Source organism: Sorangium sp. So ce385, from assembly GCF_051474135.1.
Lineage (GTDB): Bacteria > Myxococcota_A > Polyangia > Polyangiales > Polyangiaceae > Sorangium > Sorangium cellulosum_D.
In genome coordinates, this window is sequence record NZ_CP150337.1 from 10612637 (window position 1) to 10727979 (window position 115343).

Sequence of the window (115343 nt, forward strand, 5' to 3'; positions counted from 1 at the left end):
CACGCCTGCCCGGAGCAGGCGCTCCAGCGCGGCCAGCGCGTCCGCCTCGGTGAGGAGCCCCGCGCCCCCGCGCGAGAGGCGCGCCGCGGCGCCGTGGCGCGCCTCCGCGGCGGTCTCCTCGGCGAAGAGGCCCCAGTCGACGGTCAGCGCGGGCAGCCCCAGGGAGCGCCGGTGGTGCGCGAGCGCGCCGACGAACGCGTCGGCCGCGGCGGCGGCGGCGTCGCCGGGAGCGCCGAGGAGCGGCATCGCCGAGGCGTGCAGGAGGAAGAGATCGAGCGGCCTGCCCGCGGTCGCCTCGTGCAGGGTCCACGCCCCGCGCGCCCGTGAGGCGGCCGCGGCGAGGGAGCCATGCGCGTCGCGCTCCGGCCCGGCGCCGCCCGCGGCCGGCGGCGCGTGGACGACCCCCAGGAGCGCGCCGAACCGCTGCTCGATCGCCGCCACCACCTCGGCCGCGCGCGCCGGGTCGGCCACGTCGACCTCGGCCGCGATCACCTGAGCGCCCGCCGCTTCCATCGCGGCGATCGCGCCCCGCGCCGCCTCCGCGGCGCCGCCCGCGCCGGTGAGCAGGAGGCGGCGGGCGCCCCTGTCCACCATCCACCGCGCGAGCGAGAGGCCGAACCCCTCGAGGCCTCCGGCGACCAGGTAACCGCCGTCGGCGCGGAAGCTCTCGCCCGCGCCGGGGCGGGCCCCGGGGACGCCGCGCGCGAGGCGCGCCACGTACCGCGCCTCGCCGCGGAGCGCGATCCGGTCCTCGCGATCGGCGGCGTCGAGCTCCCGGAGCAGCGCGGCGGCCTCGCCGGCCGCGGGGGTCGGGCTCAGGTCGACGCGCTTGCACCGGAGCGCCGCGTGCTCGGCCGAGAGCACGCCGCCCACGCCCCAGAGCGGCGCCTGCGCCACGGACACCGGCGCCGGCTCGGCCACGGCCTGCGCCCCGCGGGTGACGAGGCAGAGCTGCGGCGCGTCGCGCCACCCCCTGCGCGAGAGCGCCTGCGCCAGGGACAGCGCGCTCAGGCCCGCGAGGCGCAGGTCGCCCTCGATCGTCTCCGGCGTCGTCGCCTCGGCCGCCGCGGCGTCCAGGGCGACGAGGTGCACGACGCCCCGGCACGCCGCGTCGCCCGGGAACGCGTCGTCGAGGAGCGCCGACAGCGCGGCGCCGTCCGAGGGGTCCACCTCGTAGCGCCCGGGGCCTAGCCGCGCGTAGCGCCCGTCCCCGACGCGCGCGACGCGCACGCACGCGTCGCCGCGCTGGTCGAGGAGCGCGGCCAGCGCCTCGCCCGCGCCGGCCCGGTCCAGGAGCAGGAGCCACGCGCCGCGCGGCGGGCGCGAGGCCGCGGGCGAACGCGCGGGCTCGCCGCGGTGCCAGGCGACGGCGTAGAGCAGCTCGTCCGCGACCCCGGGCGCCTCGGCGGCCGACGAGGGCGCGGGCGCGGGCGCGGCGCCCTCGATCCAGTACCGCTCCCGCTGCCAGGGGTACGCCGGCAGCGGGACGCAGCGCCCGCCCGACGGATACTGCAGCCTCCAGCGCACCGGGTAGCCGTGGGCATAGAGGGCCCCGAGCGCCTGCAGCACGCTCCGCCGCTCGCCGTGGTCGCGCCGCAGCGTGGGGAGCGCCTTCCCCCCCGTGCCCCGCTCCGACAGGAGCTGCTGGAGGTTGGCCAGGAGCACCGGGTGGGGGCCGACCTCCAGGAAGATCTCGTGGCCGTCCGCCCACGCCGCGGAGACCGCCCGGGAGAGCTGCACGGGCTCGCGGATGTTCCGCGCCCAGTACCCCGCGTCGAGCGGCTCGCCATCGAGGCGCTCGCCCGTCACGGTGCTGTACATCGCGATCGACGGCCGGCCCGCCGCGACGTCGCCCAGCGCGCCCCGGAAGTCCCGCTGGAGCGGCTCCATCTGCGGGCTGTGGAAGGCGTAGTTGACCCGCAGCATGCGGCAGGGCACCTGCCTCGCGCGCAGGCCCGAGAGGACCTCCTCGAGCGCGGCCGCGTCGCCGGAGAGCACCACGGAGCGCGCGTCGTTGATCGCCGCGATCGAGACGCGGTCCGCGCGCCCCTCCAGCGCGGCCGCCGCCTCGTCCTCGGACAGCGCGACGGAGGCCATCTTCCCGAGGCCCGTGGCGCGTTGCATGATCCGCCCGCGGATCGTCACGAGCCGGATCGCCTCGTCCAGGCCGAGGACGCCGGCGACGTGCGCGGCCGCGACCTCGCCCACGCTGTGGCCGATCACCGCGTCGGGCGCGACGCCGAGCGATCGCCACAGCGCGGCCAGGGCCACCTGCACGGCGAAGATCGCCGGCTGGGCGACCTCGGTCTGGTCCAGCCGCGAGGTCGCCTCGGGGGCGGCGAGCTCGGCGAGCAGCGAGAAGCCCGCGTGCCGCTGCACGAGCGGCTCGCACGCCTCGAGCGCCGCGCGGAAGGCAGGCTCCTCGGCGAGGAGCGCTCGGCCCATCCCCACCCACTGCGAGCCCTGCCCGGAGAACACGAACACCACCTGGGGCTGCCACCCGAGCACCGTCTGCCCGCTCGCCGCGCCGGGGTGCGCTTCGCCCCGCGCGTGCGCGCCGAGCGCCTCGGCGAGCTCCTCCCGGGACCGGCCCACCACCGCGAGCCGGAACTCGTGGTGGCGGCGCCGCACGCTCGCCGTGTACGCGATGTCCGCGAGCCGCGCGTCGGGCGGCGCGCCGCCGAGGAAGCGCTCGTAGGCCTCGGCCAGGGCGGCGAGCGCCCGGGGGGACCTCGCCGACAGCGGCAGCAGCGTGAGCGGGGCGTCCGGGAGCGCGGGCGGCTCGGGGACCTCCGGCGCCTCCTCCAGCACGAGGTGGGCATTGGTCCCGCTCATCCCGAACGAGCTCACGCCCGCGCGGCGGGGCCGCTCCCCGCGGCGCCACGGCTCGGCCGCCGTCGTCACCTCGATCGGGAGCTCGGCCCACGGGATGCGCGGGTTGAGCGCGCGCGCGTGCAGCTGCGCCGGCAGCGCCCCGTGCCCCAGCGACAGCACCACCTTCATCACGCCGGCCACCCCCGCCGCCGACTCCAGGTGGCCGATGTTCGTCTTCACCGACCCGATCTTGAGCGGCCGGCCCCCGGGCCTCCCCTCGCCGTAGACCGCCGCGAGCGCCTCGACCTCGATGGGATCGCCGAGCGCCGTCCCGGTGCCGTGCGCCTCGACGTAATCGATGTCGTCGGGCGAGAGCCCCGCGATCGAGAGCGCCGCGCGCACCACCGCCTCCTGCGCCTTGCCGTTCGGCACGGTGATGCCGGCGCTGCGGCCGTCGCTGTTCACCGCCGAGCCGCGGATCACCGCCAGGATGCGGTCGCCGTCGCGCGCCGCGTCCGAGAGGCGCTTCAGCACGACCATGCCGCAGCCCTCGCCGCGGCCGTACCCGTCCGCGTCCGCCGAGAACGTCTTGCACCGCCCGTCCGGCGCCAGCACGTGGAGGCGCGACAGGTACACGCTGAGGTGCGGGGCCAGCATCAGCTGGACCCCGCCCGCGACCGCCACCCGGCACTCGCCGGCCCACAGGCTCCGGCAGGCGAGGTGGATCGCCGTCAGCGACGACGAGCACGCCGTGTCGACGGCCATGCTCGGCCCCTCGAGCCCGAGCGCGTGCGAGAGCCGGCCCGCGGAGAAGCTCGTGAACGTCCCCGAGAGCGTGTAGGCGTCCAGCGCCTCGAGATCCTCGTGCGCCCGCTGCAGGATGCCGTAGTCGCTCGGCCCGATCCCGACGAAGACGCCCGTCAGCGGCTGCTCGCCGGGCACCACGCCCGCGTCCTCCATGGCCTCCCAGATGACCTCGAGCAGCAGCCGGTGCTGCGGATCGAGGTGGACCGCCTCGCGCGGCGCGATCCCGAAGAAGCGCGCGTCGAACCGATCGGGCGCCGCGGCCAGGAAGCCGCCCTCGCGGACGTACATCTTGCCGGCCGCGTCCGGATCGGGGTCGTAGTACGCCGCGGCGTCCCAGCGGTCCGCCGGGATCGGCGCCACGGCGTCGACCCGCTGCTCGAGCAGCCGCCAGAACTCCTCCGGGGTCTCCACGCCGCCCGGCAAGCGGCACCCCATCCCCACGATCGCGATCGGCTCGTCGCCGATCGCGGCGCGCCCTCCGGCGCCGCTCGACGCCGCGCCGCCCGCGCCGCCCACGCGCTCCTCGGCCTCCGGCGGCGCGCCGTCGCCCGGCAGGCTCGGCGACAGCTCCTCGAGCAGGAAGTCGGTCATCGCGACGACGTTCGGGTGGTTGAACGTCACGCTCGACGACAGCGGCCGGCCGAGCGCGCGGCCCAGGCGCTGGCACAGATCCACGGCCATCAGCGAATCCATCCCGAGCTCGAAGAAGCCCCGGGTCGGGCTCACCTCGTCGGCCTCGGCGAACCCCAGCGTCTCGGCGACCGAGGCCTGGATCCGCCGCTGGAGCATCCGGCGCCGCTCCCGCGGCGGCGCCGCCGCGAGCTCGCCGAGGAGGGCGGGCGCGGCGTCGCCCGGCGCGGGCGCAGGCCCTTCGGCGTCGCCCGGCGCGGGCGCCGTGGCGCGCGGCATCTCGGAGAGCAGCGGGCGGGGGCCGCTGCTCTCGATCACCGCGCAGAACCTCGGCCAGTCGACGTCGGCCACGACCACCTGCGCCGCCCCGGCGGTCATGCAGAAGGACAGGGCCGCCATGGCCTGCTCCGGGCCGAAGGCCCGCACCCCGCGCTCCTCGAGCGACGCGATCGCCGAGGTCGCCATGCCGCCGCCGCGCCACGGCCCGAAGCTCACGGCGACCGCGGGCACCCCGGCGGCGCGGCGCGCGCGGACGAGCGCGTCCTGGAACGCGTTCGCCGCCGCGTAGCCGGCCTGCCGCGCCGAGCCCCACACCGCGGCGATCGACGTGAAGCAGACGAACGCGTCGAGGGGCCGGCCGCGCGTCAGCGCGTCGAGCGCCGCGGTCCCGTGGACCTTCGGCGCGAGCACCCGGCGGAGCCCCGCGCCGTCGAGGGCCGAGAGCGGCGTCTGCTCGGAGACGCCCGCCAGATGAAACACCGCGGAGAGCGGCGGCAGCCGGGCGTCGATGTCCGCGAGCACGGCGGCCATCGCCGCCGCGTCGGCCACGTCGGCCTGCGCGACGGTCACGCGCGCCCCGAGCGCCTCGAGCGACGCGAGGAACGCGCGGTCGTCGGCCGACGCGCCCCTGCGGCTCGTGAGCACGAGGTGCCGCGCGCCCCGCTGCGCCGCCCACCGCGCGACGTGCCTGCCCAGCGCGCCGAGCCCCCCGGTGATGAGCGCCGTGCCCGACGTGGACCAGGCCGGCGCGCCGTCCGGCGCTCCGGCGCAGCGCACGAGCCGCTCCACGTACCGCCCCGACGCCCGGAGCGCGACGTGGTCCTCGCCGTCGGGGCTCAGCACCTGCGAGGCGAGCGCGGCGATGTCGTGCTCCCCGGGGGAAGGCGGCAGGTCGACGAGCCCTCCCCAGACCTCCGGGTGCTCGAGCGAAAGGGTCCGGCCGAGACCCCAGAGCGCCGCCTGCGCGGGCGCCGTGACCGGGTCGCCCGCGCCCACCGACACCGCCCCGCGGGTCACGAACCAGAGCCGCGGCCGCTCGCCCTGCCCCGCCTGCAGGGCGGCGCGCAGCAAGGCCGGCGCGCTCTCGACGCCCCGCGCGAGCGCGGCGTCCAGCGAGCCCTCGCCCTCCGGCGCGCCGCCGAGGCTCCACAGGTGGACCACGCCGCGCACGGGCCCGCGCTCGGCCGCGCGCTCCGCCCACCACGCCGCGAGGCCCTCGGGCGTCGAATCGCCCGTCCACGCCGGCTCCGCCGCGCGCGCCGCGGCGCTCCCCAGGCGGAGCCGGGAGCAGGTCGCGCCCGCGGCCTCGAGCGCGTCGGCCAGCCTGTCGCCGGTGCCGCCCTCGTCGACGAGCGCGACCCAGTGCCCCGGCGCGGCCGGGCGCGGGCGCGGCGCGAGGGGCGCCGGCGTCCACGAGAGCTCGTGGAGCCACGGCTGGATCTCGGCCTCCGCGCGGGCCTGATCCGCCCTCGCCCGCAGCGCGTCGAGCACCCGGCCGACGACGCCGAGCTCCTCGGCCGAGAGCGCCGCCGAGAGCCCGAGCTGCGCCGCGAACGCCGCCGCGTCGGCCGACCGGAGGAGCGACGGGAGCGCCGCCGCGGGCGCGCCCTTCGCCTCGCGCCGCGCGTCCGCGGGCGCCTCCAGCCAGTACCGCCTGCGCTGCCACGGATAGCCCGGCAAGGACACGCAGCGCCCGCCCGCCGGAGCCACCCGGGCCCAGTCGACCCGGCACCCGCGCGTGTGGAGGGCGCCCAGCGACTCGAGCAGGCAGCGCCGCGCGTCGCGGCCCCGGCGCAAGGTCGGGGCGACAAGCCCGTCGACCCCGCGCGCCGCGAGGCACCGCCGCACGTTGGCCGAGAGCACCGGGTGCGGCCCCACCTCCACGAAGATCCGATGCCCGGCGGTCACGGCGCCGTCGATCGCGCGCGCGAGCTGCACCGGCTCCCGGACGTTCCTCGCCCAGTACGACGCGTCGAGCGCCTCGCCGCCGATGTCCTCGCCCGTCACGGTGCTCACCAGCGTCCGGCCCGCGCGGCCCCGCGCGATCTCCCCGAGCGCGCCCGCGAGCTCCTCGCGGAACGGCTCCATCTGCGGGCTGTGGAACGCGTAGTTCACCGGCAGCTCGCGGCACTCGACCCCGGCGCGCCGGAGCTCCGCCACCACCTCGCCGAGCGCCGCCGCTTCGCCGGACAGCACGACCGAGCCGGGGTCGTTGACGGCGGCGATCGAGAGCCGCCCCTCGTAGCCTTCGAGCGCGCGCGCCGCCTGCTCCGGGGACGCCTGGACCGAGGCCATTTTCCCCAGGCCGGTCGCGCGCTGCATGATCCGCCCGCGGTGGTGGACGATGCGCACCGCCTCCTCGAGGGGGATCGCCCCGGCGACGTGCGCCGCCGCGATCTCCCCGACGCTGTGCCCGATCACGGCGTCCGCGGCGATCCCCCACGAGCCGAGGAGCGCCGCGAGCGCGACCTCCACCGCGAACAGCGCGGCCTGGGCGACCTGCGTCTCCTGCAGGCGCGACGAGGCCTCCGGCGCCTCGAGCGCCTCCAGCAGCGACCAGCCGGCGAGCGGCGCGAGCAGCCGGTCGCACGCCTCCAGCGCGTCGCGGAAGACGGGCTCCTGCCGGAGGAGCGCCCGCCCCATGCCCGGCCATTGCGACCCCTGGCCCGAGAACACGAGCACCACCGAGGGGCGCTGCCCCGGCGGCGCCTCGCCCAGCGCGGCGCCGGCGCGCGCGAGGTCGTCGAGGGCGCCGGCCATCTCCTCGTGCGAGCAGCCCACGACCGCCAGCCGGTGCTCGAGGTGGCTGCGCCGGACGCTCGCCGTGTAGCAGACGTCGCGCAGCGAGGCGCTCTCCGGCGAGCGCAGCCGGGACGCCGTCGCGCGCGCCAGGTCGAGGAGCGCGGGCCTGGAGCGCGCCGAGAGCACGAGCAGCTCGGGCGCGGCGGGCTCGCCCGCGTCCGTCGTGACGAGCGGCGCCGGCAGGGCGCCCGCCGTGACGAGCGGCGCCGGCAGGGCGTCCGTCGCGGCGGGCGGAGCCACCCGGCGCCACGCGACGGGCGCGCCGAGCATGTACAGCTCGCCGAGCGAGCCGAGCAGGCACGCCCGGGCCGGCTCGTCCCGCCGCAGCGACGGCAGCGCGACGCCGCTCCGCCCCTTCAGGGCCAGGGTGGACGCGACGGCGTGCGCGAGGACGGGGTGAGGATCGAGCTCGAGGAAGACGCTGAACCCATCGTCGATCAGGCGATCGAGCGCGGCGTCGAGGCGCACCGGCTCCCGCAGGTTGCGCGCCCAGTACGCGGCGCCGTGCGCCGCGCCGTCGAGCCGCGCCCCCGTCACCGTCGAGTAGATCGGCGCCCCGCCGCCGCGCGGCGCGATCCCCTGCAGGGCGCGCGTGAGCTCGGGGCACAGCGCGTCCATGTGCGGGCTGTGCGAGGCGTAATCCATCCGGACCTGCCGGCCCGTCACCCCCCGATCGGCGAGCGCCTGGAGCAGCGCCTCGAGCGCCGCCGGCTCCCCCGAGATCAGCGTGGATCCCGGGCTGTTGCTCCCCGCGAGGAAGAGGCGGCCCTCGTGCCCGGCGAGCGCGCGCGCCGCGTCGTCGGCGGAGAGCTCCACGACGGCCACGGCGCCCGAGCCGCTCTGCTGCCGGACGAGCCTGCCCATCGCGCAGATGACCGCGGCGGCGTCCTCGAGGGTCAGCGCGCCGGCGACGCACGCCGCCGCGACCTCGCCGATGCTCTGCCCCACCACCGCGTCCGGCTCGATACCCCAGGAGCGCCACAGCGCCGCGAGCGCGACCTGGATCGCGAAGATGGCCGGCTGGACGACGTCGGCCTCCTCGAGCAGGCGCCCGTCGCCCGCCGCCAGCGCGGCGAGCAGCGAGGAGCTCGCGTGCGGCCGCATCGCCGCGTCGCACCGCTCGAGGGTCGACCGGAAGACGGGCTCCTCGAGCAGGAGCTCGCGCCCCATGGCGAGCCACTGCGAGCCGTGCCCGCCGAAGACGAAGGCGATTTTCGGCCGCGCGCCGGCCGCCCTGCCGATCGAGCCGCCCGGCTGCGCGCACCCGGCCAGGAGGGCGTCGAGGCGCGCGGCGAGCTCGCCGTGGGAGGAGACGGTGAGCGCGAGCCGGTGCTCCTCGCCGCCGAGCCGCGCCGCGGCCGCGCCGCAGAGCGCCTGCACGGAGGGCCGCTCGCCGCCCTCGCCGCCCTCGGTGACGAGCGCATGGACGCGCCGGCAGAGGGCCGCGAGCTCCTCGCCGCTCGGCGCGGACAGCGGCAGAAGGTGCACCTCGCGGCGCCGGGGCGCCTCGAGCACGACGTGGCAGTTGGTCCCGCCGAAGCCGAAGGAGCTGACGCCGGCCAGCGCCGGCCCGCGCTCCTTCTCGGGCCACGGCTCCGTCGCGCGCTGCACCGAGAGCCGCAGCTCGTCGAACGGGATGTGCGGGTTCGGCTGCTCGAAGTGGAGGCTCGGCTGGAGCGCAAGGCGCCGCATCGAGAGCGCGACGCGGATGAGCCCCGCCACGCCCGCGGCGCCCTCGAGGTGGCCGATGTTCGTCTTGACCGACCCGATCCGGAGCGGCCGCTCCGGCGGGCGATCCGCGCACAGCACGGCGCTGAGCGCCTTCGCCTCGATGGGGTCCCCGAGGATGGTGCCGGTGCCGTGCGCCTCGACGTAATCGACCTCTTCCGGCCGCACCCCCGCGCGCGCGTAGGCCTCGCGGAGGAGGGCCTCCTGCGCCTTCGGGTTCGGCGCGGAGAGCCCGTTGCTGAGCCCGTCGTTGTTGACGGCGCTGCCGCGGATCACGCAGTAGATGGGGTCGCCCGCCGCGATCGCGCGGGAGAGCGGCTTCAGCACCACCACGCCGCCGCCCTCGCCGCGGGCGTACCCGTTCGCGCGCGCGTCGAACGCCTTCGAGCGGCCGTCGGGCGCGAGCGCCCCGAACTTGGAGATGGCGACCATGCTCTCGGGGGCGACGATCAGGTTCACGCCCCCGGCGAGGGCGAGGTCGCACTCGCCGAGCCGCAGGCTCTGGCACGCGAGGTGGACCGCGACGAGCGACGAGGAGCAGGCCGTGTTCACGTGCAGGCTCGGCCCCTCCAGGCCGAGCGCATAGGAGACCCGGGCGGCGAGGATGCTGAGGTCCTGCCCGGCGGCCGTATGCTGGACGATCGCGTCGATGTGGCCGCCGTTCACGCGCGCGTAATCGCCCCACATGGCGCCGAAGAACACGCCGGTCTGGCTGCCCTCGAGCGATCGCGGGGGCACGCCGGCGTCCTCCAGCGACTCCCACGCGAGCTCCAGCATCAGCCGTTGCTGGGGATCCATCTGGACGGCCTCGCGCGGCGAGATGTCGAAGAACTGCGGGTCGAAGAGATCCACCCGGTCGAGGAACCCGCCGCGGCGCGCGCTCATCTTCCCGGGAGCGCCGCGATCGGCGCTGTAGAGCGCGTCGACGTCCCACCGCCCCGGGGGGATGTCGGAGGTCGCGTCCACGCCGCCCCGCAGGAGCCGCCAGAAGGCGTCCGGGTCCGGCGCCTGCGGGAACCGGCAGGCGACGCCGATGACGGCGATGGGCTCGGGGCTCGACGCCGCGAGGGCCCCGTCGCCCGGGCGCGCGCCCCGAGGAGCGGGCGATAGCCCCGGCCCCTCGGCCACGTGACGAGAGAGCCGCTCGATCGTCGGGCACTCCCATATCAGCGTGGGGTGGAGCCGGCGCCCGACGGCCTCCCCCAGCGCGGCGATCAGGCCCATCGCAGCGACGGAGTCGAGCCCACAATCGCTGAACCGCGCGCCGGGCTCGATCGACCCTGGCGACACGCCCGAGCGCTCCGCGATCCTCTCCGTGAGCCATCTCTGGACCTCAGCAACGGTGGAGAGGTGCGTCCGTGATTCGCGCGACATAACCGTCTCCTTCAGGCAGAGCGTAAAAACATCGCCTCTGAGGAAAACCTCGTTGCCGGCCGGATCTCAGGGCTCAGACGACGAATGCACGACGCCTAGCCATAACTAGCGTTACAGGAAATTAGTCGCTTACGCAAGGTTAGTAAAATGTGTTGCCCGGCAGTAATCAAACGAACGTCCGCGAATACACGGGCAGAAATCAGCGACGATCGGTGCAGGTTCGGTGGATCGACTCGAGTCCATCTCTCTGGCTGTCGCTCCGCGTCGCTGACGACGTCGGAGGTGCTCACGGGCTTGCCGGAGAGGGCGCGCCGCGCCGCGCTCCCGGCGGGAGGCGAGGCAGTCGTGCGCTTCGGGGCGCTCCGGGCGCCCTGGCTCTTAGCGCGAATTACCGCCGAACAGTGACGTACAGATTACAAGCTACTGGAGCAGCACAAGCGCGCCATTGTCAATCATCTCCGCACCTTGCAGCGAATGGCGCGCGACTCCGACAAGCGCGGCCGATGTGCGCGCCATCCCCTCACCGAGGCTCGCTGCGCGGGAGCCAGATGCGGAATGGGAGGGTTCGAGTGCGGCCCCTTCGACGCCCGGGCCGCCGGAGCGGCGCCCCCACGGGCGCGCGGCCGCTGTCGCCGGGCTCAGCGGGTCTCCCCGCCGGAGGCCAGGACCCGCGGAGGATCGCCCACCTCGGTAGCCCCAAACCGCCGTCGAATTCTTGCTCCGCACGGCAAATGTCGCGCATCTGCCTCAGCCGCGGGATCGGAGCCGGCCTGGCGTTCCGCCGTTCGCCGCGCGTGACTCTGGCGACTCGGATCCACTACAAGGGGCGCCGGAGGCCAACACCATGTCCATCACGTTCTACTACTCCCCGCAGTCCAGCGCTGGTCGCATCCTCGTATCGCTCGCCGAGCTCGGCGTCCCCTACGAGGGCGTCCGGCTCGACCTGCGCGCCGGCGACCAGAGGAAGCCGGAGTTTCTCGCCATCAACCCGAATGGCAAGGTGCCGACCATCGTCATCGACGGCACCCCGGTGTTCGAGTCGGTGGCGATCCAGATCGCCCTCGGCGAGCGCTACGGCGTGCAGAAGGGCCTGTGGCCGGCGCCCGGCTCGCCCGAGCAGCTCACGGCCCTGAGCTGGCTCGTGTGGGGCCAGGTCAGCCTCACCGGCGCCCTGTTCCGCTACATGGCGAACACGAGCGACTACTTCCCGAAGGAGATGCACCACGAGAAGCAAGCCGAGCACGCCTTGACCGAGCTGCGCGGCCTGCTCCGCATCCTCGACGATCGCCTCGCCGGCCGCCCCTACCTCCTCGGCGAGCGCTGTACCCTGGTGGACATCGACCTCGCGGCCATGCTCGGCTGGGGCCTGATGGCGGCCAAGATCGACTACGCCGAGCAGAAGAACCTGCAGGGCTGGCTCGGCCGCATCATGGAGCGCCCGGCCATCAAGGCGGCGATGGCCCAGACCTGAGCCCGAGGGCGCCTCGCTCGCCGGGCGGGCGAGGCGCCCCCTCCCCGACCGCCTGCGCGGCTTCGAGGCCTGCGCGGCTTCGAGGCCTGCGCGCGGCCGGGGCCGGCGGTCTTCTACGTCGTCCGGCGCGCGGTCGACGCGGCGTCGGGCCAGGCGCCCCGCGCGCCTTGCGCGCGCCCGACGCATGCTAGAACTCGGCCGCAATGACGGTCCTCCAGGTCGCCGACCTCAGCTTCGGTTACGGCGCCGACAAGCTCTTCCAGGGCATCACCTTCTCCCTCGAGCAAGGCCAGCGCGCCGCGCTCGTCGCCCCGAACGGCGCCGGCAAATCGACGCTGCTCCGCCTCGTCGCGCGCGAGCTCACCCCCGACACGGGATCGGTCGTGGTCCGCAAGGGGATCCGGGTCGCTTACTTCCGGCAGTCGCACGAGCTCCACGCCGAGGGCACGGTGCTCGACGCCTTCCTCTCCGGGTTCTCCGAGGTCCTCGAGCTGCGCCACGCCCTCACCGCGGCGCAGCACGCCGCGGCCAGCGGCAGCGAGGCCGACCTCGCCCGGCTCAGCGACCTCACCGACCGCTACCACATCGCCGGCGGCGACGACCTCGAGCGCCGCGTCGAGATCATCGCGGCCCACCTCGGGTTCACGCCGGCCGACATGGATCGCCCCGTCGCGAGCCTGTCCGGCGGCGAGCGCGGGCGCCTGCAGCTCGGCGTCGTGCTCGCCATCGAGCCCGACCTGCTCCTGCTCGACGAGCCCACGAACCACCTCGACATCGAGACCATCACCTGGCTCGAGAAGCACCTCGCGGGCCTCGCCGGCGCGCTGCTCTGCGTCTCGCACGACCGCGCCTTCCTCGACGCCGTCTGCCCGAACACCATGGAGCTCGGCCACCGCAGCTTCCGGGCCTACCCGCTCAAGTACAGCGACTACGCGGTCGCGCGCGAGGAGGACCTCGCCCGGGAGCGCGAGCTCGCCGAGCGGCAGGAGGCGTTCGTCGCCAAGACCGAGGACTTCATCCGGCGCAACATCGCCGGCCAGAAGACGAAGCAGGCGCAGAGCCGGCGCAAGATGCTGGAGAAGCTCGAGACCCTCGATCGGCCGGAGGACGTCTGGGCGGTCGCCGAGAAGGTCCGCTTCCGGTTCGCGCCCGCGCCGCGCAGCGGGGACATCGTGCTCGACGCGCGCGGGCTCGGCGCGAGCCGCGGCGGGCGCACGCTCTTCTCGGGCGTGGACCTCCTCCTCCGGCGCGGCGATCGCGTCGGCGTCGTCGGCCCGAACGGGACCGGCAAGTCGACGCTGCTCAAGCTGCTCGCGGGCGCGGGCGCGCCCGACGACGCGGGCGAGGTGCGGCGCGGGACGAACCTCTGCCAGGGCTACTTCGACCAGCACCTCGGCTCGCTCGACCCGTCGAAGACCGCGGTGGAGGAGATCCGCAGCGTCCGCGCCGACATGAACGTCGACGCGACCCGCCAGTACCTCTCGCGCTTCCGCTTCTACGGCGACGACGCGCTCCGGAAGGTCCAGGGCTTCTCGGGCGGCGAGCGGAGCCGGCTCGCGCTCGCGAAGCTCTTGCTCGAGCCGCGCAACCTGCTCTTCCTCGACGAGCCGACGAACCACCTCGACATCCCCGCCGCCGAGATCCTCGAGGAGGCGCTCACCGGCTTCGAGGGCACGGTGGTGCTCGTCTCGCACGACCGGCGGTTCCTGGAGCAGGTGACGACGCGCATCGTCGCGGTGCGCGAGGGGAGCGTGGACATCTACCCCGGCGGCTTCCGCGACTACCGCGACAACCTCGAGAAGCTCGCGGCCGAGGCGGCGGCGCGCGAAGCGGACGAGCGCGACGCCGGGCGCGGGGCCGCCGGCGGCGGCCGGGGGGCGCAGAAGGCCGCGGGGGCGCCCGCGGCGCAGAAGGCCGCGGCAGCGCCGGCGCCGCGCGACGAGGCGGCGCGGGGCGCCGGGGCCGACAAGGGCGCGAAGCCTGGCCGCGCGGTGCGGCGGAGCGGCGCGACGATGCCGCCTCCGGACGAGGCGGGCGCGGGGGACGCGGCGGCGCGCCGGCGGGCGTTCGAGACCGACAAGGCGGCGGCGCGGGCCACGGAGCGCAAGCGCAAGCGGGTGAAGGAGCTCGAGGCGGAGATCGCGGCGGGCGAGGCGAAGCTCGCCGCGATGCGCGAGGAGCTGAAGAAGGACCCCGGCGGCGACTGGGCGAAGCTGGCCGAGAAGGCGCGCGAGGAGCAGGCGCTCGCGAAGCGCGTCGACGCGGCGATGACGGAGTGGATGGCGCTCAGCGAGGAGCTCGGGGCGTCGGCGACCGCGGGGGGCGGGGCGTGACGGGCGCGGGGCGGGGCGTGACGGGCTGGGGGCGGGGCGTCGGCGGCGCACGGGGCGCGGGCCGCGCGCGCGGTGTGGGCGGCGTCGGCCGCGCGCGCGGCGTCGGCGGAGCGTCGGCGGCGGGCGTCGGGCGCGCAGCGCTCCTGGTCGCGCTCGCCGCGGCGGCGCTGGCGCCGGCGTGCAAGGAGCCGCGCGACGACGGCACCGCCCCGGCGCAGGCCCCCGCCGAGCTGCCGCCGCTCGAGCTGCGCGACGACACGGCGAACCTGATGCTCACGTGGATCGACGAGAAGGGCGACACGCACGTCGAGCTCCGCCCGGCCGACGTGCCGGCCGAGGGCCGCGCGATGGTGCGCGCCATGCTCTCGGATCGGACCGAGGGCACGCGCGACGTGTTCTACGTCGCGGATCTGACGCAGAAGCGCCCGGACGGCACGTACGCGGTCCGGACGATGCCGCGGCGGGAGTGGGAGTCGCTGCTGGAGAAGCGGCGCGCCGAGCACGTCGCGAAGACGGCGCCCCCGCCCGCGGCGGCGCCTGGACCCGGCGGCTCCGCGGGCGCGGGGGCGCCGGCGGCGCCGGGCCAGCTCGCCGGCGTGACGGTGATCATCTACGGGGCCTCGTGGTGCAAGCCGTGCCACCAGGCCGCGGACTACCTGCGCGCGAAGGGCGTCGCTGCCATCGTGAAGGACATCGAGGAAGACCCGGCGGCGGCCGCCGAGATGCAGGACAAGCTCGCGAAGAGCCACCAGCGCGGGGGCAGCATCCCGATCATCGACGTGCGGGGGCAGATCCTCGTGGGGTACAGCCCGCACGCGCTCGACCAGGCGCTCGCGCGGGCGGCGCGCGGGACGACGCTCTGAGGCGGCGGCAGCGAGGCTCTCAGCGCTTCTTCAAAATCGATCGCGAGCTCGTCCGCCCCTGCTCGTTTCCACGACCGCTGGTCGTCGGCAAGCTCGCGATCGGCTCGCGTCGACCAAGCGCCGGCGTATCGTCAGAGCCCTCGCAGCGTGTCTCGAAATTTACCACAGGCACAGCTGACAGAATAGGCAGTATCTCCAACTGCCTTGATCTCGATGAGGCCGGCGCAAGCGTCACACCGGACCGAGCCGACCCGTCCGTCGCGCAAAAACTCTCCGAGGGCCGAATCGAGCAGCCTTGACGCTCGATCACGAACAGAACGTCGATCGGCCTCGTTTGCCATACAAATGGACGATAGGACTGTCGCGCGAGTCCGCCTTGGCGCAGGCTCACTCATGTCAACCTCTGCGCGGCCTCAGCATCGAGAAGGCGGCTTGGCGCAGCCTTTGAGCGCCGCGACCGCTGCGCGCAAACTCATCCAAGGCCCTGCGCGCATCATCATTGGGCAAGACATGCTCGAGCCATGACAACGCACGCTCGGCATACGACGGAGCCCGCTCCTGCAATGCGAGAGCAAGAACCTTCTGCACCAGACCGCTCGCGCTTGCGCGCAGCCCTTCATCATCCTCCGCAGCACGCCTCATCTGCGAATCAAAATCCGCATATTCCATATCGAGGAGAGGCAAAAGAAACAGCATGTTCCCAGAATTCGGAGGGATGAGGCTCCCTGTTTGAGTGACGAACCGCAGCCAGCTGCCCTGATCGTCGACGCCCAACACGAGCGAAGGACTGGCGACGAGCGATCGCCAGCGCCGCACCTCGCTGGTCTCACGCACCGGCGATTCCCGCCAGCTCCCGACCATACTGATTTTCCCATCACCCGCAACATCTATCGAGACGCGCCGCCCGTGCGCGCCCAGCGAAAGTGCTCCGCAATGTGCGCCAGCACCGGACACAGCGACGAGTATACCTTCAATGGAACACGGATCTCAGACACCACACCTTGAGCTTCGATCTGGATGGAAACAGGGGCATTTAGGTCTCGCACGCGGACCAACTCTGTAAGCAGAACAGGAGTAACGGCATCCAACTCCGTGTAGCGGAGCCGGAGGGCACCCGACGCACCTCTGCTTACAACACCTCCTTCGTAGAGCGTGACCGAAACGTCGGCATCATCGTAGTGATAGAGGGCGGCGCCCAAATCAGGGTGGGTTGCGATGAGATCCTTCGGCCAGCATCCGATCCCGAAATCGACGCTAGCCGCGAGCTCTCGCCTGATTTCCTTGCGCACCCATTCCTCATGCGTCATTCGAATCTCCTGAGATCCTCCAGGACGCCCTGGCGGGTCGCCGGTGTACTCACGCAAAATTCGTCGCCGAGCTGTCAGACGTCCAGGGACGACGCTACCAGAGTCAGGACGCCGCGGCGCCACGGATCACGACAGGTCATGGAGCACTGAGTTGCGCCGTAGCGTATACCCCCTCATGGTGCACCACCCACAATCGCCTGTCCACCGGAGCCCCAATGATGACATCGCCGCCGGAAAACACCCGCTCCAAGAATCTGTCGGAGTACCACGCCTGAAACTCTTCGAATCGAGACGCAGACATCGCGAATGCACCACTACCCGCTTTGAATGACGCATCGGTGACCACGACCAGCTCGGTGTCCGGCGGCAGCGAACAGAGCCCGAGCAGCTTCGCCATGGCGTCATCATCTTCGATGCCTGGCGGGACTCTTGCCCACTGAAGAGCGCCGAGCGCAGCATCAATCGCATCTGGAACGATCGATGGAAGCCTCGAGCCGATCAGCGATTCGATCTGTCGCACGGCCACATCTAAATTTACTATGTTCATTGCGTTCTCTTTCACGACGCTCGCTTGCATTCATGACATGGCGCTGCCCCTTCGCGTCGTCGTCGGTGTCGTCCACGAACGTCGTCCACGCCACCGCGCCGCGAACCCGCGCCTCCACCCGTTCCGGCAGCCCCGCCTCGTCGCACGTCGGCTTCACCTCGCTCGCGTCCGGCGCCGTCACGCTCGTCGGCCGGTTCAGCGCGTGGTATGCCGTCTGCGTCCCGAAGCTCTCCGCCTCCCCCAGCGGCTCGGCCGCGGCTGCGATGGCGGACACATCCGTCAGCCCCGCCAGCACCGACCCGTCGGCCTCCGCGTGCACGTCGCTGCGGGCGTTCGCCATCCCCATCTCCGACCTGCTCACCTGACGCATGGACGGCGATCGATGGCGACGCTCAACACCATCTGCCTAGCGAACGCGATACGTTCGTCCATGCCTAGCATGCGGGGCATCGTGTCGAGTATCAGGGATAATCGGGCGCCAGCTCTCCCATGATTCGGAGGCCTGCAATTTCTCCACCAAAGACAGAAATTCTGGATAGCTTGGCCATGCCACCAGATGCTCACGGTGGAGCGTAACGTAATTGTATTTGAACAATGGATCCTCCGGATTATCCGTCAAGTGAGCCGGAGCAAATGCGTCCTCGGCGTTGGAGACGACCTCCCCGCAGAATGCGCAACGTCGTTCGCTCCGAAGGTATGACCGCAAAGAAATCACCCTCGCCTCCACCGTATCGCGGAGCGGGGAGGCCTGAAAACAGGACTCGTGTACCGTCGCGTCGCTAAACGCGAACAACGGACTCTTCCGGTTCATCTCGAATGGTGGAAACGCGACCTTCCGGTCATCGGCGGCGATCGGCCGGTTGCAAGATTGACATGAAATTCCGGGCCTGAATTGAGCCATGATCCACCGTAGTCAGCGTTTCGTCCATTCTGTCGGAGCCGCGTCGTCTCGTGCGACCGCTCCAGCGAGGCGACGGTCGCCTGCGTCTCCTTGACCTGCTGCGCCTTTCTCTCGCCCACCGCCGCGAGCCTCGATCGTCGAGGCCCGCGTGCAGATCGCCGTCTTCATTTGGTCTTCCAATCCCGGTCGTCCCAGAGTGGTCCTGTATCGCGACCGTCCAATATTGCTCGAATCGTACCCTTTTGCTCGAAGCTCAACCTCAATACCTTGAGCACGTAGGGAAGGTCGAGGGGTTGAACCGGCGCCACTCCGGTAGTATGCAGCCTAGCAATCGAACCGATCACGATCAGCATGAGCTGCTTAACGGCCGGGTCCGACTCGTTGTCTATGACCCGCATCCCTTCATCCCAACCTATCACATTTCCGATTTCACTCATTTCGTCATCCTAAGCTTATCGAAGGTCGAAATAACCGTTCCGCCCGGTCCGAGGGCGACACGCTCGCCAAATCGACCCGCTCCAGCAGCCCCGCCTCGTTGTACGTCGGCTTCACCTCGCTCGCGTCCGGCGCCGTCACGCTCGTCGGTCGGTTCAGCGCGTCGTACGCCGTCTGCGTCCCGAAGCTCTCCGTCTCCAGCAGCGGCGCGGCCGCCGTCGCGATGGCGGACACATCCGTCAGCCTCGCCAGCACCGACCAGTCGGCGTCCGCGTGCACGTCGCTCCGCAGCCGCCGCGAGGCCTGCAGCACGTTGCCCTTGAAGTCGTACGCCTGGCTCGTCACCACACCCGCGCCATCATACACCTGGTACGGCCGACCGCGCAGGTTCTGCGACGTCGCCCGCGGATGCGCTTCGCCATAGACGTAACGGCGCGCCACCCGCTCGCTCCCCGAGCCCAGCTGCACGTGCTCGTGCGTCGGCCGGCGCAGGACATCGTACGACGAGCGATAGACGAACCCTCGCCCGTTCCACGCCCGCAGCCGCTGTCCGGTCGCGCCCGCCAGCATCCGCCGCTCGCCGCCGTCGTTGCTGCTCTGATAGAGCAGCTGCCCGCCCAGCCCGAAGAAGTGCTGCATCACCAGGTTGCCGCGCGCGTCGGTGACCGCGAGCGGCTGCCTCTCGATATTCAGCGTGCTGTCCCACGTTGTTGTCAGTGAAAGCGGAGAGCGTGCGACACGCAGCTCGACAAATGCTGTGAGAGATGAGGAATCTATCAGTTCCCCAACCCCATCGGTACCCGCGCCTTCAAGTAGCGCTTGAACATGGGCGAAAATTCTTTACTACGCGAGGACCGCTGGCGCGAACCCCTGTACGGGCTTCCCTATTTTCTGGCAGTGCAAGGGAACGGCAGTGAGCGGGGTTCGATTAGCTTTCTCTCGCCACGTACGCGCGTCCCACAGCCACAAGATCGTGGCTGCAACGAATTCACCCGCTCTTCAGCAGGCGTCGCGCCTCATGGCGGAGCTTCTGCGTCGGACCAGAATCAGCGAGCGCTGCAAGCGCTCGCTCTACCTTCGGCGAACGCCCAATGATTCTAACCCACCCAAGTGCAAGAGCGGCCCAATGCTGGGACTGGCTCGCGAGACCCGTAGCCACCACGTCTTCGAATGGAAAGAGTTCGATAAACTCCTCCGATATCCCTTTCGCTCGCAGCCCCTCCAGGAGACGCTGCCGCGCCTCGACCGGAGTAACCTCCAGAATCGGTAAGAGGTATACGCAGTCCTTCCCCAGCGAAAACTCTCTCGCGGACTCATCTCCTATTCTGACCCACCAGCCATCCGAGGAGACGCCCAAATCCAGTCGTGCGGTCTCGAGCAACGCAACGGGAGTCAACCGGATCACGGATCCATCGGTGGGTCCATGCAGAGTTTTCCAAGGGATCGACGACCCGGCCAGACTTGCTGCGAGCTTGCGGCGCCGTTCCGTATCCATCAATTCTCCCACGGTTTGTGTGTGATTTGGATTCCATGCTTGCTCATGAAGTCGACGAACTGTTGCCTAATCTCGGGGGTCCAATTCACCCCGTAGTGACCGCTCCACTCATCTGTAACCAGTCCTCCAGCCTGCCGCGAGATGCGGCCTCCGACGACGCCTGAGTGCGGCGAAATCCCAGCCGCCTGCAAGATGCTGTCGTGCCCGTGGGGAAGCCTGTCGGTGCTCATGACGAACCTCCCGCTCTTTGTGTCGAAGATGAAGTCCGTGGGTTTAGCCGAACCGAAGTTTTGCACAGCCTTCGATGACCGATACGCATCGCTTACCTCGAAGACGCCCCTCGCTGGGCCACTGCCCCTCGCATGACCTCTTGCGATGTCAGCGGCGGCCTTCTGCTCCGTACGTGCCGCAGCAGACGGTCCTTCGGGCTTAGTACTGGCATCTGGAGCAACCGCTACCTGGCCTGCCTCTTGCTCTTTTGCAGTTTCGGGCGGCGGCGGTACAACAGGCGTCATCCCGGGCGCTGGCGGTGGCTGAGGAGGGCCGGGCGGAGGGGCTGAGACGCCGCCATCCCCCTTGGCCGAGAGCTTCTCGACGAGATAGGCAGCCCCCATAACAACAACAACTACGCCGACGCCGATCGCAACCCCACCGAAGTTCCCGCCGCCAGGCGACGGTCGGGTGGGCGCCGCGCCCCGCGTGACAGGAGCGATCCGAAAAACCCCGGAGGACTCACCTCTAACCGGCACACTAGGCGGCGCCGAAACTGGCTTGGCAGCGGCCGCGCCCAACGCCGCCGGAGTTCCGCCTTCTGAAGGCGCCTCCTCTGAACGCTCTGGAGCTGACCCGCCAGTGCTCTTGCTCACCGCCGCGGCAACGCCTTTTTTCAGCTCGATCGGCTCCCAAGGCCATCGCCATTGAATCGGCTGCTGCTGCGGGACTGCACGCCCATCGGGGTCGAACAACGTCGTGGGATTGTTCCTCGCGTACGCGTACAGGCTCGGCCCGTCCACCATTCCTGCTGGATCAGCACTCGTCCACCGTCCCAGCCACGACGCATAGTACCTTGCCCCGTAGTAGTAGAGCCCCGTCTCCTCGTCCTTCTCCTTTCCCGTATAGCGATACCGCCGCTGGCTCACCTCCGCCGCGCTGCTCGTCGACCAGTACGCCGTCGTCCCGAAGGGGTGATACTCCTCATACCCGATCACCAGCCCCGCACCGTCGACCTCCAGCGACACCGACCCGAGGTGGTTGCCCAGCTGGTAGCGCACCCGCGGCGTCACCGTGAACGACCCCGACGTGTCCACCGTCTTCGTCTCCACCATCGCCACCCGCCGCGCGCCATCCATCACGTGCAGCGTCTGCCGCTCCAGCGAGAGCCCCGAGCTGCTGCGCCTCCGGTACACCTCGTAGCCGCCGAGGTAGATGCGCTCGTCCACGAGCCCGCTGTGCTCCCACACCTTGCGCACCCGCTGCCCCGCAGCATCGTAATCGTAATATACATCGCCGCCGCCGCCGAGATCCGCGCTCCGCACCTGGTCGTTCTCGTCCCAGGTCAGCGCCGTGATGTGCGGCATCGACGTCATGTTCCCGTGCGCGTCATGCGCATAGGTGCTGAACGGCCCGTGCTCCGGGTCCCCGGTCGTGCTCGTCAGCCGGTTGTTCGTCGCCTCGTACGCATACCACCGCGTCCAGCTCCCCGTCCCCGCCTGGTGCACCATCCTCAGCAGGTTGCCCACCGCGTCGTAGACGTACTGCTCCGTATAGTTCCTCAGCGCCTGCGGGTCGTTCGGGTGCGGCAGCGACTGGATCGGAAGATCGTTCTGGTCGCGCGGCGCGTCCGACAGCCCGCCCGCGTGCTCCCGCCCCGTCGCCTCGATCAGCCGGTAGACCGCGTCGTACTCGTACTGCGCGCTCGGCGACACCACGTCGTTGTTGAAGAACACCGTCTGCTGCGCGCTGTCCCCGATCTCCACGATGTTCCCGACCGGGTCGTACACGTACTTCAGGTTCTGCAGCACCGCGTCGTCTGAGCTCCGCGTCGTCTTCAGGCGCGTGAGCCGGTACGTCAGCGGGTCATAGGTATAATCCGTGAAGGTGCCGTTGCCGTACTCGATCCGCTCGCGCTGACCCTTCGCGTCGTAGTCGATGTCGTCCACGAACGTCGTCCACGCCACCGCGCCGCGAATCCGCGCCTCCACACGCTCCAGCAGCCCCGCCTCGTTGTACGTCGGCTTCACCTCGCTCGCGTCCGGCGCCGTCACGCTCGTCGGCCGGTTCAGCGCGTCGTACGCCGTCTGCGTCCCGAAGCTCTCCGTCTCCAGCAGCGGCTCGGCCGCCGTCGCGATGGCGGACACATCCGTCAGCCCCGCCAGCACCGACCAGTCGACCTCCGCGTGCACGTCGCTGCGCAGCCGCCGCGACGCCGCCAGCACGTTGCCCTTGAAGTCGTACGCCTGGCTAGTCACCACACCTGCGCCATCATACACCTGGTACGGCCGACCGCGCAGGTTCTGCGACGTCGCCTGCGGATGCGCTTCGCCATAGACGTACCGGCGCGCCACCCGCTCGCTGCCAGAGCCCAGCTGCACGTGCTCGTGCGTCGGACGGCGCAGGCCATCGTACGACGAGCGGTAGGCGTACCCTCGCCCGTTCCACGCCCGCAGCCGCTGTCCGGTCGCGCCCGCCAGCGTCCGCCGCTCGCCGCCGTCGTTGCTGCTCTGATAGAGCAGCTGCCCACCCAGCCCGAACCGGTGCTGCATCGCCAGATTGCCGCGCGCGTCCGTAATCGCGAGCGGCTGCCCCTCGATGTCCAGCGTGCTCTGCGTGACGTACTGCCCTTCAGCCCCGTTGTCCGCCACCGCGCGGAACACCCGCCCCAGCGCGTCCAGGTGGCTCACCGCCGGCGTGCCCGCGTGCGCTGCGGCCAGGTCCGCCGCACGCCGCTCCGGGTCGCCTGCAGCCAGCGCCTGCCGCGCCGCGTACCACGTGCTCTCCAGCACCGTGTCGTTCGGATCGTGCGACGTCTGCTTCCACGCATCGAACTCCACCCGCGAGAACGTGCCATTGGGCAGGTCGGTCCGGATGAGCCGGCCGAGCGGATCGTACCGCAGGATCGGCGTGACCCCCCACTCCACGAGCTCCGCCTCGTCCTCGTACTCGTGCGTCGCGCTGAAGAACGGCTCGTACTGCTTGACCGGATTGCCCTTGTTGTCCAGCACCGTGCGCCCGGTGCCGACCCAGCGCGACGTCGCGTGCGAGAAGACCAGGTTGCCCTGCACGTCGTGCACCAGCGCGCCGGTCCCGTCGCGCTCGGGCGCCAGCCCCGGCTCGGCATTCACCTTGCGCAGCACCTCGTTGCCCGAGCCGTCGGAGTAGGTGTACGTGTCCAGCCAGCGCGTGTTGCCAGCGCCGTGCTGCTCGCGGGCGCGCGCGTGCACCACGTTCGGCTTGCCGGCGCTCTGGAACCGGTCCAGGTCGTAGGTGAACGTGACCGTCGGGTCCTCGGGCGTGTCGCCCTCGCCGGCCCCCGGCTTGCCCATCACCGCCAAGAGCGTGACCCTGCCCAGCGCGTCGAAGCGCACCTCGCTCACGTTGCCGTTGGCATCGGTGAGCTGCCGTGGGGTGAGGACGCGGTAGTCGGGCACGGCAATCACGGCGTTGCTCAGAGGATCCGTCACCTGGGTCACGAGCAGGCGATACGCGTCATAGACCACCTGCGACGTGTTGCCGAACGGATCGACGAACGCCGTCGGCTGGTAGAAGTGCGCCGCCGAGGGCACCGCCCGCCCCGAGGACACCCAGTAGTCCGGATCGCCCGAGAGCTGCAGATAGCCGCCCTCCGCGAGCACGCCGCTCGTGACGCTGGCTCCGAACACCGATGTGATCAGCGAGGGGGTGAGGATCTTGGCGTAGCTCTCATACGGCAGCGCCCTGCTGCCGACCTCGCCGAACGGCAGCGGCCCCGCGAGATCGTCGCTCCAGTACCTCGTGCGCGTGTGCTGCAGCAGGCGCTTCTCGGACGATCCGCTCGGCGTCCCGTCGTAAGCGAGGTCCGTCGCCTCGTCCGCCGCGTCGAGGACCGCCTGGAACGCCAGCACTCCCTCCTCGCCGAGCGGCAGGCCGTGCAGCTCGTAGGTCCGGCTCCCGGTTGGAACGCCGATCCGGTAAGCACCCTCCTCATCGGGGTCCAGGTGCACCACGTCGTTCTCCATCAGCGTCGCTTTCCCCTCCTCCTGCTCGGGGAACGCCGCCCACGCTGCCCGCCGGCGATACCCGATCTGCGCCGTCCGCTTGACCGCGCCATGGTTGTCGACCTCCAGCGTGAGCGCATGCGTCACACGCGGATCGCTCTCGTTGCGCTCGTAATGGTACTCCAGCGCCTCGCGCGGATGGGCGAAGAACACGGCGTGCGCGTCGCCCACCGCAGGCTGAAGCCGCCGAATTTCGTAGCTGCTCTCCGTCACGACGTATGGCCGCGGCTCCTCCGCCGAGCCGTCGAGCGCATAGACCTCCTGGCGGAGGGGCCGCCCCTTGAGCGCCCGGCACGCCTCGCGCATCTCCACGGCGCTGAGCCCCTCGACAAGCACCGTATCCTCCAGGCGAACCGCCCCCGCGTCGCCGGCGTAATACTCGCGCTCATACTGCGCCGAGATCTTCGCCCCCTCGATCCACGCGCCCGTGTGGAACCATGTCTTCGTCAGCACCGGCGGCAGGTGCAGCTCGGGATCGGCGTTCGCCGCGGGCGGCGCGAAACCCGTCCCGCTGAACGCCGAGAACGACTCGGTGTCCCGCTGCTCGACCATGCCGAAGCCGCGCATCTCCCGCTCTACCCCGTCGTAGTCGCCGTGGTGGTAAGCATACGTCGTCACGAAGCGATGCCGCGAGACCGCGTCGAACAACTCGACGCGCTCGATGACGTGCACCACGAACGGCAGCCGCGTCACCCACGGGCGGCCCGCCGCCCGGTCGGCGAGGTAGAACTTCGTCGACGGGGCATACGTCACCGTCGTCGTCTTGCCGAGGTTGTTGGCGACCGACGTCAACAGATGCGGCTTCTCGCTCCCGAGCAGATCGATGTAGCGCACCGCGGGGCGCGCCCCGGGCAGCGACGAGGCCCACACCAGGCACCCGGTCCCGGAGCCGAGCAGATCGATCACGTCGACCGCCGCGAGCTCGCTCACGTCCGGCAGCCGCGGCAGGATCACCGGCGCGGCCAGCGTGTTGCCGGCGTTGTTCGCATGGAAGCGCACGCCGTCCGGGTGCAGGTAAACGATGTCGGTCGTCCCCGAGCCGTCCACGTCCGCGAGGCGGATGCGCTTCGGGTCGAAGCGGCCCTCGTGGTCGAACCGCATGCTGCCGCCCATCTGCACCTTGGCGCCGAAGCGGCAATGGCCGAGGTTGGGCCAGTAACACACGTTGCCGTTCCGGATGCGCACGAGGTCGACAAGCCCGTCCCCGCTCATGTCGGCCAGGAAGAGGCTCTGCGCCGCGTCGGCGAAGACGAGCGACGGCCCGCGCTCCTCGTCGCTCGGCCGCGCGATGGTGATCGGCCGGTCGAAGCCGCCCTTGGCGAGCGACGGATACCACGTGAACGTGTCAGGTCCCGTGATCAGGATGTCCTCGTGGCCGTCGCCGTTGAGATCGATGAGGCGGACGTTCGGGTCGCTCCAGTCGACGTTCGGCTGCGACGCGAACGGGCGAAACGCCGCCCAGCCCGCGTCGGTGCGGTCGAAGTAGCCCGCCACCGGCCGCTCGAGCACCACCATCTCCTTGCGCCCGTCCCCGTCGACGTCGAGCAGCTGCCCGCCGTTCAGGGCCGCCGGCCGCGACGGCAGCGGCCGCGCCGGGGACAGGAGACCCCCGCCGAGGTTCTGCTTGTAATACAGCGCCTCGCCCGCCTCGATCAGCACGCCGGGCAGCGCCTCTCCATCGAGATCGACCCACCGCCGCCCAGACCCCATCGTGCCGCTGGGCAGGCCGCGCAGACCCTCGGGGTCGAGCGACTTGACCTCGCGGTGGATCACCGGCTCGCTGTATGTCAGCGCGATCGGCGGGAGCGCCTCGCGGCTGTACGCCTGGGTTTGCGCATCGCGCACATAGCCGGCCTGCGTCGCGGTGGCGAGCCGCGTCAGGTGAGCGTTCTCCGCATACGTGAGGTCGAGCGACCGCACGAGGCACGGCGCCTCGCCGAGCTCGGACATCTTGTGAAACATCAGCACGCGACGGCAGAGCCGGTACGTGCGGATCTCGAACCCGGCGCGGTACACCGAGAACGGGTCCTGGCGGACCGGCCACGAGGCGCTCTCCTCGGGCGCGGGCGCCTCGGCGTCGTGCTCGCCATAATCGAAGACGACCTCGAACAGGCTGCTCTCCGCGTCGCCCGGCACGGTGTTCCCGTAGCGGACACGCTTGAGATAGCGGTTGGCGACGGCCGCGCGGCCCGCGTGGCGGTGGCTCTCCGCCGCCTCATCGCGCGCCACGCCGGTCAGGTCCTCCGCCTTGTACGCGTAAGCCACGACATTGCCCTTGTCGTCCCGGGTCTCCTCCAGCAGCCACGAGAAGATCCGCTCCGGCCTGGCGGGGTCGGCGATCCGTGCCTCCGGGCTCCGCCCGTAGACGCTCGTGACGTTGTCCGGCGTCGTCGCCGTCCAGTACACGTTCCCGCTCGCCTTCACCTCGCGGCGCTCGATCCGCGCGAATGCGCCCTCCACACGGGGACGGTAGCGGATCACCTCCTCGCTCTCCGTCTCGTACCGGTCGAGCTCCGCGCCGTCGATCGACCGCGCCGGCACGAGATCCTCCGCGCCGGACAGGACGAACACGTCACTCTCGTGCGCGTCGTCGTAACGCGGAAGGCCCTTGTCGGTCTTCCGCGCGATGCGGGGGATCGACAGCTGCCAGCCGGCGCCGAACGGGCCGTTGCCAGCCCCCGAGTCGTACGTCACCGCCATCGCTGGCCCGAACCCGGCGCGGCCGGGGCTCAGCGGCAGCGGGATCGAGAACGACCCCGTGCCCGTCACCGGGTTCGCGGAGAATTTCTCATCCACCCCGCGGATCGCGCCGCCGCCCTTCGGCAGCGCGGGCGCGGGCAGCTCCGGCGCCTTGGGCGCGCCGGGGAGGCCCTTCGGCGCCTCGGTGTCTTTACCGGACCCCGCCCGGACGGCGGACGCGGGGTCTCGGCTCTTGCCGCGCGCTCCGGCGTCCGGCGCGGCCGGTGATGCTGCCTGCGCAGCGATGGTTTCCTTCTTGGGCTCACGAGCGTTCATCCGTCTCCCTCTTCCCACGGCAAGGGGCGGCCCACGCGCCCGGAGCGCATCGCTCCGGCACCACGGCGTCGGCCGCCGAGTCCGTGAGCGGCGCCGGGTCAGCGCCGCTCACGGACGGTTCGAGCTCTCCACGGCCCTGTCCTCGTCGCCCGGCCCCCCCGGACAAGGGCTCGTCCCCTCGGGCAGCGCTACTTGTAGAACACGTTCACGACCATCGTGTTCAACCCGGGCGCGGAGTTGTTGTTGTCCGCCGAGCCCGCGGTCGCGGCGATGGCGATGCCGTTCGTGAACGCGAGGCCGTTCGTGTGCTCGGCCGAGGTGACCTGCCCGGCGGGGACGCACAGCGTCACGGCAGGGACATCGGAGCTCATGGTCGGGGTCCCCGCCATGTCGTAGAGCTTCACGAACGCAGCGCTCGATCCCGTGTTGGCGAGGTGCCAGCCGAACACCTGTCCGGCGGAGCTCTTCACGTTCTGCCCCGAGTTGCTCAGGCCGATATTGTGATAGATGGAGAGCCCACCTGCGGTGGCCGGCTTTACGTGGACCGCGCCGACCGTGTTGGCGCCGGCCGGGAGCGACCCGACCAGGCCCACCGGCAGCGGATTGTTCTGCGAGACGTCGACGGCGGTGCCGTCCGCGCCCGCCTGCACCTTGGCGCGCAGGACGTGGACGCCGAGGATCTCATCGGTGGCGAGGAGCGTGCCCGCGCCCTGAGGAAGCGTGATGTTGTCCGACATGGTCGTTGACTCCTTGGTGTTCGATCGCGGGTGCGTCCTCTACGGTTGCGACGATTGCGGCAGCTGCTCGGTGCGGTAGTCGCAGAGCAGATAGATATCCTGAAGCGTGTGATTGAGCCGGTTGTCCGTCCTGAGCTTGTCCGCTATCGCGCTGACCTCGCCGCTGGTCACGCTGAGCGTCCAGGTACCGAGATCCCACGACTCGTCGGGCGCGGTCGGGCTCAAGGTGTCGCTCTTGCCCATGTTGCACTGGCCTTCTCCCAGGTAGTTCGGGAGCGAGAGCTCAGCCGCCGCGGCCCCCGGCCGCGTCACGTGGCCGCTGAGCGTGCCTCCACTCGAGTAGAACTTCTCGCCGCTCCACCGCGCATAGAAGGTGACGCTCGTCAGCACGGTCTTCTGTGTCGCCGGCGCATAAGGGAACATCTCCGGCGTGAGCGGGATCGAGAGCTCCTGCGGCGCGCTCGAGCTCGCCGGCGCCATGAACCGGGCCCACTCGGCCGGCAGCTCGGACCGCAGGCTGAAGAGCCGACTGCGCGTCGGCGGGGCGCTTTGATAGTGCGTCCTCGCCGCGTCGGCGAGGGTGCTGCTCGAGCGCGCCGTGTACCGGATGTGAAGGATCACGTCGCTCACCGCCGCGATGTCGAAGCGGTTGTTCGCCGCAGGGAGCTCGATCTTGTAGGTGCCGAGCACGCCCGCGCCCTCGAACGGGAGATACCGCTCGTCGCGCAGGTTCGTCTCGAACAGGCCCGCGTCGTTCACCCCACTGCTGGTCGTGATCACGTCCGTCAGCGGAACGAGATCCGCCCGGAAGTTCGTCCCGCTCGCGTAGGCGTCGTCCACCACCGAGCTCCTCCGCACCTTGGTGCCGCTCAGCGTGAGCGTGCAGTTCACGCCCGCGTACGGGCCGGTCACGGTCGGGATCGTGACCGCGACCGACTTGATGCGCCGGAAGTAGTGCCCCGGATGGTCGAGGTCGAACACCGCCTCTGGCAGCTCGAACTCGCACGTCCCGGTCTCCCGGAGCTGCATGAGCTGCTCGGGCGCGACCTCGGCGAGCGAGACGTGCTTCACGAGCTCCGCCTCGCGCGGCGTCTGCTCCAGGAACGCGACCTCCAAGCGGCGGAGGTCGTGCTGGAGCCGCTCGCCGGCGAGCAGTCCCTGCTTCAGGCTGTCCCAGGCGCCGAAGCGCACCATGGCGGGCGTGCCGTCGGGCGTGCCGAGCTCGAACCGGAGCGCCCGCTCCGCCCGCTTCGCCATGTCATAGGCGAGCGTGTACGTCTGGTAGTGGACGGTCGACAGCTCCGCCACCATCCAGTCGTACAGCTCCTCGGTCGTGCGCTTCCTGTCCTGGAGGAACTCGAGCACCTCGCGCGCCTGCTCGGTCTGCCGATCGTGGTTCTTCAGCTCCACCTCGGCCACCGCGGCGCGGATCTTCGCGGCGACGATCTGCTTCTCGAGCCCCTGCATCTCCTTTGCCGCGAGCCGCTCCTGCAGCGCCCACTCCTCGGCGCGCCGCTCGTACCCAGCCAGCGTGGAGGCGACCGACGCGCCCTCGCGCAGCGCTCCGGCGACCATGGAGAGCGCCTGCGAGGCCGCCTCGATCGGCGCGCCCGACGCGAGCCCGCCGACCGAGGTGATGGCCACCGGGCTCCCGAAGCTGCCCGCGGCGCCGAACGTCGTCGGAGGGACGGCCTCGACGCTGGACGCGACGAGGGCGATCCCCTGCGCCACGAGCCCGAGCTCCATGCCCGCGACGCTCATCGCCAGCGCACCCTGCTCCGCCGCGCTGATCCGCGGCAGGCTCGCGTAGTGGTCGCGGCGGAGCATCGCCGCCTCGTGCGACCGCTCCAGCGAGGCGACGGTCTCCTGGGCCTCCTTGACCTGCTGCGCCTTGATCTCGCGCACCGCCGCGAGCAGCTCGACCTCGTGGCCCGAGCGGAGCCGCGCGATCGCCTCGCCGTCCTTCTTCTCCATCGCGGCGAGCAGCGCGGCGCCGAGCCCCGCCACCGCGCCGCAGAGCTCCATCGCCTTCGCGTGCAGCACCTGGAAGCGGTAGGGGAGCCGCGGGGAGCTCGCCTCGTTGAGCACCGTCGCGAGATCCACGCCGAGCGCCCTCGCCTGCACGAGCAGCATCGGATCGATGGGCGGCTCGAACAGGGGCAGCGTCCGGACCACGCCCTCGATGCTCATCGAGTGTCGGATCTTGAAGAGCCGATCGGCGACCGTATCCCAGAGCCCCGAGAGCGCCTCGTCGCGGGGCACGCAGAAGTAGAGCTCTCCGAGGTCGATCGCCCGCTCGAAGAACGTGCGGCGCAGCAGATCCATCAGCGAGTTGGCCACGAGGCTCTCCGCCTCTACGCGGGACCGCGACGCGATCACCGGGTCGGAGAGGTCGCCGAGCCCGAGCGCCTCGAGCTGCCAGTAGTTCCGCGGCGTCACCGCGTCCTTCCGCTCGATGCGCACCGGGCGTCGGCCGAGGAGGTTGCCGGCGAGGACGTACAGCTGCGTCGCCTCGTTGAGCGACTCGATGGTCTCGCGCCGGAAGAGCTGATCGCCCCAGGCGATGAGGTTCGCGATGTACTTCATCACCACCGCCTTCTGGTAGGCGATCGGCCGCATCCGCGCGACGAGGTGCGGATTGAACGGGTCCTTCCGCCACGCCTCGATCTGCGCGACGAGATCGACCTTCTCCGGCTCGTCGTCCTGGTTCGTCAGGAGCGAGCCCAGCAGCTTGGCCATCGTGCCGTGCTGCGAGGGCGGCAGTTCGCGGAGCTCGTCCTCGATGGAGGCGAGATCCTTGTTCTCGCGGAACGGCCGTACGTTCCAGAAGCGCTCGGGGGACGGGGCCGGATCGCCCGAGGTCGGGTCGAAGATGAAGTGGAACCAGCGCTGCGCCTCGGCGTGCCGGCCGCTCTGCATCAGCCGCAGGGCGATCAGCAGTGGCGCGTGGAAGAACAGCTCCCAGTTGTAGAGCGAATACGCGCCCTGGAACGAGAAGTCGACCTCCTCCTTCGGATACGGCGTGAGCACGTTGGCGGTGTCCGGCTCGTACGTGCTCTCGAAGAACTCGCGGGAGCTGAGCTGGAGCGGCTTGGGCCGGTGGAGCGACCACTTGAGCAGCCCGTCCACGCCGGCGCGCTGCAGCTCCTTGCGGAACAGGCAGGCGTAGGGGTGATAGAAGGACGTGAACCGGTATTGCTTCACGTCTTCGTAGACGTGCGCGACGCGCACCACCTCGGGCGTCCGCCTCGCCCACTCGGCCGCCGATGGCCCCGCGCGCATGGCGAGCACGACGTCGTTCTTGGCGACGTCGCCGTACGCCGTGATCCCGGGCTGGATGCTCACGGTATACCATTTGCTGTGCGCGGTCAGGACGAGCTCGGCCAGGAACGTCGAGCTCGCGTCCTTGTAGAAGAAGAACGGCGCGCCGTCCGCGGCGCTGTCCGACTTCTCGCCGGTGATCTCGTGCGGGATGAACGCCCGGAAGGGGGTGATCTTTCCGAGCAGCGTGATCTTCTGAGAGAGGTTATTGAGGGTGATCGGAACGCTGAGCTGTTTCGTGGAGCTCGGGGACACCGCGAGCTGCCGATCCATGCTGGTGGCGCGCGGCAGCGCCGGCAGGATGCGCGGAACGCGAAACCTGTTGTCATAAGACACGTTGTCATCGGTGCCCTCCAGCACACCGCATCCGTTCCGCGCGAAGTATCCGAGACGATAGGAGTAGCTCTGGTTCCACCTCACCATGACCCGGAGCGGCGCGCTGCCGCTCTGGCGCTCGAGGAACAGCGAGATGTTCGCGCTGCGCAGCTGTCCCGACATCGACACCTCATCGCCGCCGCTCATGCGCCGAGGGCCCCACGCGCCGTTCCTGCGCTCGCTCCACGCGAGGCGGACGTAGCGCCGCGTCGCCGCCTCGTGGCCCGCATCGCGCGTATCAGAAGGCAACGTCTGGTCCGGCTCGGCGCGCTCCTCGATGACCGCCCAGAAGAGGTGCGGGCGACGATCCTCCACGGTGAGCAGCACGTTGTCCGCCTGGATGTCGAGATCGATCGGCTCCCAGGGAGTCCAGGACAGCCCGTCCACCCGCGTGCGGTAGAAGAACTTGTACGGCTCGAGCGCGGTGCGGCCGACGACGTGGAGCACGTCGACGGGCAGGTGCGTCTTGTCGCCATCTTCCTGCTGGTGGAACGCGGCCACGATCTCGAGGTTCGCGACCTCGTCGAGCTTATCGAGGTACCGCTCGAACGCGCGCTCCGCGACGTCGTCGGTGATGTCGTTCTGCCGGAGCTCGTTCTCGAGAGCCTTGAAGAACGGCGACTTGTCGTCGCGCAGCGACGGATCGAGGTACATCTCCGGCTGGAGCAGGACCTTCCGGCTCGCCTCCCAGACGCGGTAGCTCTTGCGCCACGCCCACTCGCGCGCCGCCTCCTCCGGGAGCGCCAGCTCTGCCTCCAGGTTCAAGAACGCGCGCTGCACGAACGTCTGCACCGAGCCGATGGCCTGCTTCAGGCGCGAGGTGATCACCGCGGGGCTCGTCTCGACGTCCACGAGCAGGTTGGCGAACAGGTCGTCGCTGTCCTCGTATCCCCGCTTCGCCACGAGGTACGCCACCAGCGACGACCGGAGCCGCTCGCGCAGGACGTCGCGCAGCGGCGGCGCCACCCTGGCCCAGTCGGCGTCGGAGTACTTCGCCTTCGCGGCCCGGACGATGCTCTCGGCGGGCACGGGGCCGTCCGACAGGATCGCGCTCTCCCACGCGAACGCCTGGGCGGCCGATACGCCGAGCCGCTTCAGCATCACCATCACGCGACGCACGAGCCCGACGGCATAGACCTGCTGCGAGGAGGCCTCCGGGTTGAGCAGGATGCCGCGGACGCTGAGCACCTGCGATACGTCGGCCGCGGGCCAGCCCAGGGCGGCGGCCAGGGCCGCGGGCTGCTCCACGAACAAGCTCGCCAGCGACGGGTTCGGCCCCACGAGCTGAGAGCGGAGCGCGACGAAATCCACGAGCCGCTCCCAGCGCTCGAACCACGTCGAGCCGGTGTCGTTGAGCTCGGCGCGCGGCAGCTGGTCGAGGTCGATCACCGGCCAGTCGTGGGCGAACAGCACATCGATCTCGTCGGCGCTCAGCCCGAGCTGCTGCACGATCGCCGCGGCCCTGGCCAGGTGCCGGTACGCGGCGAGCTGCGCGGCGCGCAGGCCGAGGTCCTCGAGCGACGGCGGCGGCGAGGCGGGCAGCGAGAACGCGCTGCCGAGCGGCGAGCTGCCGTTCTCGTCCGTACGGGTCAGGATGTCCGTGAGCAGCAGGCGCATCGACCGCGCGTCCAGCTTCAGCGCCGCGGCGAGCGTGTCCTCGACGAGGGCCGCCTCGCCCTCGCTGTCCGGGGCGCCGTTCTTGCCGCGCAGCGCCAGCAGCGCGCCGAACATCTGCTCGAGCACGGGGGTCACGGCCTCGTCCGTGACGGCGATCCGCGCGCGCGGGGACGACCGCATCCGGAAGATGACGTCGAGGTCGGCGGGCGACAGCCCCGAGCGCCGGACGCGCTCGACCGTGTCCAGGAAGCGCAGCGTGCGCTCGGGGTTGTCGGCCTCGAACGGCTTGTAGGCGCTCAGGTTGTAGATCACGAGGAAATCGGGCAGCGACAGCCGCGCCGCCCGCGCAAAGGTCACGATGCGGTGGAGCTTCGCGAGCGTCACCGGCGCGAGGTCGGAGGTGTTCGCGGGGACGAGCGGGGGCAGGCCGAGCCCCGAGTTCTCGGTGAGCAGCGACAGCTCCTCCCGGCTGATGCGCAGGCCGGCGAGGATCGCGGGCGTGTGGTTGGCGAGCAGGTCGGCGGTCGAGAGGCTGGCGACCGCCGGCAGCGCGAGCGCGGCGTCGACCGGGTTGGTCACGGTCCTGTTCTGGAAGAGCTGCTCGTAGAACGAGGGCGTTTCGCCCGCGTCGCGGCGCTGGGTGTCGAGCGGCCCGAACCAGCTCGCGAGCACCGCGATCGGCAGCGAGATGCCCCGGTCGGTGCGCAGCGCCTGGATCACCGCGATCACGCGCAGCGCGCGGTCGTTCACGAGGTCGGTGCCGCTGGGCGCGCACGCGGCCAGCACTTGATCGAGCTCGCGGATCGACCAGCCGAGGCGCAGCCGGAGCCGCAGGAAGCGGTGCAGAAAGGCCAGGTCGGTCAGATCGCCGCTCAGCCCGCCGATGGTCTGCTCCTCGATCTTGCAGCTCCCCGCGGGCGCGATCGTCGGCGACCCGAAGCGATGGAGCGCGGAGGTCTCGAGCAAATCGCGCAGCTCGTCGTAGGACAGCCCCGAGCGCTTGAGGAACTCCGGCACGTTGAGCAGCCCGCCGGGGATCACGGAGACGCCCCAGGCGCTCGCCAGGGTCACGCCCGAGATCGGCTCGCCGCGTATCAGCCGGAGCTCGCGCCATGAAAGCCCGAGCCGGTAGGCGGCCATGTTCTCGGGATCCGCGGTCTCCGGGCTGTACCAGCCCGACCTCAGCTCGGACATGAACGCATGCAGGGGCACGCCGAGGTGCTCGAGATAGACGCGCGCCTCGTGGAGCCGGTGGTGATACGGCAAGCTGAGGGGGAAGTCGCGTCTCGAGAGGCGCTCGTAAGCCTTCTCGTGCCAGTCCTCCTCCCCGCTGGGCGGGTTCGGCATGGCCGCGAGGTCCTCGGCGGTGCCGACGGTCGCGATGTGCTCCGGGAAGGCGGGCGGGGCCTCGTTCTGCTCCAACGTCTCGCCCACGAAGGCGTGGACGAGGATCTCGTTCACCAGGTCGACGTACGGCAGCGGCGTGTCGACGTTCTCGCAGGTGAGGTCGATCCGGCCAATGTCCGGGCGCCGCCCGGGGCGCGCCGGCGTCGAGCCCGGCGCGCTGCCGAGGAGCAGCTCCTTCGCGGTCCACTTGGTGCTGCCGCTCTTCGTGACCTTGGAGTAGTACCGATCGAGGAAGTGGAGGAGGTCGACGAGGTACGCCGCCGGGCCGTAGACCGAGGCGCAGTGCGCGCACGCGCACGCGTCGGTCGAGCCGAAGAGCTCCTCGTAGGTCGCGAAGTCTGGCGCCGCCTGGCTCGCGCGGCCCGCGGGGTCGGGCAGGACGTGGGCCGAGCTCTGGTTGAAGGCCGTGCCGAACTTGAGCGCCAGCGCGAGCGCGACATCGGAGACGGCGGTCGCCTTGTCGTAGATGTCGTCCGCGATCTCGGCACCTCCGAGGGCAGCGCCGAATTCGGCGCCGAACCGGAGCCGGCCGCGAAGGGCGACCTCCCGCGCCGACTTGAGCCCGCCGGCGAGCAGCACCTTCGCCTCCTCGTACTTGGGTGTCAGCTTGTACAGCCGCTCGACCGCCTTGAGCTCGCGCTTCGCGGCGGCGGGGTTGGAGAGCCCCGTGAACGCCCCCGAGTTCGACGCGATGAAGTGGCCGGCGCGCGTCTTGCCGAGCTCGAACGACGGGTTGTTGTTGAAGAACGTGGGCAGCTCGCTCCCGCCGACCACGGCGATCGCGGACGCGACCGCCTTCGACGGGAACGCCACCTCCAGGGCGCGCCGGAGGACCTTGGCGTAGGCCGTGCGCCGCTCGGCCACCGTCGCTCCGGGCGTGTCGTCCGGGGTGTTGATGGGCGACCCGTTGCGCTGGAGGGCGAGGATCGCGATCCAGTCGGCCTCGCTGTAGGCCGCGAGGTCCTTGAGGTCCTCGAACTGGTTAGCGTACCAGCGATCCCACAGCTCCGAGATGAGCGGGAAGTGATAGCGCGTGAGCGCGCCCAGCTGCAGCAGGAGCTTGAGCCGCGGGATGAGGAGCGTGCCCTCGCCCTGGTACTCGGGCAGGGACGCGAGGTGGGTCCAGAAGGCCTCGGGCGTGCCATCGAACGCCATGTACTCGGCGATGAAATGCTGCGTGTAGGACCCGCCCAGCTCTAGATCGAGGAGCTGACCGAGGTTGCTGGTCGTCCCCGCGGGCGGCTCCGCGGCGAGGTCGATAGCGGCCTGGGTGAGGAGATCGACGATGGCATCGTTGACCTCGCGGCCCACGATATTCGCCTCCTTCGCCTCGGCGAGCTCGCGGCTCAGCGTGGCTTTCGGGTACGAAAGGAGCCCGCGCTTGGTGGTCGGCAAGCCCATGCGGACGAAGGGGTAATAAGGCTCGGCGGACTCGGCGACGCCGACGGACGCCATGAGGGACTCGGCCCCGACGAGCGCCTCGACGTGCCCGCGCTCCACCTCGGCCGCCTGCGCGACGAAATCGACCTGCTCGGCCTGGAGGTCTCCGAGGAACACCCCCTGTGTATGGGCCGCGGTGCGGGACTTGACCTGCAGCAGCTCCGAGGGGCCGCGGTCTTCCTGGTCCTGGCTGGTGACCAGGTCGACGACCGCGGTCGACGGGGCGCGGACGATCAGCGCGGAGCGGCCCAGCTCCTGGTTCGACCCGTTGTAGACGATCACCCGGAGATCCGGCCGTTGCTTGCCGGACGGCAGGATGGTCGAATAGGAGATTTTGTAATGACCCGACGCGTCGGTCGCCGACGAGCCGATCTCGCTTTGTGACGTCAGCTTCACGTCGTAGGCGCGCACCATCAAGTTCGCGACGGCCGCGCCTTGCTCGTTCCGCACATTGCCGCGCACGGTCGCGGTGGCCGGTGCGCGCTTGGTCGAGGTCACCGCGAGGTCCACCTCGATCCGGAGGGTGACGGGCTTCGGCGACAACTTCCATTGCGTGTAGCGCGTGACGTACTCCTCGCCCCCGAGCGCGAACGCGCGGAGCGCGGCCACCGGCTCCCGCCCCTGGAAGTGGCGATCCACGTCGTCCTGGTCGAGCGATATCTCGAAATCACCGTTCTGGTTGGTCACGGCGACGGCGACGAGATCCGTGTTGACCTCCGCGCTGTCCCACGCCTCGACACGCACACTTCCGACGCCCCGTTCGCTCTTGGCTCGGACGACCCGACCGGAGAGTTTATACCTTCTCATGCGAGCTCCCTTCGATTCCATGGTCAAGAACCACCCAAGTGGCGCAAGTTTCAGCCGCCGCGGTCGATGCGCCTTGTCGCCGACCGGGAGCAGCGGAGGAGACGACGGCGAGAGCCGCCCCTGGAGCGAGCGGCGCACGGATCGCAGCGCCGCTCGCTCCGCGCGAGCCCCCCTCGCCCATCCGCGAGGAATCAGCAGTCTCTTATCGATCCCCTGTTTCAATCCTCGCGAGCGTCAGCGAGCCGCCGCGGACGCGCCTGCAGGACGTGATTTGAACTACCACGGAGCGTCTCGTTGAAAAGCTCGAAACACGTTCCCGACATACGGAGATCCCGGGGTAGTTCAACGCCGCACGCGCGACCGACGATCGCCTGTTTCTTGCTGTCGCCGGACGAGCGCGGCCGCATGGCGGCGACCATGAGCTCACGCACGCATGGAAGGCGTGGTGCCGTCGGACGCCCCGCACCCATGACGCGCCCCACGGGCGCTTCGCGCACGGCGTCAAGTCGCCCCGGTCACACCCCGGCGACATCTCGCGCGCGCCACGTCATCTGTTGGCCATGACCGCAGCTCTTCGACTAGAATCGTGGGTCCACTTCCGCGAGGCTCCATGCGCGGCGTCCCCACGATTGTCGTTGTCCTCCTCTCTCTCTCTGTTGCGTTCGCCGCGTGCGACCAGGCCGCGCCCCCCTCCGAGGCGCCGCGCGATCCGGCCGCCGCTCAGCCGCTCGTCGCCACGGCGGCGCCGGTGATCGCCCCCGTCACCTGGCCGCCGGCCGCCTCGGTCGACCGCGGCGCGCTCGCGGCGCTGCCCGAGGCGGCGGCCCACGCCGCCCGGATCTCGCAGGTCCCGGTGCTCGTGCCGTCCCGGCCCGAGCTCCTCGCGGCGCCGGTCCTCGTGGCCAAGGAGCACTGGACGTCGTTCTGGGCAAGGACGGAGTCGATGTCGGTCTCGCTCACCATGACCCGCCTCGAGCGCAAGTATCCAGGCATTCCACCTTTCCGAGGAACCCACGCCGTGCGCGGGGCGCCCGCGCTCATCACGGCGAACGAGGGCATCTGGACCGCTTCCTGGATCGAGAACGGCGTCACCTACGCGCTCGACGTCGAGTGCGCGTCGCCGGAGGCCCCGGCCTGCGCCTCGGACGCGCTCCTCCGCGAGCTCGCCGCGGAGCTCGTCTACGTGGGCGGCGTCGGCGCGAAGACGGCGGGAGACAGGCGATGAGCGCGCCGCTCCACCCGCGCCGCCTCCGTCGCCCCCGCCCCGCCGCGCCGGCCCCGCTCGCCGCCGCGGCCGCGCTCGCGCTCTTGCCGACCGCGGCCGCGGCCGATCCGTTCTCCTACCATCCCGCCGGCGAGCTCGTCCCCGGCTCGGGCGAAGGGCGCTCCGACGGCGTCGTGTATGCGCCCGGCATGCGCTTTCCCCTCGAGGAGGGCCCGGCGTTCGCCAACTCCCAGGTCTACAGCAAAGGGGGCAGCGCCGGCCCGCCCGGGGGGCAGTGCGACGCGGACAACTACGCCTATCCGTGGCGCGACAACTTCTGCGAGTCGCGGTCGTGGGCGATGCCGCTCTGCCCCTCCGGGGCGGGTCATCAAGGGCAGGACGTCCGGCCGCCCACGTGCGAGGCGGGCAAATACTGGGTGGTCGCGGTGGCCGACGGCATCATCACGAGCATCGGCGGCTACTCCGTGTACCTGACCGGCGAGGACGGGACTCGCTACGACTACCTGCACATGTCCGATGTCCAGGTCTCGGTCGGCCAGGGCGTGTCGCGCGGACAGCGCATCGGGAAGGTCTCCAACGTCTTTGGCGGCACGCCGACGACGATTCACCTGCACTTCAACGTGCGGCAGTCGCTGAGCGGCGTCGGGCTGGTGTACGTGCCGCCCTACAGCTCGCTCGTGGCCTCGTACCAGGCGCTCCTCAACGAGCCCCCCGAGGGCGCCCTCGAGGCCGCGGGATGCGACGGGATCCGCGGCTGGACCCACGACCCGGACGCCGCCGAGGGCGCGCCGGGCAGCGCGCGGCTCTACGTCGACGCCGCGGCGACCGACGCGGGCGCCGAGGGCCACACCCTCGCCGCGGACCGGCACCGGGACGACCTCTGCGCGCCGCTCGGCTCGTGCGCGCACGGCTTCGAGGCGCCGGTGCCGCTCAGCGTGCTCGGAGGCGAGCACGCGGTCCACGCCTACGGCGTCGACGCGCTGAGCGGCGAGGAGGTCGAGCTCGAGGGCAGCCCGAGGGCGCTCGCGTGCCCGCTCGAGCTGCCGGGCGGCGTGCGGCGGCCGCTCGGCGGCGCCGGGGCGCTGGACGCCTGGCGGTTCTCGCGGTTCTGGGACGTCGCCAGCGCGCCGGACGCGGCGCTCGAGGCGCTCCCCGAGGGCGACGCGTTCCCGCCGTCGCCGCAGCTCGTGCGCGGCGACGACGGCGCGGCGTCCGTGTGGCTCGTCGACGGCGCCGCGCGGCGGGCCGTGCCGGACGCGGCGGCCGCCGCCGCGTGGCGGCTCGATCCGGACGAGGCCGTCGTGTGGCCGGCGGCGCGGCTCGCGGCCCTGCCGCTCGGTCCGGCGCTGCCGCCGCGCCCCTTCCTGGCGCAGGGCTCCGGGCCGGCGCTCTACGTCATCGACGCGCTCATCGACGCGCTCATCGACGCGCCGTCGCCGGGCGAGGGCGGCGGCGGGGCCACCGGCGGGGCCGGCGGCTCCGGCGGCGCGGCGGGCGGCGCAGGGGGCGCGGCGGACGACGGGCCCCTCATGAACGGCGCCGTCCACGGCGAGCTCCGCTGCGCGGCCGACGCGACCGGCGCGGGCGGCGCGGCGGCGCGCTGGCCGCTCGGGCTCCTCGCCGCGGCGGCGGCGCTCGGCGCGGCGCGGCGGCGCGCGGCCGGGCGCGTCAGCCCTCGTGGATCTTGATCCCGGGGATGCTCCGGAGCGGGCTCGCGTCGTCGACCCGCGAGCCCTCGAGGTACACGTTCTTGAGGCTCTTGAGCTCCCGGAGCGGCGACACGTCGCTCACCCGCGTCCGCTTCATCTGGAGCATCTCGAGCTTCTTCAGGCCGGCGAGCGGGCGCAGATCCGTCACCTCGGTCTCGTCGATCTGGAGCTCGGTCAGGTTGGTGAGGCCGGCGAGCGGGGTGAGGTCCTCCACGGGCGTGCGGCCGATGTCGAGCCGGTCGAGCTTGACGAGCCCGGCGAGCGGGGAGAGGTCCTTGACCAGCGTGGCCGACACGCGCAGCGACTCCAGCCGGAGCAGGCCCTTGATCGGGCGGAGATCGTCGATCTTGCCCGGCGGCAGGTAAAGCCCTTTGACGCCCGTGAGCTCGGGGAAGAGGCAGGGATCGAGCTCGTCGAGCCCCTGGGCGTCGGACAGGTTCATGGTCTTGATGTTCTTGAGCTCGGCATGCTTGATCGGCCCCTCGGGCTTCTGGAGCTGCTGCCGCACCCTGGCCTCGAGCGCCGGATGCGAGAACGTCACCGGGTCGCTCTTGGTGCACACGACCTCTTTCTTCGGCGGCGCCGGCGCGCTGGCGGCGGCCTGAGGGCTCGCGGCGGGCGTCGCGGCGGCGGGCGCCTGCGCGGCGGGGGCGGCGGAGGCCGCAGGGGCGGCGGGCTTCTTGGGCTCGTCGCAGCCGAGGAGGGAGAGGGCGAGGCCAAGGGAGGCAAGGACCGAGGGGCGAATCATCGCGGCGATGATACACGAGACGGAGAAAGAAAACCGCCGCCCCCAAAGCGCGCTCGCGGCGCGAATCGCCGAGCTCCAACAGCGCCTCCGCGCCCGCAGCGGAGATCGCGTGGACGCGAATCGACTCCGAGCGTCAATCTTCGATCAGGACGGAGTCACCGTCGACACCGTCGTTGGTTGCGCATCGGTTGCGCATGGGCTGCGCACCGGCGCGCTCGCTACAGCGGCAGGAGCAGGAGCCCTTGCCGGGCGTCGAGCTGCTCCGCGAACCACTCCCGGTGACGCCGCTCCACCGCGAGCGACTGCCGGAGGACGTCTCGCGCACGGTCGGAGAGGCCTTCGCGGGACGATATCATCCTCTCGTAGGCGGCGCAGCTCTCTTCCTCGTAATGCCTCATCGCCTCCAGGATGGCGCGTTCTCCGACCATCCCGTTCGTCAGCGCTTTGCTCTTCAGCTTGGGTCGGACGGCGCTCTCGACGGGCGGATCGCCGAGCTCGTGGGCCAGGGCGGCGAGCTCCTCGAGGTGGCGCTCGTGATCGCTCAGGAAGCTCGCGAGCCGGCTCTTGTCGCCTGGGCGGCTCATCCGCGAGAGGGCCGCTCGGAGCGCGTCCACCGCGGACCAATTGAGCTCGATGAGTTCAGTCAAGGACCCGATGAACGCGGCCTCGCCGCCGATCACGGACGCCATGGAATATCGCTCCTCTCGACCCGGAAGCTGCGCCGCCCGGGAAGAGGGACGTGGGCGGGTGCTTCTCCAGGTCTTCGATGCTCGCAAGCCCGGTGCCGGAGCCCGCCTGTGCAGCGGCTATCCATCGCGCCGCGCGCGCCGTCCAGGAACCGCGCGCCTTCCACGCTCGCCGGCGGGCGGCCGTGCCCGCGACGGCCTCTCCGGGCCCCGCGCGCACGGCGGATGCGAAGGCGCAGCCCAGATCGAGGCCGCGCGGCGCGCGCCGGGCCAGGACGGAGCCGTGAAACGCCGAGGGCGCAGGGAGCGTGATCGCGCCGGCCCGGCCGGAGCGGCGCGGTTCGAGCGCGTCCTGGACGTGAGCGCGCTGCGGCCTGGAGGCGCGGAGGCCGCGCCGCCGAGGTCGGGAGAGGGGGAGGTGATCGGTGGAAGGGAGAGGGCAGGCAGCCCCAGCGAAGAAGGCGAAGCTACTTCTTGCCGAAGAGGCCGCCGAGGGAGCTCGCGAGGCCGCCCACGTCCAGGTTGGCGATGGCGGGGGCGGCGGCGCCGAGCGCGGTGTCGACGTGGGCAGCGAGCGGAGCGGGGAGCTTCGCTTTGAGGAAATTGACCACCGTCTCCACGGCCACGCGGGCCTTGTCTTCCGAGATGCCCACCTTCTCTGCGACCTGTCGTACCAGCTCGTCCATGGCCTCGACGCTCATCCTTTCTGCGCGCCACCCGCGCATCCGCGGAGAGCATCCACGCGCCGATCGGCGCCGGCAAGAGAATTCCGCGCCCAGCGGCGCGGGCTCAGGGCTGGAACGGCGGCGCGGCGGTGGGGCCGTCCGGGTTCACCGGATCGACGAGGTGCTGCACGACCTGCTGCGCGACGAGCTTCAGCTCGAACATGATGCCGAGCGCGCTGTTGAACATCTCGGGGCGACCGTTCCACGTGGCGTCGAGCGCGTCGAGCAGGCGGAGGTAGGCGTCGTAGAACGCCCCTCCGGTGTAGCCCGCGGCCGACGTGGGCGAATAATCGCTCACGCGGGCGTTCTCGGGGAACCTGTAGACCCGGCTCGCGTCGAGCGGCACCGGCGCGCCGGTGTAGGACCACCCCGAGGGCGCGGACTTGTCGGCGACGAGCCGGTGCCCGAACGCGATCTCGCCGAACTTGAAGTAATGGGCCATCTCGTTGCCGCCGGCGTGGGGGTTGATCGGATCCTGGCCGACATTGGCCCCCTCGCCCTGGCGAATGATGGTGCGGAGCGCGGCCTCGGCGCTCGCCAGGTCGCGCACCCGGCACGTCGGATCGCCCGGTACGCTCGACGGGAACCAGCGCGAGAGATCGAGCTGGCGCTCGAGGCGCGGGTCCCCGAAGGGGTCCTGTCCGCTCTGCACGAGCCGCTCCAGCGAATCGATGACCGCGTTGTAGAAATCGCCGATCGAGCCGTATCCCTTCGCCTTGTTCTCGGCGATCCGCTGCGCGATCTTCGGGTCCTCGCCGGGCAGGACGGCGGTCGTGTCGGGGCGCTCGATCGCCATGAACACGTTCTTGAGCTGCGCCGTCGTGAGCGACCCGAGCGAGACGGTCAGCTCGGGGTCGATCGACATCGGCAGGTGTCCGGGGTACTTGAGCGCCAGCCCGAGCTTGCGGATCGGCGGATTGCCGCCGAGCGCGACCGCGGTGTTGGCGGCGAGCGCCATGTGCAGCATCTCCTCGACCACCACCGCTTGCACGAGGATGCGCGCCTCGTCATTGGCGCCCGGCTGGAGCGAGAAGACGCCCGTCAGGTACGGCGGCAGCGTCGAGAGCTCCAGCTGGATGGCGCCCTCGAGGGTGGCGGCCACGTCGGAGGGGTTCCGGGCCTCGCGGACCCGGGCGATCAAGGTTTTATCGACGAAGAGCATGGTCTCACCGGCTCCGCAGGCGGTTGAAGATGCGCTTGTTCTCGACCTCTTCCGGCGGCGACGACGGCGCCACCCCCGAGAACGGGCAGCGCCCCTGGAAGCGCGCCACGAGCTGCGGGTCGCGCGCCGCGGAGCGCTCCATCGCGCTCTCGAGGTAGCGCAGGAGCGCGGCGCGCTTGCCGGCGGAGAGGTCGCGCGTCACCGGCATGTGATCGGGATCGGTCGTCGGCTTGCTGAGGACGAAATGCAACAGGTGTGCGTTGGCGTCCGCGACCTCCCGGATCGAGAAGTCGAAGAGGCCCTTGCTCATGACCGGGTAGAGGTTCGCGTATTGCTTCCAGATCGGCTTGACCTCCTCCCAGGTCGGGCGCTCCGACGCCGTGAAGGTGCTGAAGACGAGCACGGAGACCTGGTCGAAGGTCTGCTGGATGATCGGGTCGCCGTCGGCGAAATTGTAGGCGACCGCGTAGAGCTGGCCGTCGATGTAGCGGCGCGGACAGCCCATCTCCGGCGGCCCCTGGAATCGCACCGTCGCCCGCCCCGCCGCGTCGGTGCGGACCCGCTGGGGCTCGATCGCGAGCGCGCCGATCGGGCTGTTCATGATCGGGATGGCCGCGGTCGGCGTGGTGCCGATGGACGCGTCGGCGGGCGCGTCGCCGTCGTCGGGCGCGGGCGCGAGCGGCTGGAAGGCGATCGGCGCGCCGGAGAGCGGGAGGCCGTAGCGGGTCGCCCACAGCGGCACGTCGCGGCGGTTCTGGTCCGGCTCGTTCGGGTCGAGGCGGAACGAGAGCGCGTCGACGCGCAGGTCGCGCCCGTGCGCGGTCTCGCGCATCATGACGAGCCCGTGGCCGGCCGGCACGCCGCCGCCGAAGAGCACGAGCGCGAGCGGACGCTCGTTGACGAGGCTCTTCGCCGCGGCGGGGATCGGCAAGGTCTGGATGCCCGACGCCTGCATCAGGGAGCCGTCGCTCGCGTCGAGCGCGCCGAGCACGGTGAATCGATCCTCGGCGAGGACCGCGCCCTCGTTGGCGTCCGGATCGTGGAGCACCGCGAACCGCAGATCGCCGAGCGGCGCCAGCTTGCCGTCGTCGCCGAAGGGCAGCGCGTTGCTGAAGTCGACCACCAGCGCGTCGCCGATGACCTTGCCGGAGAAGCAGGTCATCCCGTTGGCGGCGAGGCACGAGTTCGCCGGTAGACTCGGGTTCTGGAAAGCGCTCGTCGGCATGAACCGCCGGCCCGACACGAACGACGCCGGCTCGTCGGGGAGCGCCGGCCCGATCGCGCCGACGATGGTGCCGTAGGTGAAATCGGGCGCCTTGACGCTCGTCTGGTAGCTGAAGACCGTGAGCCGGACCGAGAGCCGGCCGCTGCCGCGCGACGCCTCGGCGAGCGCCTTCAGCACCGGGCTGTTCACGCCGTCGAGCCGCCAGCGCAGGTTGGAGAGCTGCGATTGCCACAGGGCCGACGCGCCCGAGTCGCCCTTCATGCCGCCGCGAAAAAACCAGAGGTCCCGGAAGGGCGTCGGCTCGAGATCGGCGAGGAGCACGAGCTCTCCGGTGCGCGGATCGCGGAGCGACACCGAGAGCCCGTAGAGCTGCGAGGCGAGCTGCCAGTCCGGGTCGATGTCGACCAGCTTGCCCGACGGGCGATCGGGCGAGTTTCCCACCGAGAGGCCGACCGCGCCGTCCGACGCGTCGACGCCGCACGCGCCGATCGCCTGCTGGATCGTACAGCCGGTGAAGCGGAAGATGGCCGTGCCCGTGGGGTTCCACCAGCCGTTCATCGATTGCTGGGTGCTGAACTCCTGGAATCGCGGCGTGAACGTCGCGTTGTCGAAGTGCCGCGGGTCGTTGTTGACGGTCGACGGATCCGCCTGGAATCGTCCGGAGAATGTCAGCCGGGGCTGGTTCAGGTAGCTCATGGTCTCTCCACCTCGTGGGCGAATGAGGGCCGGTTTGGGCTCAGAACGGCTTGATGAGGCCGATCGGATTGGCCTCGGGATCCTTGATCATGGCGAACTGGTAGCCGTCGATGGACGTCGGGGGCATCAGCTTCGTGCCGCCCGCCTCCACCGCGCGCGCGATGGTGCCGTCGAGGTCGTCGACGAGCAGATAGAAGTTGTGGCCGGGCTCGAAGCCCGGCGTGCTTGGATCGGCCTGCCCGACCCCGCCGAGCGCCTCGCGGCGCTCCACCGGGAACTTCACGTAGGCGAACCCGCCGGTGCCGATGGTATAATTCCATCCGAAGACGGCCTGGTAAAACGCCTTCAGCTTCGCCTGATCGCGCCCGATGATCTCGAACATCACCGACGGGTGCTGGTTTGCCGGCTCGTTCGCGGCCGCGGGCGCGAACGCCTCCGGCCGGATGAAGCCGGCGCGCCGCGCGAGGAACTCCACGACGGTGAACGGCTTGCCGTTCGCGGCGACGAAGAGCTCGCCGTGCCGCTCGAGGAAGCGCGTGAACGCCGGCCCCTCGACGTGGCGCAGGAAGGCGTCGGCGCTGCGGTAGATCCCGAACAACACCACGCGATCCGGCGCGCCCGGCGGGAGCGCCTGGAGCCGGTCGTCGCCGCGAAACGGCGCGTGCACGAGATAGGCGAGCGTGTCGGGCTCGCTCTCCCGCACCTCCGCCGCGAGCGCCACGAGCGCCGGCACCGCGGCCGACTCCTGGCCTGGCCGGATGAACCACGTCGACGTGAGGCTCAGGATCCCCGGTTCTCCATGCATTCGCGCCGCACCCCCTCCCCGGCAGGAACGTCCAAGCAGAGCGCCCGTCCGATCCGTAGTGCAGGCTACTCAAGCCGATCCACGATGGAAGCAAAATCGGACATCGAGAAAATCAATATCGTGGCAAGTCCTCTACCATGTCATTCGTTTGACGCCGGCGCTGCGGCGGCGTGAGCGCGACGTCTCATCCCCTGAATCGGCGTCACGCCGCGCGGATGTCGCTCTGGAACGGGGAGAGGTTCTCCGGGAACAGGAGCCACGCGAAGAGGCAGCGCACCTCGAAGGTCTCGTCGGCCGCGATGGCCGCGAGCGTGGGGTCGAGCTCGTCGATCGCGTGCCCTTCCCAGACGAAGCCCGGCACGCCGCGCGCCCGGCTGACGAGCCCGCCGGTCTGCCGCTGGTCGCGCGCGCGGAAGCAGCGGGAGAGCGCCATGTCGACCGCCGCCGTGAAGTCGGGCCGGTGCGCGATGCGCTCCGGCAGCGCGACGTGGTCGAGGCCCGCCGACCAGCAGAGCCAGCAGAGGGCGGCCCACTCGGCTCGGACCCTTCGCATCAGGAGGGAGACCGGCAGGGCTCCTGGGTCGAGCGTCTCGTCCACGGTGAGCTCGACGGTCTCCACGCCATTCTCGGTCTCCTCGGTCAAGGTCGCCGCCGTCCGCGCGAGCTCCACCGGCCCCTCCGGCAAGAGGCGCGACAGGTCGGGCGGGAGCCACGGGCACGGCTCCGTGCCCGGCAGGCCGCGCTGCACGGCCTCGCGCAGGCGCATCAAGCGGGTGGCGTAGACCTGGATCTTCTGCCGGACCTGCTCGATCGGCTGGCCGACCTCGACCACGACCGACGCGTCGCCCGGCAGCGGATCGATGGCCTGGCGCGCGGGCCAGAAATCGAGCTCGGCGAACAGCACCCGCACCACCGTCCTGAGGTGCTCGGCCACGGCGGGGGCCTCGGGCTCGATGCGGCCGGCGTCCTCGAGCACGCCGCGCGTGTCGCCGAGATCGAGCCGCAGGAGCGCGCGCGTGATGCAGGTCGAGCGGCGCTCGGGATCGAGCAGCAGCGCCGCATCGACGAGCGAGAGCGCGACGCGGCGCGAGCCCGGAAAGCCGGCGGCGAGCTTGCGGTAGGCGGCGCTCGGGTCGGCGCCGAGCAAGAGCTCGTCCAGGGCGGCGAGCGCGGTCGTGTCGGTCGCCTCGAGCAGCGCTCGCCCGCGTCGCTCCGCGACCTCGGGCCTTGGCTGCAGCGTCGCGGCGCGCAGGAGCTCGGCGAGCCTCTCGCGCTCGCCGCCGCGCGCCGCCGCGCGAGCCGCGGCGCAGCAGGCCTCGCGCGCGCGGCCGTCCTGCAAGAGCTCTCGCGCGAGGGCCCAGACGCGCTCGGCGTCCCACGCCGCGAGGTCCTCGGCGAGCGCGGGCGACGCGACGAGGCTGGCCTCGTCGAGGGCCGCGCCGAGCTCGCGCCGAACGACCGGCGCCCCGTCGGCGTCGAGCAGCGTGAACGCTCCGACCGGGTGACCGTGCGCGTACTGACCGCGCTCCTCGCGCACGCGCGGATCGAGGTAAGGGCTCGCGTCCGGATCGGGGAACCAGCGGGTGGACGGGCCGTGCGAGCGCCCCTGAGGATCGAGGTGCCGCTCCTCGGAGGGGCGGCCGAGCGCGTCGTACTGGAGCTCGCGATACCGCGCGCCAGCGCGAACCTCGATCTCCTGAGCGGGCTTGCCCTCGGGCGTGAAGTAACGGTAGCGGGTCGCGGCCGAGGCGTCGTCCTCCTCGACGAGGATCCAGCGTTGCGAGCCCTGGTCGTAGTCCGCCGCTCCGGCGACGCCGGCGGGTCGCTCGGGCCAGCGGGCGCCGTCCGCGGAGATCGGGTATCCGGCGCGGTCGTGAAAAGCTTCGCGCAGGATCTGCCCCTGCCGGTATTGCGTTCGCAGCTCCCAGGCGCCGGGCGGCACGCAGCACCGTCGCAGCCTGAGCTCCGTCGGGGCGTCGCTGCCGTACGCCACCACCTCGCCGTCGAGCTGGCCGCCCCGGTAGCGACCGCGCTGCGCGGGTTGACCGTTCGGGTGGAACACGGTGAACGGCCCGTCCTTCACCCCGTCCGCGTAGCAGCAGCGCGAGAGCAACGAGCCGTCGCTCGCGCGGTACACCAGGCGTTCGCCGGAAGGGCGGCCGTCGGCGTCCGTCTCCCCGAGCTCGAACGTCCCTTGCGCGGGGTTGTGCCTGGCTCCAGGCGGAATCGACGGAGGTCGCTCCGCGCCGTTGTGTGTCGTGGCGTCCACGCATCGCAGTCTATCGGGTTTTGCGCCGAGCATGCGTCCGTTCATGCCCGGTACAAAGATCCACGAAGCGCGGGTTCGGGGTGAGCATCCTCGCCACGGAGGATGTCTCTCAGGCGCTGGATCCCACGGCGGGTGCGGGCGCGGCGCGCCGCGGGGCGATCGACAGAGCGGTCCTGGATCAGTTGATGAGGAGACAGCCGATGGTCCTCGCCACCTCGTGGCACGAGGGCGTGGTCACCTCCAGCTCGGAGAGCGATGCGACCTGGGAGTCCCAGCCGCCGCTCCCGAGCTGGAGCCTGGCCGCTCAGGGGCAGATGGGGGCGCCCGACTGGACGAACACCCTGCCCTGCTGGGGCGGGATCACGCAGTCGTTCAGCGCGGGGTCCGGGTTGCTGCAGTCGACCGGGGCGTCGTAATGCCCCGTGCTGCTGTTCCACTTGAAGAACGTGCCGGCCGGGAGGGACACCGTGATGTCGCCGCCGAGCAGGGTCGAGATCGCGGGCGTGGGCGCGCCGAAGTTGACGGCGACGAAGCCGTGGCGGTACGTCCGCGTGAACCCCTTGCGCGTGCCGACCGCCTCCACGACGGGCGCCGCCGCTCCGCAGGCGGCGTCGAGCGCGACGCCGAGCTGGGCGTGATCCCAGTAGCCCAGGCCGTCGTCTTGGGGCGGCACGTAGATGCTCGCCAACCCCGCCTCCGACACCAGGTAGCTCGCCAGCGCCCACTCGATCTGCGCGGGCGTCGGCGGGGTGTTTCCGGCGGCGGTGAGGAAGGACGTCTTCAGGTAATACGGCTTCGAGCGGCTCTGCACGCTGAGCATGTGGCCGTGCGTGTTGCTCCAGAAATGGACGTCCTTGCCGTTGTATCGGGTGTCCGGGCAGCTCGGGGACACGTCGTAGGAATAGGCGCCGCACTTCCGGTAGTTGAACCCTTCCTCGTCCAGGACGCCGTCGACCGTGTCGAAGATGCCGCCGGGGCCGGCGAGCGCCGCGTCGCTCGACGAGATCGAGTAAGCAGGCGTCTTCGACCCGGTGATGCTCAGGTTGATGTGGAGGCGCTTGCCGTCCTTGTGCATCTCGTCGCGCAGCCGCTGCAGCCACTTGGCCAGCGCGCGCGTGTACTGCCAGTCGCAGTACCCGTCCCTGGCGGCGCAGCTCGGGTCTTCCGGATCGCACGTGCCGCTGCACGCCGGGTCGTGGCGCGTGTCGCCGTTGAACCGGGGATCCCAGGCCGTCCCGCCGTCGTAGACGCCGCACGCGCCGATGTAGTTGGCGGGCTTCACGACGTCGAGCGACAGCGTGTCGAACCTCAGCCCTCGCGCCCACTGAGCGCGGATCCGAGACAGCATCTCTTGAACGACCTCCTCGTTCGTGAAATCGAGCGCCGGGTTCTCGACCCCCCAGTACGCCGCGTTATCCCTGTTCCTGACCACCGGGGACGCTTCGAGGTCGTCGCGCGGGCTGCCGTCCGTTTTGCACTTGCGGAGGATCCACTCCGGGTGGAGCGCGTCCCAGTAGTTGTAGTTGGCCACGCCCTTGAGCGCCGCGCTCTGGAGGCACTTGAGCTGCGTCTGCCCCGAGACCTCGGAGCAAACGCCGGCGACGTCGATGCCCGTCGGCTTGCAGTCGGCGTCCTCCTCGCAATTGCGCAACTCGCTCTTCGTGTACCAGCACACCTTCTCGCCATGGTAGTAGTACGTCGCCGGGTTGACCGAGGCGTCCCAGGTGACGCAGTGGTACCCTTCCAGGAGGCAGTCGGAGTCCGTCTGGCAGCGCGCGAGGCTGCCGTCGTCGAACCCGGAGACGGGCATGTAATGGCCGACGAGGATGTCGGGCTTCGCGGTCTCGACCGTCCAGTCGTTCGTGTAGCGGTCGCCCTTCCAGACGAAGGTGCTCACCTTCGCGAGGGCCGCGACGGTGACGGGCGGCTTGATCTTGTTGTCGGCGATGATGAACCCGGGGGCGCTGGTGGTGAATTCCTCGTTGCGGATGGGCGCCTTCAGGTGGAAGAGCGCGACGAGGTCCGCTTCCTCGGCGTTCTCGTCGGCGTCGACCCAGCCGGCGCTGTCGGCGCCGGTGAAGTGCTGGGAGGGGCAGTCGTACGTCGCGCAAGACACTTGCGAGAGGAGGCCGCCCCGGTTGGGGTCGCCGGGCGGCAGGTCGCGGTAGAAGCTCTCGACGGCGCCGGCCCAGGTGCCGGTGGTCCCGCGCGGCACCGTGGCGAGGGGCAGCGTGCCCGTCCCGTGGAGGCAGAGCTCGTTCGCGTTCGGGTCGTTGATCGGTCCGTCGCGGAGGACCAGGGTCGGCGCGCCGCAGCCGCCCACGGCGAGGTCGTCATCGCCGAGGTCGACGACCGGGAGCGCGGCGCCCATCTCACCCGCCTCGTCGCCGCAGTCCGGCGTGGCGCCGGTGCAGCCGGGGTGGCCCAGCGCGCCGTGCGCGGCGTCACCCCAGCACTTGACCTTGTCCGTGTCGAGGAGCGCGCACGTGAAGAAGACGCCGGCGGCGATCGCCTTGGCCGTGCGGCCGGGGCCGAGGTCGACGGCCGGGAGCGCCGCCATCTCGCCCGCAGCGTCGCCCTGGTTCTGGTTGTGCCCGAGGCCGAGCTGGCCGTGGTCGTTGAGCCCCCAGCACTTGACCGTGCCGTTGCCGAGCAGGGCGCAGGCGTGCGCCCAGCCAGCGGAGATCGCCGAGACGGGGCCCCCCAGGTCGATGGCGCCGAAGTCCTCCGGCTCGGTCGCGGTGCTGTCGCCCAGGTTGTTCGTATGGCCCTGACCGAGCTCACCGTAGTCGTTGGCCCCCCAGCACTTGACCGTATCGTCGGGGAGGATGGCGCAGGTGTGTTGGCCGCCGACGGCGATCGCCTTGGCCTCGTCGCTCGGGCCGCCGAGCTGGACCACGGGGAGGCTCGCCGGCTTCGTCGCGGCGGTGAGGCCGCGCGGGCTCAGGTCGCCGAGGCCGAGCGAACCGCCCGTGTTCAAGCCCCAGCACTTGACCTGGTTGTTGTCGAGGAGCACGCACGTATGGCTCTCGCCGGCCGCGACAGCCTTCGCGGTGCGGCCCGTCCCGAGGGGGATCGTGGGGACGGAGTTCATCTCGAGCGCGGAGTCGCCGCGGTTCAGCGAGTCCCCGAGGCCGAGCTGACCATACATGTTGTAGCCCCAGCACTTAAGCTCGTTGTTATCGAGCACAGCGCAGGTGTGGTACGAGCCGGAATCCGCGGACTTGACGCTGCGGCCGGCGCCCAGGACCGTGAAGTCCATCTGGAACATCTCGCGCGGCTCGTCGCCGCGGTCGCCGACCTGGGGCTGGCCGAGCTGGCCGCTGACGTTGAGCCCCCAGCACTTCAGGCCAGGCTGCGTCGACGAATAGGGTTGGTACAGCGCACACGTGTGCATGTACCCGGCCGTGACGGCAGAGATGCCCTGACCGAAGCTCGCCGGGAGGGCGTCTCCCATCTCGCCGGCGCTGTCGCCGCGGTCCTCGGTGTCGCCGAGGCCGAGCTGACCGTGGTGGTTGGCCCCCCAGCACTTGAGCGCGCCGGTCTCCAGGACCGCGCAGGCGTGGTTCGACCCCGCGCTGAGCGATCGCGCCTTGTGGACGAGGGCGCTCTGCGCCGAGCCGGTCTCCTCGGTCTCGGCGGCGCCGGGCGCCGGGGCGACCTCGCCGGCGGCGCAGGCCGAGAGGAGGGCCGCGGCGAGCGCGGGCATGAAGAGAGTTCGCATCAAAGAGTCCTTTCCTGGGACGGGTCGCGGTGGACTGCAGTCGTCAAGGAGGTGCGACACAGAGGCACAGAGGCGAGAGACAAAGGGGAGGCTGTGCCTCTGTGTCTCGCCTTCTGTCACGACACGATCGGAGGTGAGCTGGGCGCCGACCTGCTCGCCGGGACGCATGGCCAGCAGCGATCAGACGGCGACGGTTTGTTGCATTCGTTGCAATGGGGGTGCCAACGCCCCGCGCGCACAGCGCCGAGCAAGACGCGCGGAATACCGCCCCGAGAGGTCGCGTCATGTCCGATCGCGCGAGGCGATGTCACGGTGCGGCGTCTCGATGTCACGTGACATGTCACATGACATCGAGACGCTCGCCCGGACGAGGCTGGGTCGGCTCGCCCGACCCGGGATCGGGGCCGCTCAGGGGCAGAGGGGGGCGCCCGATTGGACGAACACCCTGCCCTGCTGGGGCGGGATCACGCAGTCGTTCAGCGCGGGGTCCGGGTTGCTGCAGTCCACCGGGGCGTCGTACTCCCCCGTGCTGCTGTTCCACTTGAAGAACGTGCCGGCCGGGAGGGACACCGTGATATTGCCGCCGAGCAGGGGCGAGATCGCGGGCGTGGGCGCGCCGAAGTTGACGGCGACGAAGCCGTGGCGGTACGCCCGCGTGAACCCCTTGCGCGCGCCGACCGCCTCCACGACGGGCGCCGCCGCTCCGCAGGCGGCGTCGAGCTCGACGCCGAGCTGGGCGTAATCCCAGTAGCCCGTGGCGTCGGAGTAGGGCGTCACGTAGATGCTCGCCAACCCCGCCTCCGACACGAGGTAGCTCGCGAGCGCCCACTCGATCTGCGCAGTTGTCGGCGGGGTGGTGTGGTCGGCGGTGGGGAAGCCCGTCTTCAGGTAGAACGGCTTCGAGCGGCTCTGCACGCCGAGCATGTAGCCGCGCATGTTGCTCCAGAAATGGACGTCCTTGCCGTCATAACGGTTGTCGAGGCAGTCCGGGGACAGGTCGTAGGAATAGGCGCCGCACTTTGCGTAGTTGAACCCCTCCTCGGTCAGGACGCCGTCGACCGTGTCGAAGATGCCGCCGGGACCGGCGAGCGTCGCGTCGCTCGACGAGATCGAGTAAGCAGGATGTACTCCCCCGGTGCTTGCCAGGTTGATGTGGAGGCGCTTGCCGTCCTTGTGCATCTCGTCGCGCAGCCGCTTCAGCCACTTGGCCACCGCGCGCGTGTACTGCCAGTCGCAGTACCCGTCCCTGGCGGCGCAGCTCGGGTCTTCCGGGTCGCACGTCCCGCTGCACGCCGGGTTGTAGCGCTGGTCGCCCTTGAACAGGGGGACCCAGGTCGTCCCGTTCTCGTAGACGCCGCACGCGCCGACATAGTTGGCGGGCTTCACGACGTCGAGCGACAGCGCGTCGAACTTCAGCCCCCGCGCCCACTGAGCGCGGATCCGCGACAGCATCTCTTGAACGACCTCCTCGTTCGTGAAGTCGAGCGCCGGGTTCTCGACCCCCCAGTATGCCGCGTTCTTCCTGTCCCTGACCACCGGCGAGGCGTTGAGGTTGTCGAGCGCGCCGCCGCTCGTGGTGCACCTGCGGAGGATCCACTCGGGATGGACCGCGTCCCAGTAGCTGTAGTTGATCGCGCCCCTGAGCGCCAAGCTATGAAAGCACTTGAGCTGCGTCCCGCCCGGGGCCTGCGCGCAGACGCCGGCGAGGTCGCTGGTCGGCGTCGGCTTGCAGTCTGCGTCCTCGTCGCAAGCGCGCATCTCGCTCGACGTGTACCAGCACACCTTCTCGCCATGGTAGTAGTACGTCGCCGGGTTGGACGCGGAGTTCCAGGTGACGCAGTGATATCCTTCCAGGAGGCAGTCGGAGTCCGTCTGGCAGCGCGCGAGGAGGCCGTCGTCGACCCCGGAGACGGGCATGTAATGGCCGACGAGGATGTCGGGGTTCGCGGTCGCTGCGGTCCAGTCGTTCGTGTACCGATCGCCCTTCCAGACGAAGGTGCTCTCCTGCGCGAGCGCCGCGACGGTGACGGGCGGCTTGATGGAGCTGTCGGCGATGATGAACCCGGGGGCGCTGGTGGTGAATTCCTCGTTGCGGATCGGCGCCTTCAGGTGGAAGAGCGTGACGAGGTCCGCTTCCTCGGCGTTCTCGTCGGCGTCGACCCAGCCGGCGCTGTCGGCGCCGGTGAAGTGCTGGGAGGGGCAATCGTACGTCGCGCAAGACACTTGCGAGAGGAGGCCGCCCCGGTTGGGGTCGCCGGGCGGCAGGTCGCGGTAGAAGCTCTCGACGGCGCCGGCCCAGGTGCCGGTGGTCCCGCGCGGCAGCGTGGCGAGGGGCAGCGTGCCCGTCCCGTGGAGGCAGAGCTGGTTCGCGTTCGGGTCGTTCATGGGTCCGTCGCGGAGGACCAGGGTCGGCGCGCCGCAGCCGCCCACGGCGAGCTTGTCGTCGCCGAGGTCGACGGCAGGGAGCGCGGCGCCCATCTCGCCCGCCTCGTCGCCGCAGTCCGGCGTGGCGCCGGCGCAGCCGGGGTGGCCCAGCGCGCCAGAGGCGGCGCCACCCCAGCACTTGACGTCGTCCGTGTCGAGGAGCGCGCACGTGAAGAAGACGCCGGCGGCGATCGCCTTGGCCGTGCGGCCCGGGCCGAGGTCGACGGCCGGGAAGGCCGCGACCTCGCCGGGAGCGTCGCCGTAGCTCTGGGTGTGTCCGAGGCCGAGCTGGCCGTGGTCGTTGCGCCCCCAGCACTTGACCGTACCGTTGCTGAGGAGGGCGCAGGTATGCTCGCCGCCGGCGGAGATCGCCGAAACCGAGCCCCCCAGGTTGATGGCGCCGAAGTCCTCCGGCTCGGTCGCGGTGCTGCCGCCGAGGCTGTTCGTATGGCCCTGACCGAGCTCACCGTAGTCGTTGCCCCCCCAGCACTTGACCGTGTCGTCGGGAAGGATGGCGCAGGTGTGTTGGCCGCCGACGGCGATCGCCTTGGCCTCGTCGCTCGGGCCGCCGAGCTGGACGACCGGGAGGCTCGCCGGCTTCGTCGCGGCGGTGTGGCCGCGCCGGCTCAGATCGCCGAGGCCGAGCGAGCCGGCCACGTTGAGGCCCCAGCACTTGACCTGGTTGTTGTCGAGCAGCGCGCACGTATGGCTCTCGCCGGTCGCGACGGCCTTCGCGGTTCGTCCCGTCCCAAGGGGGATCGTGGGTACGGAGTTCATCTCGAGCGCCGAGTCGCCTCGGTCCAGCACGTCCCCGAGGCCGAGCTGACCAAACGTGTTGTAGCCCCAGCACTTGAGCTCGTCGTTGTCGAGCACAGCGCAGGTGTGGTACGAGCCGGACTCCGCCGACTTGACGCTACGGCCGGCGCCGAGGACCGTGAAGTCCATCTGGAACATCTCGCGCGGCTCGTCGCCGCGGTTGCCGACCTGGGGCTGGCCGAGCTGACCGCTGCTGTTGAGCCCCCAGCACTTCAGACCGGGCTGCGTCGACGAATAGGGTTGGTACAGCGCACAGGTATGCATGTACCCGGCCGTGACGGCGGAGATGCCCTGACCGAAGCTCGCCGGGAGGGCGTCTCCCATCTCGCCGGCGCTGTCGCCGCGGTCCTCGGTGTCGCCGAGGCCGAGCCGACCGAAGGCGTTTTCCCCCCAGCACTTGAGCGCGCCGGTCTTCAGGACCGCGCAGGCGTGGTTCATCCCCGCGCTGAGCGATCGCGCCTTGTGGTCGACGGCGAGGGCGCTCTGCGCCGAGCCGGTCTCCTCGGTCTCGGCGGCGCCGGGCGCCGGGGTCACCTCGCCGGCGGCGCAGGCCGAGAGGAGGGCCGCGGCGAGCGCGGGCATGAAGAGAGTTCGCATCGAAGAGTCCTTTCCTGGGACGGGTCGCGGTGGACCGCAGCGGGCGAGGAGGCGCGACGCAGAGGCGCAGAGGACACAGACGAGGCAGACGCAAGGATGCTGTGCCTCGGTGGCTCGTCTTCTGTCATCCCAGGCTCAGAGATGAGCCGGGCGCCGACCTCCTCGCCGGGACGCATGGCCAGCATGCCATCAGACGGCAGCGATTTATTGCAATGGGAGTGCCAGCGCTCCGCGCTCACGGCGCCCAGCGAGATGCGCGAAATACCGCGCCGAGACGGCGTGGCATCACCGTTCTCGCGAGGCGACGTCACGGTGCGGCGTCTCGGTGTCACGTGACATGTCACGTGACACCGAGACGGTCGCCCGGACGAAGAGCAGCGTCACGACGGACGCCGTGAGCGACACGAACTCTGGCTTCATCATGAGGCGATGGTACGGAGATGCGCATCGATACAGCCTGCGCAGCGCTCCGACAGGCGCGCGTCGCCATGCGCGGCGATTCCAGCGCTCGCGGCAGCTGGCCGCGCCTCCTCGATCGCGCCACGCCGCGTTTCATGCCGCGCCCGACGTCAGCTCGGCTCCGGAGAGCTCGGCGCTGATGAGCTTCGCGCCGGCGAGGTCGGCGCCGGAGAGCCAGGCTGCCGCGCTCTGAGGACGACGCGCGCCGGCGCGCCGCGCGCTACGCTCTGCATCGCCCGCCAGGGGAAGCCGGGCCGTTTCGGACGAGCCCTCGCGGGCCGCAGCGTGGAGGCGGCCCCTCGATGCGCGGCTAAGTTATTGATCTACCGTCGCTTTTCCCGGAGGGCCGGATAGCATGGAAGGACGTCCTGTCAACCACGGACAGGCCCCGCAATTGGGGCTTGACGTTCCGAGACGTTTGGATTTCCTTCTCCCTCCGACGTGACGACGATGGCGGAGACCTATCAGCGCCTGTACGAGGACGAGAACGAGGACGAGGCCTCGCTCGCCCGGGGCGCCGCCGCGGCGCGAGCCATGCTGGATCCGGGGCCTGACCGGCCCGGGCGAGAGCCGTCGAGAACTCCATGAATGCCATTCATCTGTACAACGTCGCGCACTGGTTCCACGCCAAGCAAATCCCCGTGGTCCCCAAGCTGCTCTACTGGACGACCTTCCTCGTGTACAATAGCTCGATCCCGCCCAGCGCCGAGATCGGCGCCGGCACCCGGTTCGGGTACGGAGGGATGGGGGTGGTGATCCACGCGCAGGCGCGGATCGGCAGGAACGTGGTCATCGCCCAGCAGGTGACGATCGGCGGGCGCCAGGGCCACACCGGGGTGCCGGTGATCGAGGACGACGTCTACCTGGGCGCCGGCGCGAAGATCCTCGGCCCGATCCGCATCGGGCGCGGCGCGGTGGTGGGGGCGAACGCGGTGGTGGTCAAGGACGTCCCGGCGGGCGCGACGGTGGGCGGCGTGCCCGCCCGGATCCTGAAGCAACCGAGCGAGGGCGCCGATGTCTGAGCGCGCGGGCGTGCTGGTGATCGGCCCGCGGGCCCCGGCGGTGGGGGGGATCGCGACCTACGTGGAGACCATGCTGGAGCGGATCCCCACGCGCCATTGCGACACCGCCCCCGAGCCCGGGCTGCGGGGCAAGCTGGCGCGCTTCGCCCGCGGGTGCGCGGCGATCGTCGCCAACAGCCCCGGGTGCCGCGTCCTGCACATCCACTCGTCGTACGGGTGGTCCTTCTACGAGAAGGCGGTCTTCTCGCAGCTCGGCCAGTGGCTCGGCTACCGGACGATCCTGCACATCCACGGCAGCAAGTTCGAGGACTTCGTCGCAGAGAGCCGGCTCAAGGGGTGGATCGCCCGGAGCCTGCGCGACGCGGACGCGGTGATCGCGCTGAGCGCGTACTGGGCCGATTACCTCGGCCGCATCGCGCCCGGCTCCCGCATCGTCACCCTGGAGAACGCGGTCGCCGTGCCGGCCGCGCCGCTCCCGCTCCCCGCCGCCCCGAGCGTGCTGCTCCTCGGCTCGATCGACGACCGCAAGGGCGTCCCGGAGGCGATCCGGGCGTTCGCGCAGGTCGTGCGGCAGCACCCCGACGCGGTGCTCAACCTCGCCGGGCCGGCGGAGCCCGACGCCCTCGCCCGCTATCAGCGCCTTGTCGCGGAGCTCGGCCTGGGCGACAGCGTGCGGTTCCTGGGCAGCGTGCGCGGCGAGGCGAAGTCCCGGGCGCTCGAGGGGAGCAGCGTGTTCATCCTCCCGTCCCACGCCGAGGGGCTGCCGATCGCGCTCCTGGAAGCGATGGCGGCGGCCCGGCCGGTGGTGGCGACCCGGGTCGGCGCGGTCCCCGAGGTGATCGCCGACGGCGAGAGCGGCTTCCTGATCGCGGCGGGCGACGTGGACGCGCTCGCCGAGCGGATCAGCCGGCTGCTCGGCTCGGTCGAGCTCCGCGAGCGGATGGGCCGCGGCGCCTGGGAGCGGGCGCGGTCGCGGTACGACATCTCGGCCGTCGTCGAGCGGCTCACCGGTCTTTACGGGGAGCTGGGCGGCCGGCCCGCGCCGGCGTCGGGCCCCCGGTGAGGGTGCTCTAGAGCGGTTTTCGCCCGTCTCTGTCACACGCGTTGCAGAGCGGCGTTCACCCGCACAGGAGACGGGTCCAGCTCGGCGTTTTCGGCGCGGAAGCGCACTCCGGTGCGCTGAGCACCGAAAACGTCGAGATGGGCCCGTATCCGAAGCGGGTGAACGCCGCTCTAGGTCTCCCGCTCGAGCGCGCGCACGAGGAGCGGCGCCACCGAATGCAGGGCGCCGGGCGTGTCGGCGAGCTGCTGGCTGCCCGGGTGCGAGTCGGTGCCGAGCAGCGTCGTGAACACGCCCGCCTTCCTGATCTTCTCGAGCGAGTCGCCCGGCAGGACCAGGTGGCTCGCGACGGCGTGGACCTTCGAGGCCCCGGCGGCGAGGTAGGCGCGCCCCGCCTGGACGAGCGACGATCCGGTGCGGACCATGTCGTCGTAGATGACGACCTCGCGGCCCGAGACGTCGGCGTTGATGCCGGTCACGCCGACCCCGTCGCCCCGCCGCTCCTTGTAGACGAACGCCGGCTCGACGCCGAGGCCGCGGGCGAGGCTCTGCACCCACTTGGCCCGACCGGCGTCCGTCGCCGCGAGCACGTACGGGCGATCGCCCATCAGCTCGCGGACCGCCTGCGTGATCAGCGGGGCGCCGTAGAGGTGGCGCGTCACGTGCGAGTCGCTGAAGTAGAACTCGATGCCGTCGGTGTGCAGATCGAAGAGGAAGATGCGCGTGCCCGCGTCGCACGTCGGGATCGCCGAGATGAGCCGCGCCCGCGTCTTCGCGGTCACCACCTCGCCCGGCTTCACGGCCCGCTCCATGGTCGCGTAGCCGAAATACGGCATCACGATGGAGAGCGACCGGGCGCCGGCGCGCGAGATGGCGCAGCCGAGGTCGTAGATCTCGAGCCAGTCGAGGTCCTGCGGCGCGCCGCCGAGCAGGACCACGTCGCGCCCCCAGCAGTCGACCGCGACCCGCAGGTAGCGCTCGCCGTCCGGGAAGCTCTTGCGCTCGACCAGGCCGCGCTCGAAGTCGCCCGCCGCGAGGAAGGCGGGCTCCAGGTAGGCGTACGAGCGGATCGTGATGAGGAGACGGCGCTGGCTCATCGCGCCCCCCGGCGAGGCGCCCGGCCAGGCGCGGCGGCCCCTCGGCGAGCGCCGCGGGCCGGCGCGCCCTTGGCGGATGCGCCGGCCTTCGCCGCAGGCGCGCCCTTGGCGGATGCGCCGGCCTTCGCCGCCGGCGCGCCCTTGGCGGACGCGCCGGCCTTCGCCGCCGGCGCGCCCACGGTGGCGAGCACGCTCTTCAGATGGGGCTCCATGCCCGGCTCGCTCGGAAAGTCGACGGGATCGGGGAGGTCTTTCATCTGCACGACGTCGCATCCTGCTTCACGCGCGGCCTCGTGCAAATGGCGCCGGAACTTGGCGCGCGCGATGCCGCGGTGGTTGGTGCAGGCGAGGAGCCGGCCGCCCGGAGCCAGCAGGCGGAAGGCGAGCGCGGCGAGCGCCCCGAAATCGCTCGCCGCGCTGAAGCGGCTCTTCTTCGTGGTCGCGAAGCTCGGCGGATCGAGCACGATGAGGTCGAAGCGCCGTTCGGCCTGAGCGGCAGCCTTCAGCCACGGGAACACGTCGGCCTCGACCACGACGTGCGCCGCCGCGTCCGCGCCGATCGCGTCGAGGTTCTCGCGCGCCCAGGCGACCGCGCCGCGGGACACGTCGACGGTGACGCTCTCGCGCGCGCCGCCCGCCACGGCCGCGACCGTGAACGCGCCCGTGTAGGCGAACAGGTTCAGCACCCGGGCATCCCGGGCGAGTTCGCGCACGCGCCGCCGGTTCTCGCGCTGGTCGAGGAAGATGCCGGTCGAGAGCCCGTCGCCGAGCCGCACCTTGAACGGCAGGCCGTGCTCGAAGATCGTGAGCTCCTCGGGGGCGCTCTCCCCCCGGACGGCGTGCCGCGGCGCGAACTCCTCGCGCCGCGCGTCCACGATCACGCTCGCGTGCTTCGGGCGCACCTTGAGGTAGACGCCCCTCGCCCCGAGCCGGTGGGCCGCGTCGAGCACGACGTCGCGCGGCGGCGCGCCCGGCTCGCCCTCGCCCGCGCCGAACAGCGCGACGACGAGGTGCTCGCCGTAGAGGTCGACCGAGAGGGAGGGGAGCCCGTCGCCCGCGCCGTGGACGAGCCGGAACGCCGTGGTGTCGCCGGATCGCGCGACGGCGTAGCGCCGCTCGGCGGCCTCGCGCATGGCGCGCTCGACGGCCGCGACGCCCCCCGCGTACGGGTCCGCCGGCGCGTCCGCGAGCCACGCCTCGAAGGCCGCCGGCAGCTGCGATCGGAAGGCCGCGGCCGCGCCGGTGGCCGGGTGGTCGAGGCGGAGCTCGGCGGCGTGCAGGAGCAGGCGCGGGGCCTCGGCGCCGCCGTAGAGCGGATCGCCGACGATGGGCAGGCCGATCGCGGCGAGCTGCACCCGGAGCTGGTGGGTGCGGCCGGTCTCGGGCCGGAGCTCGAGGAGGGCGCGGTCGCCGCGGCGCTCGAGGAGCCGGTAGCGGGTGATCGCCAGCGCGCCGCCGGCGGCTCGCTCCTGGCCGCCCGCGCCCCGATCCTCTCGCCTCGCGCCCCGATCCTCTCGCCTCGCGCCCCGATCCTCTCGCCTCGCGCCCCGATCCTCTCGCCTCGCGCCCCGATCCTCTCGCCTCGCGCCCCGATCCTCTCGCCTCGCGCCCCGATCCTCTCGCCCCGCGCCCCGATCCTCTCGCCCCGGGCCGGCCTCGGCGATCGCGCGCATCGCGCCGCCCGGCGCCGGGACGAGGCGGTGCCGCAGCGTGCCGCGCGGCGCGCGATCGCCGAAGCCGGACACGGCGGCGACGTACGTCTTTTGCACGGTGCGCCCCTCGAACTGCCGCGCGACCGCGGCGTTCGCCTCGCGCCGCCGCGTGAACAGCAGGACCCCCGAGGTGTCGCGATCGAGCCGCTGGTGGATCCCGAGGTACGCCTCCGCGTCGCCACGGCCGCGGAGGAAGGCGCGGAGGCGCGTCACCACGTCGTCGATCCGGTCCGCCTCCGGCGCGTGCGTCGACAGGCCAGCCGGCTTGTCGACAACGATGAGATCCGCGTCCTCGGCGAGGATCCACTCCGGATGGAAGTCGGGAAACAGCTCCGGCAGCGAGAGGCGCGGAATCATCAATTCTGCTTGACGTCGGTGCCGGGCGGCGGGGTGAACTGGAACTCCGCGGGATCGATCGACGCGGGCTGCGACGCGTTCTCGAAGTCGAACCGGTTCCGGTTGCCCTGCGCGTCGACGATGAGGACGCGGCGCACGACGCCCGGGTCCTTCTTCGCGAGGAGCGCCTTGTCGATATAGAACATCACGATCTCGTAGTGGGGAGTCGGCGCCCGCGGCTTGCCGACGAGCACGGGGCCGCCCTGGAAGTTCGCCTTCTCGTTGAAGGTGAACGTGAACGACGGGCGGAGCCCGTGGCCCATCAGGAACGAGAGCGCGCCCGGATACTCCGAGTTCTTCACCGGCGTGACGAACATCTGCCGGTCCTCGGCCACGTAGACCTTGAGCGAGACGCCGTCGGAGACGATGCGGTTCCGGCTCGGCGGATCGTAGCGAAACGAGATCCTGTCCGGCTTCTGGACCGACAGCGCGCCGCTCTGCTTCTTGACGGCGCCGGAGATCTTCTGGGTGTGCTCCTGCTTGAAGCGGGCGACATAGGTCTTCTTGCCGACGAAGATCGCGTCGACCTCCGCCGCCACGGCGTCCGCGGACCCGGGCTCGGGCGGCGGGACGAACGGCGCCTCCGCGACCGGCGGGGACGCGCCGGTCGCCGCCGGCGCCTCGGCGCGCCCGCCGCCCGCGTCGCGCGCCGCCGCCGCCGCGCCCGCGTCGCGCGCCGCCGCCGCGCCGCCCGCGTCGCCCGCGTCGCCCGACGGCTTGCGGCCCGCGTCTTCCGCCGGCGCGCCCGCGTCGGCCGGCGCCGCCGCGTCGGCCGCGACCGCGCTCGCCTCGGCGGGCGCCGCGGGGGCGCTCGCCGGCGGCGCGGCGGCGGAGGGCGGCGGGTCCGGCAGCGCGGCGGCGGAGGGCGCGGCGTCGGGCGCCGCGCCGACCGGAGCGGACGGCGCGTCGCAGGCCGCCGCGGCCAGGGCGGCGGGCAGGGCGAGGGCGGCGAGGCGGAGGCGGATCATCGAAGAGCTCGCTTTCAGGGGAGTGTGCGTCGCGTGTTCTAGGACAGGTAGGGCCGAGGTGGTAGCGCCGATGACGCGGCGGCCCGCGGGCCGCCGCACCGCATCGACGATCTCGCGCCGTCGTCGCCGCGGCGGCGGGGCCGTCGCCGCGCGAAAAAAAAGCGGCGCCCCGGGCGAAGCGCGGCGGCCCGACGACGGAACCGCGAGGGAAATCACGATGGAAACGACGCGGGAACCACGGCGGGAGCCACGACGGAAGCGACACGCGCTGGTCGACGGGCTCGCCGCGAGCATGCCGGGCGAGACCATGTCTTGACCCCTATTTCCACGTAGCCCAAACTCTCGGGCCGCATGCGCGTGGGCACTCCCTCCCTGATCGATGCGTCGTCGCTCATCCTGATCCTGGACGTCTCGCGCAAGCTCGCGGCGCCGTGCGATCTCACCGAGCTGCTCGAGCTCATCATCAAGACGGGGCGGGAGGTGATAGGCGCCGACCGCGGGAGCGTCTTCCTCTACGACGCGGAGGCCAAAGAGCTTTACTCGCGTGTCGCCACGGGCGAGACGCAAATCCGCGTCAGCATCGACAAGGGCATCGCCGGCGAGTGCGCGCGCAAGCGCCAGACCATCGTCGTCGACGATTGTTATACCGACCCGCGGTTCAATCCGGAGATCGACCGCCGGACGGGATATCACACGAAATCCCTGATCACGGTGCCGCTCATCGGGCTCGACGACAAGCTCGTCGGCGTGCTGCAGATGCTGAATTCGGCGGTGGGCCACTTCGGCCCGGACGAGCGCGACGTCGCGGAGCTGCTCGCGGCGCAGGCGGCCGTCGCCGTGCAGCGCACGCTCCTGCTCGAGGAGCGGATGATCAAGATCAAGCTCGAGCACGACCTCACGATCGCGCGCGACATCCAGCAGAACATCCTGCTGCGCCGGCTCCCGCGCTGCCCTGGATACTCGCTGTCGGCGTTCAGCAAGCCGGCGGACGACACCGGCGGCGACATCTACGACGTCATCCGGCTCGACGAGCGCGCGGACATGTCGCCGCTGCTCCTCCTGCTCGCGGACGCGGCCGGCCACGGCATCGGCCCCGCGCTCAGCGTGACGCAGTTCCGCGCGATGCTGCGCATCGGCCTGCGCCTCTCGGCCGACATGGACGCGCTCATGCACCACATCAACCAGCAGCTCATCGAGGATCTGCCGAACGACCGCTTCATCACCGCCTTCCTCGGGATCCTCGACCCGGTCACGCACCAGCTCCGCTACCACGCGGCCGGGCAGGGCCCGCTCCTGCATTACCGGGCGGCCGAGGGCCAGGTCGTCTGGCGCGATCCCACGACGGTCCCCCTCGGCATGTTCAAGGATCTCGACCTCCCCCCGACGCCCCCCCTGGTGATGGCGCCGGGCGATCTCCTGGTCCTGCTCACGGACGGTTTTTACGAGTACCAGGACGCCGCCGGGCAGGTGTTCGGCAAGGAGCGCGTCGGCGATCTCATCCACCGCCTGAACGCGCGCCCCACCTCGGACATCCTCGGCGCCCTCCTCGCCGAGGTGCGCCGCTTCGCCGGCTCCGCGAAGCAGATCGACGACCTCACGGCCCTCGTCGTCAAACGGGACTCCTAGGCAGCAGGCCTCCGGGAGCCGCTTGAGCTCCTCCGCAAGCCGCCCGAGCCCCGCCCGTGCTGATCGGCCCGCTCCCCTTCCCCTCCTCGCGTCCTTGCGCTAGCTAGGCCCGCGATGAGCGCCGTCGTTGCCGCCCCGCCCCCCGCCGCCCCCACCCCCTTCCCCGGCGATCCGCCGGTCGACCTCGCCCTCGCGCAGGCGCACAAGCTCTCGGCCAGCGAGTGGGAGCGCGCCCGCGAGCGCCTCGGGCGGCAGCCGACGTTCACCGAGCTCGGCGTCCTCAGCGTCATGTGGAGCGAGCACTGCTCGTACAAGAGCTCGCGCGTGCACCTCTCGCGCCTCCCCACCGCCGGCCCCCGCGTCATCCAGGGCCCCGGCGAGAACGCCGGCGTCGTCGATATCGGCGACGGCTTCGCGGCCGTCTTCAAGATGGAGTCGCACAACCACCCGTCGTACATCGAGCCCTACCAGGGCGCCGCCACCGGCGTCGGCGGCATCCTCCGCGACGTCTTCACGATGGGCGCGCGCCCCGTCGCCAACCTCGACTCGCTCCGCTTCGGCCGGCCCGACCACCCGCGCACCCCGCAGCTGCTCCGCGGCGTCGTCGCCGGCGTCGGCGGCTACGGCAACTGCATCGGCGTCCCCACCGTCGGCGGCGAGCTCTTCTTCGACCGCGCCTACGACGGCAACATCCTCGTCAACGCCTTCACCTGCGGCGTCGTCCGCACCGACCGCATCTTCTACGGCCGCGCGAGCGGCATCGGCAACAACGTGCTCTACGTCGGCGCCAAGACCGGGCGCGACGGCATCCACGGCGCCACCATGGCCTCGGACGAGTTCTCCGAGGGCGGCCCGAGCCAGCGGCCCACGGTCCAGGTCGGCGACCCCTTCATGGAGAAGCTCCTGCTCGAGGCGTGCCTCGAGATCTTCGCCGAGGACCTGCTCGTCGGCGTCCAGGACATGGGCGCCGCGGGGCTCACCTCGTCGTCGGTCGAGATGGCGGGCCGGAGCGGCAGCGGCCTCGATCTCGACCTCGACCTCGTCCCGCGGCGCGCCGCCCGGCTCACCCCGTACGAGATGCTCCTCAGCGAGTCGCAGGAGCGCATGCTCCTCGTCGCGAAGCCCGGGTGCGAGGCGCGCGTCATCGAGATCTGCACGAAATGGGAGCTCGACGCGGCGATCATCGGCAAGGTCACCGACACGGGCCGCTGGATCGTGCGCGCCACGCCCGGCTACGACCCGCTCGGCGGCGCGGCCGCCAGCGCCCCGCGCAACCCGGTCGTCGTCTGCGACCTCCCGGTCGATTTCCTGACCGACGCGGCGCCGAAGTACGACCGCCCCCAGCGCGACGACGCCACGCTGCCGGCGCGCCGGGCCTTCGACCCGCGCACCCTCCCCGCGCCCGCCTCGTGGTCCGAGCTCTTCCTCGCGATGGCGGGCTCGCCGAACCTCGGCTCCCGCGCGTGGGTGTGGCGGCAATACGACCAGATCGTGCGGGGCGGCACCGAGGTCCGGGCCGGCAGCGACGCCGCGGTGGTGCGCGTCCCCTGCGAGAAGGACGGGGAGCGGTTCGAGAAGGTCCTCGCGTTCTCGAGCGACTGCAACGGGCGGCTCTGCGAGCTCGACCCGTTCCAGGGCGCGGCGATGGCCGTGGCCGAGGCGTGCCGCAACGTGGTGTGCGCGGGCGCGGAGCCGATCGGCCTGACCGACTGCCTCAACTTCGGCAACCCGGAGCGGCCGGAGATCATGCGGCAGTTCGCGCTCGCGATCGACGGCATGGCGGCGGCGTGCCGCGCGCTCTCGGTGCCGGTCGTGAGCGGCAACGTGTCGCTCTACAACGAGACCGACGGCCGCGCGATCCTGCCCACCCCGACGGTCGCGGTGGTGGGGCTCGTCGCGGACGCGGGCGACGTGCTGCGGGCGTCGTTCCCGGCCGCCGGCCTCACGGTGCTCCTGCTCGGCGACCCGCGCGGCGGCCCGCTCGGCGGCTCCGAGTACGTCGCGCGCCACACCGGCGAGGTGAAGGGGCCGAGCCCCGCCATCGATCTCGATCGCGAGGCGCGGCTCCAGGGGCTCTGCCTCGCCCTCGCGCGCTCGCGGCCGCGGCTCCTCCAGAGCGCGCACGACGTCTCCGACGGCGGGCTCGCGATCGCGCTCGGCGAGTGCTGCGCCGCCGCCGACGACCCGGCGGCCCTGGTGGGCGCCGGCGTGCGGCTGCCGGAGGGCGAGGAGCTCGCCGAGGCGCTGTTCGGCGAGGCGCCGAGCCGCGTCGTCGTCAGCGTCCGGCCCGAGGACGCCCCCGAGGTCGCCCGGAGGGCCAGGGAGGCCGGCGTGCCCTGCACCGAGCTCGGCACCACCGGCGGGGATCGGCTCACGATCGCGGCGGGCGGCGGCGCGGTGATCGACGTCGAGCTCAGCGCATTGCGCGACGCGCGCGACCGGTGCCTCGAGCCGATCGTCGGGAGATAGCGAAGAGGCCTATCGGGGGCTGCCCCCGCGGCATTCGGGGTGGTTCCCCACGCGCTGCGTGCAACGTCCAACTTGCGTCTCACGGGTGGACAAAGGACAGTGGTGTCCATGGCGCTCCGGAAGGCTGTAATTCTCCTCGTCGAGGACAGCGAGATCGATCGCACGATCTACGGGCGCTACCTGCGGGACTGGGCGGACATCGACGTCACGCTGATCGAGGCCCCGACGGCGAAGGCCGCCCTCGAGGCGTGCCGGACGAGCCCGCCCGATTGCATCATCCTCGATTATCGCCTCCCCGACATGGATGGCCTGGAGCTGCTCGAGAAGCTCAAGCACGTCACCGAGGCCCCGGTCATCTTCATCACGGGCCAGCCGGCGCCGATGATGCTGACGCGGGCCCAGTCGCTCGGCATCGCGGGGTATCTCTGGAAAGAGGTGCTCGGCTCTGCGCGGCTCCGCGAGGCCGTCCTGACCGCCCTCCGGGTGGGCGTCCTCGCCGTGTTCGCCGCGACCGCCTGAGCGGGCGCGGTCGCCGCGCGCGCGCGGATCCCCGCGGCGCCGGCGACGGCGCGCGCCGCCGCGCTCCCTCCGGGGTCGGGTGGGCTCGCGCGGCGCCCGTCGCCTATACTCCCCGCATGAAACGCTGGCTCCCGCTCGGGCTCATCGCCCTCGGCGCCGTCCTCGCCGCGGTGGCGCTGCTGCTCTCTCCCTCCGACGAGGACCGGATTCGCGACCGGCTCGCCCAGCTCGCGGACGCGGTGCGCATCGACGACGGCGAGCGCAACCCGCTGGTGCGCCACGGCCGCGTCCGCAAGGAGTTCGCCGAGATCTTCACGAAGGAGGCGAGCGCCCGCGTCGTCGAGATCAGCGACCGGCTCAGGGGCCGCGACGAGCTCGCCGCGGCCGCGACCCAGGCCGCGGTCGTCTACCAGACCGCGGACGTGAGCTTCGGCGACACGGAGATCCAGGTCGATCCGGCCGGCATGACCGCCGAGGTGACCGCCACCGCGACCGTCACGGGCGCCCGGCACGGCCACCCGGCACGGCGCGACGAGCTGCCCGTCGCGCTCCGGCTGGAGAAGGTCGACGGCGACTGGAAGATCGTCTCTGCCACCGTCCACCCCCGGCGCGCGCCCGACGACGACGGCCTCTGATCGCGGCGCTCCGGCCCCGGCCGGGCGACGGCGGCCTCCGGCGTGGCGCGCGGGCCGGCGGCCGCGCCCGGGATCACCGGCTGGCGGGGGGCGCCTCGGCGAGCGTGAAGTAGAACGTCGTGCCCCCGGTCGGGGGCGAATCCGCCCAGATCTTCCCCTTGTGCCGCTCGACGATGCGCTGGGTGATGGCGAGCCCCGAGCCGGTCCCCTCGCCGTACTGCGCCGCGGTCGAGAGCCGCTCGAACATCGTGAACAGGCGGTGCCGCTCGTCCGCGGGGATGCCCACGCCGTTGTCCCTGACGTAGAAGACGGTGGGCTCCGAGCGCTCGTCGAAGCCCACCTCCACCCAGGGGTTCGGGCTCGCGTTGTACTTGAGGCCGTTCGAGATGAGGTTGGCCAGCACCTCGGCGATCCGGATCCGGTCGCAGACCACCCGGGGGAGCCGGCGCGGCGCGCGGATCTCGGCGCCGCGCTGCAGGAGCGAGCCGGACAGCCGCCGCTCGACGTCGGCCAGCACCTCGCTCAGGTCGACCTCCCCGAAGGAGAAATCCACGTTGCCGACGCGGGAGTACTCGTAAAGCGAGTTGATGAGCTCCATCGTGCTCCCGGCCAGATCGCCGATGCGCCGCAGGTAGCCCTGCGACTCGGCCGAGAGGGCCGCCCCGTCGTCCTCCATCACGAAGGTCGAGAACGACTTGATCCCGCGGATCGGCTCCTTGAGATCGTGCGCCACGATGTACCCGAACAGCTCGAGCTCGGCGTTGCTCCGCTCGGCCGCGGCGCGCGCGGTCCTCTCCCGCACGACCTGCCGCGTGAGGTCGAGCTCGATGAGCGCGCGCCGGAGCAGCTCGGCCGCCTCGATCTCGGCGGGCTTCCAGGCGACGGCGGTCTGCTCCACGACCTGCTTCCACAGCGCGAAGGAGCGCCGGGGGCCGAGCACCGCGCCCTCGGCCGTGCTCTCCACCGGCTTCTCGGGGTTGCCGCCCCAGCTCACCGTCTGGATCACCTCGGGCCGGAGCCAGACGACGTACCAGGGCTCCGGCTCGGGGATGGAGATGCAGAGGACGCCGCTCGCCACGTCCTTGATGCGGGCGAGCTCGGGGTCGACCCGCGACAGGGACTCGGCGTGGAACACCGGCCGATCGGCGACCGTGCGCCGGAGCCACGCGTACAGGCGCCGGAGCTCGTCCGGCGCGGGCGCGGCGCCCAGCGCGGTCGCCTCCTCGCCGTGGAGCAGGGCGAGGCCCGGCGCGTCCGCGAGCCGCATGAGCGCTCCGGCGCTCTCCGCGAGCCCGACCATGAGATCTTCCCGCCGCGAGACCGCCGTGACGATCTCGTCCGACAGGGCCTTGAGCGCCTGCTTGTGCCCCCGGTCCTCGAGCTTCTCCTTGGCCGCGAGCTGGATCGACAGGAACCTCCCGCAGAGCTCGCAGCCCTGCCGGATCTCGAACGACAGCGGCCTCGCCGTGCGGTGGTGACAGGCGATGAGCCCCCAGAGGACCCCCTCGCGGATGAGCGAGACGCTCATCGAGGCGCCGACCCCCATGTTCTTGAGGTACTGGATGTGCATCGGCGAGACGCTCCTCAGCTGGGAGAAGCTGAGATCGATGGGCGCCTCCGGCGAAGGCACGATGTCCGAAGGCCGGTAGTCGACGTCCGGGATGATGCGGAGCCAGTTGCGGAGATAGAGCTCCCGCGCCTGCGGCGGGATGTCGGAGGCCGGATAGCGCAGCCCGAGGTAAGGCTCGATGTCCGCCGCCCTGGCCTCGGCGATGACCTCGCCGTTCCAGTCGCGATCGAACCTGTAGATCATCACCCGGTCGTAGCCGGTCAGCCGCTTGATCTCCTCGGCCGTCGCCTCGCACGCGTCGAAGAGCCCCTCGGCCGACTGGATCCGCTCGATCGCCGCGTGGATCGCGCGGTACACGCTCGAGAACGACACGTCGCCTGGCGGCTCGAGCGGCTCGAGCGGCTCTAGCTCCACGATCAGCCGCTCGCCCGCCCGGTGCGCGATGGCGTCGAGCCACGCCGCCCCGACTTTCCTGGCGGTCACCTTCAGCGGGTTCAGCGCGCCGGGCTCCGGAGACCGGAGGATGGACTCGAGATCTGCGCCCGCCAGGGGCGCGATGAAGTCGAGGAGCGGGCGCCCGAGGACGCCCTCGGGCCCGCTCCCGAGCACGGCGCCGACATTGAGGCTCACATGGCGGACGACGAGATCGCCGGGCGAGAGGGCGAGCAGCGCTCCGTGCGGCTGAATCCGCCCAGGGATGTGGATGGGCTCCACCGCGCAATTCGTGAGATCGACGCCCTGCCCCCGCCCATCATGCCCCTGCATCATGTCCCGCCCTCCAATTCGCCACTTCCCACGCCCCCTCGACGGGACCCCGCGAGGGCGAGGAGGGCGCGCGGATCGTCCGGAGGGCTCGTGGTTAGTGGATTTCCGCGGCTGGGTCGAGCGGTTCGGCCGCCGTACGGGCGCTCCCGTAAGGCCGCGCCCGGCGCGCGTAGGGCGGCGCCCGTGTGTGCATCAAAAAAAGAAAGGCCGGTCGGGAGAGCCCGCCGGCCTGAGGTCCGCAGCCGCGGACCCACCGGAGCCGCTCAGGAGCGCCGGTGGAGGGGGGATCCACCGGAGGACCCTGAAAGGCCCGCGGTCACGAGAGAGAAGTCAGGAAAGCCAGGAAAGCGATGCGAACAATGCGAAGCGCGTCCAAGCAAGAAAGCACGAGCGAAGGGGAAGCAAAGTCGAAGCGAGACGTTAAGACAATCAAAGAAGCGAGTCAAAGCGAAAGAAGAAGGAGAAGCAAAGGATCAAGCGCAGACAAGGGACCGTAGGTACAAGCTCAAGCGAAGCAGAGGGAAAGCGCAAGGGAAAGCGAAGCGATGAAGCGGTCGAACTCGAGAGCTGCAAGAGGTAAGAGAAGCTCGGACCAAGATCGACAAGCTGATCACGATAAGCCATCTCATCTGGCGACGCGCGTCGCGCGCGCCTCGATCATCCCTCCTTAATCGCCCCGCAAGGCGGCTATCGTCACGCGAACCGAAGCTCTCCGCCGGCGTCCGGCGTCAAGTCAATCAAGGAGCCGACAGCAGGTCGATGGCATCCGGGTGGCGGCGGGGTCACGATCGCTCGGCAGAGATGCCGCCGATCACCTCGCTCGGCGCCCCCCAACGACTGGGGCTTGCACTGCGAATGATGTGCCAGGGGGGCCGCTCCCGCCGAGGCCCCATGAAACCGAGCAGCGAACGGGAGCGACATCTGCCGGATACATTCAGCAACCGGCGGGCCAACCTCGATCCCCCCGCACAGCCGGGCCCCCACGGCCAAAAAAACCGCAGAAGCCCGTCGCCAGCCGCGGGGCGCAGCGCCCGGAGGTGCGATGCCCGTCATACATTTCCGCAGGGACTGGTCCGATCCAGGGATGGGTTCAGATCCAGAACGGAATTCTTACCTGGACAACGAATTGTCCACCCGCCTGGGGCAGACCGCATTGCATTGCGCCGTGAGAGCGCACGATTGCAAGGAGGCAGCACGCTCCGAGCGACGCACCGCAGCGGATTTTGACGCTATACGTCGTCCTCGGCGCGCAGCACGGTACGCGGCGCGCATCACCGCACGCGCGCGCAGCGCAATGCGGCACGCGGCGCGCTGCACGGCACGCGCGCAATGCCCCACACGGCCCTACGCGCGCGCCGAGCTACCTGCACCCGGCGCGGATCAGCGGCTCGATCACCTGGCCGACGTTCTCCTGGGGCGCGGAGAACCTGTGGCGCTCGAGCTTCCGCAGCGCGCCCAGGAACCTCGGCCAGCTGCCGCCGCAGGTCGCGAGCAGCGCCCGGAGCTCCGCGTCCCCCGAGTTGTAGACGCGGAACTGGACGAGCGACGCGTTGTTGAGCGCGCGGCGCGCCCCGATCTCCGTCTTGAGCCGGGCGAGCACCGCCGCCTTCTCGGCCCGCTTCTCGGCGTCGGAGGCCGCGGAGGTGTACAGCCGGTCGAGCTGGACGTAGGCGTCGTGCAGCGCGTCCGCCCGCGCCTCGCTCCGCTCCTGCTCCCGCATGTAGGCCGTCTTCTCCGCCGAGAAGGGGCCCACCCGCTCGTCCAGGTAGCGCTTGGCGAGCTCGTCCCCGACGAAGCTCGCGAGGCTCTCGTTCAGCCTCGTCTGGCCCCTCACATACAGCGTCGCGTGCAGCGACTCGTGCAGCACCACGTTGGCGAGCTCGCCGAGCGCCTCGTCTCCGCTGGAGATCATCGTGGACAGGACCGGATCCTCCAGCCAGCCGAGCGTCGAGTACGCGCCCGCCGGGCGCACGTCGACGTCCCAGCCGGCCGCCTTGAGCGGCGCCGCGAACTCCTTGGCGTCCTTCAGGTCGAACCACCCCACGTACGGAACGGTGCCGACGATGGGGAAGCTCCATGTCTTGGAGCGGAACCGGAGCGGCTCGCACGCGCTGACCACCCAGACCGCGGCCGGGCGATCGAGCTCGACGTACGTCCGGTAATTGTCGGTCGCGGTGAGCCCGTGGCGCTCCCCGAAGCGCTTGATGTGCGGGACCTCGCGCAAGAGCGCGCGCGTCCGCCACGGCCTGCGGGCGTCGCCGACGGCGTCCTCGAGCGACTCGGCGCTCCACGCCATCGAGAGCTGACCGAGGCCCGCCTGCGCGATGTAGCGGATCTGGGTACACGAGGAGAGCAGGGCGCAGAGGGCGGCCGCGAGGAGCGCGCTTCCGGCCTTGCCCGCGCGCGCCGGGCGGCGGGGGCGCGACGCAGACCACGAGGGCGCGGCGCCGCGATGGGCGCTGGCCGGCAGCCGTTCGCTCATGCTCTAGCTGATAGCTGGCCGCGCGGGGTTCACAAGGTCTTCCGCGCGGAGGGCGCGCGTGCCGGCGGGACGGCGCGCCTCCGGGATCAGGACGGCGCGGCGGCGCCCCAGGCGCTGAACTGCACGGCCGGGACGATCGGCGCGCGGTCCCGCAGCGACGGCTCCTCCGCGGCGTACAGGGGCTCGCGCGCGAGCGGGTAGTCGCGCGGAGCCCCGTTCGACAGCACCATCTGCACGGCGCCGAGGTGCCCGCTGCGAAACGCGGCTGCGGCGCAGGCCAGGTAGAACTCCCACGTCCTCAGGAACGCGCCGTCGAAGCCGGTGACCCGCTCGATCTTCTCGCGGTTGTCCAGGAAGTTGCGGCGCCAGCAGCGCGCCGTGAGCGCGGAGTGGCGGCGCAGGTTCTCCGCGTCGAGCACGTCGAGGCCGCGCGCGGCGGCGCGCGCCGCCATCCCCTGGACCGACGGAGGCCAGTACCCCGGGAAGATGTGCTTTTGCACGAACGGGTCAGTCCGCGGCGACTCCTGCTCGCGGGTGACGCTCTCGAGCAGGCAGACGCCGCCCTCGGCGAGCAGCGCCTTCACCCGGTCGTAGAACACCTCGATCCGGCGCGCGCCGGCGTGGCACATCGAGCCCAGGGAGACGAGCCGATCCCACCGCGGCTCGCCCTCGAGGTCCTCGCAGCCCATCACGCGGACCTCGACCGGGAGCCGACGCGCCGCGGCCTGCTCGCGGATGTACCTCGCCTGGTTGTCGCAGAGCGTGATCCCGAGGCACTGCACGCCGTAGGTCTCCGCCGCGTGGAACATGAGGTGGCCCCACCCGCAGCCGAGATCGAGGAGCCGCTGCCCGCGCCGGAGCGCGAGCTTCCGCGCGACGACGGAGATCTTGTGCGCCTGCGCGTCGTCGAGCGCCTCGCCCGGAGACCGGAAGTAGCCGCACGAGGTCTGGAGGCGCCGGTCGAGGTAGAGAGGATAGAAGTCGTTGCCGAGCCCGTAGTGGCGCTCGACGGCGAGCCGCTCGCGCTTCGCCGCGCCGGAGAGCAGCCCGAGCCGGAGCGCGTCGAGCGCGCCGGAGAGGCCGCGCTCGAACGACGGCAGCGCGGGCGCGAGGCGCGGCAAGCGCGCGTCGACGGACCGCACGGACCGCGCGAGCTGGAACAGGCCGGCGAGCGAGTCCTCGAGATCGCCGTCGAACGCGACCTCGCGCCGGACATACGCCTCGCCGAGCCCCAGCGTGCCCCGGAGCGCCGCCTCGCAGAGCGCCCGGCGCGTCCGGAACGTCACGGCGAACGCCGGCGCGCCCGCGCCGAAGCGCAGCCGCTCGCCGCCCCACAAGCGCAGCTCGAACGGGGTCCCGTCATAGCGCTCCAGCAGGCGCGAGGTCGCCTCCTTCACCCAACGGGACAACAGCGGAACTTCGCCCTTCCTGACGATGAACATCCGACCCCCTCCGCGACCCCCCGGCCGCCCGACGAGCTGAACCGAGCTGCGCTTTCCCGTCAAGCGACATGTCATTTCATCGACACCCTGGCAGCGAGTCCCGTAACGCCCACAACGGTCGGAGGACGACGCGGACATGCGCTGTCGTCGGGGACAGGAGGAACGCGGTCGACAGGGCTCCAGGAGCTTCGGAGAGGGGTTCGGGGAAGCCCCGACAACAGAAGTGTGTCTGGGAGGTTTCATGTTCCAGACGAAGGGAGGAAATCGAGAGGATGATTCGAGTTTCTCCCCACCTTCTTCCGGCCTTCCGGTGGCGAGCGGCCGCCGCCGATCCGTTCCCCCTCTCCGATCGTCCGCCGTGCGGGCGCGCGGGACGGCAGGGGACGGCAGGAGGGCGGGAGATCGACGTCGCGCTCGCGGGGGGAGCGTCGATCGACCAGGTCGGCGCGATGCGCTCGGATCGGAGCGCGCGACGGGAACGCGGAGCGCGCGACGGGAACGCGGAGCGCGCGACGGGAACGCGGAGCGCGCGACGGGAACGCGGAGCGCTCGTGCGCCGCGGCGGCCGCGCTGCTCGAGGCGACGCTGCGCGATGCGCGCGGCTCCACCGCGGAGATCCACGATGCGAGGTCGACTCGCCACGCGCATGGAGGCGAAGGCGACGCAACCGCGCGGGGCCGCGTGGACGAGCACGGGGACGGGGACGGAGGACGGGGACGAGCACGCGCACGCGCACGCGCACGCGCACGCGCACGAGGACGGGGACGAGCACGCGCACGCGCACGAGGACGGGGACGAGCATGCGCACCGGGACGAGCACGCGCACGCGTACGAGGACGCGCACGCGTACGAGGACGAGCACGCGCACGAGGGCGGAGGACGAGCACGAGCGCGCGCATAGGACGGAGCACGCGCGCGACGACGACGCGCACGCGCGCTCACGCTCGGGATCGACGCCCGCCGCGGCGACGTCACGGCCCGCGCCGCGCCCGAGCGCCTCCTCGCGGAGCGCGCCGCCAGCGAACCCGCTGCCCAGGGCGGCGCGAGCGCGCCCGCGCCGCGCTCGCCCCGGTGGAGGTCGCCGGGGGCGACGAGCAGCGCACACCACATCCTCTCCGCCGTGCGGCGCGCGACCACCGCCGCTCCTCGCGAAACAGGGCCGAAGACGCGCGCGCCCCGCGCGCTCTCTCCCTGCGACGCGCGCTCACACGGCCCACTGGAATCGGCATACCGGAGCACATCCGCGCCGGGCGCGCGGCGCCTCGCCCTGTTAAAGGAGGACTGCGTCAACGCCGCTTCGGCTTCCGTTTCGCTAGAAACCCGGTTCTATTGGACTGTAGGCGAACTTTGGACAGCTGGTAGAGACCGGAGGGGGCTCCGCCGGGTGGGGCGACATCGGCCACGACCGGCGTGGTCGTCGCGCGATCACGACGGCGCCGGACGGCAGGCGGCGCGGCGCACCCCTTGTAACCAGAGGAGGAGGCATCAGTGAGCCAGGCCCGACCCCATGTGCTGGTGGTAGACGCCGAGAAGAGGGTCCTCGACAGGCTTGCGGTCGAGCTCAGCGACGGCGGCTTCGACGTCACCTGCGCCGAGAGCGGGCTCGCCGCGATCGAGCTCGTCAAGGCGCGCAGGTTCGACCTCGCGATCGCCGACGTGAGGGCGCCCGGCATGGAAGGCGCCGGGACCATCGCCGCGCTCAAGGCGATCAGCCCGGACCTCGAGATCATCGTCGGCGCCCCGTGCTCGAGCGCGCAGGCCGCCGTGGAGTGCATCCAGAGCGGCGCGTACGACATCCTCGAGAAGCCGTACGACATCGACGACATGAAGCGGCTGCTCGAGGCGGCCATGCTGCGCACCCACCTCGACGCCGTGGCGGCCGTCCACCAGGCGAGCGCCGCCCTGGTCGCGTCCCTCTCGCGGGACGACTTCCCCGAGCGCGCCGTGGATCTCGCGGCCAAGGTGGTCTATACAACCGGCGCCGCGCTCTCCCTGGCGCTCGACCACGGGGCCGCGCTCTACCAGGCGGCCTCCGGCGTCGAGGTGTCTGCCGCGTTCATCGCGCGGCTCGCCGGCCAAGTCGAGGGCGCGCTCGCCCCCGTCCGCCTGTCGGCGGACGACGCGCCCGACCTGCTCTGCACCGCGGAAGGCGATCGCTTCGGCGCCGCCATCGTGGCGCCGCTCCGCCTGGGCGAGCGCTCGATCGGCGGCCTCGTCGTCCTCCGCGACGAGCGCCTGCCGGCGTTCACCAGCCAGGAGGAGCAGGCCATCGGCATCTTCGCGATCGAGCTCGCGCTGGCGTTTTACGGTCGCAAGGTAAGACGCGCGCACGACCCGCGCGCCGCCTGACGCCCATCGTCCGCGTCCCGCCCGCCCCGCCGCGAACGCCGCGGGCAGCGCGCCTCCCTCGGGCCGAGATCTGCGGCCGACGCCCGCAAAATCTTCCGCGATCGAGCGCGAGATTCCCTCTGGCGAACGCGTTCGCACGCCACTAAAGGAGGGGAGCGATGAGCCCCACTGCTGCCCCATCGACTCTCCCCACCAGGGCCCAGCGCATCGCGCTCTTCTACCGGGATCTCGTCGGCAAGAAGTTCGCGATGGCGCTGAGCGGCGTCGTCTTCTTCGGCTTCGTGATCGGCCACATGGCCGGCAACCTGCAGGTCTTCCTCGGCCGGCAGAAGTTCAACGACTACGCCGCCTTCCTCCACGGGACCCCCTCCCTGCTCTGGGGGACGCGGCTGCTGCTCCTCGCCTCCCTCATCGTCCACGTCTACACGGGCGTATCGCTCGCGCTGCACAGCCGCGCTGCCCGGCCGGTCCGCTACCAGGTGAAGGGACAGAGGCACCCGAACCTCGCCGCCCGCACGATGCTGCTGAGCGGCGGCGTCCTCGCCGCGTTCATCCTCTATCACCTGCTCCACCTGACGACGGGCACCGTGCACCCCGACTTCGTGCCGCTCGACGCCTACGACAACGTCGTGAAGGGCTTCAGCTCGGCGCCCGTGGCGATTGCCTACATGGTGGCGATGGGCCTGCTCGCGCTGCACCTCTACCACGGCGCGTGGAGCATGTTCCAGTCGATGGGCCTCAGCCACCCGCGCTACACGCCGGCGCTCAGGAAGTTCGCCGCCGCCGCGTCGATCCTGCTCGCCGTCGGCTTCTCCTCCATCCCGCTGGCCGTCCTGTTCGGCATCGTCCGCTGAGCCCGGAGCCCCCGTCACCATGCAGCTCAATGCGAAGATCCCCGAAGGTCCCATCGAAAAGAAGTGGGACCAGCACCGCTTCAACCTGAAGCTCGTCAACCCGGCGAACAAGCGGAAGTACACGATCCTCGTCGTCGGCACCGGCCTCGCCGGCGGCGCGGCGAGCGCGACGCTGGCCGAGCTGGGCTACAACGTGAAGAGCTTCTGCTTCCAGGACTCTCCGCGCCGCGCCCACAGCATCGCCGCGCAGGGCGGCATCAACGCCGCGAAGAACTACCAGAACGACGGCGACAGCATCTACCGCCTCTTCTACGACACCGTGAAGGGCGGCGACTACCGCGCGCGCGAGGCCAACGTGTACCGGCTCGCGCAGATCAGCGTGAACATCATCGACCAGTGCGCCGCGCAGGGCGTGCCGTTCGCGCGCGAGTACGGCGGCGTGCTCGCGAACCGCTCCTTCGGCGGCGCGCAGGTGTCGCGCACGTTCTACGCGCGCGGCCAGACGGGTCAGCAGCTCCTCCTCGGCGCCTACCAGGCGCTCGAGCGGCAGATCGGCCTCGGCAAGGTCAAGATGTACCCGCGCACCGAGATGCTCGACCTCATCGTGGTCGACGGCAAGGCGCGCGGCCTCGTCACGCGCAACCTGATCACGGGCGCGCTCGAGACGCACCTCGGCGACGCGGTCGTCCTCGCCTCCGGCGGCTACGGCAACGTCTTCTTCCTCTCGACCAACGCGAAGGGGTCGAACGCCACCGCCATCTGGCGGGCGCACAAGCGCGGCGCCCTCTTCGGCAACCCGTGCTTCACCCAGATCCACCCGACGTGCATCCCGGTCTCGGGCGACTACCAGTCGAAGCTCACGCTCATGAGCGAGTCGCTCCGGAACGACGGCCGCATCTGGGTGCCGACGAACGCGGGCGACACCCGCCCGCCGGAGCTCATCCCGGAGGGCGAGCGCGACTACTACCTCGAGCGCCGCTACCCGAGCTTCGGCAACCTCGTGCCGCGCGACGTCGCGTCGCGCGCGGCCAAGGCGGTGTGCGACGAGGGCCGCGGCGTGGGGCCGACGCGGCTCGGCGTGTACCTCGACTTCTCGGACGCCATCCGCCGCCTCGGCAAGGCCGCCATCGCCGAGCGCTACGGCAACCTCTTCGACATGTACGAGCGCATCACCGGCGACGACCCGTACACGGTCCCGATGCGCATCTACCCGGCCATCCACTACACGATGGGCGGGCTCTGGGTCGACTACAACCTGATGAGCACGATCCCCGGCATGTTCGTGCTCGGCGAGGCGAACTTCTCCGACCACGGCGCGAACCGCCTCGGGGCGAGCGCGCTGATGCAGGGCCTCGCCGACGGCTACTTCATCATCCCCTACACCATCGGCGATTACCTCGCGTCGACGAAGCTCGAGCGGGTCGACGACCTCCACCCCGCCGTGCGGGACGCCGAGCGCGACGCGGGCGAGCGGCTGAACCGGCTGCTCGCCGCGAACGGCTCGCGCACGGCCGACTCGTTCCACCGCGAGCTCGGCAAGATCATGTGGGAGCAGTGCGGGATGGCGCGCAACGCGGCCGGGCTCAAGGGCGCGCTCGCGCGGATCCCGGAGCTCCGGGAGCAGTTCCACCGCGACGTCCGCGTCTCGGGCACGGGCACCGGCCTCAACCAGGAGCTCGAGAAGGCGGCGCGCGTCGCCGACTTCTTCGAGCTGGCGGAGCTCATGTGCCGCGACGCCCTCTACCGGGAAGAGTCGTGCGGCGGGCACTTCCGCGAGGAGCACCAGACCCCCGAGGGCGAGGCGAAGCGCGACGACGAGAACTTCACCTATGTCGCCGCCTGGGGCTGGCGAGGCGAAGGTCAGGCCCAGGAGCTCTACAAGGAGCCGCTCCAGTTCAACGAGGTTCACCCAACGCAGCGGAGTTACAAATAATGCGCCTCACCCTCCATGTCTGGCGGCAGAAGGGCAAGTACGAAGCGGGCCGGTTCGTCACGTACGAGGTGCCCGACGTCAGCGAGCACATGTCCTTCCTCGAGATGCTCGATGTGCTCAATCAGCGGCTCATCCTCAAGGGTGAGGAGCCGATCGCCTTCGATCATGACTGTCGCGAGGGCATCTGCGGCATGTGCGGCTTCATGATCAACGGCCAGGCGCACGGCCCCCTCCGTGGGACGACCGTGTGTCAGCTGCACATGCGTCACTACAAGGACGGCGATGTGCTGTGGCTCGAGCCGTGGCGGGCCCAGGCGTTCCCGGTTGTGAGCGACCTCGCGGTGGACCGCAGCGCGTTCGACCGCATCATCGCGGCGGGCGGCTACGTCTCGGTGCCGACCGGCAGCGCGCCGGACGCGAACGCCGTCCCGGTGCCGAAGCCGATCGCCGAGCGCTCCATGGACGCGGCCGCGTGCATCGGCTGCGGCGCCTGCGTCGCGTCGTGCCCGAACGCGTCGGCCTCGCTCTTCACCGCGGCGAAGCTCACGCACCTGAACATCCTGCCGCAGGGCCAGCCGGAGCGCGATCAGCGGAGCCTCAACATGGTGGGCCAGATGCGCGCCGAGAGCTTCGGCCACTGCACGAACGTCGGCGAGTGCGAGGCGGTCTGCCCGAAGGAGATCCCCCTCGACGTGATCGCGCAGATGAACCGCGATTACCTGCGCGCGACGCTGCGCTACCGCGACGTGCAGGCCAAGGGCGGCACCGGCTGAGCGCCGCGCCGGCTCGCCGGCCTCGCCCGGCGGCGCCGGCGCCCCTCCCCCTCCCTGGCGGCGAAGCCCCTCCTCTTTCTCCTCCACCTCCTCCACAGCGAAGCTCCTCCCCGCGCACGCCGTGAACGGCGGCGCTCCGTCGCGGCCGTCCGCCCGCGCCGGGGCAGCGCCGTCGGCGTCGCCGCCGCTCGCGCCGCCCGGCCGTCCAGCGCCGGGGCGCGCCCTGCGCCCGGCCGTCACGGCGCGCCTTCCCGGTCATCGCCGCGTACGGCCGGCCCCCGCGACCTGCCAGGCGCAGGCTGCAGGACCTCGGCGCGAGGATCACTCCGCAGGGCCCAGCGGCGATGACAGGCGAACCCTGCCGCCGGCGCGACCGCGCCGTGGCGTCCACCGACGCCACGCGAGCGGCCTCATCCGCCATACGCGCGCCATTTTCAACATCGACGCAAGAAACCGACCTCCCTTGTGGAAAACGGACCAGGAGATTCCTGAGAGCCGGCTCAGGGGCTTCCTAAACGCTCTTCACATTCCCAGCCCCGACCGTACAGCCGACATGGGATAAGCACTCGGCATGTTTCGAGAACATCTCGTCGCGACTTGCGGCTACGCGAGACGATGGGTTTCCGAATTCGACAAACCTTCGCTCCAGTAGCAGCGCAACCCGGAAGATGCCGTGGCGATCTCCCGCGCGAGAAAGAAACGTGTCAGGGTCAACTGCCGCTTGTTCGAGGTCGCTAGTTAGCATAACCTCAAAACTGTCCCGAACGGGATCAGCGGTCATAAGACAATTGTGGTCACCCCACACCATGTCGTAGACTAGGTTCAACTTAGAGCGCCGCAGCGAGGGGGGGCATCCCGCCGCGAGCGCATCTGGATCGCATCGAGTCATCGCTCTTCTGCGGGGGGCCGGTTCTGGGGAGGGCCGGCAGTAGGAGAAGCAAGGGCAACATCCGCGGCGACCTTTCTCCGGGCGGGTCTTCAGATCCGCTTTCGACATGGGAACGACGCGCACCGGGACGCAGACCAGAAAGGCCGGGTCCGGTCGGACCGACGGCCGGCATCGCTGCTTCACCGTTCGTGCTGCGCTCAGGCGATGCGGCCGGCGCCAGCGAAGCGGTCGGATGCGGAAGTTCGAACATCGGATCAGGTCTCTTTGACGAGCGAAGAAGTAGGAGGGGACTTCATGAGCAGCTGCATCGACGGCCTTAATCTGCACCCGAAGAGCGTCCACGATGCTGCCGTTGTTCTCGACACCGTGACGGATCGCCTGATCGCCGCGGGCGATCGGCGGGCGGCGTTCACCGACGTCTACGGCATCGTCACGCGCGCAGTCGCGGCGCAGGTGGATCGGCCCGATGGCATGTTCCTCGAGCCTGCGTGGATCTCGCGCCTCGCCGGGCGGTTCTGCGAGCGGTACCTCGAGACGTTCCGGTGGTGCGAGCAGGGCGCGGCGCAGGACTGCGGCGCCTGGCACATCGCGTACGCGAGCACGTCGTCCCGGTTCGCGCCCCCCGTGCAGAACGCCCTGCTCGGGTTCAGCGCCCACATCAACTACGACCTGGTCTTCGGGATCCACGCGACGATCGTCGAGTTCGGGCACGGCCGCGACCCGCGGATGCTCGCGCGGCTCAAGCACGATCACGATGAGGTCAATACCCTGCTCCGCCGCTCGGTCATCGAGGCGCTCGAGCGCCTCGCCGTCCGGCATGGCTGCCCCCTGAGCGCGCTCTTCCGCGACACCGCCCCGGACCTCGCGGTCTGGGTGTCGATGGAGATGCTCTCGCGGTGGCGCGAGCGCGTCTGGGCCGACGTGCTGGCCCTGCTCAAGGCGCGCACCGCGAGCGAGCGGGCGGCGGTCGCCCGCGGGGTGGAGCAGCGCTCCGCGCGCATCGGGCAGATGCTCGCGCTGCCCTCGCTCCACCACGCGCCCCACGCCGCGCTCCGCGTCCTGTCAAGGGCCGCGTGAGCGCGTCCGGCCCGTAACCGGAGCCCGGGCCGATCGTAGAATGGGGGCATGAGCAAGCTGCCCAAGGAGCCGCCCGCCAGCGAGATCACCCCTCCAGCGCTCTACCTGAGGCGGCGCGAGCTCCTGAAGAACGCCGCGCTCTTCGCGGGCACGGCGTCGGCCATCGGCGGCGGCCTCGTCTGGCTCACCGGCGGCGAGGCCGGCGTGGCGGACGCCGGCGCCCCCGGCGGCGAGGGCGCGCCGCTCGCCAGCGCGCCCTCGCTGCCGGACGCGGCGCCGCCCGTCGAGACGAGCGCGGCGGGCGCGGCGGGCGCGGCGGGCGCGGCGGGCGCGAAGAGCGCGTTCGTCACCGACGAAGCGCGGACCGACTACGACGCCATCGTCACCTACAACAACTTCTACGAGCTCGGCCTGAGCAAGTCGGAGCCGTCCAAGAACGCCGGCCGGCTCCGCCTGCGCCCCTGGGCCGTCGCGTGCGAGGGGGAGATCGAGAAGCCCGCGGTCATCGACCTCGACACCCTGCTCTCGTGGTTTCCCCTGGAGGAGCGCGTCTATCGCATGCGGTGCGTCGAGGCGTGGTCGATGGTGATCCCCTGGCTCGGGTTCCCCTTGGCCGCGCTGCTCCGGCGCCTCGAGCCGACCTCCCGCGCCCGGTACGTCCAGTTCACCACGCTGCTCGATCCGGAGCAGCTGCCCGGCCAGCGGAGCGACGTCCTCGACTGGCCTTACGTCGAGGGGCTCCGGATCGACGAGGCGATGCACCCGCTCACGATGCTGGCCGTGGGCCTCTACGGCAAATCGCTGCCCGGCCAGAACGGAGCGCCGATTCGCCTCGTGGTTCCGTGGAAATACGGGTTCAAGGGGTGCAAATCGATCGTCAGCATCAAGCTCACGGAGCGACAGCCGAAGACGACGTGGAGCCAGGCCGCGCCGGACGAGTACGGCTTCTACGCCAACGTGAACCCCGCGGTGGATCACCCGCGCTGGAGCCAGGCGACCGAGCGGAGGATCGGTGAGCTGCGCCGCCGCCCCACGCTGCCGTTCAACGGCTACGCGGAGGAGGTGGCCAGCCTCTACAGCGGCATGGACCTGCGGGAGAACTTCTGACCATGGGCGCGCCCGCGAGGACGATGGCGCGGCCGGGCGCCCCGGCGCCCGCCGGCCGGAAGCTGCCCTGGCTCGTGCCGGCGGTCGTCACCGGCGGTCTGATCCCGCTGGCCGTGCTCGGCCTGCGCGCCCGCGCCGGCGCGCTCGGCGCGAACGCCGTCGCCGAGGCGCTGAACCAGCTCGGGCTCCTCGCGCTCGTGCTGCTCATCACCTCCCTGGCGGCGACGCCGCTCAAGATCGTCTCGGGCTGGACGTTCCCGCTGCGCATCCGCAAGGCGCTCGGGCTGCTCGCCTTCTTCTACGCGTGCGCGCACTTCCTGACGTATGCGCTCGTCGATCAAGGGCTCGACGTCCGCGCGATCGTCGAGGACATCACCGAGCGCCCGTTCATCCTCGCCGGCTTCGTCGCGCTCCTCCTGCTCGTGCCGCTCGCGGCGACGTCGACCGCGCGCATGCTGAAGCGCCTCGGCGCCGCGCGCTGGAAGCGGCTGCACCGCCTCGCGTACGTCGCCGCCGTCCTCGGGGTCGCGCACTTCTTCCTCCGCGTGAAGAAGGACGCGACCGAGCCGATGATCTACGCCGCGCTGCTCGCCCTGCTCTTCGCGGCGCGCATCGTCAGCGCCGTCCTGCGGAGGCGCGCGGCCTCGCGCTGAGCCCTGCGCCGCGCCGTCGCCGAGGGCCTCCGAGGCCGGGCGCGCGCGGCGGCGCGCTCACGGCACCGCCGGCGGGCTGCCGCGCAGCATGAAATAGATGAGCACGCCCGTCACCGACACGTAGAGCCAGAGGGGCAGCGTCACCCGCGCGACCCGGGCGTGCTTCGCGAAGTTCGCCTTGTAGGCGAAGTAGAACGACGTCAGCGCGAGCGGCACGATGCCCGCCGACAGCACGATGTGCGAGATGAGCACGGCGAAGTAGACGGCGCGGAGCGGGCCCGTGCCCTGGTACTTCGTGTCCCCGTGGACGAAGTGGTAGGCGAGGTAGCCGACGAGGAACAGCGACGAGGCGACGAACGCCGAGACCATCAGGTACTTGTGCGCGACGATCGCGCGGCGCTTGATCGCGATCCAGCCCGCGACGAGCAGCGTGGCGGCCGTCGCGTTGAGCGCGGCGTTCAGCGGCGGCATGAAGCGGAGATCCGCGCCGCCCGCGCCGCGCCGGATGATGAGGATGTACGCGAGGAACGCCAGCGCGGCCGCGGAGAGCACGGCGTTGAAGACGTAGAACGAGCGGTCGTTCGTGCGGGCGAGCAGGCCGACCGGCTTCAAGGGGGTCGAGGCGGGTGTCGACATCGCGCGGTCCATACCAGAGGAGCGCGCAGAGCGCGAACGCGAGCGGGCGAGCCGGAGCGACCGGACGCCGGCGATCGAAGGCCGGCGAAGACGGACGGACGCGGGCAGCAACCGACCGCAGCCGTCGCCAGCGCACGGGCGGGCGCGCGCGCCGGGGCGGGCCGGCGCACGCGCGCCCGCGGGCTACGCCGAGCTCGGCGCGATCCCCATCGGGGGGCTGCGATCCATGTTCCGCAGCGGCTCGCGCATGGTCACGAACTCCTCGGCCGCGGTCGGGTGGATGCCGACCGTCGCGTCGAACTGCGCCTTTGTCGCGCCGCACTTCAGCGCGACCGCGAACCCCTGGATGATCTCGCCGGCGTCGGGCCCGACCATGTGGACGCCGAGCACCCGGTCGGTCGCGCGGTCGACGACCAGCTTCATCATCGTCTTCTCCTCGCGCCCGGAGAGGGTGTGCTTGAGCGCGCGGAAGGTCGAGAGGAACACGGCGACGTCGTGGTGCTCTCGCGCCTGCGACTCCGACAGGCCGACGGTGCCGACGTTCGGCTGGCTGAACACGGCGGTCGGGATGCCGGTGTAGTCCACGCGCCCGTCCTCGCCGCGGAAGAGCCGCTTCGCCAGCGCCATGGCCTCGGCGATGGCGACCGGCGTGAGCTGCACGCGCGCGATCACGTCGCCGATCGCGTAGATGGACCGGACCGACGACTGGAACGCGTCGTCCACCACGACCGCGCCGTCCTCGTCGAGCGCCACCCCGATCTCCTCGAGGCCGAGCCCCTTGGTCTTCGGCAGGCGCCCCGTCGCGTACAGCACGCAGTCCGCCGCGAGCTCGGTGCCGTCGGCGAGCGCCGCGCACAGCCCGTCGCCGCGCCGCTCGATGCTCTCGACGCTCGCGCCGAGGCGGAGGTCCAGGCCCTTCTTCTGGATCTCGGCGGCGAGGAACGCGCGGATGTCGTCGTCGAAGCCGCGCAGGAGGTGCATGCCGCGGTGGATCAGCGACACCTTGGCCCCGAGCCCGTGGAAGATCCCGGCCAGCTCGACCGCGATGTAGCCGCCGCCGACGATGACCACCCGCCGCGGCAGGCTCTCGAAGTGGAACGCGTCGTCCGAGGTGACCGCGAGCTCGCGCCCGGGCAGCTCCGGGACCCACGGGTAGCTGCCGGTCGCGACGAGGATCCGCTCGGCGGTGATCCTGGCGCCGTCGATCTCGACGGCGTGCGGGTCCACGACCTTGGCCTGGCCCCAGCGGATGTCGGCGCCCGAGTTCTTCAGCAGCCGCTCGTAGACGCCGTTCAGGCGCTCGATCTCCTTGTTCTTGTTCCGGAGGAACGTCGCCCAGTCGAACGACGGGCCGGCCTGCCCGTCTCCGCCGTGGCCGGGCACCGACCAGCCGTAGCCGGCGGCGTCCTCGAAGTCCTCGGCGTAGTGCGAGGCGTAGACGAGGAGCTTCTTCGGGATGCACCCCAGGTTGACGCACGTTCCGCCGAGGTGGCGCGACTCGGCGATGGCGACCCTGGCGCCGTAGGAAGCGGACATGCGGGCGGCGCGCACGCCGCCGGAGCCGGCGCCGATGACGAACAGATCGTAATCGTACTTGGACATGGTGGACGACTATGCCCCATGCGGGGCGCGGTCGCCGCGCAGCGTGCGCCCTCCGGAGTCGGGGGCGGCGCGCGCCCGCTGAGGCCGGGAGGCGGTGCGGTCGCGGGCGCCGCTCCTCTCGGCCCCGCGGCGGGGATTCTGCTAGGGTCCCGCCGTTGCGCTCTCCGACCCACACCGGAACCATCGACGACGCCGCGCCGCCCCGCGACGCCGTGCCGGCCCGCGACGCCATCCCGCGCGCCGCCGCGCCGCCGCGCGACGCCGTCCCGCGCGACGCCGCGCCGCCGCGCGACGCCGTCCCGCGCGACGCCGCGCCGCCCCGCGATGGCGACGTGCCCGAGCGGCGCGCGCCGCGCCCCTGGGATCGCGCGCGCCGCGCCCTGCCCTTCGCGCTGGCGATCGCGCTCGTCGCGTTCGTCCTCGGCCGCCTCGACCTCGACGCCTTCCGCGCCGCCCTCTCGCGCGTCGACGCCCCGCTCTTCGGCGCGTTCGCCGCCCTCTTCATCCTCGCGCTCCTCGGCGCCGACACGTTCGCGACCGTCCTCGTCTACCGCCGGCTGATCGCCCCCGTCGCCTTCCGCGACTTCTTCGTGCTCCGCGGCGCCTCCTACCTCCCGTCGCTGCTCAACCACCACGTGGGCCAGGCCTTCATCACGGTCTTCCTCGCGCGCGCGCACGGCGTCCCGCTCGCGCGCGTCGCCGGCGCGACGCTCGTGGTCTACGCGTCGTGGCTCGGCTGCCTGCTCCTCCTCGGCGCGGTCGCCGTGCCCGCGAACGGCGGGCCGCTCGCCGGGTCCGCCCTGCTCCTCGCCGCGGGCTTGCTCTACCTCGCCGTCCTCGCGCTGCGCCCCGCCCGGCTCGCCCGCACCAAGCTCCTCGCCCCGCTCTTCGAGGCCGGCGTGCGCGGCCACCTCGTCGCCCTCGCCGCGCGCGTGCCGCACCTCCTCATCCTGTTCGCCGGCACCTGGCTCCCCTTCTGGTTCTTCGGCGTGCGCATCCCCCTCGGGGCCGCCTTGACGTACATCCCCATCCTCATGGTGGCGGTGACGCTCCCGCTCACCCCGCAGGGCTTCGGCACGCGCGACGTGCTCGCCGCCGCGCTCCTCGAGGGCTTCGCGGCGGGCGTCACGCGCGAGGAGCGCCTCGCCGCCATCGCCGCCACCACGACCACCTGGGCGGTGGCGCTCACCCTCGTCGAAGCCGCGCTCGGCCTGGCCCTGCTCCGGGGCGTTTTGCCCCATATGGAGGCGAAGGACCCCACCGCCGCTGCCCCCGCGGGCGCCGCCCCCACGGGCGCGCAACGAGAGCCGGCCTGAACTGGCGTCGCGCGGCCCGCGTCGCGGTGTTGTCACGGGATTTGCTTATGCTCGTGGGTGATGCGCTGCCTGCAATTGGTGTGTAACAGGGCCCGGGACAGCGCCGGGACAGCGCCATAAAGCAGCTGGAGGACGATCGACGCGGTAGGATCCGAGGTATAGACTCAGGCTCCCTGACGTTCCTTCCGTCCTTCTTGCCGGGCGCCCCGCTGAACATCGCTGCTCCGGCCAGGCTGCGCAGAGCGACCCTCCATGAAGAACCTGGTTCGTTTCCTCGCCACCTCCGATCACAGCGTCGCCCGCGCCGTGCGCCACGTGCGCCGGCAGGTCAAGAGCTTCACGCTGCCCGCGCCGCGGCCCGTCGTGGTCCCGATGCGCGTGGCGTTCGAGGCGGCGCGCGAGGCGTATTGGTTCGGCGCTCGCGTGCTCGTGTGCGAGCCGCACCTCAAGTCGCACTGCTCCCAGTACGGCAAGGGCGTCCGGACGGGGAACTTCATTCACTACATCCAGGGCCGGGGCGACATGATCCTCGGCGACAATGTGGTGCTCGACGGCAAGGTCAACATCGTCTTCGCCGCGCGGTTCTCCGACCGGCCGACCTTGCGGATCGGCGATAACACCGGCATCGGGCACGACTGCCGGATCATCGTCGGCAAGTCGGTCACCATCGGCAAGCATTGCCGGATCGCGGGGAGCGTCTACATCCTCGACTCGAGCGGCCACCCGAGCGATCCGGAGGACCGCAAGCGCGGCCTGCCCCCCGCGGACAGCGAGGTGCGGCCCGTGGTCATCGAGGACAACGTCTGGCTCGGCGCCCGGTCGATGATCTTCCCGGGGGTCACGGTCGGCGAGGGCAGCGTCGTGGCGGCCGGCTCCATCGTCATGGCCGATGTCCCGCCGTACACGGTGGTCGCTGGCAATCCGGCGAGGCGGGTGGCATCCCTCCGGACCGAGCCGCCGCCGGCCGCCGAGGCGGACCGCGCCGGCGCGAGGAGCAACGGCGCGGACGACGTGGGGAGGCGCTCGCTCGAAGGCAGCGCATCTTAACCCTGGAGCTTGCTCATGGCGATTGAGGTCGAGAAGGTGATCGAGGTCATCGTCACGGTCGGCAGCCTGCCGGCCGCGATACAGCCCGATGACGACATCTACGATGCGGGGTTCTCCTCGATTCGCGCGCTCCAGCTGCTCACCGAGCTGGAGGACCAGTTCAACGTGACGCTCCCCGACGACAAGTTCAGCCTCGCGCGCACGCCGCGCGCGCTGAGCGCCCTCATCCAGGAGCGTGCCTCGTGAGGAAGACCGTCACCGTCGAGCTCGCGACCCCTGCGACCGAGATGGCGCAGGAGGAGATCCCGAAGCAGATCGCCTTCCTCTCGAAGGAGATCTCGGACATCCGCTTCGTCCGCGAGGGCGCGGCGCTGGAGTTCGAGGCCCCCGAGGAGCGCGCGGCCGATCTCGCGCGCGCGGCCGAGGCGCTCGCGCGCACCATGCAGCGCAGCCTGCGCTCGCTCACGCGGAAGCTCGTGTACCGCAGCCCGGCGTGCGACCGGGTCGAGTTCCGCGGCGGCGCGCTCCCCGCCGGGATCACGCAGATGGGCCAGGGCCAGGTCGCCCTGGAGGGCATCCCGCTGCGGCTCTACCGCTACTTCGATCGCTCGCTGGAGGCGCTCGGCGCGCCGTTCTCGCCGAGCCCGATCCTGGTACCGACGTTGATCCCGGCCGCGACGCTGTCGAAGTGCGATTATTTCCGCTCGTTTCCCCACATCGTCACGTTCGCGTGCCACCTGCCGGAGGACATGCCGCGCATCGAGGATTTCCGGGCGCGGCACCAGGACCGGGAGATGCTCGACGACCGGGCGCTCGGCGACATGGCGCACCCGGAAGTCTGCCTCTCGCCGGCGGTCTGTTATCACGTCTACGCGGCGAACCGCGACCGCGTGCTGCCGGCGGGCGGCGCGCGCTACGCCCTCGCGGGCCGCTGCTTCCGCTACGAGTCGAGCAAGATGGTCGACCTGCGGCGGCTCTGGGAGTTCACGATGCGGGAGATCGTCTTCCTCGGGACGCGGGAGAACGTCCTTGGGCTGCGGGAGCAGGGGAACGAGCTCGTGGCGCGCTACCTCGACGAGCACCGGCTCGCGGGCGAGATCCGGACGGCGAGCGATCCGTTCTTCATCGCGCCGGACGCGGCGGCCAAGACGTACTTCCAGATCAGCAGCGAGACGAAGTACGAGATCTCGCTGATGCTCCCGGAGGGCGAGCGGGTGGCGGCCGGGTCGCTGAACTACCACACCGACTTCTTCGGCCGCGCGTTCAGCTGCACCATCGAGGGTGCGGGGCCGATGCACAGCGTGTGCATCGCGTTCGGGCTCGAACGGTGGGTGTACGCGTTCCTCGCCCAGCACGGCAATGACCCATCGAGTTGGCCCGACGTCGTGCGGCGCTCCCCGGAGATGGCGGGTCTGTAGAGCGGTTTCGCGCGGGGTTTGATGCGGACGTCTTCCGTCTCTCGTCTCTCGTCCCTCGTCCCTCGTCCCTCGTCCCTCGTCCCTCGTCTCTCGTCTCTCGTCTCCCGTGCGCGTCCTTCGTGCGCGTGCGCGTGCGCGTGCGCGCTGATTCCGGGGAATCGCGCACGCGCACGCGCACGCGCACGCGCACGAAGACGGGAGACGGAAGACGGGAGACGGGAGACGGGAGACGGAAGACGGAAGACGGAAGACGGAAGACGGGAGACGGAAGACGGGAGACGGGAGACGGAAGACGGGAGACGGAAGACGGGAGACGGGAGACGGAAGACGGGAGACGGAAGACGGTGTCTCAGTCCCAGCCGAGAACCGCGCTAGATTACCGCGGCGCTCGGTTCCTGCTGTTCCGTTTCCCTGGGGATTCTGCGACGCTCGCGGCCATGCAGCTCGAGCACGTCGACCCGATCGCCGCGGCGGAGGAGGCCAGCCTTATCCTGCGCGAGGCATGGCCGCCGCCGGCACTCCACTACACGGCCGACTACCTGAAGTGGCAGCTCGGCTTCCCCGGCCCGGCGCCGCGCGCCGTGCTCGCGCGCGAGGGCGGCGAGCCGGCCGGCTTCATCGGCGTCGCGCCGCGCCGCTTCCGCTTCCGCGGCGCCGCGTCCCCGGGGTACGTCCTCTCGTTCGTGAGCGTCCGCCCCAAGTTCCAGGGGCAGGGGCTCGCGAGCCGGCTGTACGGCGAGCTCCTGGCCAGCCTCCGCGCGTCCGGCCTGCCGATCGTGGTGTTCGTCGAGGCGCGCTCCGGGCCCGCGCAGCGCGTGCTCTACAACGCGGTCAAAGCGGCCGGCCTCAAGCGCAAGCAGCTCGCCACGTGCCGGAACCACGGCTTCGTCCCCCGGCCGAGCGCCGCGCCGACGCAGGCCGTGGCCAGGCCGGCCGAGGCCGCGGCCGACGTGCTCGCGGCGATCGCGGCGTGCGGCGACGATCGCGTGCTCTGGTCGGCGCCCGACGCGGCGCAGCTCGAGCACAGCCTGCGCGATCCGCGGCCACGCCGGCTGCTGCTCGTCGAGGAGGCGGGCCGGCCCGTCGGCGCCGCCGCGGTGCTCCTGTCCGAGATCGCGACCTCCCGGGGGATCGACCGGGTGGCGACGGTCGACGCGCTCTTCCTGCCCGAGCCGACCGCCGACCGGCTCGCGGCCGTGCTCCGCGCCGCCTCCGAGGCCTTCGCCGGGCAGGCCACCGCGCCCGTGGTGAGCGCGCCCAACCTGACGCTCGTCCCCCAGGACCAGCTCAAGCCGGCCGGCGCCCGCCCCACCGACGCCTCCTTCGACGCCTTCGTGCTCCTCCCGGGCGACGGGCCGTGGCTCGACGCCGAGGTGACCAACCTCGAGGTCGTCTGACGAAAGGACCGCCTGGGCAGGGCAGGATCCATCTACGATCCAGATGGAAACCATGAGGTGAATGCCGATTCACAAGATGGATCGGCCGACGCATCATGAAGTGCATGGCAAACACCACTTCTTCGATGCAGCTCCGCCGCTCCAGCGAGCGCGGCTATGCCGACCACGGATGGCTGAAGTCGTTCCACACGTTCTCGTTCGCCGACTACCAGGACCCGGCGCACATGGGCTTCCGGGCGCTCCGCGTGATCAACGACGATCGCGTCGCGCCGGCGCGGGGGTTCGGGACGCACCCGCACCAGAACATGGAGATCATCACCTATGTCCTCGAGGGGGAGGTCGCGCACCGGGACAGCATGGGGAACGGCTCGATCATCCGCCCAGGCGAGGTGCAGCGCATGTCGGCGGGCACGGGCGTGTACCACAGCGAGATGAACCCCTCGAAGACGGGCGAGACCCACCTGCTGCAGATCTGGATCATCCCGGACCGGCGCGGGTACCCGCCGAGCTACGAGCAGAAGGCGTTCTCGAAGGAGGAGCGCCAGGGCAAGCTGCGGCTCGTCGCCTCGCAGGACGGGCGCGACGGCTCGGTGACGGTCCACCAGGACGTGAGCCTGTTCGCGGGCCTGTTCGCGCAGGGGGAAGAGGCGCGCTACGAGCTCCCGGCCGGGCGGAGCGCCTGGGTCCACGTGGCGCGCGGGAGCGTCGAGCTGAACGGGACGCTGCTCGAGGCCGGCGACGCGGCGGCGATCGGCGCGGGAGGCGCGCTCCACCTGGTCGGGAAGGACGCGGGCGAGGTGCTGCTGTTCGATCTCGCGTGAAGGGGAGATCGGCAATCCGCGTCAGGAGCTCCCCGACCCAGACACCCGCGTTGCCGCGGGGCGGTCCGGACCGCCCCGCGGCTCATCGGGGCTCGCCCCGCGCCGCCATCAGGCGCGCCATCTCGAGATCATCCGGGCTCCCGCGCTCGGCGAGCGCGCGGGCGACGCGCGCCTGGTCGGCGGGCGAGCGGTTCTGGCTCAGCTTGAACTTGCCCTCGAGGCGGTCGATCTCGATGGTGATCCCCACGATCCCCCGGAGGAGGCTCTCGTGGAGCTCGCGGTCGAGCGCGCTCGAGCTCCAGGGCTCGGCCGCGCCGCGCTCGTGGATGCCGGCGAGGTCGTCGAGCAGCCGAATCAGCTCATCCTGGCTCATCGGCGAAGCGGCGCGCCCGTGGGCGTGCACCACGGCGTAATTCCACGTCGGCACCTGCCGGCTCGGCTGCTCGTACCAGCGCGGCGAGACGTACCCGTGCGGCCCGGAGAACACCGCGACGACCGGCCTGCCGCCCGTGGCCAGCCGCCAGATGGGGTTCGCCCGCGCGACGTGGGCGCGGAGCCGGCCGGAGGGCCCGGCGTCGCGATCGAGCACGAACGGCAGGTGCGCGATCTCGATGCCGCCCTGATCATCCGGCGCCATGAGGCAGCCGAAGCTGTGTCGCTCGACGAGATCGAGCAGCCGTTCGCGATCCGTCTCAACGAATGCCGCGGGCGAGTACATGCCGGGAGCTTACACCCGCTCCGCCGCGCGCGGCGGCGGGATGAGCGCCGCCCGGCGCGGCCCTCGGGCGTCTGCCCGGCTTGCTCGCGGGGCGCGCCCGCTACATAGAGTCTCCATGGACGCCATCGATCTCCTCGAGCGCCATCACCGCGAGCTCGAGCAGCAGTTCTCCGGCCTCAAAAAGGCCTCTTCCGTCACCCCTGAGCAGTTTTTCACGGCCGCCGACCTCCTCGTCACGCACATCACGATCGAGGAGCAGCACTTTTACCCCGCCGTTCGGGCCCGCCGCACCGAGGATATCCTCCTCGAGTCGCTGGAGGAGCACCTGTCGCTCAAGCGCGTGCTGGCCGATCTCCTGGCGCTCGACACCAAGGACGACAAGTTCGGGCCCAAGCTGCACGTGCTCGCCGAGCAGCTCGAGCACCACCACAAGGAGGAGGAAGAGCACCTGTTTCCCAAGGTGAAGAAGCTCCTCGACGACGGCGCGCGCGAGGAGCTCGGGCAGGCGATGCAGGCGCGGATGAGCGAGCTCCGGCAGGGCGAGCCCCGCAAGCTCGTCCTCGGCCAGACCGACGCCGCCGCGCCCCTCCCCTGAAGCCGCGCGCTGCCCGCCGCGCGCTCGTGTGAGCCACCCCGCCGGGCGGCGCGCTTCGCGGCTCTCTCGACGATGGCTCGACGCGACATCTTCGCGCAACGCACGCGTGCCACCGCCCGCGGTAAAAAACATGAGCCGCCGCGCGCGCAGGTGCCCACCAACAGCATACGTGCGCGAGAAAATTCATCGGAACGAACACGATTTTTCTAGAAGGAATTCCCCTACAGTTGTTATCGTACACTGTTGCGCGTCTTGCGGCAGGGGTTCGAGATGCCACCGGATAGGATGGATGATGCTGCGATGAAGCCGCTGGGCGGGCCTGAGGCCCGGCGGCAGCCGGCCGGCGCGGCGGGCGCGAGCGGCGGCGCTCGCCGGTGCTGGCGAGCGCTGCGCAGCGCGCATGGGGAATCTTCGACGGAGGTAGGATGACGGCTCGACCTGTACTCTCGATTGACACATCCTTCGACCCGGATAGCGCGTGGTTCGCGACGGGGCGCACGCAGCTCTATGGGCGTATGGGAGAGCAGTTCTCCATCGTACCGTTCGGACGCGCGAGCGCGGAGCGGCGGAGGATCATCCGCCAGATCGCGCGGGCCGAGAGCGGGGGCAACCCGTTCCGCGGGATCGTGGTGTCGTCCCACGGCAGGACGAGCTGCGTCGTGGACGACGAGTCGCCGGACGGAATCCTGCTCTCGCACGAGAGCCCCGCGCAGGAGATCGAGCTCTGGGCGCGCGGCCGCGTGCTGTATTTCTGCTGCGGCGAGACGGCGAGCGGCCCGCTGTTCGACAAGCTCCTCGAGGCGGGCGCGCGGACGGTGGTCGGCTTCACGGGCCGGCTCTGCGCCGCGACGGTCGACGGCAAGTTCTTCTGGCGGCAGCTCGATCAGGAGCTGGTGACGTGCGCGCTGCACGACCAGCTGGCGCCGGGCTTCGAGCGGGCGCGGCAGCAGTTCCTGGAGCGCGTCGCGACGCGGCTCGTGACGCTCCCCGACGGGGCGGCGCGGGAGGACCTGTCGAGGATGATGGACCTGCTCGCGTCGATGGTGATCCGAGGCGCCGAGAAGGGATAGCGCCGGGGCCGCGCGACGCGCCCCGGCGCCGCGGGTCTCCCCCTCAGGGGAAGCTCAAGATCTCGACCCAGAGGGGGTTCTGGCCCACCGGGTACGGCGTCGAGGCGGTGAGCCGGCCGCTCGCGCGGTCGATGGCGTGCACGCGCACGGCGTGCGAGAGCTGCCCGGCGGCGACGAGCCAGCGGCCGCTGGGGTCGACCTGGAAGGCGCGCGGCTGCCGTTCCGTGGGCGCGTGCGCGACCAGGGTCAGGCGGCCGGTCTGCGCATCGACGCTGAAGCAGGCCAGCGTGCTCGACGTGCGCTCCGAGGTGTAGAGAAAGCGGCCGTCGGGCGTGAGGTGCAGGTCGGCCGCCCAGGGCTTGCCCGAGAAGCCCTCGGGCAGCGTGGAGAGGCGCTGAACCGCCGACAGCGTGCCGCGCTCGGCGTCGAAGGCCAGGAGCTCGACGGTCGCGTCCAGCTCGTTGAGCAGGTAGACGAAGCGCCCGTCGGGGGAGAACACGAGGTGGCGCGGGCCGGCCTGCGGATGCACCGGCAGCGCCTCCGGATCGTTGGGCGTGAGCTGACCGGTGGCCGCGTCGAAGCGCCACTGCAGCACCGCATCCGAGCCGAGGGCGCTGACGAAGACATAGCGGTTCGACGGATCCACCAGCGTGGCGTGCGCGTGGCGGCCGGCGGGCAACACCGCAGCAGGCGCGCGGACCGCGCCGTCGCCGCCGAGCGGGCTGAGGGTGACCTTGTGGCCGTGGTAGGACGCGCCGAAGAGGTACCGCCCGCTGCGATCGGTGACGAGGTGCGCCATGCTGTCCGGCAGCGGCGCCGCCGACACCGGCTTCAAGTGCCCGCTCGCCGCGTCGAGCGCGAAGCTCTGCACGGCATAGGGCTCCGAGCGCAACGCGACGTAGAGGAAGCGCCGGTCCGGCGCGATCGCCAGCGGACCGGCCTGACCGTCGACGCCGACGGTCTGCACCGGCGAGAGCGATCCGTCGGCGGTGCCGAGGCGAAGCACCGAGATCTCGCGGCTCTCGGCGTTGGAGACGTAGACGTAGGTGGCGGCCTGGATCATCGCGGTAAGACGCTGGCGGGCAGCGCCAGCGGGCAGGGGTGGAGGGGAACGCCTTCTATCCGATCCGAGGCCGCCTGCAAAGGCGACGCCAGCGACGCGTCGCCTCGCCCCGATCGGCGTCAGGCGAGGAAGCCCGGCAGCGGCCCGCAGCTCGGCTCGATGCCGATGCCGGTCGCGGCGTGGCCGAGCGCGTTCATCACCGACGTGAGTCGGCTTGTTGGAGCTCCGCGCGGATGTCTGCTCCGCTCGGTCCGCCCGCGGCTCTCCTCGGGCACGGTGGATGATGAAGCCAGAGGGTCTGCGCGACAGCCCGCACGAGCATTCGCAAATCTGCTGCTCGGGCATATCGACACTCCGGCGGTCTGAATCGTTGCGGAGCGCTCACCGGAATATCCATGCTCCTTGGCGTTCTCGGCGCCTCGGCGGCCTCTCTCCTTCTCTCGCTCCGCGGAGCGCCGGATCGCGGTCTGGTTCTTTCTCGTCCGAGCGCCGCTCCGGCGCGACCCTGGTAGGGCGCCGCGCGGTCCGGTAGATCCAGGAGAGCGATGAGACGCAAGCCCTCGATCCTGCTTTCCTCGGCGGCGCTCCTCCTGGCCGCCGGCGCCGGCGACGCCCTCGCCGGCGGCCCGCGCCCGGCCGCGAGCGCGCCGTCGTTCCTGGACGGCGGGCGCCGCGTCGCCGTCGAGCGGCTCGGGCCGGCCGCGCGGGGCGCGTCGGGCGGCGCGCTCTCGCCGCTGCGGCTCCGCTACCCCGACGGCCGGACGATCCACGCGAGCGTCGGCGCGACCGCGATCGTGAAGGTCGAGCCGGGAGCCGAGGGCGAGCTCGCCGGCGCGGACCTCGAGGTGGTGAGACCGCTGATGCCCTCGATCGGGCTATGGCTCGTCAGGGACGCCGGCGGCGGCGACGGCCTCGACGTCGCCGAGCGCCTGCAGGGCGCGGCGCGGCCGACCTTCCTGCGCGAGGTCATCCCGGACCTCCACGTGCGCCTCGAGGCGCGCGGCGCGCCGTTCACGCCGGACGACCCGCGCTTGCCCGGACAGTGGTACTTCGACGACCTCAGGATGGAAGAGGCCTGGGGGCGCACGCGGGGAGACGCGGCCACGTCCATCGTCGTCGTCGACACCGGCTGCGACCTCGATCACCCCGACCTCGCCGCGAAGATGGATCCGGGTCTGGACGTCATCGACGGCGACGACGACCCCACCTACCTGTCCGGCGCCGAGGGCGTGAACCACGGGACCGCCTGCGCGGGCCTCATCGCCGCCGACACCGACAACGGCGTGGGCATCGCGGGCGGCTGCCCGGAGTGCAGGCTGCGGTGCGTGCGGCTGCTCGACGAGGAGCCGCAGCCGATCTCCGCCTCGGTCGACGCCTTCGAGTTCGCCCTGGAGGTGAACGCCGCCGTCGTGTCCAACAGCTGGGGATACGCCGAGCCGATGCCCGTCCCCAGGGTGGTCGAGGACGCCATCAACCGCCTGTTCGACGCCGGGCGCGACGGGAAGGGGGCGCTCGTCCTCTTCGCCGCCGGCAACGACGACCGCGAGATCCACGACGACGAGATCCAGGCCGCGCGCGGCGTCCTCAACGTGGGCGCGGTCAACCACCTGGAAGAGGAGACGCCGTTCACGAACCGCGGGAGCTCCCTCGATCTGGTCGCGCCCACGGGGACGCTGAGCACCGATATCGCCGGGCGCGAGGGCGACAGCCCGGACGACTACACGTCGCTGTTCGGCGGGACCTCCTCGGCATGCCCGGTCGCCGCCGGCGTCGCCGCGCTGCTCGTGAGCGCCGCGCCCGACCGGACCGCGGGCGAGCTCTACGACATCCTGATCCGCACCGCGCGTCCGGCGCCGTTCGCCCTCCCCGACGAGCGCGGGCACGACCCCATCTTCGGGTACGGGATCATCGACCCGGTCGCGGCGCTCCGGGAGGTGCTCGGGGACGAGCCGCCGCCGCCGGAGCCGCCGGAGCCGCCGGAAGAGGACGGCGAGGACGAGGAGGCCGGCTGCGCGTGCGCGGCGGCCGGCGCTCCCTCGGGCGCGCGGCGCGGCCTCGCGATCGCGGCGCTCCTCGGCCTGGCCGCGGCGGCGCGCCGGCGGCGGTCGGCCGGCGCGTGACGTCACGCGCCGGCTGCGCGCGTGACGTCACGCGCGCGGCCGGCTCCCGCGGAGCGCGTCCCGCTGCGCGAGGAGCCACGCGCGCGCCTCGGCTTCGGTCTCGAAGAACTGCACCGGGTAGGACTGCTGCGTGAGGATCTGCACGCTCTTCGCCGCGAGCGTGGAGACGACGCGCACGGCGAAGCTCGCCCCGAAGAGCGCGATGGCGTCGAAGCGCACGGCGCGCATCTCGCTCGCCATCACCTTGCGCGCCGACGGCGAGATGGTGCCGATGCGACGCGTGTCCGAGAGCACGAGGACCTCGCGGCCGCTGTCCGACAGGCCCTTGCAGGCGGCGGCGATCTCGCGCGCCATGTCGTCCGACAGGTCGCCCTCGACGACGGTGCACAGCAAGCCGTCCGGATCCTCGCGAAGGGTGAGGCGCGCAGCCTCGGGACCGGGGTCGCTCATGGAGAGCATCGTAGCGTCTCGCGTCGAGCGCGGGACCGCATTCCGGCGCAGCGGACGCGCCGCAGCGGGTGCGCGATCGGCCGAGATCAGCGGTGGATACGCGTGGACCTGCGCCGGCGCAGGGCGAGCGCGAGCAGCGACGCGCCGAGCGCGCAGCTCCCGGCAGCGGCGAAGCTCCCGGCCGCGGCGGGCGCCACGACGCGGCAGCCGCACCCGCCGTCGTCGCCGCCCACCTCGCCCTCCGGCGGCGCCTCTCCTCCGGCGCCGCCCGCGCCGCCAGCACCGCCAGCGCCGCCGCCCGCGCCGCCGCCGCCCTCCGCGGCGGCCCGGCACGCCGCGACCTCGTCGGCCGTGCCGATGCACAGCGTCGGCTTGCGCGAGTCGCCGTCCTGGAGGCCGTTCACCACGATCACGGCGAGGCCGTCGGCGCCGGCCGTGTCGACGAGCTCCGCGCCGGAGGCGACGTCGTCGGCGCGCGCGATCTCGCCGTACGCGCGGCCGCGCCGCGCCGCGAGCAGCAGGGCGAGGCCGTCGAGCTGCGCCGCGTCGCCCGCGAGCGCGGCGGTCATGGCCGCGCGCCCGTCGGGCGGGACGCTGAAGTACTGCGCCGACGCGTGGAAGACGCGGAGCCGGCCGGCGTGCGGCGCCGCGACGGATTGCGGGACGAGGCCGCGGTAGCCGGCCCCGGCGGCGTAGGAGCGCTCGGGATCGGCGTAGAGGCCGGTGAGCAGGTTCCAGGCGGCGAACTCCACGAACGCGTCGGCGAACGTCGCCTGCGCCCGCGACGCGAGCAAGGGGTCGAGCTGCTCGAACCACACGGGATCGGCCTCGCCGAGCGCGCCGTCCTCGACGCGCTCCCAGAGCTCGCGGACGGTGCCGTCGCCGTAGCGCTCCTCGAGGAACTGGAAGAAGAGCGCGCTCCCGTAGCTGAAGGGGTCGACCGGGCCGATCATGGGCACGTCGAGCGATCGATCCGTGTTCGAGAGGTAGCCGCCGACGAAGCCCTCGAAGTCCTGGAGCGAGGGGTCGAACGACTCGGTCGCCCACACCGCGCTGCCCTCCAGCATCGGCGTGTCCTGGCCGTGATCGTAGGCCGCCTGCACGGCGTGGAAGAGCTCGTGGCTGCCGAGGATCCGGTTCGCGATCCGCGTCGACGGGTAGTCGTAGCCGCTGTAGTCGTTCTCCTGGGTCATGAAGCCGGCGCAGCGGCCCTCGTCGTCCGGCTCGCAGGCGTCGACGCGGAACACGCCGTCGCCGACGCCGGCGAAGTCGACGAGGTAGACGTCGAAGCGGCCGTCGCCGCCGTTGTCGGGGAGGTCCTCGTCGCTCCTCGGCGGCCGGAAGCCGAGGACGTCGCGGTAGTGGACGATCACCTCGTCGTAGATGGCGGCGACCTCCTCGACGAAGTCGGGGACGCCGGTCGCGTCGGCGTCCTCGCCGGGCACCGCGCTGCGCCCCTCGCGCGCGAAGTGGACGAGGAAGCTGCCGGAGGCCGACGCGAAGGTCTCGACCGCGTCGTCCGGATCGAACCGGAACTGGAGATCGGTGCCGCGCGTGTCCGGCCGATCGAGCGGCGCCGCGGCGGGCCCGTCGAGCGGGGGCGCGTCGCCGGCGCCGCAGGCCGCGAGCGCCGGGGCCAGCACGGCGGCGAGCGCCGGCGCGAGCGAGGCCGCGGCGCATGCGGCGCGGCGGCGCCGCGCGGGGGCGGGGCGCCCGGCGCCGGAGGGCCGGCTCACGGGAGGAAGGCCCACCGGATCTGGAGGTTGGCCGCGCCGGTGTCGCCCATCGGGACCGCCCCGGTCTCCTGGCACTGCGCCTGGTTCTCCTCGTCGTAGAAGTGCGTGACGGTCAGCTTGAGCCTCCGGCCGTCCGCGAGCTGGAGGACGTAGACGGCGCCGCTCATCTCCACGCAGCCGGGGTACTTCCAGTAGCCGGAGAGCGCGGTCGCCGGCGACTCCAGCCCGGAGCCGTCGGGGATGAGCTCGCAGGTGTCGCTCGTGAAGTACTCGTCGCTGCGGAGCCTCAGCTCGCCGGGGGCCTCGGCGAGCGCGTCGTAGTCGGGCGTTCCCGGCAGGCGCGCCGCCGTCACGCAGGACGGCCCGGAGTGGCCGCTGTTGATGCGCACGACGTAGCGCCGGAAGGCGATGTCCCAGTCCATCGAGCCGAGCGACGCCTCGTCGGAGATCTCGACCTTCTCGAGGCCGCCGTCGGTGAACCGGGCGTAGACGTAGGCGTGGGGCTCGGCGGCGAAGGCGCCGCCCGCGGTGGCGTCGATGAGGGAGCGGAACCCGCCGCCGTCCTGCTCGTTGCTGAGCTCCCCGGGCGCCACCTCGGACTGGAGGTTCATCTGCTGGAAGACCTCGTCCTCGCAGGGCACCGGGGTCGGCTCGAGGCACGCGGGCTCCGGCTCCGCGGTGGAGCCGCCGCCTCCGTCGCTCGCGCCGCCGCCTGCTCCGGCGCCGCCCGCGCCGACGGGGGCGACCGGCTCGTCGGAGCCGCAGGCGCAGAGGGCGAGCAGGGCGAAGCCCGCAGCGAGGAGAGCGGAGGCCGAGGAGGAGCGCATGTGCGGCATGGTAACAGAAGCCCTGGCCGGAGCGCTGGCTACGGCGCGCCGGCGCGCCGGTAGAGCCACCAGTCGCCGACGTGATCGACGGGGACGATGCTCGGGTCCCTGGCGAAGAGGTGATCGGCCCCCGCCCTCCGGCGGACGAGGAACCAGTCGAAGAAGGCGCCGTGGCGGCGCACGTCGAATTTCTCCGGCGTCCACTCCCACCGGAGCGGGGTCGGCGGCGGGACGACGGCGCCCGGCTCGCCGCGAGGCCGGTAGGCGATCGGCGACGCGTCCCAGACGGCGAAATGGAAGCTGAGCCAGCCGCCCCGCGTGGCCTGGACCCAGGCGGGGAGATGGATGAACGGGGTCGTCGCCCGGGTCGAGCCGCCGTGATCGAAGACGAGGTAGAGCAGCCTGGGCGCGGGCGGGATGCGGGCGATGATGGCGTCGAAGTCGCGCGTGCTGTGGTCGAAGCGGCGGTAGTTGTCGCGCGCCACGTCGCCGAGGGAGATCGCCGCGGCCGCGAGCGCGAGCACGGCCGGCACCTTGAGCCAGGGCGATCGCGGCAGGTCCGGGAAGGCGCCGAGGGCGAGGAACAGGGCCGCGACGATCTCGCGCGGGTAGACGTACCACCAGAGTCCGATCTGGAGCGGCAGGCTCAGAAACAGGCCCAGGAACACGGCCGCGCAGGCGATCGGGACGAGGGCGGCGAGGCGCGCGAAGGCCCGCTGCCGCGCGTCCGTGGCGGGAGCGGGCGCCGCGTCGGGGGTGGCGGGCGCGGGCGTAGAGGCGGCGGGCGCCGCGTCGGAGGTGGCGGGCGCGGGCGCCGGCCCGGACATGGAGGCGGCGAGCTGCACGGCCGCGCCCCCGACACACACGAGCAGCGCGGCGAGCACGAGGCGCGCCGCCCGTCGGGCTGCCACCGCCTCGGCGGGATCGGTGAAGCTCGTGAACAGGAGCGACGGGACCTCGCCGAGCCGCTCCCAGTGGAGCGCGGGGGTGAAGGGCGCGGCGTGGAGGGTGTCGGTGCGGACCGCGAGCCACGCCGCGAAGAGGACCAGCGAGGGCGCGAGCGGCAGCGCGATGGGGCGGAGCCGGCGCGTCGCCGGGAACACCACGATCGCCGCGCCGACGACCGCGGCGATCGCGAACGGGAAGCGGAAGACGTGGGTGAAGAACAGCGCGACGAGCGCGAGCGCGAGCGCGACCTTTCGGCCGCGCGAGGGGCGATCGACGAGCAGGAGCGTCAGGCCGACGACCATCGCGAAGAGGCCGAGCGCGCCCATGTGGTTGAGGAAGCCCCAGTGCGTGAGGTTGCACCAGACGAGGACGAGGCCGAGGACGCCGAGCAGGGGGCTCCGCTTCAGGCCATGGAAGAGGACGGCGAGGCCCGCGGGCAGGAGCGCGAGCATCGCCGCCGCCGAGACCTTCACCGCGGCCACGGGCGGGAGGACGAGCATGAGCAGGGCGCCGAGCGCGTACATGGACATGTACGGGACCGCGAGCGGCTGGAGCGTGAACTGCTCGCGGAAGTGCCACGCCGGATCGAGGTAGTGCCGGAGCGCCGCGGTCTGGGCCGCGTGGAACGGGAGATCGGTCATCGGCGGATAGCGGACGACCGCGAGCGGGAGGGCGATCACGTAGACGGACGCGGCGACGACGACGAGCGCGAGCGCCGCGCCGAGCGGCGCGCGGCGCGCGGCGTCCGCGGCGCGGCGGAGCGGGCCGGACAGCGCGCGGACCGCGGCGCTCGCGGCGGGGCGGAGCGGGCCGGACGGCGCGCGGCGCGCGGGGGCGAGGGCCGCCGGAGGCTCCGCCGGGGGGGACGGGGTACCCAAAGTGGCGGGAAGCTACCATCTCGGAACCGGCCGGAGGGCCTCGGAGGCCCGCGCGCAGAGGTCGCGATGTGCCCGCGACCCCTGCCGAGGGGCGCTCGGTCGATCCGGAACCGACCGGAGGGCCTCGGAAGCTCCCACGCAGAGGTCGCGATGTGCCCGCGACCCCTGCCGAGGGGCGCTCGGTCGATCCGGAACCGACCGGAGGGCCTCGGAAGCTCGCGCGCAGAGGTCGCGATGTGCCCGCGACCCCTCGCAAGGGGTGCTCGGTCGATCCGGAACCGACCGGAGGGCCTCGAAAGTCCGCGCGCAGAGGTCGCGATGTGCCCGCGACCCCTCGCAAGGGGTGCTCGGTCGATCCGGAACCGACCGGAGGGCCTCGAAAGCCCGCGCGCAGAGGTCGCGATGTGCCCGCGACCCCTCGCAAGGGGGCGGCGCGCGGCCCTTGCCGCCGCCCGGCTCCGGGACGCAAGCTGCGCGCATGGCACGCCGCTTCAACACGGCCGGCCCCTGCCGTCCCGACTGGCACTACATGATCCCGGCCGAGCGGCGCCTGCCCGAGGCGCCCGGTCTCGTGGAGCAGCGTGCCTACTTCGTGGTTCACGCGCCGCGACAGACAGGGAAGACCACGGCGCTCCGCGCGCTCGCCGAGCAGCTCACCGCGTCGGGCCGCTGGGCGGCGCTGCACTTCTCCTGCGAGGCGGGCGAGGCGGCAGGCGACGACTACGGCGCCGCCGAGCGCATCCTGCTCAGCTCGATCCGGACGCGCGCCGAGCTCACCCTGCCGCCGGCGCTGCGCCCGCCGGATTTCCCCGCCGCCCCGGAGGGCAACCGCGTCGAGGTCGCGCTGCGCGCCTGGGCCCGCGCCTGCACGCGCCCGCTGGCGCTGTTCTTCGACGAGATCGACGCCCTGCGCGGCCAGAGCCTCCTCAGCGTGCTGCGCCAGCTGCGCGCCGGCTTCCCCGATCGCCCCGGCGATTTCCCCGCCGCGGTGGCGCTCTGCGGCCTGCGCGACGTGCGCGAGTACAAGGCGGCGAGCGGCGGCGATCCGAGCCGCCTCGGCACCGCCAGCCCGTTCAACGTCAAGCTCGAGTCCCTCAAGCTCGGCGATTTCGACGCCGGCGAGGTGCGCGAGCTCTACGCCCAGCACACGGCCGACACCGGCCAGGTCTTCACCGAGGAGGCGATCGAGCGGGCCATCGCGCTCACGGCCGGGCAGCCGTGGCTGGTCAACGCGCTCGCCCGCGAGATCGTGGAGAAGCTCGCGGTGCCGGCGAGCGAGCCGATCACCCGAGCGCACGTCGAGGAGGCGAAGGAGCGCCTCATCCTGGAGCGCGCCACCCACCTCGACTCGCTGGTCGCCCGCCTGCACGAGCCGCGCGTCCGGCGCGTGCTCGAGCCGATCCTCTCGGGCACGCTCGCGATCGTCGGCGACGCCTACCAGGACGAGCTCCAGTACGTCCGCGACCTCGGGCTCGTCGCGCCGACCAACCCCGCGCGCATCGCGAACCCCATCTACCGCGAGGTCATCGCCCGCGTGCTCGCCGGCGACGTGGAGCCGGTCATCCTGGCCGAGCCGAGGAGCTTCGTGCTCCCCGACGGCCGGCTCGACGTCGCGCGCCTGCTCCGCGAGTTCGCCGCCTTCTGGAGGGAGCACGGCGAGGCCCTCGCCGGCAACCTCGGCTACCACGAGGTCGCGCCGCAGCTCGTGCTGATGGCCTTCCTCCAGCGGGTGGTGAACGGCGGCGGGCTGATCGAGCGGGAGTACGGCCTCGGCCGGGGGAGGATCGACCTCCTGGTCCGGTGGCCGTACCGCGGCGAGGACGGGTCACGCGCCGTGCAGCGCGCGGCCCTGGAGCTCAAGGTCTGGCGCGAGGGAGAGAAGGATCCCACGCCGAAGGGGCTCGAGCAGCTCGACGGCTACCTCGCCCAGCTCGGCCTCGACGAGGGCGTGCTCGTGCTGTTCGACCGCCGCGCCGCGGCCGGCGACGTCGAGGCGCGCACGCGGCTCGACGAGGCCCGGACGCCCTCGGGCCGGCGGGTCACGCTGCTCCGGGCCTGAACGGCCGCGCGCCGGCGAGGCTCAGGCCGCCCCAGGCCCCTTGTCCTTCGCGCCCGCGGCGCTCGCGAGCTGCGCCTCGAGCGCCGCGACGCGCTCCAGCGCCGCCTCCTTCGCGGCCCGCTCCGCCTCCTTCGCGGCCCGCTCCGCCTCCCTCGCGGCCCGCTCCGCCTCCGCGGCGGTCGGGAAGAGCGCTTCACCCCCGGATCCCGTGGCCAGCCGGAGGCGCGCCGCGTCGCCCTCGCCGATCACCCGCAGCCAGCAGCCGAGCACGCGCGCGTAGATCCGATCGACGTTCGTCGTCTCCACCCGGACGAACCCCCGCGTCTTCAGCCGCCGGTAGCGCTGCCAGCGCACCCGATCCCGGCTCCTCTCCCAGTCGGGATCGAAGATCACGAGCTCCCTCACCCCGAGCTCCCGGTAGCGCTCGGGCGCGTCCACGTAGTCCTTGTACGGCTCGTCGGAGGAGACGACCTCGAGCGCGAAGCTCGGCGCGATCCCGGTCTCCCACACCTTCCAGCTGCGCACGCGCCGGCCCGGCGGCACGCCGGGGAGCACGTACACGTCCGGCGCCACGACCTTGGAAGGATCGAACTGCTGATAATAGATGAACTGGTCCGCCCCCACGAACCGCGGCCGGCCGAGCTCCTGGTACCAGCGCTCGATCAGCGGACGGAGGAGCTCCACGATCCAGGTCTGAAGGGAGTCCTCCCCCATCTTCTTCTCCACGGGATAGAACGTCGGATCGCGCCCACTGCCGTCGCGGTGCGCCCGCCCGTGAACCTGCCTGTGCGCCTCGGTCGACATGCCCTACCTTACCCGAGCCGCGCGCGCGCATCGACCCGCGCCGCCGCCGCGGGCAGCGGGGGCTTCTCTCCTCATCCGGACGCGCCCCATCGACGCTAGGCTGCGCGCACGTTGCTCTTCCCGCGCCCCGCCCCCCGCCCGACCGATCTGCGCGGCCTCCCCGCCGCCTCCCGCCTCGAGACCCGCGCGGCGCTCGCCGTCACCGCCGTCGCCACCGCGTGGTTCGCGCTCGCCGCCGCGTGGGAGATGTTCGGGCCCCTCCTCGCCGGCCATTACGCGTCGTCCGCCGGCGTCGGGATCATCGCGGAGAACATGCTCCGCTGGAAGATCGCCGGGCCCGTGTGGGAGTACACCGCGAGCCGGCCGGCGCCGGAGATGTACTACTGCCACCACCCCTGGGGGATCTTCTGGACGACCGCCGCGTTCATGAAGGTCCTCGGGCGGCACGACATCGTCTGCCGCCTGCCCGCCGTCCTGCTGAGCGCCGCGACGCCGCCCCTGCTCTACGCCATCGGCCGGAGCGTCTACCGCCCCGCCGCAGGGGCGGCCGCGGCGGCGGCGTTCGTCGTCCTGCCGATCACGCTCGCGTTCGCGAACCTCAACGCGCTCGAGGTCCCGGTCATGGCCTGGACGCTGCTCGGGCTCTTCGGGTACGTCCGGCTCACGCAGACGGGCCGGCGCCGCTACCTCGCGGTGAGCGCGCTCGGGCTCACGCTCGGCATGCACGCCGACTGGCCCGCGTTCGTGCTCACCGGCGGGCTGCTCGCGTTCGGCGCGATCCGCGCCTACCTGCTCCCGAAGCGCGTCTTCGGCCCGATCCACGAGCGGCGCTACGCGCAGTGGTGGGTGCTCACCGCCTTCCTCGCGGCGCTGACCGCCGCGCTCTACCTCGCCCTCTTCCACCAGGCCGGCAAGCTCGCCGATCTCCTGGCGAGCTACGGGTTCCGCTCCTCGGGCAACGCCGAGCCGCTCGCCAAGGTGCTCGCGAGCCGGCGGTACTGGATCGAGCTCTCGTTCACGCCGATCGCCATCGCCGCGGGGAAGCTCGGCGCGCTCGTCTGCGCCGCGCGGCTCGCCCTGCTCCGGCGCGAGCACGACGCGCTGCCGCTGCTCTACCTCGCGACGGCGACGGTGCAGTACGTCGTCTTCCGCCAGGGCGCCGACATCCACATCTTCTGGCCGCACTACTTCGGCGCCTACTTCGCCCTCGCCGCCGCCGCCCTCGTCGCGACCGGCGCGGCGCTGCTCGAGCGCGCCGCCGCCGCGGCCGCGCAACGCGCGCCCGGGGCCGCGCGCGATCCCGCCGGGCCGGCGCCCGCGTGGCCCGCGCTCGCGGCGCTCGCGCTGTGGCTCGCGCCGCTCGCCGCCGTGCTGCGCGACGGGCTCCCCGCGCTGCGCTACGCGCGCGAGACGGGCGGGCGCTTCAACGAGCGGGGGCACCTCATCGACTCCGACGGGGAGAAGACGGCGTTCCTGCGCTGGCTCGCGCCGAGGCTGCCGCCGTCGACCGACGCGCTCGTCGAGATGCACGAGGGCATGAAGGCCACCTGGGCCCAGGTCTGGGCGCTCGGCGGGCGCGTCGTCAAGCCGACCCGGCCCGCGCCGAGGGAGACGCCGCCCCGCGGCGCCTACCTCGCGGACACGCGGTTCCTGCTCGACCGGGACCAGGCGAGCCTCGCGCAGCGCTTCGACATCACCGCGGTGGGCCCGTTCTGGGCGCTCGGCGCGGGCGTCGGGGCGGAGGCGCCGGCGCAGGGGGCGCGCGGCATCGAGGCGTTCTCGTTCCGCGAGCGGGAGCCGGGGCTCCTCGCCTGGTACTTCGTGTCGGGCACCGAGCCCGAGCGCGAGATCGTGCCGGATCCGTTCCTCACGTGGGAGCTCCGCGCGCACTTCGGACAGCCGGCCGAGCCGCCGGCCGGCCCGCCGGAGACGCTGGAGCAGAAGCGGATCGCCCACAACGCCGCGCTGGCCGCGGGCGACGCCGCGCGCGCGGCGGCGCTCTTCTCGGAGATCACCGCCGCGCTCGCGCCGCTCGGCGCGCGGTTCGACGACGGCACCGAGCTGCTCGGGACCACGTTCCACGAGGGCGCGCGCTCGCTCCTCACGATCTTCGTGCGCGCGGGCGGGCCCGCGGCGAGCGACGTGGCGCTCTCGGTGCGGTCGCGGGTGGTCGAGCGCGCCCCGCTGTCCACGACGATGGCGGACCCGGTCTACCGCGAGGTCGGCCTCCCGACGGCGATCTCGCCGCAGCGCTGGAGGGCGGGCTTCGTCTACGCCGATCCGGTGCCGATCCGGAAGCGGCCGGGGACGGAGGTGTTCTGGGCGTCGCTGAAGGCCCGCGACCGGGGCCGAGCGCCGAGGCTCCTGGACGGCGGCGGCGCGTCTGAGGTCGAGGTGCTGCGGCTGCGCTGAGCGGCGGCGCGCCTCCATCCTCGTGGACACGGCCCCGCATCCGGGTTTTACCTTCGGGCATGAGCTCTCGCCGAACAGGTCTGGTTCTGGTCCTCGCGCTCGCGTCGGCCTGCGCGCCGCCGCCCGCCCAGGCGCCGGCGCAGCCCGCGCCGCCGGAGCCGGCGGGCACGACCTCCACGGCGCCGGCGGGCACGACGCCCGCTGAGCCGGCGGGCACGACAGCCCCGGCGCCCGCGGGCCCGACGCCCGCCGCCGGCGAGGCGCCCCCGGCGACCTCGCAGGTCCCCGGGGCGGCCGCGCCGGTCGAGGCCGCGCCGAAGCCGGCCGCGCCGCGGGGCGACGGGAACGTGAAGCCGGGCGCGGCCGTCGCGACCGGGACGCTCGGGGGCAGCCTCTCGGAGGCGCAGGTCCGCGACGTCGTGGAGAAGCACGCGGAGCTCTTCGACGAGTGCTACAAGATCGGCGTCAAGAGCTCGCCGAAGTTCGTCGGGAAGGTGACCGTCAAGGCGACCATCGGCCCGAGCGGCAAGGTCAACAAGGCAGACGTCGTGAGGTCGACCGCGAAGATCCCGCAGGTCGACCGCTGCGTGGCCGATGCGTTCGAGAAGATGCAGTTCCCCCCGCCGCAAGGCGGGGTGACGACCGTCATCACCTTTCCCATCGAGTTCAGCGGCGTCGAGCTGGTGCCCTGAGAGGCCCCTGCCCGGGAGCGCGGCCGGCCCGGCGCGGCCGGCCCCCGCGAACGGCCGAGCCGCGGCAGGCGCGCGACCGCGTGGCGATCTGCGACACGTGAGGCGGATCGTCCGCGTGGGTCGCGCCGGGCGCGCGCGCCCGGGGGACGCGCCCGACCGCGCTCGGCCGAGCAGGGCGAGAGGGCCGGCGAGGGCACGGAAGCTGCTTTGCGCTGGAACGCTGAGGCGCTGAAACGCTGAAGGCGACACGCCGTCTGTCCGCTCCGCCCCGCGGGCGCGATCGGCAGACGGCCAGGCAGACCACGCCCATGGATGGGCGTACCGGCCGCCGGGCGGTGCGACGCCCCGCGGCGGGTCGCGTTCGAGATCCACTACCGCCGGCGACGGCACGGGTGAGGAAGCATGGAGCGGATGGAAGTGCAGCGGGATGTCCGGAGCGCGATCGCGATCGCGTATGAGCTCTCGCGCCACGAGCACGTGCAGAACAGGGAGCACGTGTCGCAGGCGCTCGGCGACCTGAAGGACGAGCTCGCGCGCATCGAGGCGAAGCTCGGGGGCGAGCGCATCCACGAGGTCACCGCGGACGGGCTGCCGCCCGTGCTCGAGCAGATCGAGGGGCTCGTCGAGGACGCGGGGCCGGTCGTCGGCGATCAGATCAGGGCGCTGCTCCAGAGCGTGCAGCGCATCGCCGGGGAGCTCGTCCCGGGACGCTCGTAGGCGGGTCGTCGCGCGCGAGCCCGCGTCAGGCCCGCGGCGGCCCGCGTCAGGCCGCCGGCCGCCGCGCCGCCAGGGTGAAGCCGAGCGTCTCGGTGGGATCGGGCAGCGCGCGGTCGAGCACGCGCGCACCCGCGGCCACCGCGATCATGGCCGGCGCGACCAGCGGCAGCGTCCACACGCGCGCGCCGCGGCCTTCGCTGGCCTCGTGGCCGAGCTTGCCCATCGCCTGCGCCACGCCGCCGATCTGCGCCACCCGGAGCGCCAGGTAGCTGTTCACCTTGTGGCCGAGCAGGCTCCAGAGGCCGCCGTGCGGGCAGATCTCCTCGATGATCAGGCCGGCGCGGCCGCAGAGGGCGCGGAGGCCGTGGGGGGTGAAACGGAAGTAATCGTGCGGCTCCTCGTGCAGGCGGAACGAGAACGGCGCGCTCAGGAGGAGCAGACCGCCCGGGCGGAGCACGCGCGCCATCTCGGCGACGAGCGCCTCCGGGCGGGGGGTGTGCTCGAGGACCTGCACGCTCAGCACGGTGTCGAAGCTCGCGTCCGGGAAGGGCAGCCGCTCGCCGTCATAGAGCATGTCGGCTTTGCCGCGCGCGCGCGCGGCCGTGGCGCCGAAGGTCGCCTCGTGCTCCACGCCGAGGTACTCGAGGACGTGGGGGAGGAAGAGGTGCTCATAGGGCTTGTCGCCGCAGCCCACGTCGAGCAGCCGCCCGCGCGCCCGCGGGGCGAGGCGCGCGAGCGAGGTCACGACGTGGGTGAGCTGGAGATCGACCCAGTCCGACGCGGCCCGCGCCGCGCGACCGAGCGGCGGGCGTCGGAGCAGGGCGTGCAAGAGCTCGTTCATGGCCGCCTCTTATCACCGCCGCGCCCCGCGCCCGAGGCCCGCGCGGCGGCCGCGGCGCGACGCGCCTCGATCCGGCGCCGCCCCGCGGCGGCGGACGATCGCTCGAGCCGCGGCGCCGCGCGCCTCCTGGCCTCTCCAGGAGCGTTCACCTACCCTGCCCCGAGCCCATGGATCTGGAGACGATCTTCTCGATCTGCAATGCGGCGGTCCTCCCCGGCTGGCTGCTGCTCGCCTTCGCTCCTCGATGGAGATGGACACAGCGCGTCGCCGCGGGCACCGCGGCGGCGCTCGCGCTCGTGTACCTGATCCTGATCGTGCCGACGTTCGGCGAGGGGGAGGGCAGCTTCGGCAGCCTGCACGGGGTCGGGCAGCTCTTCGCGCGCCGAGAGGTGCTGCTGGTCGGGTGGATTCACTATCTCGTGTTCGACCTGTTCACGGGATCCTGGGAGGTGCGCGACGCGGCGCGGCTCGGCCTGCCGCACTGGATGGTCGTGCCCTGCCTGGCGCTGACGCTGCTCTTCGGCCCGGTCGGGTTCCTCGGCTACCTGGCGCTCCGCGCGGCGCTGCGGCGCCGGCTGGACATCGACGACGCGGCCCCGGCAGCGATGCCCGCGTCCCCCCGCGGCGCGCCGTCGCCGCCGCGCTCGTGAGGTCCGGCCCGGGCGCGGACCGCGCGCTGGGGCGCGCGAGCGGGGCAGCCCCCGCTGCGCTCAGGCTGCGCGGGAGCCCTGGGCGCGGCGCGGGCCGCTCACGGCGCGGTAGAGCGCCTCGTACTTCCCCACCATCACGGCGCTGCTGAAGCGCTCGCGCGCGCGGCGCGCGCAGGCGGCGCGGTCGAAGCGCGCGAGCCCCGCCGCGAGCGCGGCGAGGCGCGCGCCGTCGCCCGGCGCGGCCAGGAAGCCCGTGATCCCCTCGTCGACGATCTCGGGGAAGGAGCCGCGGCGAAAGCCGAGCACCGGGGTGCCGCAGAGCATGGCCTCGACGGCGATCAGCCCGAACGGCTCCTCCCACTGGAGCGGGCAGAGGAGGGCGCGCGCCCCGCGCAGGAGCGCGACCTTGCGATCGTGATCCATCTCTCCGAGGTCCGATGCGCCGCTCTCCCGGAGGCGCGGGGCGACCTCGCGAAGGTAATAGAGTCGATCCTTCGGGTGCGCGCGGCCGGCGAGCCTGAGCTGCATGCCCGCGGCCCTCGCGATGTCGAGGGCGAGGTGGGTCCCCTTCTCCTCGGCATAACGGCCGAGGTGCGCGAGGTAGCCCTCGTCGGAGAGGCTCGCCGGGTAGCGCGACGGCGTGACGCCGTGATGGATCACGCACGAGCGCGGGAGCGGGATCTCGAGGGAGCGCTGCCGCTCGCTGATGGCCACGTACGCGACCTCCGGGTGCTGCGCGTAGATGCGCGAGCTCTCGTCGCACGACGCGTGGTGCAGGGTGTGCACGGCCGGGACACGGAGGAAGCGGGTGAACGGGACGGCGATCGGGCTGTTCAGGTGGACCAGGTCGAGCCTGTCCTCCCGCGCGATCTCCGACGCGGCCCACGCGACGTGGTTGACCTCGTCCTCCGGCGCCGGGGGCCAGCGCGGGCTCGCGTAGAGCGATCGCCGGCGGCAGGCGACCGACGAATCGCCCGTCGCGAAGAGCGTCACCTCGTGCCCGCGCGCCGACAGCCCCTCGGCGAGCTCGTAACAGAACAGCTCGGTCCCTCCGTATCCGGAGGGCGGCACCCGGATGAACGGGGTGGAGATGATCGCGATTCGCATGCTCGTTGCTCCTCGATCGCCGCGTCCCTGCGTCGCCGCGCCGCAACCGGGGCGTCACGCTCGACCCCCGCCCGAGGCGGAGCGCATGCCGGCGGTTCGATGCATCAACGAGCATGCCAGCAGGCGGATCCCGCCACCCCGGCGAGGGAGCGCGCGGGAGCAGGCGCCGCCGCGAGCCGGCGGGGCCGCCGCCGGCCAGCGCGGGTTCGGCCCTGCGCCGTGCAGCGCGGCGCACTTTCAACAGGCGTCCCGTGCGTCTAGGATGCCCGCCCGCTCGTCCTTGCCGCGGGGCAGCGCAGACGGCGTCGACGGCCTGCGCGCCCAGCCCAACCAGCTCAACCCGCAACCAGGTGTGTCCATGACTTCGAGATCGAATCGATACGGATCCGCGCTCGCGCTGAGCATTTCGCTGCTGGCCACCTCGGGCTGCGAGGTGGCCACGACGCCCGATCGCAGCCAGATCGGTGACGGTGGGAGCGGCGAGCAAGGGGGCGCAGGAGGGCTGGGGGGAGCCGGCGGCAATGACGGCGGCGGGGGCGGCATCGGCGGCTCCGGCGGCAATGACGGCGGCGGGGGCGGCGACGGCGGCTCCGGCGGCAATGACGGCGACGGTGGCTCCGGCGGTGGCGACGGTGGCTCCGGCGGTGGCGACGGTGGCTCCGGCGGTGGCGGCGGTGGCGGCGGTGGCGACGGCGGCTCCGGCGGTGGCGACGGCGGCTCCGGGAATGGCAACGGCGGATCCGGCGGAGTCGGCGGCGTCGGAGGAGACGGCGGCGAGGGTGGAGTCGGCGGCAGCGGCGGCGGCGACGGCGGGTCCGGCGGCAGCGGCGGCGGCGACACCTGCGCCGGCGACGCGGACTGCGCCGAGCCCGCGAGCGAGTGCGCGATCGCGAGGTGCGTCGACGGCGGGTGCGTCACCGAGCCCGTGGCCGCGGGGACACCGGCGGAGATGCAGATGGCCGGCGACTGCAGCGAGCGCGTCTGTGGCGAAGGCGGCGCGGTCGTGGAGGTCGACGACGACGACGACGTGCCCAACGATCGCAGCGAGTGCACGATCGACGCCTGCCGCGACGGCTCCCCGGTCAACGAGCCGAAGGAGGTCGGCACCGAGTGCGCCCTGGGCGACGGCGGGAAGTGCAACGCCGCCGGGACCTGCGTGGAGTGCCTGGTCCACACGGACTGCCCGTCCCAGGTGTGCGTCGATTTCGTGTGCCAGGCGGCCACGTGCGAGGACGGCCGCCTCAACGGCGACGAGGGCGGCGTCGACTGCGGCGGCTCCTCGTGCCCGCCGTGCGGGGCGCCGGCCCAGGTGACCTCGGTCGATTACCCGATCATCGCCGTCGGAGGCGCGCTCGTGCTCACCGGCACGGGGTTCACCGGAGCGACGGAGGTGACCGTGAGCTACGCGCCGCAACCGTTCACGGTCCACTCCGACACGCGGATCACGATCCCCGTGCTCTCGGACGCGACGCCGATCGGCCCGGGGGAAATCGTGGTGAGCCGCCCGGGCGCGCGGCAGACCTCGTTCCGGGTGACGGTGCTCCGGCTCCAGATCAACGAGCTCGACGCCGACACGTCGGGGGTCGACGCGCTCGAGTTCGTCGAGATCAGCACGGGCTGGCGGCTCACGAGCCTCGCCGGCTACACGCTCGTGTTCTTCAACGGGTCCGCCGGCGACACCTCCTACCGGGCGATCGAGCTCAACGCCTCGACCGACCGGTTCGGCCTCCTGCTCGTCGGCAACAGCGGCGTCATCCCGGCGCCCGCCCTCGCCTTCCCGAACGACACCCTGCAGAACGGCGCGGACGCGGTCGCCTTGTACCAGGGGCTGCCCGCGGACTTCCCCTCGGGCACGCCGGTCACCAGCGCGCGCCTGCTCGATGCCGTCGTCTACGGCACGGACGACGCCGACGACGAGGAGCTCCTGGACGCGCTCATCTCCGACGACCCGGAGGCCCCGGAGCGCGTTCAGGTCAACGAAAGCGCGGTGGCCGCGCCGGCGACGCAGTCGATCCAGCGCTGCGCCGACGGCGCCCGCGACGGCAGCCGCTTCGTGACGGCCGCGCCCACCCCGGGCCGTGACAACGCCTGCCCCTGATCCCGGCGCGCGCGCGGCCCCCCGGGCCGCGCCGCCGCCCCACGCCACCCCGCCCCTCAGCGCTCCAGGTAGATCTCGAAATCCTCGATGAGCACGGCGAGCTCGTAGCGATCGTCGATGAGCCCCGCGAGCGCCGGGAACCCGTCCAGCGTGTCGCGCGAGTCGAGCGCGTCGCCGGTCACCGACGGGAAGACGTCGTGGCGCTCGACCACGATCGCCGCCGGCGGGCTCGCGGCGAGGTCGCGCATGAGCGCGTCGCGCGCCGCCTGCCGGGCCCACGCCGCGCGCTGCGGGACGTTGTAGAGGTAGCGCGTCGCCGGCGGGCGATCGGCGAGGTCGTAGATCACCGGCTCGAAGCCCCACACGAAAACGGGCCGCCCCGGCGCGACGCGCTCGCGCAGCCACGCCGCGACCGCGCGGTTCGCCGCGGCGTTGACGTCGGCCACCGAGGCGAGGCGGTCGAGGCGGCCCTGGTCCCGCGCGCCCGCGGCGAGCAGCGCGAGCCGCTCGGCGCAGCGATCGAGGTACGCGTCGGCCACGTCCTTGGTCGCGGAGCGGGCGAAGGCGGTCGCGACGACCGCCGCGACGAGCGCGGCGGCCGCCCGCGCGCCGCGCTGGACGCAGCGCCGCCACGCCTTCCAGAGGCCGAGCGCGGCGAGCATCGCGGTGAGCGGCCAGGTCGCGCCGTAATGGTACGGGAAGAACTTCGCCTGCATCACCACGCCGACGAGGTGCATGGCGATCACGCCCGCGAACAGCGCCACGCCCGCGCGCTCGTGGCGCTCGGGGTGCAGCGCGAGCAGGCAGACCAGGCCGAGCGCGATCGGGCCGGAGTACCGGACGAGCCATTCGCTGACGCCGTGCCACGCCATCTCGAGCACGCCCACGCCGCGCCACCCGAGCGCGGTGTAATGCGGCGTGAAGACGAAGAGGACCTCCCGCAGATCGCCGAGCGCCCCCTTCGCGGCGAACCACGCGACGCAGGCGACCACGGGGAGCACGCCGCCCAGCGCGATGAGCAGGGCGGGCCGGAGCGCCGCCCAGACGAGCGCGGGCGCGGAAGAGCGCACGGGCGCGCCTGGAAGAGGACGCGCCGGCGCGTCCGGCGGCGCGCCTGGAAGAGAGCGCGCCGGCTCGTCCCCGCTCGCGGGCCGGGCGGCCGCGGCGCTCGCCGAGCCGCGCCGCGCGAGCGCCGCGCCGCGCCGCGCGAGCTCGGCGAGGGCGGGCGCGGCCAGCGCGACGGCGAGCACGACGCCCCCGCCGGCGAGGGGCGGCTTGAGGAGGCCGGCCGCGCCGAAGAGCGCGCCCGACACGACCAGCGCGGCCGCGCGCGGCGCGGGGCGCGGCGCGCCGGCGGCGCGGCCCCGCGGCGTGGCCACGAGCAGGGCGGCGACGGTGAGCATGCCGCCGAACGACTCGGGCTGCGCCGTGTGCCAGAAATCGAGCTGGGCGTGCACGAGCACGGCGAGCGCGGCGGCGACGATCCCGATCCGGCGATCGCCGAAGGCGCGGCCGGCGAGCGACGTCATCGCGAGGCACATGCCGACGAGGCCGGCGACCTCGAGGGCGCGGATGCCCCACTGCGCCGGGCCGAAGAGCGCGCGCGCGAGCGCGTAGATCAGGAAGATGCCGGGCGGCTTGAAGTCGAACGCGTCGCGGTACGGCATGCCGCCGTCGAGCACCGTCCGCGCGACCATCGCGTAGATGCCCTGATCGCGGCCGTAGCCGTAGGTCAGGATCTGCAGCAGCAGGAACGCGATCGCGCCGAGCGAGGCCGCGCAGATCGCCCGCGCCCCCGCGACGCGCGCCGGCCCGGCGTCGGGGCGCTCGCGCGCGATCTCGGTCGAGGCGGCCCGGGGACGAGGGACCGCGGTCACATCCGGCGCGGCGTCACG

The 115343-nt window shown here is 72.1% G+C and carries 74 protein-coding genes and 1 pseudogene (2 of these 75 running past the window's edge); 35 read left to right on the forward strand and 40 right to left on the reverse strand.

The window, feature by feature from the left end:
* Positions 1-10434, reverse strand: partial view of an SDR family NAD(P)-dependent oxidoreductase gene (locus WME83_RS38810; RefSeq protein WP_437314739.1) — the 5' portion only. Its footprint begins 5082 nt before the window's first position; 10434 of the gene's 15516 nt are visible here — the first part of the coding sequence; its start codon is at positions 10432-10434; its stop codon lies beyond the left edge, outside the window.
* 844 nt (positions 10435-11278) lie between these two features.
* On the opposite strand from WME83_RS38810, the gene WME83_RS38815 reads away from it, so the two are divergent.
* The 3 genes from WME83_RS38815 to WME83_RS38825 all read left to right on the forward strand — a co-directional run bounded on the left by WME83_RS38815 (position 11279) and on the right by WME83_RS38825 (position 15101).
* Positions 11279-11905: a glutathione S-transferase family protein gene (locus WME83_RS38815; protein ID WP_437314740.1), complete on the forward strand. Its 627-nt coding sequence runs from the start codon at positions 11279-11281 to the stop codon at positions 11903-11905.
* A 203-nt stretch (positions 11906-12108) separates the two neighbouring features.
* Positions 12109-14238 carry an ABC-F family ATP-binding cassette domain-containing protein gene (locus WME83_RS38820; RefSeq protein WP_437314741.1) on the forward strand — a complete coding sequence of 710 codons (2130 nt, stop codon included), beginning with the start codon at positions 12109-12111 and terminating at the stop codon, positions 14236-14238.
* On the forward strand, positions 14235-15101 hold the full coding sequence (locus WME83_RS38825; protein ID WP_437314742.1) for a glutaredoxin domain-containing protein: 867 nt from the start codon (positions 14235-14237) through the stop codon (positions 15099-15101). Before WME83_RS38820 ends, WME83_RS38825 begins: the two co-directional genes overlap by 4 nt.
* Positions 15102-15497: 396 nt before the next feature.
* Here the strand turns inward: WME83_RS38825 and WME83_RS38830 are convergent, their stop codons facing one another.
* The 10 genes from WME83_RS38830 to WME83_RS38875 all read right to left on the reverse strand — a co-directional run bounded on the left by WME83_RS38830 (position 15498) and on the right by WME83_RS38875 (position 36758).
* Positions 15498-15935 (reverse strand): hypothetical protein, encoded by a 438-nt coding sequence (locus WME83_RS38830; protein WP_437314743.1) that lies wholly within the window; start codon positions 15933-15935, stop codon positions 15498-15500.
* Between the two features lie 53 nt (positions 15936-15988).
* A complete protein-coding gene (locus tag WME83_RS38835; RefSeq protein ID WP_437314744.1) occupies positions 15989-16408 on the reverse strand; it encodes a hypothetical protein in 420 nt (139 codons plus the stop codon).
* 136 nt (positions 16409-16544) lie between these two features.
* On the reverse strand, positions 16545-16928 hold the full coding sequence (locus WME83_RS38840; RefSeq protein WP_437314745.1) for a hypothetical protein: 384 nt from the start codon (positions 16926-16928) through the stop codon (positions 16545-16547).
* The gene (locus WME83_RS38845) at positions 16867-17295 is read right to left on the reverse strand and encodes a hypothetical protein (protein WP_437314746.1); all 429 of its coding nucleotides are present in this window, start codon (positions 17293-17295) and stop codon (positions 16867-16869) included. The genes WME83_RS38840 and WME83_RS38845 overlap by 62 nt, the downstream gene beginning before the upstream one ends.
* Before the next feature lie 725 nt (positions 17296-18020).
* Positions 18021-18293 carry a hypothetical protein gene (locus WME83_RS38850; RefSeq protein ID WP_437314747.1) on the reverse strand — a complete coding sequence of 91 codons (273 nt, stop codon included), beginning with the start codon at positions 18291-18293 and terminating at the stop codon, positions 18021-18023.
* A gap of 4 nt (positions 18294-18297) precedes the next feature.
* Positions 18298-18933 carry a hypothetical protein gene (locus WME83_RS38855; RefSeq protein WP_437314748.1) on the reverse strand — a complete coding sequence of 212 codons (636 nt, stop codon included), beginning with the start codon at positions 18931-18933 and terminating at the stop codon, positions 18298-18300.
* Between the two features lie 346 nt (positions 18934-19279).
* On the reverse strand, positions 19280-19696 hold the full coding sequence (locus tag WME83_RS38860) for a hypothetical protein (RefSeq protein ID WP_437314749.1): 417 nt from the start codon (positions 19694-19696) through the stop codon (positions 19280-19282).
* Between the two features lie 89 nt (positions 19697-19785).
* Positions 19786-27054, reverse strand: coding sequence for a SpvB/TcaC N-terminal domain-containing protein (locus tag WME83_RS38865; RefSeq protein ID WP_437314750.1), 7269 nt, complete (start codon positions 27052-27054; stop codon positions 19786-19788).
* 188 nt (positions 27055-27242) lie between these two features.
* On the reverse strand, positions 27243-27791 hold the full coding sequence (locus WME83_RS38870; RefSeq protein ID WP_437314751.1) for a hypothetical protein: 549 nt from the start codon (positions 27789-27791) through the stop codon (positions 27243-27245).
* A 39-nt stretch (positions 27792-27830) separates the two neighbouring features.
* Positions 27831-36758: a neuraminidase-like domain-containing protein gene (locus tag WME83_RS38875; RefSeq protein WP_437314752.1), complete on the reverse strand. Its 8928-nt coding sequence runs from the start codon at positions 36756-36758 to the stop codon at positions 27831-27833.
* A gap of 610 nt (positions 36759-37368) precedes the next feature.
* On the opposite strand from WME83_RS38875, the gene WME83_RS38880 reads away from it, so the two are divergent.
* A complete protein-coding gene (locus WME83_RS38880; protein WP_437314753.1) occupies positions 37369-37983 on the forward strand; it encodes a hypothetical protein in 615 nt (204 codons plus the stop codon).
* Entirely contained in the window at positions 37980-39671 is a 1692-nt protein-coding gene (locus WME83_RS38885; RefSeq protein WP_437314754.1) for a M23 family metallopeptidase, read from the forward strand. The genes WME83_RS38880 and WME83_RS38885 overlap by 4 nt, the downstream gene beginning before the upstream one ends.
* Here the strand turns inward: WME83_RS38885 and WME83_RS38890 are convergent.
* The 10 genes from WME83_RS38890 to WME83_RS38935 all read right to left on the reverse strand — a co-directional run bounded on the left by WME83_RS38890 (position 39652) and on the right by WME83_RS38935 (position 56271).
* A complete protein-coding gene (locus WME83_RS38890; RefSeq protein ID WP_437314755.1) occupies positions 39652-40440 on the reverse strand; it encodes a leucine-rich repeat domain-containing protein in 789 nt (262 codons plus the stop codon). The two genes, WME83_RS38885 and WME83_RS38890, sit on opposite strands and share 20 nt — an antisense overlap.
* A gap of 218 nt (positions 40441-40658) precedes the next feature.
* Entirely contained in the window at positions 40659-41129 is a 471-nt protein-coding gene (locus WME83_RS38895) for a ferritin-like domain-containing protein (RefSeq protein WP_437314756.1), read from the reverse strand.
* Between the two features lie 464 nt (positions 41130-41593).
* Complete coding sequence (locus WME83_RS38900) at positions 41594-41812, reverse strand: hypothetical protein (RefSeq protein WP_044989269.1); 219 nt, start codon at positions 41810-41812, stop codon at positions 41594-41596.
* 103 nt (positions 41813-41915) lie between these two features.
* Positions 41916-43013 (reverse strand): ferritin-like domain-containing protein, encoded by a 1098-nt coding sequence (locus WME83_RS38905; RefSeq protein WP_437314757.1) that lies wholly within the window; start codon positions 43011-43013, stop codon positions 41916-41918.
* 4 nt (positions 43014-43017) lie between these two features.
* On the reverse strand, positions 43018-44934 hold the full coding sequence (locus tag WME83_RS38910) for a hypothetical protein (RefSeq protein WP_437314758.1): 1917 nt from the start codon (positions 44932-44934) through the stop codon (positions 43018-43020).
* A gap of 40 nt (positions 44935-44974) precedes the next feature.
* Positions 44975-45739, reverse strand: a complete 765-nt coding sequence (locus WME83_RS38915) for an antibiotic biosynthesis monooxygenase (RefSeq protein WP_437314759.1) — start codon at positions 45737-45739, stop codon at positions 44975-44977.
* A gap of 202 nt (positions 45740-45941) precedes the next feature.
* A complete protein-coding gene (locus tag WME83_RS38920; protein ID WP_437314760.1) occupies positions 45942-48008 on the reverse strand; it encodes a hypothetical protein in 2067 nt (688 codons plus the stop codon).
* A 304-nt stretch (positions 48009-48312) separates the two neighbouring features.
* Positions 48313-51732: an RCC1 domain-containing protein gene (locus WME83_RS38925; protein ID WP_437314761.1), complete on the reverse strand. Its 3420-nt coding sequence runs from the start codon at positions 51730-51732 to the stop codon at positions 48313-48315.
* Between the two features lie 408 nt (positions 51733-52140).
* Positions 52141-55569, reverse strand: a complete 3429-nt coding sequence (locus WME83_RS38930) for an RCC1 domain-containing protein (RefSeq protein WP_437314762.1) — start codon at positions 55567-55569, stop codon at positions 52141-52143.
* A 552-nt stretch (positions 55570-56121) separates the two neighbouring features.
* Positions 56122-56271 carry a pentapeptide repeat-containing protein gene (locus WME83_RS38935; RefSeq protein ID WP_437322093.1) on the reverse strand — a complete coding sequence of 50 codons (150 nt, stop codon included), beginning with the start codon at positions 56269-56271 and terminating at the stop codon, positions 56122-56124.
* A 207-nt stretch (positions 56272-56478) separates the two neighbouring features.
* On the opposite strand from WME83_RS38935, the gene WME83_RS38940 reads away from it, so the two are divergent.
* The 3 genes from WME83_RS38940 to WME83_RS38950 are packed head-to-tail and all read left to right on the forward strand — an operon-like array spanning position 56479 to position 58113.
* Positions 56479-56616, forward strand: coding sequence for a hypothetical protein (locus WME83_RS38940; protein WP_437314763.1), 138 nt, complete (start codon positions 56479-56481; stop codon positions 56614-56616).
* Positions 56613-57050, forward strand: a complete 438-nt coding sequence (locus tag WME83_RS38945; RefSeq protein WP_437314764.1) for a serine O-acetyltransferase — start codon at positions 56613-56615, stop codon at positions 57048-57050. Before WME83_RS38940 ends, WME83_RS38945 begins: the two co-directional genes overlap by 4 nt.
* Positions 57043-58113: a glycosyltransferase family 4 protein gene (locus tag WME83_RS38950; RefSeq protein ID WP_437314765.1), complete on the forward strand. Its 1071-nt coding sequence runs from the start codon at positions 57043-57045 to the stop codon at positions 58111-58113. Before WME83_RS38945 ends, WME83_RS38950 begins: the two co-directional genes overlap by 8 nt.
* Before the next feature lie 170 nt (positions 58114-58283).
* Here the strand turns inward: WME83_RS38950 and prs are convergent, their stop codons facing one another.
* From prs to WME83_RS38965, 3 genes are read right to left on the reverse strand one after another with little or no spacing between them, the layout of a single operon-like run.
* Complete coding sequence (prs, locus tag WME83_RS38955; protein WP_437314766.1) at positions 58284-59207, reverse strand: ribose-phosphate diphosphokinase; 924 nt, start codon at positions 59205-59207, stop codon at positions 58284-58286.
* Complete coding sequence (locus WME83_RS38960; protein ID WP_437314767.1) at positions 59204-61276, reverse strand: class I SAM-dependent methyltransferase; 2073 nt, start codon at positions 61274-61276, stop codon at positions 59204-59206. Before WME83_RS38960 ends, prs begins: the two co-directional genes overlap by 4 nt.
* The gene (locus WME83_RS38965) at positions 61276-62283 is read right to left on the reverse strand and encodes a LolA family protein (RefSeq protein ID WP_437314768.1); all 1008 of its coding nucleotides are present in this window, start codon (positions 62281-62283) and stop codon (positions 61276-61278) included. Before WME83_RS38965 ends, WME83_RS38960 begins: the two co-directional genes overlap by 1 nt.
* A gap of 351 nt (positions 62284-62634) precedes the next feature.
* Between WME83_RS38965 and WME83_RS38970 the strand changes: the two genes are divergently transcribed.
* The 4 genes from WME83_RS38970 (at position 62635) to WME83_RS38985 (ending at position 67532) form a co-directional block, all read left to right on the forward strand.
* Positions 62635-63909 (forward strand): SpoIIE family protein phosphatase, encoded by a 1275-nt coding sequence (locus tag WME83_RS38970; RefSeq protein ID WP_437314769.1) that lies wholly within the window; start codon positions 62635-62637, stop codon positions 63907-63909.
* A 114-nt stretch (positions 63910-64023) separates the two neighbouring features.
* Positions 64024-66378: a phosphoribosylformylglycinamidine synthase subunit PurL gene (purL, locus tag WME83_RS38975; protein WP_437314770.1), complete on the forward strand. Its 2355-nt coding sequence runs from the start codon at positions 64024-64026 to the stop codon at positions 66376-66378.
* Positions 66379-66486: 108 nt separating this feature from the next.
* Positions 66487-66897, forward strand: a complete 411-nt coding sequence (locus WME83_RS38980) for a response regulator (protein WP_437314771.1) — start codon at positions 66487-66489, stop codon at positions 66895-66897.
* Between the two features lie 116 nt (positions 66898-67013).
* The gene (locus WME83_RS38985; RefSeq protein WP_437314772.1) at positions 67014-67532 is read left to right on the forward strand and encodes a nuclear transport factor 2 family protein; all 519 of its coding nucleotides are present in this window, start codon (positions 67014-67016) and stop codon (positions 67530-67532) included.
* Positions 67533-67605: 73 nt separating this feature from the next.
* Here the strand turns inward: WME83_RS38985 and WME83_RS38990 are convergent, their stop codons facing one another.
* The 3 genes from WME83_RS38990 to WME83_RS39000 all read right to left on the reverse strand — a co-directional run bounded on the left by WME83_RS38990 (position 67606) and on the right by WME83_RS39000 (position 73758).
* On the reverse strand, positions 67606-69870 hold the full coding sequence (locus WME83_RS38990; RefSeq protein ID WP_437314773.1) for an ATP-binding protein: 2265 nt from the start codon (positions 69868-69870) through the stop codon (positions 67606-67608).
* 1357 nt (positions 69871-71227) lie between these two features.
* Complete coding sequence (locus tag WME83_RS38995) at positions 71228-72349, reverse strand: aminopeptidase (RefSeq protein WP_437314774.1); 1122 nt, start codon at positions 72347-72349, stop codon at positions 71228-71230.
* A gap of 86 nt (positions 72350-72435) precedes the next feature.
* Positions 72436-73758: a class I SAM-dependent methyltransferase gene (locus WME83_RS39000; RefSeq protein ID WP_437314775.1), complete on the reverse strand. Its 1323-nt coding sequence runs from the start codon at positions 73756-73758 to the stop codon at positions 72436-72438.
* Positions 73759-74413: 655 nt separating this feature from the next.
* Here WME83_RS39000 and WME83_RS39005 point away from each other — a divergent pair.
* The 8 genes from WME83_RS39005 to WME83_RS39040 all read left to right on the forward strand — a co-directional run bounded on the left by WME83_RS39005 (position 74414) and on the right by WME83_RS39040 (position 83426).
* Complete coding sequence (locus WME83_RS39005) at positions 74414-74692, forward strand: hypothetical protein (RefSeq protein ID WP_437314776.1); 279 nt, start codon at positions 74414-74416, stop codon at positions 74690-74692.
* 587 nt (positions 74693-75279) lie between these two features.
* A complete protein-coding gene (locus tag WME83_RS39010) occupies positions 75280-76140 on the forward strand; it encodes a response regulator (protein WP_437314777.1) in 861 nt (286 codons plus the stop codon).
* 158 nt (positions 76141-76298) lie between these two features.
* A complete protein-coding gene (locus tag WME83_RS39015) occupies positions 76299-76994 on the forward strand; it encodes a succinate dehydrogenase cytochrome b subunit (protein ID WP_437314778.1) in 696 nt (231 codons plus the stop codon).
* A 19-nt stretch (positions 76995-77013) separates the two neighbouring features.
* A complete protein-coding gene (locus WME83_RS39020; RefSeq protein WP_437314779.1) occupies positions 77014-78927 on the forward strand; it encodes a fumarate reductase/succinate dehydrogenase flavoprotein subunit in 1914 nt (637 codons plus the stop codon).
* Complete coding sequence (locus WME83_RS39025) at positions 78927-79700, forward strand: succinate dehydrogenase/fumarate reductase iron-sulfur subunit (RefSeq protein ID WP_437314780.1); 774 nt, start codon at positions 78927-78929, stop codon at positions 79698-79700. Before WME83_RS39020 ends, WME83_RS39025 begins: the two co-directional genes overlap by 1 nt.
* A gap of 1183 nt (positions 79701-80883) precedes the next feature.
* Positions 80884-81666 carry a DUF5995 family protein gene (locus WME83_RS39030; RefSeq protein ID WP_437314781.1) on the forward strand — a complete coding sequence of 261 codons (783 nt, stop codon included), beginning with the start codon at positions 80884-80886 and terminating at the stop codon, positions 81664-81666.
* A 48-nt stretch (positions 81667-81714) separates the two neighbouring features.
* On the forward strand, positions 81715-82773 hold the full coding sequence (msrP, locus tag WME83_RS39035) for a protein-methionine-sulfoxide reductase catalytic subunit MsrP (RefSeq protein WP_437314782.1): 1059 nt from the start codon (positions 81715-81717) through the stop codon (positions 82771-82773).
* 2 nt (positions 82774-82775) lie between these two features.
* Positions 82776-83426, forward strand: coding sequence for a sulfite oxidase heme-binding subunit YedZ (locus WME83_RS39040; RefSeq protein WP_437314783.1), 651 nt, complete (start codon positions 82776-82778; stop codon positions 83424-83426).
* Between the two features lie 57 nt (positions 83427-83483).
* Here WME83_RS39040 and WME83_RS39045 read toward each other — a convergent pair whose 3' ends face one another.
* Positions 83484-84074 carry a DUF420 domain-containing protein gene (locus WME83_RS39045; protein WP_061624094.1) on the reverse strand — a complete coding sequence of 197 codons (591 nt, stop codon included), beginning with the start codon at positions 84072-84074 and terminating at the stop codon, positions 83484-83486.
* A gap of 171 nt (positions 84075-84245) precedes the next feature.
* Positions 84246-85664, reverse strand: coding sequence for a glutathione-disulfide reductase (gene gor / locus WME83_RS39050; RefSeq protein ID WP_437314784.1), 1419 nt, complete (start codon positions 85662-85664; stop codon positions 84246-84248).
* Positions 85665-85819: 155 nt separating this feature from the next.
* Between gor and WME83_RS39055 the strand changes: the two genes are divergently transcribed.
* The 4 genes from WME83_RS39055 to WME83_RS39070 all read left to right on the forward strand — a co-directional run bounded on the left by WME83_RS39055 (position 85820) and on the right by WME83_RS39070 (position 89445).
* Positions 85820-86980, forward strand: a complete 1161-nt coding sequence (locus WME83_RS39055) for a lysylphosphatidylglycerol synthase transmembrane domain-containing protein (protein WP_437314785.1) — start codon at positions 85820-85822, stop codon at positions 86978-86980.
* Between the two features lie 252 nt (positions 86981-87232).
* Positions 87233-88027 (forward strand): acyltransferase, encoded by a 795-nt coding sequence (locus tag WME83_RS39060; RefSeq protein WP_437314786.1) that lies wholly within the window; start codon positions 87233-87235, stop codon positions 88025-88027.
* 15 nt (positions 88028-88042) lie between these two features.
* Positions 88043-88273, forward strand: a complete 231-nt coding sequence (locus tag WME83_RS39065) for an acyl carrier protein (RefSeq protein WP_437314787.1) — start codon at positions 88043-88045, stop codon at positions 88271-88273.
* Positions 88270-89445: a hypothetical protein gene (locus WME83_RS39070; RefSeq protein WP_437314788.1), complete on the forward strand. Its 1176-nt coding sequence runs from the start codon at positions 88270-88272 to the stop codon at positions 89443-89445. Before WME83_RS39065 ends, WME83_RS39070 begins: the two co-directional genes overlap by 4 nt.
* A 191-nt stretch (positions 89446-89636) precedes the next feature.
* Here the strand turns inward: WME83_RS39070 and WME83_RS39075 are convergent.
* Positions 89637-89780 (reverse strand): annotated as a pseudogene (locus WME83_RS39075) (glutamate-5-semialdehyde dehydrogenase); the annotation flags it as partial.
* Positions 89781-89882: 102 nt separating this feature from the next.
* On the opposite strand from WME83_RS39075, the gene WME83_RS39080 reads away from it, so the two are divergent.
* Together WME83_RS39080 and WME83_RS39085 are read left to right on the forward strand one after the other, a co-directional pair.
* Positions 89883-90842: a GNAT family N-acetyltransferase gene (locus WME83_RS39080; protein WP_437314789.1), complete on the forward strand. Its 960-nt coding sequence runs from the start codon at positions 89883-89885 to the stop codon at positions 90840-90842.
* A 125-nt stretch (positions 90843-90967) separates the two neighbouring features.
* Positions 90968-91663: a pirin family protein gene (locus tag WME83_RS39085; RefSeq protein WP_437322094.1), complete on the forward strand. Its 696-nt coding sequence runs from the start codon at positions 90968-90970 to the stop codon at positions 91661-91663.
* Positions 91664-91745: 82 nt separating this feature from the next.
* Here WME83_RS39085 and WME83_RS39090 read toward each other — a convergent pair whose 3' ends face one another.
* Positions 91746-92381 carry an FMN-binding negative transcriptional regulator gene (locus tag WME83_RS39090; RefSeq protein ID WP_437314790.1) on the reverse strand — a complete coding sequence of 212 codons (636 nt, stop codon included), beginning with the start codon at positions 92379-92381 and terminating at the stop codon, positions 91746-91748.
* A gap of 115 nt (positions 92382-92496) precedes the next feature.
* Here WME83_RS39090 and WME83_RS39095 point away from each other — a divergent pair, with 115 nt between their 5' ends.
* Entirely contained in the window at positions 92497-92976 is a 480-nt protein-coding gene (locus WME83_RS39095) for a hemerythrin domain-containing protein (RefSeq protein WP_437314791.1), read from the forward strand.
* Positions 92977-93491: 515 nt separating this feature from the next.
* Positions 93492-94046, forward strand: coding sequence for a hypothetical protein (locus tag WME83_RS39100; protein ID WP_437314792.1), 555 nt, complete (start codon positions 93492-93494; stop codon positions 94044-94046).
* A gap of 43 nt (positions 94047-94089) precedes the next feature.
* Here the strand turns inward: WME83_RS39100 and WME83_RS39105 are convergent, their stop codons facing one another.
* The gene (locus WME83_RS39105; protein WP_437314793.1) at positions 94090-95109 is read right to left on the reverse strand and encodes a lactonase family protein; all 1020 of its coding nucleotides are present in this window, start codon (positions 95107-95109) and stop codon (positions 94090-94092) included.
* A gap of 545 nt (positions 95110-95654) precedes the next feature.
* Here WME83_RS39105 and WME83_RS39110 point away from each other — a divergent pair.
* Positions 95655-97229: a S8 family peptidase gene (locus WME83_RS39110; RefSeq protein ID WP_437314794.1), complete on the forward strand. Its 1575-nt coding sequence runs from the start codon at positions 95655-95657 to the stop codon at positions 97227-97229.
* A 27-nt stretch (positions 97230-97256) separates the two neighbouring features.
* On the opposite strand, the gene WME83_RS39115 is transcribed toward WME83_RS39110, so the two are convergent.
* From WME83_RS39115 to WME83_RS39130, 4 genes are all read right to left on the reverse strand, one after another.
* Complete coding sequence (locus tag WME83_RS39115; RefSeq protein ID WP_437314795.1) at positions 97257-97679, reverse strand: STAS/SEC14 domain-containing protein; 423 nt, start codon at positions 97677-97679, stop codon at positions 97257-97259.
* 86 nt (positions 97680-97765) lie between these two features.
* On the reverse strand, positions 97766-99415 hold the full coding sequence (locus WME83_RS39120) for an MXAN_6640 family putative metalloprotease (protein ID WP_437314796.1): 1650 nt from the start codon (positions 99413-99415) through the stop codon (positions 97766-97768).
* Positions 99412-100242, reverse strand: a complete 831-nt coding sequence (locus WME83_RS39125; RefSeq protein ID WP_437314797.1) for an HmuY family protein — start codon at positions 100240-100242, stop codon at positions 99412-99414. Before WME83_RS39125 ends, WME83_RS39120 begins: the two co-directional genes overlap by 4 nt.
* Positions 100243-100280: 38 nt before the next feature.
* Positions 100281-102068 carry a hypothetical protein gene (locus tag WME83_RS39130; protein ID WP_437314798.1) on the reverse strand — a complete coding sequence of 596 codons (1788 nt, stop codon included), beginning with the start codon at positions 102066-102068 and terminating at the stop codon, positions 100281-100283.
* A gap of 478 nt (positions 102069-102546) precedes the next feature.
* Here WME83_RS39130 and WME83_RS39135 point away from each other — a divergent pair, with 478 nt between their 5' ends.
* On the forward strand, positions 102547-104127 hold the full coding sequence (locus tag WME83_RS39135; protein WP_437314799.1) for an ATP-binding protein: 1581 nt from the start codon (positions 102547-102549) through the stop codon (positions 104125-104127).
* A gap of 21 nt (positions 104128-104148) precedes the next feature.
* Here the strand turns inward: WME83_RS39135 and WME83_RS39140 are convergent, their stop codons facing one another.
* Complete coding sequence (locus tag WME83_RS39140; RefSeq protein ID WP_437314800.1) at positions 104149-104931, reverse strand: Uma2 family endonuclease; 783 nt, start codon at positions 104929-104931, stop codon at positions 104149-104151.
* A 111-nt stretch (positions 104932-105042) separates the two neighbouring features.
* Between WME83_RS39140 and WME83_RS39145 the strand changes: the two genes are divergently transcribed.
* The 3 genes from WME83_RS39145 (at position 105043) to WME83_RS39155 (ending at position 108752) form a co-directional block, all read left to right on the forward strand.
* Entirely contained in the window at positions 105043-107343 is a 2301-nt protein-coding gene (locus WME83_RS39145) for an ArnT family glycosyltransferase (RefSeq protein ID WP_437314801.1), read from the forward strand.
* 59 nt (positions 107344-107402) lie between these two features.
* Entirely contained in the window at positions 107403-108035 is a 633-nt protein-coding gene (locus tag WME83_RS39150) for a TonB family protein (protein ID WP_437314802.1), read from the forward strand.
* A 402-nt stretch (positions 108036-108437) separates the two neighbouring features.
* Positions 108438-108752 carry a hypothetical protein gene (locus tag WME83_RS39155; protein ID WP_437314803.1) on the forward strand — a complete coding sequence of 105 codons (315 nt, stop codon included), beginning with the start codon at positions 108438-108440 and terminating at the stop codon, positions 108750-108752.
* A gap of 46 nt (positions 108753-108798) precedes the next feature.
* Here WME83_RS39155 and WME83_RS39160 read toward each other — a convergent pair whose 3' ends face one another.
* Positions 108799-109593: a class I SAM-dependent methyltransferase gene (locus WME83_RS39160; RefSeq protein WP_437314804.1), complete on the reverse strand. Its 795-nt coding sequence runs from the start codon at positions 109591-109593 to the stop codon at positions 108799-108801.
* Positions 109594-109760: 167 nt separating this feature from the next.
* Here WME83_RS39160 and WME83_RS39165 point away from each other — a divergent pair, with 167 nt between their 5' ends.
* On the forward strand, positions 109761-110243 hold the full coding sequence (locus WME83_RS39165; protein WP_437314805.1) for an ABA4-like family protein: 483 nt from the start codon (positions 109761-109763) through the stop codon (positions 110241-110243).
* Positions 110244-110303: 60 nt separating this feature from the next.
* On the opposite strand, the gene WME83_RS39170 is transcribed toward WME83_RS39165, so the two are convergent.
* Positions 110304-111350 (reverse strand): glycosyltransferase family 4 protein, encoded by a 1047-nt coding sequence (locus WME83_RS39170; protein WP_437314806.1) that lies wholly within the window; start codon positions 111348-111350, stop codon positions 110304-110306.
* Positions 111351-111708: 358 nt separating this feature from the next.
* Here WME83_RS39170 and WME83_RS39175 point away from each other — a divergent pair, with 358 nt between their 5' ends.
* Complete coding sequence (locus WME83_RS39175; protein WP_437314807.1) at positions 111709-113448, forward strand: hypothetical protein; 1740 nt, start codon at positions 111709-111711, stop codon at positions 113446-113448.
* A gap of 56 nt (positions 113449-113504) precedes the next feature.
* On the opposite strand, the gene WME83_RS39180 is transcribed toward WME83_RS39175, so the two are convergent.
* Positions 113505-115343: the 3' portion of a glycosyltransferase family 39 protein gene (locus tag WME83_RS39180; RefSeq protein WP_437314808.1), read on the reverse strand. Its footprint extends 3 nt past the window's final position; only the last 1839 of its 1842 coding nucleotides appear in the window; its start codon lies off the right edge, out of view; it ends in the stop codon at positions 113505-113507.

Coding starts and splice junctions, on each gene's coding strand:
- WME83_RS38815 (WP_437314740.1), top strand. CDS start 11,279: ATGTCCATCACGTTCTACTACTCCCCGCAGTCCAGCGCTGGTCGCATC.
- WME83_RS38820 (WP_437314741.1), top strand. CDS start 12,109: ATGACGGTCCTCCAGGTCGCCGACCTCAGCTTCGGTTACGGCGCCGAC.
- WME83_RS38835 (WP_437314744.1), bottom strand. CDS start 16,408: ATGACGCATGAGGAATGGGTGCGCAAGGAAATCAGGCGAGAGCTCGCG.
- WME83_RS38845 (WP_437314746.1), bottom strand. CDS start 17,295: ATGGCGAACGCCCGCAGCGACGTGCACGCGGAGGCCGACGGGTCGGTG.
- WME83_RS38850 (WP_437314747.1), bottom strand. CDS start 18,293: ATGAGTGAAATCGGAAATGTGATAGGTTGGGATGAAGGGATGCGGGTC.
- WME83_RS38865 (WP_437314750.1), bottom strand. CDS start 27,054: ATGAACGCTCGTGAGCCCAAGAAGGAAACCATCGCTGCGCAGGCAGCA.
- WME83_RS38870 (WP_437314751.1), bottom strand. CDS start 27,791: ATGTCGGACAACATCACGCTTCCTCAGGGCGCGGGCACGCTCCTCGCC.
- WME83_RS38875 (WP_437314752.1), bottom strand. CDS start 36,758: ATGAGAAGGTATAAACTCTCCGGTCGGGTCGTCCGAGCCAAGAGCGAA.
- WME83_RS38880 (WP_437314753.1), top strand. CDS start 37,369: ATGCGCGGCGTCCCCACGATTGTCGTTGTCCTCCTCTCTCTCTCTGTT.
- WME83_RS38885 (WP_437314754.1), top strand. CDS start 37,980: ATGAGCGCGCCGCTCCACCCGCGCCGCCTCCGTCGCCCCCGCCCCGCC.
- WME83_RS38890 (WP_437314755.1), bottom strand. CDS start 40,440: ATGATTCGCCCCTCGGTCCTTGCCTCCCTTGGCCTCGCCCTCTCCCTC.
- WME83_RS38895 (WP_437314756.1), bottom strand. CDS start 41,129: ATGGCGTCCGTGATCGGCGGCGAGGCCGCGTTCATCGGGTCCTTGACT.
- WME83_RS38900 (WP_044989269.1), bottom strand. CDS start 41,812: ATGGACGAGCTGGTACGACAGGTCGCAGAGAAGGTGGGCATCTCGGAA.
- WME83_RS38905 (WP_437314757.1), bottom strand. CDS start 43,013: ATGCTCTTCGTCGATAAAACCTTGATCGCCCGGGTCCGCGAGGCCCGG.
- WME83_RS38910 (WP_437314758.1), bottom strand. CDS start 44,934: ATGAGCTACCTGAACCAGCCCCGGCTGACATTCTCCGGACGATTCCAG.
- WME83_RS38915 (WP_437314759.1), bottom strand. CDS start 45,739: ATGCATGGAGAACCGGGGATCCTGAGCCTCACGTCGACGTGGTTCATC.
- WME83_RS38925 (WP_437314761.1), bottom strand. CDS start 51,732: ATGCGAACTCTCTTCATGCCCGCGCTCGCCGCGGCCCTCCTCTCGGCC.
- WME83_RS38930 (WP_437314762.1), bottom strand. CDS start 55,569: ATGCGAACTCTCTTCATGCCCGCGCTCGCCGCGGCCCTCCTCTCGGCC.
- WME83_RS38940 (WP_437314763.1), top strand. CDS start 56,479: ATGGCGGAGACCTATCAGCGCCTGTACGAGGACGAGAACGAGGACGAG.
- WME83_RS38945 (WP_437314764.1), top strand. CDS start 56,613: ATGAATGCCATTCATCTGTACAACGTCGCGCACTGGTTCCACGCCAAG.
- WME83_RS38950 (WP_437314765.1), top strand. CDS start 57,043: ATGTCTGAGCGCGCGGGCGTGCTGGTGATCGGCCCGCGGGCCCCGGCG.
- prs (WP_437314766.1), bottom strand. CDS start 59,207: ATGAGCCAGCGCCGTCTCCTCATCACGATCCGCTCGTACGCCTACCTG.
- WME83_RS38960 (WP_437314767.1), bottom strand. CDS start 61,276: ATGATTCCGCGCCTCTCGCTGCCGGAGCTGTTTCCCGACTTCCATCCG.
- WME83_RS38965 (WP_437314768.1), bottom strand. CDS start 62,283: ATGATCCGCCTCCGCCTCGCCGCCCTCGCCCTGCCCGCCGCCCTGGCC.
- WME83_RS38970 (WP_437314769.1), top strand. CDS start 62,635: ATGCGCGTGGGCACTCCCTCCCTGATCGATGCGTCGTCGCTCATCCTG.
- purL (WP_437314770.1), top strand. CDS start 64,024: ATGAGCGCCGTCGTTGCCGCCCCGCCCCCCGCCGCCCCCACCCCCTTC.
- WME83_RS38980 (WP_437314771.1), top strand. CDS start 66,487: ATGGCGCTCCGGAAGGCTGTAATTCTCCTCGTCGAGGACAGCGAGATC.
- WME83_RS38985 (WP_437314772.1), top strand. CDS start 67,014: ATGAAACGCTGGCTCCCGCTCGGGCTCATCGCCCTCGGCGCCGTCCTC.
- WME83_RS38990 (WP_437314773.1), bottom strand. CDS start 69,870: ATGATGCAGGGGCATGATGGGCGGGGGCAGGGCGTCGATCTCACGAAT.
- WME83_RS38995 (WP_437314774.1), bottom strand. CDS start 72,349: ATGAGCGAACGGCTGCCGGCCAGCGCCCATCGCGGCGCCGCGCCCTCG.
- WME83_RS39005 (WP_437314776.1), top strand. CDS start 74,414: ATGCGAGGTCGACTCGCCACGCGCATGGAGGCGAAGGCGACGCAACCG.
- WME83_RS39015 (WP_437314778.1), top strand. CDS start 76,299: ATGAGCCCCACTGCTGCCCCATCGACTCTCCCCACCAGGGCCCAGCGC.
- WME83_RS39020 (WP_437314779.1), top strand. CDS start 77,014: ATGCAGCTCAATGCGAAGATCCCCGAAGGTCCCATCGAAAAGAAGTGG.
- WME83_RS39025 (WP_437314780.1), top strand. CDS start 78,927: ATGCGCCTCACCCTCCATGTCTGGCGGCAGAAGGGCAAGTACGAAGCG.
- WME83_RS39030 (WP_437314781.1), top strand. CDS start 80,884: ATGAGCAGCTGCATCGACGGCCTTAATCTGCACCCGAAGAGCGTCCAC.
- msrP (WP_437314782.1), top strand. CDS start 81,715: ATGAGCAAGCTGCCCAAGGAGCCGCCCGCCAGCGAGATCACCCCTCCA.
- WME83_RS39040 (WP_437314783.1), top strand. CDS start 82,776: ATGGGCGCGCCCGCGAGGACGATGGCGCGGCCGGGCGCCCCGGCGCCC.
- WME83_RS39045 (WP_061624094.1), bottom strand. CDS start 84,074: ATGGACCGCGCGATGTCGACACCCGCCTCGACCCCCTTGAAGCCGGTC.
- gor (WP_437314784.1), bottom strand. CDS start 85,664: ATGTCCAAGTACGATTACGATCTGTTCGTCATCGGCGCCGGCTCCGGC.
- WME83_RS39060 (WP_437314786.1), top strand. CDS start 87,233: ATGAAGAACCTGGTTCGTTTCCTCGCCACCTCCGATCACAGCGTCGCC.
- WME83_RS39065 (WP_437314787.1), top strand. CDS start 88,043: ATGGCGATTGAGGTCGAGAAGGTGATCGAGGTCATCGTCACGGTCGGC.
- WME83_RS39080 (WP_437314789.1), top strand. CDS start 89,883: ATGCAGCTCGAGCACGTCGACCCGATCGCCGCGGCGGAGGAGGCCAGC.
- WME83_RS39085 (WP_437322094.1), top strand. CDS start 90,968: ATGCAGCTCCGCCGCTCCAGCGAGCGCGGCTATGCCGACCACGGATGG.
- WME83_RS39090 (WP_437314790.1), bottom strand. CDS start 92,381: ATGTACTCGCCCGCGGCATTCGTTGAGACGGATCGCGAACGGCTGCTC.
- WME83_RS39095 (WP_437314791.1), top strand. CDS start 92,497: ATGGACGCCATCGATCTCCTCGAGCGCCATCACCGCGAGCTCGAGCAG.
- WME83_RS39100 (WP_437314792.1), top strand. CDS start 93,492: ATGGGAGAGCAGTTCTCCATCGTACCGTTCGGACGCGCGAGCGCGGAG.
- WME83_RS39105 (WP_437314793.1), bottom strand. CDS start 95,109: ATGATCCAGGCCGCCACCTACGTCTACGTCTCCAACGCCGAGAGCCGC.
- WME83_RS39110 (WP_437314794.1), top strand. CDS start 95,655: ATGAGACGCAAGCCCTCGATCCTGCTTTCCTCGGCGGCGCTCCTCCTG.
- WME83_RS39115 (WP_437314795.1), bottom strand. CDS start 97,679: ATGAGCGACCCCGGTCCCGAGGCTGCGCGCCTCACCCTTCGCGAGGAT.
- WME83_RS39125 (WP_437314797.1), bottom strand. CDS start 100,242: ATGCGCTCCTCCTCGGCCTCCGCTCTCCTCGCTGCGGGCTTCGCCCTG.
- WME83_RS39135 (WP_437314799.1), top strand. CDS start 102,547: ATGGCACGCCGCTTCAACACGGCCGGCCCCTGCCGTCCCGACTGGCAC.
- WME83_RS39140 (WP_437314800.1), bottom strand. CDS start 104,931: ATGTCGACCGAGGCGCACAGGCAGGTTCACGGGCGGGCGCACCGCGAC.
- WME83_RS39150 (WP_437314802.1), top strand. CDS start 107,403: ATGAGCTCTCGCCGAACAGGTCTGGTTCTGGTCCTCGCGCTCGCGTCG.
- WME83_RS39155 (WP_437314803.1), top strand. CDS start 108,438: ATGGAGCGGATGGAAGTGCAGCGGGATGTCCGGAGCGCGATCGCGATC.
- WME83_RS39160 (WP_437314804.1), bottom strand. CDS start 109,593: ATGAACGAGCTCTTGCACGCCCTGCTCCGACGCCCGCCGCTCGGTCGC.
- WME83_RS39165 (WP_437314805.1), top strand. CDS start 109,761: ATGGATCTGGAGACGATCTTCTCGATCTGCAATGCGGCGGTCCTCCCC.
- WME83_RS39170 (WP_437314806.1), bottom strand. CDS start 111,350: ATGCGAATCGCGATCATCTCCACCCCGTTCATCCGGGTGCCGCCCTCC.
- WME83_RS39175 (WP_437314807.1), top strand. CDS start 111,709: ATGACTTCGAGATCGAATCGATACGGATCCGCGCTCGCGCTGAGCATT.